Genomic DNA, 92,218 nt, shown 5'->3' with positions numbered 1-92,218 from the left:
CCGAGCGGCCCGAGGTAACGGCCGCGATCAACAGCATGGCCAGCAGGGCGAAGCGCAGCGTGCGCCGCTTGATCAGTTCAGGCGAACTGAAGAAGCCACCGCACAGGAAGATCATCGAGCCGTAGACGTGCATGGTGGCGCCGGCGAAGCCCTCGTTGAGATTGAGGTTGGCGCCCTGGAAAAAGAACGCTACGGCGGCGGCGCCGCGCGTCAGGTATAGATAGAAGAACAGGGCCACGCTGAGTACGCACAGCAGGCTCAGCACGGTGAACCACTCGACCAGGCGCTCGATGCCGATCGCGCGGCGCAATCCATCCGCGACGAGGATCCAGAGAAATGGCGTGACGATGTAGACCGCCGCCACCTGCACCAGGCCGATGAACGGTGCGCCGTGCATGCCGCCCACGACGAGATAGATCACCGTCACCATCGCCGAACACGCATACAGCGCAAGCAGGTTCTTGAAGCCCAGGCCGAAACGCATGCCCGGCAGCGCGAGCAAGGCGGCAAGCCCTATCGTCACCGCCGTGGGAATCGGCAGCGAGTTCGGCACGACCACCGTGAAGAGCAGCAGCAGGAAGGCAACACCGATGAACAGGTGCCGCACCGTCAGCCTGGGGGCATCCGTCTCGGGGAGTCGCGTTGGCACCGGAGGAACCATCGGTGCTGGATCATTCACGGAATTCATGCCGTCACCATGTGGGATATCCAGTGGTCGAGCAGGCTCGCCTGGGCGACCCTGCTATAAGCGCTGATGTCATGCCGCGATCCATTGGCCGGGCCAAACAGCGCCTCGCGCAGCATGGCCGCATTCGTGGACCCGTCTCCGATCAGCAAGGTCCGGCCGGCGCCGGTTTCACCAAGGATGACGGTGGCCGCGTTGCGCACCTGGGTGACGCAGACGACGTCCACCCCCGTCGCGAGGTAGTCGAACAGCTTGCCGGTGGCGCAGCTGACCCGCGAACCGGTAAGCAGCAACAGTTTGCTGCAGCGTTTCATCAGTTGAAGCGCCACGGTCCGCTCCACCGGTGGCACGACGCAGACGGGAAATCTTGCGCGGCCGATCGATGCGCGCTCGGCGGGCGTCAGCTCGCCGACGAACATCACCTGCTTGCCCGCGGTGATGTCGGTGCACTGATTCAATGTGTCGATGAAGTGCTCCAGCGTCACCGACGCCGAGCTGTCGCTCGCCCCGATCCTGCCGAAATGCCCGATCAAGGTCGCGCCCGGCGGCACGTGCTCGGCCATGATCGCGGTGGCGCGCCCGACGCCATCGGCGTCACCGGCAAGCCGCTCGAAGTCGGCGGGGTCGTAGCCGTTGGGCAGGACCTTGACGTTCTTGTGCGGATACCGCTGCCGGAAGTCCTCGACCAGCGGCCCACTCACCGAGGTGACCAAGCCGCTGACGTCCACCACACGCTTCTCGATCTGCGTACGCACCTGGTTGCGCAACCAGCCAGGCTTGCCCAGCGCCTCGAACACCAGGCCGTCGCGGAAATCCTGCATGCAGCCGATGCCGTAGCGCTTGGCCAGGCTGGCCGCCGCGATCAGAGAGTCGATCGGCGAATAGGTGCCGATGGCCACGCAGGATTCACCCGCGGCCACCCGCTCGCCACACAGGCGATCGGCTTCCGCCAGGGCCTGCATCAGCCAGGTGCGCGCGGCCCTTCCGCGCGGAACCACGAAGGGAAGCGATCGCACGAAGGCGCTCGCCATGGCCAGCAGCGACGACGGCACGGATGATTCGCTGCCTACGCATTGCCCCGGCAACGCGATGATCTGCATGCCGGCGTGGCCGGATGGCACGTTCACCGGCGCATCCAGCGAAACCTGGCGCGCAAAGACGAAAATCCTGTACTTGTCCGGGTCCAGGTACTTCAGCAGACCCTTGAAGCGCTCGGCGGCAACATTGCTGGACAAATGATGCGCCGCAAATACGAACAAATTGATCTTTGGCATCGCCTGACCCTCATTTGGCCTGCAGCGTTGCCCCCTGATTGGCTAAAGCTCGATGGGTTCACCCGGCATCGCTCCCCGCGGCCCGACCATCCCGCCCCACGCGAGGGTGACGATGGACCTTTGCGATGACCAAGGAAGAACATCACGTTTCGCGGGTCGTCTCCTCTGTCCAGTCTTTGGGTCGAATGGCGGATCGCAGTGCCCGGTACATGTCGGACCACTCCGAACGGAAACTCAGGAACACCACCGGCACCATCGCCAGCCAGACCAGGCTGACCGTCGCCGGCGTCTCCTCATCGAAGGCCAGCGTCACGATGGACAAGGCAACGGCCACGATCACCGATACGTAGAGCTTGGTGCGCGGAATGGGACGCCATACATAGGCCGACGCCTCCGTCCTCGCGATGAAGAACACCAGGAACGCCACGGCGTTGGCGACCACGGCGCCTGCCGCACCGTGCTTGGGAACCAGCCACACGCTGCCGATGACGTTGACCACCAGGGCCACCAGCGTCGACCACAGCGACAACATCGAGCGACGGGTGATGCCGATGCCCACGCAGGTCACCTCGGACAGCGTGTAGAGCAGCGGCTGGCCGATGCTGCACAGCATGAGGTATTTCACCTGCCGGTAATTCTCGGGCAGGACGAAATCGATCAACCATGAGAACGTTCCGCTCAGGACCCAGATGGCGCAGACCACGGCCAGCGCCTGATGCGCCACATGATCCACACGCTTCATGTCTGCACCATGAGCGACCCACTTGTAGACCATGGGTGCCCACAGCACGGTGAAAATCGTCTGGAAGACGATGCCAACCCCCGCAAAACTCATGGACACCGAATAGAAGGCCAGCTCGGTCAGCGTCGAGAGCGAACGCAACGCCAGCGTGCTCGTGGCATCCAGGCCCCAGTACGCGACGCCGGCGAAGATCAGCGGCACGCCGTAGCTGAGCAGGCCGCGCACCTGGTCGCTGGATAGCGAGGCACCCACCGCCGGGCGCCAGTCGCGGCGCGTATTCCAGCTGAAGGCGAACAACACGGACAGGAGCGAAACGAGGTAGGCGAGCTCCAGCTGCCAGAACGAGCGCGAAAACTGCGGCAGCGCCATGAGTCCGACGACCAGGAGAAACGCGATCTTCGGAAGAATCTGGCTCATGGAAAAGGCCATTCCGCGGTCCTGCATTCGCAAGATCAGTGAAAGGAATCTCGATATGAAGCTCACTACGACACAGGCAACCAGCATCCAGTAGTAGGCGACCTCATCCAGGCCAAACAACAGCACGGAAATGCGATCGCTGAACGGAATGGTCAACACCATGGCCAACAGCAGCAGCAGGAAGCCAGGAGCGAAGCAGGCCTTCAGCAACGCGCCGCGATCGGGCCACTCGTGATATTCGCGCACATAAGCCCGATCCAGGCCTAGGTTGAATAGTAGTACCCCGAACGACACTGCGATCTGAACAACGTTTAGACGTCCAACGTCAGCCGGCGCGAAGATCCACGTGATCGCCGGAACCGTCACCAACCCCAATCCCGCGGTGGCGATCGGGCCAAAAGCAAATGCCGCTATGGTTCTCAAATTCACTAGACGGCCTTCCAGTTTCAGCGGATGTTCGTGCCTGATCTATCGCGCACATGATGCTCGCACCTTCTTACACGAGCTTGACCAAGCATTCCCTGCGATACATCTCAGGAAGCACCGATAGACAACACATCGTGGATGAACGACGGATAATTCTTTGCCGCATCGAAACGTTCTTCGACGGCTTTTCGCGCATTCACGCGAAGCTCATTTCGCGAACCGTCGAACGCAAGCACGGTGATCGCATCCGCGATCTCCTTGTACGTGGGGCTCTTGCTCAAAAGCACGCCGCACTTGGCCGACACCAGGTTGGAGACGCCACCCACGTTTGGCGCGATGGCAATGACGCCCGCACTCATCGCCTCCATGATGGAAACTGGTATGGCCTCCGATTCGCTCGTGTTCATGAAGATATCGACCGGCATGTTCAGGTAGTACTTCTTCACCGCATCGTTGGGCAGTTCCCCGACCAGCGTGAATTCCATGTTGGCAAGGTCGCCAAGCCGGGCCCTGGCCATCTCCCGCATCTCATCGAGCAGCGGTCCGGCGCCGATATGCGTCCACCGCACCTTGAACTCGGGATGCTTGCCGGCGAACAGCCTCAGGCCTTCGATGATCCGGTCCATGCGCTTCACGGGAAGGCAGAACGACACGGAAACGATGTGCAGGCTGCCATCCGGACTCGGCCTGGAAAGACCGGGAACCAGGGGAACGCCGAGCGGAATGATGGTGATCTTCTCGAGCGGGGCGGCGTAGGTCTTCTTCAGGTAGCCCTGTGCCTCGGTCGAGAGCGCAAAAATCCGGTCGAACGAGCCGATGAACTGGCGCTTGAGCGGCATGTACTCGTGCATGCGGCGTTCCTGGTACAGATCGATGCCGTGCGCACGCGTCACCACCCGGCGGATGGCTCCCTTCTTTCGAGCGAGGATCGCCGCGTATGCCTGTGTGTCGTTCCAGTAGCTGTAGGCCACGTCGATGACGCCGTTGCGGCGCGCATAGCGCACCAGCGCGTCCCTCTGCTGCATGACCTTGGAGACATGCAGCAACGCGCGAACCACGGTACGACGGCACGACTTTCCGGACTGCCCGAGGTAGGAAAGCTCCTCGCGGAACAGCTTTGAGAACGCGGCGCGAACGATATACGGCAGGCGGCGCAGCGCACCTGGCTGCACCATGCAGAGGTCCATCGACACGCCCGGGGGCAGCGGCCTGGGCGACCCTTCGGCGACCGCCGGAAGCACCGTGGCCTGGGCATCCACGTCACGCGCCCAGTAGCCGATCTCGTCCTCGAGGAACTGCTCGCCGGGGTAGTAGGGAAAGGCGTTGGTAAGTATGGCTATCCTCATGCGTGCTCCACCGTGCCGGCCATGAGCGTGTCGATCATGCAGGTTCGATACGCGGCATGGTCCATGTTCAGAGGGACGCTGGTCTTGAAGCACGCCACCGTGGCCAGGCATTCGGAAAGCAGCCGGCGCCAGTTGGCGACCACCTGGTCCATGGTCAGCATGGCCGTGCGTGAAGTGGCCAGCGCGTTGTACTGCTCCCAATAGAGCTGGTCGTGGAAGATGCTGTACTCCGCGCTGATGACGGCGATCGTCATCTCGGCGGCAACCGAGGCATCAAGGCTCACGACGTGGAAATCGGCCACGTCCTCCCTCACCAGGTAGTAGAGGCGCGAGAGCGGAACCGGCGCGGACTCCACCTTGCGATACACCCTGTCGGGGCGAAGCTTGCGCCGCGTGCTCGCGACGTTGATCCACGCCTTGACGTTGAAGTGGGTGCGGTCGACCCAGCCGCGACCCGCCAGCAGCTCGACCTTGAGCGCCGGATCGGTGCAGTTGTAGCCGTAGATCTTCGGCCACGCCATGTTGGCGTACACCAGCGACGATCCGTAGGACATCAGCGAGATGTCGTCACTGACAAATCCCACGCCCTCGTGTTGCCTCAGCGCGAGCATGGCAGCCGACTTCCCCACGCCACCCGTGCCGGCCAGGAGGCAGGCTTCGCCGTTCACCGTGAGGCATGCGGCATGGATCGGCACCATGTCACTGAAGAAGTAGGTCGAAGGCACCAGCACGAACTCGTGGAGGATCTGCTCGAACGACTCCAGGTCGCTGGCGTATTCCACCGAGAGCAGCTTCTGCACGTTGCGCTTGACGCCCCGGCGCGAGCGCAGCGTCACCTCCACCTCCAGCGAGCCGCTCCCGGACCACCCCCAGTAGACGTCGGCCGCGGGGAAGGACGTCAGCATGCCGTGATCGAAGGTGCGATGCAGCCGGGGGTTCATGGCCACCAGGGCCCGGCCGGATATCTCCGAGACGATATGTATCTCGACCTGCGCCGGCAAATCACCCGCGTCCGCATAGAGCGCGAGGCTTTCGGCCAGCCATGCCTGGTACATCGGATCGCCGGAAAACGCGTAGCATTTTCCAAAGATGATCTTCTTCATACCGATCCTCCCGGCATGTCAGGCAAATGCCCTGGCCGCCAGCGCCGCGGCTACTTGCTCCTGCCTTCCTTCGTCGAGATAAGGCGACATGGGAAGGCTCATGACCTGGTCCGCGGCGAGATCGCATACCGGAAAGCGCGCGCGCTCATCCAGCAACGCAGGCTGGCGATACAGCGGCAGCGGATAGTGGACCGCCGTGGGCACGCCCGCCTCGTGCAGGCGCGCACGCAAGGCCTCGCGATCGCCGACGCGCACGGTGTACTGCGCCCAGGCGCTTACGTTGTGCTTCTCGATGACCGGCAGGCCGAGCTGGTCGTTGTCGCGCAGCAGCCGGTCGTAGGTCCGCGCCACCTGCTGCCGCAGCTGCATCTCTTCGTCGAACACCTCGAGCTTCGCCAGCAGGATGGCGGCCTGCAGCGTGTCCAACCGGCTGTTCACGCCGACGCAGATGTGGTGATAGCGGCGGTCCTGTCCGTGCCGGGCGATCAACCGCAGCAGCTTGGCAAGGGCCTCATTGCTGGTGAAGATCGCGCCACCATCGCCGTAGCAGCCCAGGGGCTTGCTGGGGAAGAAGCTGGTGCAGGCGATGGTGCTCAGGTTGCAGCTCTTGCGCCCCTTGTAGGTCGCGCCAAAGCTCTGCGCCGCGTCCTCGACCACCGGAATGCCACGCTTCGCGGCAATGGCGTTGATGGCGTCGAAATCCGCGCACTGCCCATACAGCGACACCACGATGATCGCCTTGGTACGCGAAGTGATCGCAGCCTCGAGCTGGGCCGGATCCAGGTTGTAGGTCAACGGATCGATGTCGACGTAGACCGGCCTGGCGCCCAGCACCGCGATGGCCTCGGCCGTTGAAATGTGGCTGAAGCCTGGCGAGATCACCTCGTCGCCCATGCCCACGCCCAGGGCCATCAACGCGATCTGCAGCGCGTCCGTACCGTTGGCCACCGAAATACAGTGGCTGGCACCGGTATAGGCGGCAAGGCGGGTTTCCAGTTCGGCGACTTCGGGCCCGAGGATGTACTGGCCATGTTCCAGCACTCGTGCGATACCCGCATCGATGCTTGCCTTGATGCGGACCTGCTGGGACTTGAGGTCGATGAAATCAATCATGTCACGGGCTCCAACTGACGTAGCGTGTTTCCCTCGAGGACGTAGCGCGCGCCGGTACGCGCGCAGACGGCCTCGCCCTCGCCTTCCAGCGGGAGATCGAGGCGTTCGCCGAATTCACTCATCCAGCCGATCTGCCTGGCCGGCACGCCGACCATCAACGCGTAGGCCGGCACGTCTTCGGTGATGACCGCACCGGCGCCGATAAAGGCGAACGCGCCGATGGTCACGCCACAGACGATGGTGCAGTTCGCACCCAGCGTCGCGCCGCGGCGGACCAGCGTGTCGCGGTACTCGTCCTTGCGCTCCACCAGGGCGCGCGGGTTGTAGACATTGGTGAACACCATGCTGGGGCCACAGAACACGCCCTCCTCGAGCGTCACGTTGTCGTATACCGACACGTTGTTCTGCACCTTGCAGCGGTCGCCGATCACCACCTTGTTGCCGACGAACACGTTCTGGCCGAGCGAAACGCCCTTGCCGATGCGCGCGCCGCCGCAAACATGGACGAAATGCCAGACGCGCGAGCCTTCGCCGATCACGGCGCCCTCGTCGACTATGGCGGAAGGATGCTGGTAGTGGTCCATGCGATGCTCACTTTTTCCTGAGAAACGGGTGGCCGTCTTCCCCTGCGGAAGCCGTCTTGCCCGCGCGAATGGCCGAGACTGTCTCGATGGCGGTGCGGTTCTCCTCCAGGCCGAACCCGCGCCCGGCGAGGATCTCCACGTAGCTGCGGTCGTGCAGGTCGGTAAACCCGCCGGAGAATTCGATCTCATCGCCGTTCACGGTGATCGACCGATAGGTCCGCTGGCCGCTTTCGCGCGCGTTCCCGGGAACGTCCTCGAGGTCCACCGACAGGAACCAGCGCACGCGCGCTTTTTCGTATTCGAGGTAGCCCGCGGACTTGGTGTCAGTGGAAAGGTGGACCACGTTGGACTGCAGGTCGCCGAACAGGTAGTGCAGCATGTCGAAGAAGTGCACGCCGATATTGGTGGCGATGCCGCCGGACTTCTTGGTGTCGCCCTTCCAGCTCTGCAGGTACCAGTGCCCGCGGGACGTCACGTAGGCCAGGTCGACCTCGTACTTGGTGTCACGCTTTTCGCTGCGCACCCGCTCGCGCAGCGCGATGATGGACGGGTGCAGGCGCAGCTGCAGGATCGTATTGGTCTTCCTGCCCGTCTCGCGCTCGATTTCCAGCAGGCCGTCGATGTTCCACGGATTGAGCACCAGGGGCTTCTCGCAGATGGCGTTGGCGCCCGAGCGCAGGGCAAAGCGGATGTGCGAGTCATGCAGGTAGTTGGGCGAGCAGATGGAGACGTAGTCGATCTGCGCGCCATTCTTCGCCCGGCGCCGCATGTCGACGTGGCGATCGAAGCGCTCGAACTCGGTGAAGAAGTCGGCCTCCGGGAAATGGGAGTCGATAATGCCGACGGAGTCGTTCGGATCGAAGGCAGCCAGCAGCTTGTTGCCAGTGCTCTTGATCGCCTGCATGTGGCGCGGGGCGATATAGCCCGCGGCACCGATCAGCGCGAAATTCTTGGTATGGGGCATCGGCCAAATTCCCTTCCTACATCTTTCCAGGCTGAGTGGTATGGACGGATCGCGCAAAGCGTCGATCCTTCGTGGAAACTCCTGCAGAACCCATGGGACCCCTGACCCCTCGCGGCGAGGCGGGCCACCTCGCCGCGCCCGCTACGACGGCCCTGCCCGCGCCGCTCGCGGGCCATCGCGCTCCGTGCCGGCCACCGCCGCGAGGGCGATGCTCACGACACCGCCTTTTCGACCGAGTAATAGGCATAGGCGTAGTAACCGCGACTGCGCTTCTCGACAGCGTTGAAGATGGCACCCTTGATCGATACGCCGTTCTGCTCGAAGCGCTGCTTGGCCAGGGCAAGCTCGCGCGTCTGGCTGAGGCCGAAGCGCGCCACCAGCAGGCCGGTACCGGAGTGATGGCCGATGACCGCCGCATCGGTCGCCGCCAGGATGGGCGGGGTATCGATGATGATCAGGTCGTACTTCGGCTTCAGGTGGTCGAGCAGCGCCGAGAACCGCGCATTCATCAGCAGCTCCGACGGGTTCGGCGGGATCTTTCCTCGCGTGATGTAGTGCAGCGCGCTGGGCGACTCGGCCTGGCGTATGGCGCCCGCCATGTCCACCTGGCCGGAGATCAGCTCGGACAAGCCGATCTCCGCCCTTCCGCCGAGGATCTTGTGCACCACGCCGATGCGCATGTCGCCATCGATCAGCAGCACGCGTTGGCCCGTCTGGGCCACCACGGCGGCGAGATTGGCCGACACGAAGGTCTTGCCCGCATTCGGGCTCGCGCCGGAAATCATCAGCACGTTGTTCTTTGCTTCGAGGCGGGCAAAGTGCAGGCTCGTGCGCAGGCTGCGCAGCGCCTCGGCGGCGAGGTCCTTGGGAGAGTCCTCGACCAGCACATGCTCCCGGCCGTCCGGCCGCGCACGCTTGCTCTGCAATGCACGCTCGCGCGGGCTGACCGGAATCGTGGCGTAGACCGGCAGGCCAAGCTTCTCGATGACGGCCGGATCCTCGATGCCGCGATTGAGCATCTGGCGAATGAAGACGTACAGCAGCGCCACGAAGCCACCGAACAGGGCGCTGCCCATCAGGATGAGGATCGTGCGCGGCCACACCGGCAGCGTCACGTCCACGGCCGCGCGGTCGATGATGCGCACATTGCCGATGGTGCCGGCTCGCGCGATATCCAATTGCTGGGCCTGGTTGAGCAGGCTGGTGTAGGTTTCGTTGCTCACCTGGACGTCGCGGGTCAGCTTCAGCAACTGCTGCTGGGTATCCGGCAGGCCACCCACCTTCTTCTCGATCGCATTCTTCTGCGCCTGCAGCTGGCCGATCTGTTTCATCAAGGACTGATACTGCGGATGCGCCGGCGTGAACTGACGCTGCACGTCAGCCAGCTGCAAGCGAAGCTGCTCCAGGTTCGTGTCGATGGACACCGACTGGTTCAGCAGCGTCTGGGTCTGCATGTTGATGTCGACCGACTGCGCCTTGTTCTGGAACTCGTTCAGCGCGGCGGTGGCGCGCTCCAGCTCATGCCGCACGTTGGGGATCTGGTCGCGCACGAACTTCAGGCTGTTGGCGGCCTCGGCGGAGTTGCGCTCCACGTTCTGGCGCACGTAGAGCTCGGCCACCTGCTCGAGGATCCTGGTTGCCATGACCGGGCTGGCGTTGTTGTAGGTCAAGCCGAGGATGCCCGACTCCTTGCCCTGCTCCGTCACGTTGATCTGCCGCTGCAGCGCGTTGATCACGGTGAGCTCGCGGCGCTTGAACACGCGGAAACGCGTACCCGGGTTGGCGGCGAGCGTTTTCACGTCGATCGTCACGCCATGCGCCTTGGCCTCCTGGCCGACGCGACCGATGACGAGGATGTTTCCGTCATCGTCCTGCAGCACGTAGAGGCCACCCTCGCCCGCGATGAAACGCAGCGGCTTGTCGAGCAGTTCATCGGGCACTTCCAGCCGGAAGATGTCGAGCTTGGAACCGCCCCAGTCGTAGTCGCTCATGCCAAGGAGAGGCGACGCGACCTTGCCTGGATTATTTTTCGCGAAGCGATGGGCGTAGAACGAACCGATCACCGGGAAGCGCCGCGGCGAGGTTTCCACCGTGAGGTTGAGCTTGTCCACCGCCTGGCCGATCACCATGCGCGAGGTGATCAGGTTGGTTTCCGTGGTGGCCTCGGGGCTCGCGCCCGCCAGTGTCTGGCTGAGCGCGCTCAATTGGGGCAGGTTCTGCACCTGCTGCTCGACCTGCACCATCGCCGTGGCCTGGTAGATCGGCGTGGCCACCATCGAATAGGCCACGGCCAGCACGATGAAGATGCAGGTGATGCCGAGGATCTTCCACTTGTGGTCCTTGAGCGTACCGACGACTTCACTGAGGTCGATTTCGCCGTCTGGCTGCATGGAGGGATATTGGATGATGGTCATGGCGATGGTCTTCCCATGGCATGAGGCAGGCTAACGTTCATAGGTAGCCCACCCAACTATCGACGGCGCGCCGGATCATTTCGTAGGCACGCACGAATACCGTGTGATGCTGTCGGTACGGGTCGGGTATGTCCCGCCCGTCCACCCATTTGTCGATCAGGAAGACCTTGCCTCGCGCCGCGGGTGCGAGCTCGACCATGGCGTCGACGTGGCTCTTCTCCATGCCGAGCACGAGGTCGGCCTGGAGCAGCATGGGCGGGGTGAGCTGATGGGCACGATGCGGCGAACCGTCTATGCCGCTTTCGCTGAGCAGGCGCATGACCGTCGCGTCCATGGGATCGCCGACGACTGCGCTCAACCCGGCGCTCTGCAATTGGATGCCACGTCCGTTCACGCGCTGCCGAAACAGGTACTCGGCAGCCGGACTGCGACAGATATTGCCCATGCAGACAATCAATATCCGCTTAAACACGTATTGGCATACTCCCGGATCAGGCCCACTGGCGCCCAACGACGCCAGCCGTTTCATCAGCCCCCTGTCCGATCCGGAAACCACCTCGAGGTGGCTCCCGGTTTCAGCTGCCAAAAACCAAGTAACACGGCCGTGATGAATGCACGCCTACGAAGCGCGATAACCATGGTTCGACAACGCGCTCTCCTTCACTTCGCGGATCGCCCGTCAACCGTGGCTCTTGCTGTCGACGCACTTGCAGTCACGACTGCAAGACACTCAGTACTCAGCAATCATGGCACGCTGTTATTACTTCACAGTGAACCGATACGAAATGATTTGGGCGGCTGAATGCGCATTCACAGGCCTTCACGAAACCTCTATGCGCGGCACCGGTGAGACGCCCGCAAATGTGGCGGGTCCATCGCAAGAGCATGCGTTGTATACCCCGCTAAATACGCGTCGACATGCCCTGGACATGGAGCGGAACATGAACGATGACTGCGAAGCGCCCGTTCGCTATGAAAACAGTCACCCTGCGATTTCCCGCGTGTTTTAGCCTGTTGCAGGTGGCGCTCGCTTCGTCTCGCTAAGCATTTCGCCAGCAAAGGCGCATACGCTGCGGTAGCCTCGTGCGCCACGCGGGGCTTCGATGGCCATCGAAGCCCATGCAGCGCCCCACTGCCGCGCACGATGCATGGCTTCCTGTTCATTGCTCGCCACCGGCACACCCATCACTGCGGAGCGAATCGATGAAGTGGCTTCATCCGATGACACAGTTGCAACAATACGTCGCCACCATGGTCTTCGCGGTCGCATCCGTTTGCTCTCCGCTTCATGCCGACGACCGATCCAGCCCTTCCGCCACGGCGATCCACCATGTCTTCCTGATCATGCTGGAGAACGAGCCCTTCGACATCACGTTCGGGGCACAGACGAGTTCGCCGTACCTGAGCCATGAACTCACTGCGCAGGGCGCGCTGCTCACGCAGTACTACGGCATCGGCCACAACAGCCTCGGCAATTACATCGCCTTGATCAGCGGGCAGGCCCCCAACCCGGCCACCCAGAAGGATTGCCAGAACTTCGTCAACTTCCATCCGACGGCCAGGCAGCTCGACGCCAACGGCCAACTCGCGGGCCAAGGCTGCGTCTACCCTTCTTCAGTCAAGACGGTGACGGACCAGATGCGCGATGCGGGCCTCAGCTGGAAGGGCTATATGGAAGGCATGGGCAACAATCCCAGGCGCGAGGCTCCACGCTGCGGTCATGCCGCCATCGGCGCGGTCGACCAGACCTATCGCGAAACGCTCACCGACCGGTATGCGGACAAGCACAATCCGTTTGTCTACTTCCATTCGATCATCGACGACAAGGCATATTGCAGCCAACACATCGTGCCGCTCGACGCCCTGCGCAGCGACCTGCAGCAACCAGGCACCACGCCCAACCTCGCATTCATCACGCCGGACCTCTGCCATGACGGGCACGATGCCCCATGCCTGAATGGCGAGACAGGCGGGCCGATATCGGCGGACGCCTTTCTGCGCGACTGGGTGCCGCGCATCATGGCATCGCCGGCGTTCCGGAAGGATGGCGTGTTGATCATCACGTTCGATGAAGGCACCGACGCATCGGCATGCTGCGGCGAAGAACCCCTGGGTGGCGGACCGCCTCCCGGCCAGTACGGGCCCGGCGGCGGACGCATCGGCGCCGTGGTGCTCTCGCCTTTCGTCAAGCCCGGCACCGTGTCCCATACGCCGTACAACCACTACGCCACCTTGCGCAGCATGGAGACGTGGTTTGGCCTGGACTATCTCGGCTACGCCGCCCAGCCACTGGTCCACGCATTCGGCGAAGACGTGTTCACCCGTCCACCTGGCAGCGACTAGGGCCTGTCAACGCCATGGGCGCGGCCTTGCGCCCGCGCGTCGACGAAACGTCGCGGCGCCCTTGTGCGGCCGCATTCACGCCGCGACTTCGCTGGGTGTGGCACTTTCATCGGTTGCGGCCCGCCGCCAGCCGGCGCCGAACCCATTGATAGCCACGGTCAATGACGATGATCCCAACAATCAATTGGATCAATTGATCGAAAATCTCTATTCTTAGGCTTCTACCAACCACAACCAACGGAAAAACAACGATGTCGTTGATCAACACCGAAATCAAACCGTTCAAGGCCCAGGCTTACAAGAATGGCCAGTTTGTCGAAGTGACCGATGCCAGCCTTAAGGGCAAGTGGTCCGTGGTGGTGTTCTACCCCGCCGACTTCACCTTCGTCTGCCCGACGGAGCTCGAAGACCTGGCCGACTACTACGACCAGTTCCAGAAGCTGGGCGTCGAGGTCTACTCGGTGTCGACCGACACGCATTTCGCGCACAAGGCGTGGCACGACACCTCGGACGCGATCAAGAAGGTGAAGTACACCATGATCGGCGATCCGACCGGCGCGATCACCCGCAACTTCGACGTGATGATCGAAGAAGAAGGCCTGGCGCTGCGCGGCACGTTCCTGATCAATCCGGAAGGCCAGATCAAGCTGTGCGAGATCCACGACAACGGTATCGGCCGCGACGCGTCCGAGCTGCTGCGCAAGGTGAAGGCCGCGCAGTACGTCGCCTCCCACCCGGGTGAAGTGTGCCCGGCCAAGTGGAAGGAAGGCGAGAAGACGCTCAAGCCGTCGCTCGACCTGGTCGGCAAGATCTAAGACACCGCCGTTCTGCACGTGGCCCGCTGCATCGGGCCGCCTCGGACCCGGCATTCCGCCGGGTCCGCTTTCCGAAATTCAAGGTGCGCGCATCGTCCGGCCAGACCGGGCGCCCGACGCGCTCACCCCGAAGAAACCGATGGAGTTCCCATGTTGGATGCCGATCTGAAGACCCAGTTGCAGGCTTACCTCGAAAAGGTCGTCCACCCGATCGAGCTCGTGGCCTCCCTCGACAACGGCGAGAAGTCGCAGGAGCTGAAAGGCCTGCTCGACGACATCGCCTCGCTGTCCAGCCAGGTATCGGCCCGCTTCGACGGCAACGACGCGCGCAAGCCGTCCTTCGCGATCAACCGCGTCGGCACGGATGTGAGCGTGCGTTTCGCCGGCATCCCGATGGGCCACGAATTCACCTCGCTCGTGCTCGCCCTGCTGCAGGTCGGCGGCCATCCGTCCAAGGCCACGCAGGAAGTGATCGAGCAGGTGCGCAACCTCGAAGGCGATTTCCGCTTCGAGACCTTCATGTCGCTCTCGTGCCACAGCTGCCCGGATACCGTGCAGGCGCTGAACCTGATGAGCGTGCTCAACCCCAACATCAAGCACGTGGCGATCGACGGCGCGTTGTTCCAGGGCGAAGTGGACGAGCGCCAGGTGATGTCCGTGCCCACCGTGTTCCTCAACGGCGAACTGTTCGACACCGGCCGCATGTCGATCGAGCAGATCGCCGGCCGCCTCGACGCCAATGCCGGCGAGCGGGCCGCCGAAAAGCTCAGGAACAAGGCACCGTTTGACGTGCTGGTGATCGGCGGCGGCCCGGCGGGCGCGGCGGCGGCGATTTATGCCGCCCGCAAGGGCATCCGCACCGGCGTGGCCGCCGAACGCTTCGGTGGCCAGGTGCTGGACACCATGGCGATCGAGAACTTCATCTCGGTGCCGTACACCGAGGGCCCGAAGCTGGCCGCATCGCTGGAACAGCACGTGCATGAGTACGACGTGGACGTGATGAACCTGCAGCGCGCCGAGAAGCTGATTCCGGCATCGACCGAAGGCGGCCTGCACGAGATCGTGCTCGCCAACGGCGCGTCGCTGAAGTCGAAGTCGGTGATCCTGTCCACCGGCGCCCGCTGGCGCAACATGAACGTGCCGGGCGAACAGGAGTATCGCAACAAGGGCGTGACCTATTGCCCGCATTGCGATGGCCCGCTGTTCAAGGGCAAGCGCGTGGCGGTGATCGGCGGCGGCAACTCCGGTGTCGAGGCGGCCATCGACCTGGCGGGTATCGTGGGCCATGTCACCCTGCTCGAATTCGACGGCAAGCTGCGTGCCGACGAGGTACTGCAGCGCAAGCTGCGCAGCCTGCCGAACGTGGACGTGATCGTCAGCGCGCAGACCACCGAGGTGCAGGGCGACGGCCAGAAGGTCACCGGCCTCACCTACACCGATCGCACCCGCGGCGAAAGTCGCCAGGTGGCGCTGGAAGGTGTTTTCGTGCAGATCGGCCTGCTGCCCAACACCGAATGGCTGAAGGGCGCGGTGCAGCTGTCGCCACGAGGCGAGATCGAAGTCGACGTGCGCGGCGAGACCTCGGTGCCTGGCGTGTTCGCCGCCGGCGACGTCACCACCGTGCCGTACAAGCAGATCGTGATCGCCATGGGCGAAGGTTCCAAGGCCTCGCTGAGCGCCTTCGACTATCTCATCCGCCTGCCGGTGGACGAGGTGAAGAAGGAAACCGTCGCCGCCTGATGCGTGGTTCCCATGCCCGGCCCCGCGCAGCCCCCTCGCGGCTCGCCGGGCCGGGCTTTTTTTGTGCCCGCCGCCAGTCCGCAACCCAAGCGGGGCGCGGCTTATAACCACCGGTTCTATCCAGATGAGAAACCCTCATCTGCGTAACCCTTTCCATCGATCCAATCCCGGGTTTTCATAGGCGCAACCCACGAGGCCGGCGCGCAGAGCGCGGCCACCATCGCGGCGCCGGCATCCCCATGCCGGCAAAGGGGTTCGTTTCTCCAAACGCTGTCACTGGCGCGGGCGTCGCCGATTCCCGCATGCGCATGGACGCACACCAGCGACAGCCATTTCTCCGTTGCGACCAGAGAACCAGGATTTGAACAAGCAGATTGCGTTATCTCCACGGGCCCTCACCGTGGCGCTCGCCGCCCTGTTGACGCTGGGCACCGCCCCTGCCTTCGCGCAGTCCACCACGGGCAGCATCTTCGGCCAGGTTCCCGCCGCCAACGGCGAGACGGTGCAGATCAAGAGCGCGACGGGCATCACGCGCACGGTCGCGGTGGATGATCGCGGCCGTTACGTCGCCTCCGAACTCCCGTTGGGCACCTACACCGTATCGCTGCTGCGCGACGGCAACGTGGTCGATACGCGCAACGACATCAGCCTGCGCGTCGGCGCGGGCACCGAAGTGTCCTTCGAGGCCGCGGCCGCCAGGGAACTGGGTGCGGTGAGCGTATCGGCCAGCACCACGCCGCAGATCGACGTCACCAGCGTGGACTCGCGCACCGTCATCACCGCACAGGAACTCGCCCGCCTGCCGTTGGCGCGCTCGGCGGAGGCGATCGCCCTGCTCGCGCCCGGCGTCACTCGCAACAGCGGCGGCTACACCGGCCCGACGGGACAATCGCTGGTTACCTTCGGCGGCTCCGCGGCGAGCGAGAACGCGTACTACATCAACGGCTTCAACACGACGGAAAGCCAGCGTGGCCTGGGCGGCCTCACCCTGCCCTATGGCGCCATCGAGCAGCAGGAAATCTACACGGGCGGCTACAGCGCCCAGTACGGCCGCTCCGATGGCGGCGTGATCAACATGGTGGGCAAACGCGGCACCAACGAATGGCACTTCGGCGGCCAGGTACTGTGGGAGCCCGCGTTTGCACAGGCCAACGCGCGCGACACGTACTACACCAACGGCCTGCCCGCCTCGCCCACCGCCGGCGGCCTGTACGACCCCAACAGCCGCAACCGGCAGTGGACCACCACGGTGGATGCCTATGCCGGCGGCCCGCTGATCAAGGACAAGCTGTTCCTGTTCGTTGCCGCCGAGGCCTCGCGCCAGGAAGGCACCACGGTCAACAACGTGTCCAGCGCCAAGCCCTCCGTCGACTATCGCTACACCACGCCCAAGTGGTACGCCAAGCTCGACTGGAACATCACCGACAGCAACATCCTCGAGGTCACCGGCGCGTCGAGCAAGCGCTCCACCTCGGGCTCGATCTATGCCTACGACTACAACGCGCTGTCGCGCGGCGGCTACATCAACGCCAACGACAACACCAAGACCGGCGGCGACCTCTACACCGCCAAGTTCACCAGCTACCTCACCGACCGCCTGACCTTCTCGGCGCTGTACGGCAAGATGAAGACGGTGAACTACGACGTGCCGGGCAACTACGACGGCAGCCTGACCTACCTCACCTACATCCAGAACCAGAACCCGGCGTTCAACGGCGGCAACCCGATCGGCAACAGCCAGGTCACGCAATCGCTGTTCAATCCCAATCGCCACAACAACAGCAACAACCTGCGCATCGACCTGTCCTACCAGCTTGGTTCGCATACCTTGTCGGCGGGCATCGACAACCAGAATGCGCGCGCCATCGACCAGGGCAGCCAGAACTCGGGCCCCGGCTACTACTGGCAGTATGCCAACACCACCACGCCCAACGTGGCGCTGATTCCCAGCCTTGGCGTGGGCGCGCCGGCGGACTACCCGAATGGCGCATCCGGCTACTACGCCATCCAGAACGTCAACAGCTCCATTGCCAGCGTGCGTTCGGCGCAGCGCGCCCAGTACATCGAGGACAAGTGGCAGGTAAACGATCGCTGGCTGCTGTCGCTGGGCCTGCGCAACGACCAGTTCACCGACTACAACGCCAATGGCGATGCATACATACGCCAGCGCAGCGCGCAGTGGGCGCCGCGCCTGGGCTTCACCTGGGACGTGAACGGTGACTCCAGCTTCAAGGTGTACGGCAACGCCGGGCGTTACTACCTGGGCCTGCCGCTCAATCCCGCGCTGAATGCCGCCGGCGCGTACGTCTCCACGCAGCAGTACTTCACCTATAGCGGCATCGCGGCGGATGGCACGCCCATCGGCCTGACGCCGTTCTCCAAGCCGGTGTCGTCCAACAACACGTACGGCGTGCTGCCCGACCCGAAGACGGTGACGGCGCAGGACATCAAGCCGGAATACCAGGATGAATTCATCCTCGGCTTCGACAAGACGCTGGGTTCGAACTGGACCTACGGCGCCAAGCTGACCCAGCGCATCCTGCGCACGGCCATCGACGATTACTGCGATGTGCCGGCCATCGAGAACAAGGCCGCGCAGCTTGGCTACGCGGTGAGCGCCACCAACAGCTGCTACCTGATCAACCCGGGCCGCTCCAACACCTTCACGGTGGTCGATGACGGCGGCGCCTATCGCAGCGTCTCGTTGAGCAACGCCGAGATGGGCTTTCCCTCGCTCAAGCGCAAGTACTACGCGCTGGAGGCCTACCTGGAACACCCGTTCGACGGCCGCTGGTACGGCAAGGTCGATTACGTGTTCTCGCGCAGCTACGGCAACACCGAAGGCCAGCTGCGTTCGGACATCCAGCAGACGGCGGCATCCACCAGCATCGATTGGGATTTCCCGGCGCTGATGTCCTACGCCAACGGCGCGCAGAGCAACGACCACGCGCACCAGGTCAAGCTGTTCGGCTACTACCAGATCACGCCGGAATGGCAGGTGTCGGGCAATCTCTCGATCGTCTCCGGCAACCCGCGCAACTGCCTGGGCTACTACGGCCCCCAGCAGACCGATCCGAACGGCTACGGCAGCTACTACCACTGGTGCGGCGGACAGCCGTCGCCGCCGGGTACGCATCGCCTGCCGTGGAACAGGCAGCTTGACCTCGGCGCCACGTACCGCCCGGCGTTTGCCGAAGGCAAGCTGGGTTTCTCGCTCAACGTATTCAACGTGTTCAATTCGCAGGCCATCCTCAACGCCTACCCGTATTACCAGATCTCACCCGGCACGCCCGACCCGCTGTACGGCTCGGCGGTGGTTCGCCAGCAGCCGCGCTACCTGCGGCTGGCGGCGACGTACGACTACTGAGCATGCGTCTTGATGCGACGGTCCCTCGCCGTACGCATCGGGCGGGATGGTCTTGGGGCCATCCCGCCCTCCTTTTCCACCGGCACGAAACTCGAGTGAGGCACGCCGCCATGTCGAACCTGCTCCGTCGCACCACCGCTCCGCTCGCCGCGGCCCTGATGCTGGCCTCGCTGCAGGCGCCCGCCGCCGACAAGGCGCCCACGACCATCGCCGATGCGCTCAAGGTGGCGGCCACGCAACATCGTCCCGTACTGGTCGATTTCCAGGCCGTGTGGTGCTACTCGTGCTACTACATGGCGAGCCACGTGTTGAACGGCCCCGAGTGGGAGGCCGCCCAGCGCAAGGCCATCGTCGTGGAGTCGGATGCGGACTCGCCGGAGGCGCAGACGTGGATGAAGAAGCTCAAGACCTCGTTCCTGCCCACCTACGTGGTGCTGGACGAGCATGGCAACGAGCTCGGCCGCATCACCGCCGAACAACCGCGCGAGAAGTTCTACCCGCAGCTGGACAAGATCCTCGCCATCGGCAACACGCTGGATGGACTCAAGGGCAAGGCCGGCAAAGGCTCGGTCGATGCGGTGGCCGCCGTGCTCGATGCCTACCAGGCACGCGGCGAAGGCGATGAAGGCTTCGCCTGGTTCGGCGGCCTGCCCGCATCGCTGCAGCAGAACGCACGCAAGGATGCACGCGTGACCCTGGCGCTGGACCAGCTCTCGCTGGCGAAGGCCAAGGCGTCCAAGGATTCGTCGGCCATCGCCTCCAGCGCTCAGAAGGTGCTGGCGCAGGACATCGGTTGCCAGCGCCCGTACGTGCTGGACAACCTGCTGGAAGCCACCGGCAAGCTGCCAGCACCGCAGCGCCAGGCCACGCTGGAAGCGCAACGCAAGCCGCTGGATCACTACGTCGACAGCCAGGTGCTGGTCAGCCAGCCCGCCTGCGCCGACCAGCGCAGCGCCGTGCTGGCGAGCGCCGATCTCGATGAAGCACTGGGCGATCAGGCCGCCGCGACGGCCGTGCTCGATCGCGCGATCACGCTTACCCGCCAGCGCCTGGGCAGCAACCTCGCCGGCGACCGCAACCTGGCGGACAACCTGCGCATGTATCTGCTGCGCGCCAAGCGCACGGCGGAACTCGACGACTACCAGCGCAAGTTGATCGCGGCCTATCCCGATGACTACGTCTATGCCTATCGCTACGGGCGCAGCCTCATCGATGCGGGCAAGCCGGCCGATGCCCTGCCGTACCTCGCGCAGGCGGCGGACAAGGCGTACGGCGCCAATCGCCTTGCCGTTGCGCAACAGCGGGTGAAAGCGCTGAAGGCGCTGCATCGCGCCGATGAGGCCAGGCAGGTCGCCGCCGATGTGCTGGAAACCAACGGCCCCTGGTTCCCCAAGCAGGCCGCGGCGCTCAAAGCCGAACTCAACGCGTGAAACGGATACGGGTGATCGTCATCGAACGATCGCCCGCATCGACACACGTATCGCGCACACGAAGACAGCGCGACTGACGCAAGGTCGTCGCGCTATCAAGCGGGCATGCCAGACGCACCCCGCACCGCACTGAACAGCTGAGTCAGTGCCGCAGTTGCTGCAGCAGCTGCTCCAGCTCCCCACGTAAACGCAGCACCTCCGCCTGCGCGTCATCGCGAGCCCTGACCACGTCGCGATGCACCGCCATCGGCACGACATGCATCGCCAGGGTTTTCTGCCTGGCGCGGTAGCGCCGTGCGCGTTCGGCCGGTGTCAGCGCGTTCGGCTTTCGCGGGCGGCCGCGGGCACGCCTGAACGTCAGCGGCAACGCAAGCGTGCCGGGATCAAGGGGGTCAACCATTGGCGCATCCTCCGTCAATTCGGCCCATATTTTGCGTTACGTCACAAAAAATAGCAAGCAAATTCAGGCAGGAAATCAATGGCTCAGAACTGATTCCTCATCCCAATTGGACGCCACAGGCAACCGGTTTCCCGACGCCTGGCGCGTTCACGCGCCAACGAGACGCGGCCCACTACCGTGCGGCTCACCACGTGCCGGGGTCGGCGCGGCGGCGCAGGAGCACCCCGCCCGTGCAGCCTGGAGGACACAGGAAAGATGGACTCGCTCTACGAGCTCTCGTCGCGTGCGATACGGCGCATCTATGACGCGCGCCTGGATACGCCGCCCGTGCTGGAGATCGACAGCTGCTTCCCTGCCGCGCGCCGTTTCGAAGCGGCGTGGATGGAACTGCGCGAAGAAGCCCGGGCCGTCCTGCGCTCGGCCACCTCGATCCCCCGCTTCCACGAAATCATGCCAACGCAGGCCGAAATCTCGGCGACCGACGGGCGGGACTGGCGCATGTTCCTGCTCAAGGTCTATGGCCAGGAACTGCGCGCCAACCTGCTCTGCTGCCCCGTGCTGGGCGAACTGCTGGCGGACACGCCCGAGGCCATTTCGGCCACGCTGTCCTTTCTTGCGCCGCACAAGCACATCCCCCAGCACCGCGGCCCCTTCCGCGGCATCCTGCGCTACCAGCTCAACCTCGACGTACCGCCCGATGGCGAAGGCAGGCCCGGCGCCGTGCTCTGGCTCGCTGGCCACGAGCATCGGTTCGGGGCCGGCAAGTCCCTGTTGTGGGATGACACCTTTCCGCACGAAGTCTGGAACCACAGCGAGAGCACGCGCATCGCGCTGTTGCTCGACGTGTACCGGCCCGAGATGCCGCTGGATCTACGCCTGCTGTCGCGCACGATCACGGCAGGCGTAGGCGTGGTGGCGCGGTTGCGCGGATTTTCCTGAGCCCACGTCAACGCGGCGCCACCGAGCCCTCCGGCGAGCGGCTCGCCGATGCGTCGAGCTCGCCGCGCAGGCGCGGCAGTGACTGCGGATAGCGGTCCTGCACGAAGGCGATCAGGCCTTCGCGCACTCGACAGCGCAGATCCCAGTTGCGGCCGGAATCGGTCGAGCTCACCAAGGCGCGCAGCTGCACCGCGCGTTCGCTGGCATCGGTCACCTGCAGCACCGACACGCGGCCATCCCATTCCGGCGCTTCCTTGCACAAGCGCATCAACTCATCGCGCAACGGCGCCATCGGCACGCGGTAGTCCAGCCACAGGAACACCGTGCCGATCAGCTGCGAGCTCGTGCGCGTCCAGTTCTGGAACGGGTTTTCCATGAACCAGTTGAGCGGTACCACCAGGCGCCGGTCGTCCCAGATGCGCACCACCACATAGGTGCCGGTGATTTCCTCGATGCGGCCCCATTCGCCCTGGATGATCACCACGTCGTCGAGGCGGATGGGCTGCGTCAGCGCGATCTGCAATCCGGCCACCAGGTTGCCGAGCACCGGCTTGGCCGCCAGGCCCAGCGCCAGGCCGGCCAGGCCGGCGGACGCCAGCAGGCTGGTGCCCAACTGGCGCACGCCCGGAATGGTCAGAAGGATCGCGCTGGCGCCGAGCAGGACCACCACCACCTCGGCCGTGCGTCGCAGCACGCGCACCTGGGTCAGCATCCGGCGCGCGGAAAGGTTGTCGCTGACGTCCAACGGATAACGCCGGATGGCGACGAGCTCGAGTGTGCGCAGGCAGCGCAGGACAAGCCATGTCACGCTGATCATCAAGGCGATGACGAGCACATGCTCAAGCAAGGCAAGCGAGGGCAATGCCTCCGTATCCGGCACCACGCGCAACGCCGCCACCAGCATCAGCAGCGGGATCACCCACTCCATGGGCGCACTGGCCCTGCCCAGCATATTGGCCACCACCGGCCGGCGCCGGGCCAGTCGCCCCAGCACGGCATAGGCAACGGCACGCAACACGAGCGAAACGAGCAGCGCCACGACCGCGGTCATGCCCAGGCGCGTCCACGCGCTGTCGCTCCACAGGTGGCCCAGGACGTTCATGCGACACGTCCCGGCGGATTCGAAGGCGACCGGGCCTTCGCCAGGCGACTCATCGCGCGCCGAAATCAGTCTTCCGGCGCTTTGGCCGGAATGAAGGGCGAAACGGGATCGCTGGCCGGGAAGGTTTCTTCCAGGGCCTGGTCGTGGTTTTCGCTCTCGCGGCGCTTGCGCTCCGCGCGCTGCCCCTGGCTCTCGCGCTCCGGGGCCTTGTGCTTGTCGTGGGTGTGATCCACGTCTTTGCGATCGTGACTGGACATGGCCAATTCCCTGCGTATCGCTGCTCTTGACGTCGATCTTCAGACAGCAAGTGTTAGCGTCATGCCTCCATGGCGTGACCAGGCGTCGACAACGTTCAAGTTGCCGTCAAACGACGGGCCGGCCACCGCGACCGGCCCGTCCGTGCATGCGAGCCGTCGGTCAGGCGCGCCGGCTCGTCTCGAACAGGAACCACACGCGGCGCTCGGCCTCGTCGATCCAGTTTTCCAGCAGGCTGGCGGTCGCCACGTCGCCGTACTCGTCGCACAGCTCATGCGTCTTGCGCATATAGCCGATCAGGCTGCCGTTGTCCTCGCGCAACTCCGCGAGCATGTCGTCCGGCGTGACGAAATCCGCGTCGTTGTCGAGCAGGCGCTTCATGCGCGACGCATGCCCCAGGGAACGCAGGGTGGTGCCGCCGATCTTGCGCACGCGCTCGGCGATCGGATCGACGGTCGCGTAGATCTCATCGGACTGCTCGTCGAGCAGCAGGTGGTAATCGCGGAAATACGGCCCGGACATGTGCCAATGGAAGTTCTTGGTCTTCAGGTACAAGGCCAGCACGTCGGCCAGCAAGGCATTGAGCTCGCCGGACAAATCGCGCGTCGCCTTCTCGCCCAGCGTGGATGGCGTATTGAGGGCCGCCTTCTGGCGGGTCTTGGCTTTGCTTGTGTCGCTCATGGTGTGCTCTCCGGGGTCATGGGAGGTGGAACGAACATCGGGAATCATTTGGGCGCGGCGGCTTCGTCCGCGTCGTGATGGCGAAGGTAGGCGGCCAAGGCAACGACCGGCGGCGCCACGAAGCACCACATGCCGGCATAGGCATACAGCAACGCGGCCGCCGCGCAGCCAAAGGCGAAGGCCAGCACGGCCACGCTCATGCGCTTCAGGCGGGTGTCCACCGCCGCCTTCTGCTCGGGCGCCACGCCGTGGAGGCGGTCGGCGATGTCCAGCATGATCTGCGTCGTGGTGCCGGTCATCAACGTCGACGGCGGCATGCTGCCGAGATGCACGCGATGCAGGGCGTTCTGGATCGCCATCGCCGCCACCATGGTCATGCCGAGCAACGTGGAGGACCAGCTGTCACCCGGGCCAAACGGGCCATAACGCAAGGCGAGCACGGCGGCCACCACGAACAGGGCGAACTTCAGGAACAGCAGCGTGCGCACCACCGGCAGGCCTCGCCCCACCAGCCAGAAGTGCAGCAGGCGCGCCAGCACGATGACCACGCAGAACACGGGCAGCGCCAGCAGCTTGGCGATGATGCCGGAGGTGCCCAGCACCAGCGCCGCGCCAAGGGTGACGAAGTTGCCCGTCACGTGCGCGGTGAACAGACCATGCAAGGCCATGAATCCCGCGGTATCGACGTAGCCCGCGTTGACGCTCAGTATCGTGGACAAGGGTGCCTGGTTGGCCATGCTGTCGCTTGCTCCGGTGGCGCGTGTAAAAACAGGCGACCTTTTCGGTCACCAGATGTATTTGAGTTCGATGCCCAGGTAATGGCTGTCGTGCCCGCCGGCGACATGGATCACGCGGCCGGCGTCGTAACGCACAGCTTCCACTGCGCCGGTGAAGTTCGCGTTGAAGACGTAGTCCATGCGCAACTGGCCGTAGGCGCCCGTCCAATGGCCGCCCTGCCCGGCGGTGCCCGGCAAGGGGATATTGGGTTGCACATAGACCGCATCGTCGACGGTCTCGCGCCACAGGAACCCAAGCGCCCCCATCACCGTCAGCCTGGCCGAGGGTTTCAAGGTCAGGCTCGGCTTCACGTGGCGCAGGTTGGCGTAGCCGGTAAATCCGGCCAGGGTGAAGTAGTAGCCATTCGGAAACAGCGGATTGAACGTGCCGAGCGTGCCATCGCCGTGTCGCCCGTCGCCCGAGGCGGCATCCAGTTGCAGGCCGACGCGTGGATGCCAGCCCGCCTCCCAGGTGTAGCCGATCCGTGCACCGCTGCCCCAGGCATCGATGGCCTTGCTGCCCACGCGGCCACGTTGCGCCATGCCTTCGATGTCCCAGTCCACGCCGGCCGCCTTTCCCGCGAAACGCGCGTCATAGACGTCGCGTCGCTCGTCGCCCGTGGCATCCAGGTACCGCGCACCATCGCGGCTATAGCGCGAGTAGTAGGCCGACAATTCGTTGCCGCCCAGCACCTGGCGCTCCACGCGCAGGGTATCGAACCGAAAACGGTGGCTGGACGTATCGTCGAAGGGATGGCGGTCGTCGTACTGCACCGGCTGGCTGAGGAACCCGATGAAGCGCCACTGCCCCGTTTCCCAGTCGGCCCAGATCGCATCGAACGATTGCCGCACGTTGGGTCCATCGCGCAGCGACACGAAGCGCTGCAGGTCGAAGGCGAAGTCCTGCCGCCCCACGCGCGCCTTGAACGTACCCGTGCCGAAACTGCGCACATAGGCCAGGAACGCCAGGCGCAGATCCCAGGGGTTGCGGTCGGCGCCGCCGATCACCTGCTTGTTCACCGTGCGCGCATCCTCGATCTGCACGAAAGCCTGCCAATACGAGGCGAAGCGCAGATCGGCATGCAGCTGCAGGCGTTGCAACAGGTAGGTGTTGTCGGCGTTTCCGATGCCGAAGCTGGCGGCGTCGGAGATTTCCGTTCGCTCACGCAAATTCACGCCCAAGGAAAGATAGGTGTTCTTGTCCGTCGCGCTGAGCGGGATGTACTTGAGCGCATCGCCCCTTTGCGTGCGCAGCGCAGGGTCGGCCAGCGCCGACCAGTCTTCCTGCCAGCGGTTGCTGCTGAATGCAGGTCGAGCCGCAGGCGACTGCATCGGTGCGTCGTCGATCGCCTGCGCATGCAACGACATCGGGCAGGCCACCGCGCCGAGCCACATGGCGCCGGCCGAACGAACGCCACCCGCACAGGCCGCCCGCACGCAGCGGCGCCAGCAAAGCACCCTGCCCGGCCTAGCGGGCCGCGCCGGCGTGGATTTCGGCGACGTAGCCACCGGGGAATTCCACCATTGCCGATTCACGTCCCTCGCTGCTGAAGGGTTCGACCAGCACCTTCACGCCATGCGCTTTCGCCTTGGCCAGCGTGTCGGCAAGGTTTGCGACCTCGTAACCCGTCAGTTCGTGCCCATAGGGATACGGCAGATGGCCGTCGGTCACGAAAACGGTCAACTTGCCAAAGGTGGATTCGATGCGGACGCGCCGGTAGCTGTCTTTCGGACGGCCAATCTCCACGCCGGGCGCCTGCCTGGCGTCGGACGCCACCTTGCCATGCGAGAACGCCAGGAAGCTCTTCACGAACGCGTCGGCGCGATCCGACGAGACATACACGCGGTTCTCGGGAACCGTCTGGAACGGCGTGTAGTTGGGCGGCGTGGTGTGCCAGTAGAGCTGCATGTTCACGCCACCGGGCCACTGGACCACCGCATCGCGGCCGATCGGGTCGGGAAAGATGTCGACGATGACGTCCGCACCCGATGCGCGCGCAGCCTTGACCGCAACGTCGAGATCCGTCACCAGGTAACCGGTGCGCTCAAGACCGAACGGATGCGGCACCGGCGTGCGGAACCCGAACAGCGACACCGTACCCACCGGCGTCTGCAGCAGCTGCGTGCTGGTGCTGCTGGGCGTGGGCGTCACGGTCGCGATGCCTTGCCTGGTGCTCTGGCCGCCGAAGGTGCCGAGGAAACTGTCGACGAAACGATCGACCTCCGCGGGAGCGACATAGACGTGGGTGGTGTCGTACTGCGAACCCACGGCCACCATCGGCGTCGCCGGCGCTTCCCTGGCCATCGCGGACATCGGCGAGCCGATCGCGGCGATGCCGAGCGCGAGGGCGAAGAACTTGGAATACATGCGCATGGAAAGACTCCCTTGGAATGTCAGGATCGGGCGACCGGCGAAACCGGCGCCGTGCGTTCGCGCAGGTCATGCCAGGCCACCAGCACGAAGCCACCCACCAGGCCCAGGTGCTCGAAGAAGGCGTTGGTCATGCCAAAGCGCTGCGCCGCCGGAGCGGCCCAGAAACGATTGGCCACGAAGGTCGCGGCCAGCGTGAAAGCGGCGAGCAACAAGGCCCCCAGCCAGCGGGCGCGGTGACACAGGATGGCGAGCGAGGCGCCCAGTTCGAGCACGATCACGGCAACGGTCACCGGCACGGCGGGTGTCATGCCGAAGTGCGCGCTCTCGGCGACCGCGCCGTTGAAGTCCATGAGCTTCTGCAGGCCGCCCTGCAGATAGGCGGCGCACAGTGCCAGCAAGGCGAACCAGTGCACCATCGGCGTGACGGGCCAGCGCGTGGGGATGTTCGAAGGAGTGTTCACGACGATACTCCTAGACCGCCCAGCACGCGCAGCCCAGCGCGCCCCAGAACGACTTGAGGTCGGATGCCGGCACCTTGCTGGCCCAGGCCGCGGCATGATCGTGGCCGTGCACGCCGCAGCCATGCCCGCAAGCGCAGGCCACGCGTGGCGCGACCGCCGTTTCGCGGCGATCCTGCGCCCAGGCGCCGTAACCGCCATAGGTGCGCACCGGCGACCACTCGGGCATCGCGGGCGGCACGCTGACCTCCTCGAACGAGGCAAAGTCGCCAGCGCCATACACCACGCGGCCGCCGACGATGGTGAGCAGCGAGGTCGTATCGGCGATGTCCTCTTCGGGGCAGCGGAAGAAATCGCGGTCCGGCACGATGAGGTCGGCGAGCTGCCCCACCTTGATCTGGCCCTTGTTGCCCTCTTCGTTGGAGAACCAGGTGACGTGCTCGGTCCACATGCGCAACGCCGTCTCGCGATCGAGGCAGTTGCGGCGCGGATAGATGCCGAGGCCACCCACGGTCTTGCCGGTGATCAGCCACGCCAGCGACACCCAGGGGTTGTACGAGGCCACGCGCGTGGCATCGGTACCCGCCGAGGTCTTCACGCCCTTCTCGAGGATGCGCGCCACCGGCGGCGTAGCCTGTGCCGCGGCCGCCCCATAGCGCTCCACGAAATATTCGCCCTGGTAGGCCATGCGATGCTGCACGGCCACGCCGCCGCCCAGGGCCGCGATGCGATCGATCGAACGCTCCGAAATCGTCTCGGCGTGGTCGAAGAACCAATGCAGTCCGTCCAGCGGAATATCGCGGTGGACCTTCTCGAACACATCCAGCGCGCGGCTGATGGTTTCGTCGTAGGTCGCATGCATGCGCCACGGCCAGCGGTTCTCCGCCAGGATGCGCACCACCTCTTCCAGGTCGCCTTCCATCTGGGGCGGCATGTCGGGGCGCGGCTGGCGGAAATCCTCGAAATCGGCCGCGGAGAACACCAGCATCTCGCCGGCGCCGTTGTGGCGGAAGTAATCGTCACCCTGCTTGTACTTGGACGTCCGCGTCCAGTTCAGGAAATCGTCCTTTTCCTGCCTGGGCTTCTGCGTGAACAGGTTGTACGCCAAGCGGATGGTGAGCTGGTCGTGCGCCGCCAGCTTCTCGATGACGGCATAGTCTTCCGGGTAATTCTGGAAGCCGCCGCCGGCATCGATCGCACCGGTGACACCGAGGCGATTCAATTCGCGCATGAAATGGCGCGTGGAGTTGAGCTGGTAATCGAACGGCAGCTTCGGCCCCTTGGCCAGGGTCGCGTACAGGATGGCCGCATTGGGCCTGGCCAGCAGCAGGCCCGTCGGGTTGCCCGCCCCATCGCGCGTGATCTCGCCGCCGGGCGGCTCGGGCGTGTCCTTCGTGTAGCCCACGGCACGCAGCGCGGCGCCGTTGAGGATGGCGCGGTCATACAGGTGCAGCAGGAACACCGGTGTATCCGGCGCCACCGCATTGAGTTCGGCGATGGTGGGCAGGCGCTTCTCGGCGAACTGGTGTTCGGTGAAGCCACCCACCACGCGCACCCATTGCGGCGCCGGCGTGATCGCCACCTGTGCCTTGAGCATGGCCATCGCGTCAGCAAGCGAACGCACGCCATCCCAGCGCAACTCCAGGTTGTAATTGAGGCCACCGCGGATGATGTGCAGGTGGTTGTCGATCAGGCCCGGCAAGGCCCGGCGACCGCGCAGGTCGATCAGCCGCGTCTGCGGGCCGGCCAGCGGCATGATCTCGGCAGCACTGCCCACGGCGCTGAAGCGGCCATCGGTGATCGCCACCGCATCCGCTTCCGGCCTGGACCGATCGAGCGTGGCGAAGCGCCCGCCATGAATGATCCACCCGGGCGCTGCATTCGCTGTATTCATGAATGCCGGTCCTTGCCCGCATCACGCGCGGCGACCACCGGCTTCGGGCCCGGCAGGGTGCCGAACATGTGCGGCTTCACGTGGCCGCGCACCCAGCTGGTGCCCACCGCCTCGTGCCGCCACAGGTGTTTCACCAGCGGAGGAATCTGCTCGCCGACCAGAATGCCGAGCAACCCGACCAGGGCGATCACCGGCGGCGCCGGCGAGCGCACGTTCAACAAGCTGTAGATGATGCCGACCAGCAGGCCGGCGCCAAGCGAAAACAGATACGGTTTCATCGGGAATTCCCGCAACGTCACGCGAACCGGCGGATGACCCGCCGGCATCGCTTCAACCTTCGTGGCCGCCAAACATCGCCTTGGCATAGGTGATGCCCAGCCCGTAGGCACCCGCAAACCGCCTGGCGATGCCCGTGGTGCTTTCGTACGTTTCGCTACGCGCCCAGTCGCGCTGTAGCTCCAGCAGGTACTGCACCGAGGTCATCGGCCGCACGCCGGCCTGGATCATGCGTTCCATGGCGCGGTTGTGCGCTTCGGCCGAGACATCGCCGCATGCATCGGCGATCACGTACACCTCGAAGCCCTGGTCAAGCGCGGACAGCGTGGGCCCGACGATGCACACCGAGGTCCAGAGGCCGGCGAAAACCAGGCGGCTCTTGCCGATGCGGTTCACCTCGCCGATCACGGCCGCGTCTTCCCAGGTATTCATGGACGTGCGGTCCAGCAGCGCCTGGCCGGGGAACGGATCGGTCACTTCGCTGAACATCGGGCCCGAGAAGGATTTCTCCGCCACGGTGGTGAGAATGGTCGGCACCTTGAAGCTGGCGGCGGCGTTGGCCACCAGCGCCGCATTGGTGCGCAGGCTGACGGCATCGATGGAATGGGTTGCAAACGACATCTGCGACTGGAAGTCGATCAGGATCAGCGCGTGATCCATCGGCGTGAGCAGTTGCTTGCCCGGCGTCGGGCTGGCTTGGATGGCCATGAAAAATACCCCTCTGGCACGGTCCCGGCACGTGCGCGTGCCGGGACCATGGAACGATCAGGAACGGATGAAATCGAGCAGGTCCTTGTTGACCTGTTCCTGGTGGGTGGCGGTGAGGCCATGCGGCGCCCCCGGATAGACCTTCAGCGTGGCGTTCTTGATGATCTTGGCCGACAGGCGACCGGATGCATCGATCGGCACGATCTGGTCGTCATCGCCGTGGATCACCAGCGCAGGCACGTCGATCTTCTGCAGGTCCGGCGTGTAGTCCACCTCGGAGAACTGCTTGATGCAGTCGTAGTGGCCCTTCAGGCTGCCCATCATGCCCTGCAGCCAGAACGAATCGCGCATGCCCTGGGTGGCCTTCGAACCGGGCCGGTTGGCGCCGAAGAACGGACCCGACAGGTCCTTGAAGAACTGCGAGCGGTCGGCCAGCGTGTTCGCCCGGATACCGTCGAACACCTCGATCGGCAGGCCGCCCGGGTTGTTCGCCGTCTTCACCATGATGGGCGGCACCGCGCCGATCAGCACGATCTTCGCCACGCGCGCGTTGCCGTGGCGGCCGATGTAGTGCGCCACCTCACCGCCACCGGTGGAATGACCCACCAGCACGATGTTCTTGAGATCGAGCGTTTCGATCAGCGCGGCAAGGTCGTCCGCGTAGGTGTCCATGTCGTTGCCGTTCCACGGCTGGCTGGAACGGCCGTGGCCGCGACGATCGTGCGCGATGGTGCGGAAGCCCTGCGAGCTGAGAAACAGCATCTGCGCGTCCCAGGCATCCGCCGACAGCGGCCAGCCATGGGAAAACACGACAGGCTGACCCTGTCCCCAGTCCTTGTAATAGATCTGCGTCCCGTCTTTCGTCGTGATCGTACTCATAGTGGGATGTCCGTGCGGGTTGAGGAAGCGCCGTGGCGCCGGGGAAGACGAAGGCAAAAACCGGTTCACTGATCGGCATGGAAGCGCTCATCCATGGGCCGCCGTTGCGGAACCGGTCGCTGACGATGCGGCGTGGCCGGTCTGGGCGAAGTGAACTGCGGGGAAGAGCGAACGTGTCGCTTATTCTGTCGTCGCAACGGCGAGACCGTATGCCCCAAGGTAGGAATTCTTCGCTACCCGATCAGGTACACGCGCCGGTATCGCGGGCGCATGCGAGGCCTTGTTGCATCGCTGTTACAACAAGGGGTCAGCCGTCGAAGAAGCCGCGGTTGCGCGCCAGCGTCACCGCGTGCGTGCGGTCCAGCGCGCCGAGCTTGGTCATGATGTTCTTGAGGCGCGCCTTGACCGTGTCTTCGGACACGCAGAGGATGTCGGCGATGCGCTTGTTGGTGTGGCCCGTCGCGACCAGCCGAAGCACGCTCAGCTCACGATCGCTGAGCATTTCCGACCAGGCGTGGGAGGCGATCTCGCCCGCCACCTCCGTGGCGACCACGCGGCGGCCGTTCATCACCGAGCGGATCGCGCCAAGGATCTCCTCGCGCGTCGCGGTCTTGAGCATGTAGGCATTCGCGCCCAGCGTGAGCGCGCGCTTGACGCGGGCGTCGCCCGGATAGGACGTGAGCACGATGATGCGCGCCTGCGGAAATTCCGCGCTGATCGCGTGAATGGCCTGCAGGCCGTCGACGCCCGGCATCTGCAGGTCGATCAGGGCCACGTCGGGGTGCAGCTCGCGGAAGCGGACGATGGCCTCCGCGCCATCCGCGGCCTGGCCGACCACGTCCATGTCGGGACTGCTTTCCAGGGCCACGGCGATGCCATCGCGCATGATGGGATGGTCATCGGCGATCAGCACCCGGATGCGGTCTGCGCCGCCTGTCACCATGACTCCTCCTGCGCGCCATCCGTCGTCTGCCTCGCGGGGCTTCGATGGCGCGGCCACTATGTTGGCACGACCGACGGCGATCAATGCCCGATCGGGTGATTTTGCTCGCCGCGTACGCACGCGATCGCTATGCTTCATGTCCGCAGGCAGTGGAGAAGCATGACGATGGTTGGCCGGCGAGAGGCGCTCCAGCAACCGGGAGGCACGCCCGCGCGGGACCGCGCACACGCTACTGCGCCGGCTATCTGGCGCGCATGGCGACGGCTGTTTTTCGCGCTGTGCTGCCTGTCCTGCCTGGCGAACGCGTTCGCCACAGGCAACGCGATCGAGTTCCGCCGCAAACAGTGGGCCATCGACTCGGGCGCCCCGGCCGATATCTGGGCGCTGGCGCAGGACGGGGGCGGCTATCTGTGGCTCGGCACCGGCAACGGCCTGTACCGCTTTGACGGCGTGCGCTTCGAACGTTTCGAACCCAGGCCGGACGAGGCCTTTCCGTCCCATGACATCACGGCCTTGAAGATGATGCCGGACGGTTCGCTGTGGATCGGCTTCTACTACGGCGGCGCCAGCATCAAGCGCGGCCGCCATCTCAGCCATTACGCGCCTGGCGAGGCCTTTCCCTCCGGCATGGTCTACAGCTTCGCGCAGACCCGCGACGGCAGCCTATGGGCAGCCACCGAGGGCGGCCTGGCCCGTTTCGACGGCAAGCAATGGCACACGGCGGGCGATGACTGGAGCTATCCGGCCGGGCATGCCGACTGGGTGCTCGCCACGCGCGACGGCACCTTGTGGGTCACCACCGGCGAGAAGCTGCTGTTCCTTCGCCCGGGCGCGACGCGATTCGAAGCCACCGACCAGCGGGTGTACCGCAACAGCACCATCGCGCAGGCGCCGGATGGCACGCTGTGGCTGTCGGACCACGACCACGGCACCCGCGCCCTGCCCGGCCTGGATGCGGACCACCCGCGCCTGGGAACCCAAGGCCTCGATGCCGACGACGTCAGCTGGAGCCATCGCCTGCTGTTCGATCGTCAGGGCAACCTGTGGGGCACCGGCGTCGACAACGGCGGCATCTATCGCGTCGCGGACTACACCCATGTCGAGCATGGCAAGACGCTGCAGCGTGCCGACATGGCCGACCTGGTGGATCGCGGCAACGGACTGATGACCAACCGCACCGTGCCCTTGCTGGAAGACGCCGAAGGCACGATCTGGGCCGGCACCAACATGGGCTTGGTGAGCTTTCACCGCAACAACGTGAAAGTGCCGACGGACGTCCCCCTGGGCGCCGCGTCCAACTACGCCATGACCGTGGACGACGCCGGCACGCCCTGGATCATCAACAACGGCACGCTGTGGCGCATCGATCCGCAGTCGGCCACGCGGGTGCGCTCGGACCTGCACGACATCCACAGCGCCTCGTTCGACCGTGACGGCAACCTGTGGATGGTCGGTCGCCACGATCTTTATCGACTGCATGCCGATACGCTGGAAAACCTGCCGTGGCCGGCGGGCACCACCATCGTCAATGCGCTCGCCATCGACCGCGCCGGCGAACCCTGGCTGGCCTTCGCCGATCACGGCCTGTACCACCTCGAAAACGGCCGGTTCGTGCACAAGGCGCTTTCACCCGCGCTCGAGGGCCTCACGCCCAACTCGCTGGCGGTCGATGACGCGGGGCATCTGTGGCTCGGCTACCCCGACAGCCAGCTTGCCGAATTCGATGGCAGGCAGACGCGCATCTACACGCGCGCCGACGGCCTGCACCTGGGCCACATCACGGTCGTCCAGCCACTGGCCGACGAGGTGCTGATCGGCGGCGAACTCGGCATGGCGCGCCTGCGCGCCGGCCGCGTGCAGTCCATCGTCATCGCGGACAATGATGTCTTCAGCGGCATCAGCGGCATCGTCAAGGCGCCCAATGGCGACCTGTGGCTCAATGCCGGCAAGGGCGTGGTCCGGCTGGCGGCGCACGAAGCGGAAACCGCATTCGACCACCCGGGGTATCGGCCGGCGTACCGCCTGTTCGACTACGACGATGGCCTGCCCGGCATCGCCCTGCAGGCAGCGATGACGCCCACCGCCTTCGGCGACGGCCGCCACAACCTCTGGTTCCTCACCAACCAGGGGCCGGCCTGGATCCAGCCCGACCACCTGTTCGCCAATCGGCTGCCGCCGCCGGTGGAAATCCTTGGCCTGACCGCCGATGGCAAGCGTCGCGCGCTGACCGATCACCTGACGCTGCCCAAGGGCACGGACAACGTGCAGATCCAGTACACCGCCGCCAGCCTGGCCATCCCGAGCCGGGTGGGCTTTCGCTACAGGCTCGACGGCGTGGATGCTGGCTGGCAGGACGCAGGCACGCGCCGCGAGGCGTTCTATTCCAATCTCGGTCCCGGCACGTATCGCTTCCGCGTCATCGCCGCCAACGACGACGGCCTCTGGAACACGCGGGGAGCGGAACTCACCTTCACCATCGCGCCATGGTTCTACCAGACGATCTGGTTCGCGCTGGCCTGCGCGCTGGCCTTCCTCGCGCTCGTGTTCCTGTTCATCGCGTGGCGCATGCGACGCGCCGCCGAGCGCGTGCACCTCAAGCTGACCGAACGCATGGACGAGCGCGAACGCATCGCACGCGACATCCACGACACGCTGCTGCAAGGCATCCAGGGGTTGCTGCTGCGCCTGCAGGCGCTGGTTTCCGGCATGGCGCCCGGCGACCGCAACACGGCAGCGCTCAAGGACGCCATCACCCAGGCGCGCGAGATGGTCATCGAGGGGCGCGGCAAGATCATCTCGCTGCGCGGCGACGGCCCCGAATACACCGAGCTGGTGCAGTCGCTGCTGGCGGTGGGCGAAAACCTCGCCTCGCTCTACCAGACGGCCTTCCACATCCGCTCGGAAGGCAAGACGCTGCCGATCCTGCCGAGTGCCTTCGATGAGATCCTCGATATCGTGCGCGAGGGCATCCGCAACGCCTTCCTGCACGCGCAGGCGAGCCGCATCGACGTGCTGGTGGCCTACGAGGCGCGCCAGTTGCGCATCATGGTCGAAGACGACGGATCCGGCATCGACCCGAAGGCGCTGCGCAAGGCCGCCGAGCGAGGCCACTGGGGCGTGACAGGCATGCGCGAGCGCGCCGCCAAGCTGGGCGCGAAGCTGGAGTTCAGGCATCGCGCCCCCCACGGCACCGAGCTGACGCTGACGGTGCCGTGCCGCGTGGCGTTCCGCGATGACACGACCCGCGGCGCGACGCGCGGGCGACGGGTCGCGTCCTGAGCAGGCCTACTTCGCTTCCTTGTCCATCAACTTGTCGACCAGGCTGGCGGGCACTTCCTCGTAGTGGTCGAACTCCATGGTGAACGTGCCGCGCCCGCGCGTGGCCGAGCGCAGGAAGTTGATGTAACCGAACATCTCCGCCAGCGGCACGAAACCCTGTACGAAAGCCTGCGCGCCGCGCTGCCCCTGGTCGCTCACCGTGCCGCGACGGCGGTTGATGTCGCCGATGACGTCGCCGAGGTAATCGGCCTCGGTGACCACCTCCAGCCGCATCACCGGCTCCAGCAGCTTGGGCTTGCTGAGCTTCTGCGCCTCGCGGAAGCACTGCTTGGTGGCGATCTCGAACGCGAGCGCCGAGGAGTCGACGTCATGGAACTTGCCGTCGATCAGGCGCGCCTTGAAATCCACCACCTCGTAGCCGGCCACCTGGCCTTCGCGCGCCTCCACCGTGACCGCGTGCTCCACCGCGGGAATGTATTCGCGCGGAATGCGCCCGCCGACGACCTCGTCGGAGAACACGACGCCACCGCCCGTCTCCAGTGGTTCGAACACCATGGTCACCTCGGCGAACTGGCCCGAGCCACCCGACTGCTTCTTGTGCGTATAGGTGTGCTGCACCGCCTTGCCGAACGCCTCGCGGAAGCTGACCTTGGGCTTGCCCATGTTGGCATCCACGCCGAGCTCGGTGCGCATGCGGTCGATGGTCACCTCCAGGTGCAGTTCGCCCATGCCCTTGAGCACGGTCTCGCCGGTTTCCTTGTCCACTTCCAGCTGCAGCGACGGATCGGCCTTCACCATCTTGTAGAGCGCGGCGGAGAGCTTGTCGACGTCGTTGCGGTGCTTGGGCTCCACCGACACGCTGATCACCGGGTCGGGGAAACGCATGCGCTCGAGCAACGCCGGATGCGCCGGGTCGCACAGCGAGTCGCCGGTCTCGGTCTCCTTCAGGGAAACGAAGGCGCAGATGTCGCCGGCACGCGCCTCGTCGATCTCGCGCGTGGCGCTGGCCTGCACCTCGACGATGCGGCCGATGCGCTCCTTCTTGCCGCGCGTGACGTTGAGCAGGCTGTCGCCCTTCTTGATCACGCCCGAATAGATGCGGCAGAAGGTCAGCGTGCCGAACGGATCGTTGATCACCTTGAAGGCGAGCACGCGGGCCGGCGCGTCGTCGATGACGCCCTGCTCGCCCACCACGTGGCCGTTTTCGTCCACCAGCGCGATGCCGCCGTTCTCGCCCGGGAAGGGCAGGTAATCCACCACGGCGTCCAGCAGCTGCTGCACGCCCTTGTTGCGATAGGACGAACCGCAGAACACCGGCACGAGCTTGCCCGACACACAGCCCTTGCGGATGCATGCCTTCAGCGTCTCCATGTCGAATTCGCCGGTTTCGATCAGCTTTTCGAACGCCGCGTCGTCCATCGACAACGCGCGCTCCAGGGTTTCTTCGCGCAGCTTCGGCAAGTCGGCGATCCACGCCTGGTCGGCGGCGGCGGAGAACTTGACCCGGCCGGGAATCTCCTCGAGCGGCACGGTTTCCCACGTGCTGTCCTTGTCGTCGCCCTGCCACAGATAGCCCACGCCGGCCACGAGGTCGACCATGCCGATGAATTCGTCATGCGAACCCAACGGCACCTGGCACAGCAGCACGTTGGCGCCGAGGCGCTCGCGGATGCCCTTCACGCAATGGTCGAAATTCGCCCCGATGCGATCCATTTTGTTGACGTAGCACAGGCGCGGCACGTTGTACTGGTCGGCGAGGCGCCAGTTGGTCTCCGTCTGCGGCTCCACGCCGGCCACGCCGTCGAACACCACCACGGCGCCGTCGAGGACGCGCAGGCTGCGGTTCACCTCGATGGTGAAATCCACGTGACCGGGCGTATCGATCAGGTTGATCTGATGGCCCTTCCACTCCGTGGACACGGCCGCGGACTGGATGGTGATGCCGCGCTTGCGCTCCTGCTCCAGGTAGTCCGTCGTGGTCGAGCCCTTGCCCTCCTTGGTGTCGTGCACGTCGATGATCTGGTGCTTTTTACCCGTGTAATAGAGGATGCGCTCGGTCGTGGTGGTCTTGCCGGCGTCGATGTGGGCGATGATGCCGATGTTGCGGTACAGCCGAAGCGCTTTGTGCCGAGCCATATGATCCTGTCCAGAAAAATCCACTTAGCCGGAAGGACGACGACCTGATCGGCCATCGTCATCCGGAACCCTCGCCACACATAAGGTCGTTCAGCCGCGCATCAATGCCGCGTGAAGGCCGCTCCCGGGCCCGCGGGGCGACCGATAGCACTTGACGCGGCCGCCGGGCACGTCGCCTGATGGCTGGCACCGCCCCTTCCCCAGTCCCCGCTCCGCCCGGCCGCCGTCAAGGCCCTGACGGGTCGTCGCGTCATGACGATGCGTTATGAGCCTGAAACCATTCGTCATTGGACATGTTTGGACGTCTATACCGCTATTGACGCGGTCGTCACATGGCGTATAGCCTGCCCATTGTTGCACCGCATCAATCACGTGGGATACCTAAAAACATGCATAAAAACCGCCCCCTCCCCGCCAACACCCCGACCCTGGCCGCCTTGGCCCTGCTGACTTCGATCTCCAGCCTGCACGCGCAGGACGCGAACCCGCCCACGCCCGACAACGCCAAGAAACTCGGCACGGTGATCGTCACCGGCACGCGCGCGGACAATCGCACCGAAAGCAGCTCGCTCACCCCGATCGACGTCGTTTCCGCCGAAACGCTCAAGCAGACCGGCACCACCGAACTGACCACCGCGCTGGCCCGCATCATCCCTTCGCTCACCTTCCCGCGCCCCGCGGCGGCCGATACGGCCGATTCGCAGCGCCCGGCGCAGTTGCGCGGGCTTTCGCCGGACCAGGTGCTGGTGCTGGTGGACGGCAAGCGCTGGCACCCGGGCGCGATCCTGCTCACCAACGGCGTGCTGGGACGCGGCTCGCAGGCCGTGGACCTCAACACCATCCCGATGGGCGCCATCGACCACATCGAAGTGCTGCGCGACGGCGCATCCGCCCAGTACGGCTCCGACGCCATCGCCGGCGTGATCAACATCGTGCTGAAGAAGGGCGCGCAAGGTGGCGACGTCGAAGTCACCGGCGGCCAGTATTCGGCGGGCGACGGCCGCCAGTGGCAGGGTTCGGCCAACTTCGGCATACCGCTCAACGACGACAAGGGCTGGATCCGCTTCACCCTGCAGGACGGCAACCAGGATTACAGCAACCGCGCCGAGCCCAATCGCACGCGCCCGTGGGAAGGCACCACGCAACGCTACGGCGATCCGGCGGTGAAGGACCACAACCTGTTCCTCAACGCGCAATACGACCTGACGCCCGGCGTGCAGCTCTATGCGTTCGGTCACTACAGCAATCGCGACACCACCTCGCCGGCGTTCTTCCGCAATCTCGCCAGCAGCAACTCGGTGCCTTCGCTCTATCCCCATGGCTACCTGCCGCTGGAACACGCCGACTCCACCGACCAGTCGCTGGTGTTCGGCGTGCGCGGCAAGACCGCCGGCGGCTGGCGTTGGGACGTGAGCGGCAACTACGGCGGCAACCGTGTCTCCTATGCCACGGAAAACAGCGTCAATCGCGCCTTCCTGCACGACTTCGGGTACAGCCCCACCGAGTTCCATGACGGCATCCTGCGCTCGACCCAGCAGTCGTTCGACGTGGATATCGCCAAGGAGCTTTCCACCAGCTGGCTGCCCAACCCGGTGACGCTGGCCTTTGGTGCCGAATACCTGCGCCAGACTTACAAGATCGAGGCCGGCGACCTGCCCTCGTGGTACACCGGCACCTCGGGCGTCTCCGGCGGCGCGCAGGGCTTCGGCGGTTACCAGCCGACGGACGCGGGTTCGTACAGCCGCCATGACGTGGCCGAGTACGTGAGCGTGGAGACCAACCTCACCGACCGCTTTGGCACCTCGCTCGCCCTGCGCCACGAGGACTACACCGACTTCGGCAACACCACCTCCGGTGCACTGGCCGGCCGCTTCGACTTCACCGATCGCTTCGCCATCCGCGGCAGCGCCACCACGGGCTTCCGCGCGCCTTCGCTGGCCCAGCAGCATTACTCGTACACCTCCTCGCTCTATTACGGCGCGGGCAATTCACTGCAGTTGCCGCCGGGCATCTACAACACGGGCCTGGTGCCCGTGAACAGCCAGGTCGGCCAGTTGCTGGGCGCCGAATCGCTGGAGCCGGAGAAGTCGCGCAACTTCACGCTGGGCCTGGTATGGAACCCGCTCGATGCGCTGAACCTGAGCCTGGACATCTACCAGATCAAGGTGAACAACCGCATCACGCTGAGCAGCAACCTCGCCACCACCTCGCCCGCCGTGCAGGCCTACCTGGCCGCCAACGGCGTCACCAACACCAACTACAGCGGCATCGCGTACTTCACCAACGCCGTGGACACGCGCACGCGCGGCGCGGACCTGGTGGCGAGCTATCTCAGCGACTTCGGCAACAACGGCACGCTGCAGAGCACGCTCAGCTACAACTACAACAAGAACAAGGTCACCGACATCAAGGCCAACCCGGCGATCCTCGACCAGCTCGGGGTGAACCTCAAGCGCATCGACCGTCGCGACCAGTACGGCCTGCTGGCCGACACCACGCCGCGCAGCAAGCTGATCCTCAACGAGGTGTACGGGGTCGGCCACTGGGGCTTCAACGGCACGCTCACGCGTTACGGCAGCTTCGTGTCGTACAACTCGACCACCGCCTCGCTGGACCAGACGTTCGGCGCCAAGTGGATCCTCGACCTCGCCGTGAACTACAACCTGGATCGCTGGACCTTCACCCTCGGCGGCGACAACGTGCTCAACACCTATCCGGACAAGGTGATCCACGCCAACGACAACAACGGTACGCTTCCCTACTCGGTGTTCTCGCCGTTCGGCTTCAACGGCGCCTACGTGTACGGCAAGGTCGCCTATCGCTGGTGACCGGAGCGGCGCGCATCCGCCGGGTGCGCGCCACCCTCCATGGTGGCCCCGCCCTTCACCGGGTTGAAACGGCGGCTATGCCATAGCTAGGCGCACACCTTTCCCTCCCGGAGATACCCATGCCCGCCGACGCCCACCTGAGCCCGGAGTTCATCGCCAAGCAGCGCCAGCGGCTGGAGGCCTTGCGGCAGCAGGTGCTGGGCGGCGAGCTGTCCTCCAATGCCCATCGCCGTTCCTTCGAGGAAGAGCATGGCGACGAAGCCATGGAGTTCGAAGACGAAGCCCAGGATTCGGCGCAGGAGGAAGTGCGCCAGGCGCAGCGCGATACGGATGCCCAGCGCATCGACCATATCGAGCGCGCCCTGCGGAAGATCGACGACGGTACCTATGGCTACTCCGACCTCAGTGGCAAGCCGATCCCGCAGGCGCGGCTGGAAGCGACGCCCGAGGCGATCTTCACCATCGACGAGGAGCGCGCCGGCGAGCGCCGCCAGCCTTGATTCCACGCCGTATGCCACGATCTAGGGGCGAGCCGCCGGCGACCTGCCGGCGTACCCCACCCTGGATCGCCGAGGAGCATTTGTCGTGAGTGCACCTGCCCCGTTCGACCTCTCGCCGCCGTCTCCGCTGCAGTTCGACCAGCTTGCCGCCACGCTCACCGCCGGCGAGCGCGACGTACTGCTCGCCCACGGTACCGAATCACCGTTCTGCGGCGTGCTGCTGACGGAGAAGCGCGCCGGCGTGTATTGCTGCCGCCTGTGCGGATTGCCCCTGTTCCTGGCCGGCGACAAGTTCGACAGCCGCACCGGCTGGCCGAGCTTCACCACGCCGTTCGACGAGCACCACCTGACCTACGTGCGCGACACCAGCTACGGCATGGTGCGCACGGAAATCCGCTGCGCGCGTTGCGGCAGCCACCAGGGGCACGTGTTCGACGACGGCCCGCCGCCGACCCACCAGCGCTACTGCATCAATTCGGTCTCGCTCGAATTCGTGGCCGAAACCGACCCCTTGCCCGACAAGCTGGGACGCGGCGCTCCCGAAGGCGCGCCCTGGCGTCTCGCCTCGGCCTAATCGACCATCCATCCTCGAGCAGGAAGCCTTTCATGACTCTCCATTCGCGCTATCGCCACCCGGTGTGGCTCGCGGCGGGCGTGCGCACGCCTTTTTCCAAGGTGGATGGCGCGTTGGCCAGCTACGACGCCATCGCGCTTTCCGTGCCGGTGGTGCGCCACATGCTGGACAGCCTGCCCGGAGGCAAGACGCCCGATGTCGCCGTGTGGGGCACGGTGGTGCCCAATCTCACCTGGAGCAATCTCGCGCGCGAAGTGCTGATGGATGCGGGGGCGCCCGCCACCATTCCGGCCTTCTCCACCGTGATGGCCTGTTCCACCAGCATGATCGGCATGATCGAGGCCGCCGGCATGCTCGACGACGACAGCATGCAGCTGGCGCTGGTCGGTGGCGTGGACAGCCTGAGCCGCATCCAGCTTGGGCTCAACCAGCGGCTGTCGGACTGGATTCGCCGCTTCCAGAAGGCACGCTCGGTCGGCGAGAAGGTATCGCATGCGTTGTCGCTGAAACTGGGCGACATCAGTCTCTACATCCCCGGCATCGTCAACCGCACCAGCGGCCTGAGCATGGGCGAGCACACGGAGATCACCGCGAAGGAATGGCACCTCAGGCGCGACGACCAGGACCAGATCGCCTACGACAGCCATCGCCACGCCGTGGACGCATGGAACAAGGGTTTCTTCGATGACCTGGTGATTCCCATCGGCGAGTTCCGTCGCGACAGCATTCCGCGCGCGGATACCTCGTTGGAAAAGCTTGCCAAGCTTCCACCGGCGTTCGATCGCACCAGCGGCCAGGGCACGCTCACCGCGGGCAACTCCTCGCCACTGACCGATGGCGCCGCCAGCCTGTGGGTGGCGACCGAGCGCGGACTCGGCCGCCTGCCCGGCCATGTGCCGCGCGTGAAGCTGGTTGACTGGGAGATCGCCGCCGTCGATTTCCGCACCGAAGGGCTGCTGATGGCGCCGGCCTATGCGATCCCGCGACTGCTGGCGCGCCACGGGCTGGGTTACCAGGACATCGGTCTGTGGGAAATCCACGAGGCGTTCGCCGCGCAGGTGCTTTCGCATATCGCCGCGCTGCAGAGCCGCGAGTTCCTTACCCACAAGGCGGGCGTCGACCGTGAGTTCGGTGCGTTCCCGCGCGACCTGATGAATCCCAACGGCGGCAGCCTTGCCATTGGCCATCCGTTCGGCGCGACGGGTGCACGCATTCTCAGCCAGGCGGTGAAGGAACTCGCCGTGATGCCGCCCGGCACGCGCGCCATCGTCAGCATCTGCGCCGATGGTGGCCAGGGCACGGTGGCCCTGCTCGAAGCGGGTTGAGCCACCGCGCCTGGCGCCTTTGCTAGGATGCATCCCACTTCATCGGTGGGGGAACACCATGGCATGGCAGCGATCGCTACGCGCGGCGGTACTGGCCGGCTTGTTGACGTCGACCGCGGCCTTCGCCGCCGACAAGCCTGCAGGCAACAGCGACTTCGTCGCGTACCCGCAACCCGTCATCGCCTTCACCCACGCCACCGTCGTCGACGGCACCGGCGGCAAGGCGAAGACGGGACAGACGCTGCTGATCGACCAGGGCCGCATCGTCGCGCTGGACAAGGACAGCCGCGTGAAGATTCCCGACGGCGCCACCATCATCGACGCGAAGGGCAAGACCCTGCTGCCCGGCTTCGTGATGGTGCACGAACACATGTTCTATCCGGCCGGCGGCGTGGAGTACAACGAGATGAGCTACAGCTTCCCGCGGCTGTATCTCGCCGGCGGCACCACCACGATGCGAACGGCCGGTTCGATGATGCCGTACGCCGACCTCAACGTGCGCGACGCGATTGCGCACGGCGACGCCATCGGCCCCGACATGGACGTGACCGGCCCGTACCTCAACGGCCCGGGCCTGCCGATACCCGCCGTGCATTCGCTCAGCGGCGTGGACGATGCGGAACGCACCGTCAACTACTGGGCCGACGAAGGCGTCACCTCCTACAAGGCCTACATGCAGATCACGCGTGCGGAGCTGCAGCGGGTGATCGAAGTGGCGCACCGGCGCAACGCCAAGGTCACCGCGCACCTGTGCTCGGTGACCTACCGCGAAGCGGTGGACATGGGCATCGACAACCTGGAGCACGGCTTCTTCGTCTCCACCGATTTCGTCAAGGACAAGCAGCCCGACGCCTGCCCCCGCGGCGCCGACGTCGCGCAATCATTCGCCACGCTGGATCCCGGTTCCCCCGAGGTGAAGGCACTGATCAAGCGGATGATCGACCACCATGTGGCGCTGACTTCCACGCTGACCGTGTTCGAGACCTTCGTCACCGGTCGCCCGAAGGCGCCGCAGGGCGCGCTGGACCTGATGCTGCCCGAAGTGCGCGCGCAGTACGAGGACAGCTGGAACAAGGTGCAGACGAACAAGGGACGATTCACGCCGGAGATCTACGCCAAGCTGTCCCGCCTGGAAAAGCAATACGCCGACGCCGGTGGCCTGCTGCTCGCCGGTACCGATCCGACCGGTTTCGGCGGCGTGGTGCCGGGCTTCTCTTCCAAGCGCGAGGTCGAACTGCTGGTGGAAGCGGGCTTCAGCTTCGAGCAGGCGATCAAGATCGCCACCTTCAATGGCGCCAGGTACCTGGGTCGCGACAAGGAGGTCGGCACGCTGGCCGTCGGCAAGCGCGCCGACATCGCCGTGGTCGACGGTGATCCGCTCAAGGACGCCAGCGCGTTGGAACACATGCCCCTGGTCTTCAAGAACGGCATCGGCTACGACACGCAGAAGATCTTCACGGCGATGCACGGAACCGTCGGCCTGCACTGAGCGGCCGGCCGCCCGCAGGCAGGCGGAGCGAAGTCATCGATGCCGTGGGTCGTGGCGCAGGGCCAGCCACGCAGCGTGATCGGCCGGCGTATCGATGTCGAAAGCGGCCGCGGGCAGATCGTGGGCGTCGACACGTCCGGCGTACTTCTCCAGCAGCGAGCGCGCGCCGTGCGCCCCGCGGAGCGTAGCGAGTTCGCCGGCCCAGCTGCGCGGGAACAGGCACGGCGGACCCAGCTGCGCGCCATGGCGCGCAGCGAGGATGCGCTCCGGGTGGCGGGCATGCGCTTGCAGCATCCCGGTCAGTTCTGCCGCACCGAGCGACGGCTGGTCGGCGAGCAGCACCATCAGGGAGGCCACCGCGGGCGCCTGCTCCAGCAGCGTCCGGACGCCGGCGGCCAGCGATCCGCCCATGCCGCTGGCCCAGTCGCCATGCTCGACCTGATGGACGTCCAAACCATCCAGGCTCGCGGCCACGGCGCCGTGATGGGCGCCGGTGACCACGATCACCGGCGACAGCCCGGCCGCGAGTGCGGCCCTGGCCGCGCGGCGCACCATGGGCTCGCCGTCGATCACCAGCAACTGCTTGGGCGAGCCGAACCGGCTGGCGGCACCTGCCGCCAGCAGCACCGCACCGACGCTGGCGCGAGAAGACATCATGCGTGGATGGGCGCGCGGGACCGCGACAACAGCCCGCCTTCCTTGCCATTGCGCAGGGCGAGGATTTCCGCAGCCACGGCCAGCGCGATCTCCTGCGGCGTTTCCGAGCCCACGTCCAGCCCCGCGGGAACGTGCAGCCGTTCATCGGCCCGCGCCAGCGCGGCGGTGATCTGCGCTGCGCGCCGGCGCGAGCCGATCACGCCGATGTAACTCACGGGGCTGTCGAGCAGCGCGGCGAGGTAGTCGAGATCGCGCTCCAGGCGATGCGTCATCAGCACCGCCGAAGTCATCGCATCGAGCATGACCTGCGTGGCCAGGGCTCGCGCGGTGGCCGCGACGCAACGGATGCCGCCCACGACATCGTCACCCGCCCGCGCGGGGTCCACCAGGGTCGTGTGCCAGCCCAGCTGCACCGACAATTCGGCCAGCATGCGCGCCCCGATACCGTCGCCGATCACCACCACGGCCTGCGAGGGCCGCAAGGGCTCGACGAGCACGTCGTAATCGCTGCCGCCGCTTATTACCCGGACAGATGTCGCCGCCGTGCCCGCCTGGAACGAAGGCAGCACGGCCTCGACCTGCACGCGCAAGGCATCGTCGTCGATGTCGCTCCAGGCCACGCCCTGGCCCTGCACGATGCGCCACGGCCGGGGCGAAAGTGGCTGTCCGTCCACCGCGTAGACCGTGGCGAGCGCGCCGGGCCGGCGCCGCGCGCGCAGGTCGGCCATCGCGTGCAGGAACCGTAGATCGCGCTTGGCGCGCAGGGGTTCGATCAACACGTCGAGTTCGCCGCCGCAGCCCGTTTCCAGCATGACGTCGTAGTTCGCATCGCGCCCATAGGACACGAGCTGCGCCTCGCCGCGTTCCATCACCTGTTGCGCACGCCATACGATGTCCCGCTGGGGACAGCCGCCCGAAAGCTCGCAGACCAGGCTGCCATCGCGCAGCACCAGCATGCTCGCGCCGGCCCGCCGAAACGTGGAGCCACGCGTACGGGTGATGGTGGCCAGGGCGGCATCGGCCGTCGTGGAAGCCAAAGACAGGGATTGCGCAGCGCGGTACAGCGGATCGAACTCTTGGGCGACGTTCATGGCTCGGTGCCGGCTGGGTCTGGCGACGATGTTCCGTCATAACGGGTCGCCGGCGCCAGCGTCGTTGCCAACCCGGATGCCCGGTGCCTTCACTTGTCTTTTCTCCGGCGAAGAGGAAGATGCGGCAAGGTCAGGACCAAGCGCGACCGCCTGGCGGTTACCTTGTGCAAACGACCACGACGCACGTCGCAGGGGAAGTTGCCGCGACATGCGTACCCGGCATACCACGCCTTGAAGGGACATCCGCATGATCGTTCTCACCATCAACGGTCACGACACCCAGGTCGACGTGCCCGATGACATGCCGCTGCTTTGGGTGCTGCGCGACGTGGTCGGGCTCACCGGCACCAAGTTCGGTTGCGGGATCGCCCAATGCGGCGCCTGCACCGTGCACCTGGACGGACAGGCCGTGCGTTCCTGCGTGCTCCCGGCGAGCGGAGCGGTGGGCAAGAAGATCACCACCATCGAAGGCATCGGCGGCACCGACGTCGGCAAGCGCGTGCAGCAGGCATGGCTCGGCGTCGAGGTGGCCCAGTGCGGCTACTGCCAGACCGGACAGATCATGAGCGCCGCGGCGCTGCTCGCGCAGAAGCCCTCGCCCACCGATGCGGACATCGATACCGCCATGTCCGGCAATCTTTGCCGCTGCGGTACGTATGTGCGCATCCGCGCGGCGATCAAGCAGGCGGCGACGGGTACGACCGTCGTGCCGCAGACCATCGCCTGATTTCGAATTCCACCCCGCCGGCATCGTTCGAGAGGCAGCCATGAATCTTCGCGTTCCACCCTCCCCGCACGACGTCGACCTGCAAAGCCCTTCGCGCCGCGAGCTGATCAAGCGCGGCGGCCTGGTGGTGGCTTTCATGTGGCTGGGCGGCGCCGGCCGCGTGTGGGGCCTGCCGGACAATGCGCGTCTCGATCCCAGCCATCCCGCGTTCGCGCCGAATGCGTTCGTGCGCATCGGCAACGACGGCAGCATCCAGCTGGTGATGCCCACCGTGGAAATGGGACAAGGTTCGTACACCGGACAGGCCACCCTGCTGGCGGAGGAGCTGGACGTCGGCCTCGACCAGATCACGGTCGAACACGCACCACCGAACCGCAAGCTGTATGCCAACCCGTTGCTCGGCGACCAGGCAACGGGTGGGTCCACCACCATCCGCTTCTGCTGGACGTCGCTGCGCAATGCGGGCGCGGCCGCGCGTTACATGCTGGTTGCGGCGGCGGCGCAGCGATGGAAAGTGGATGCAGCGCAGTGCACGGTCGCGCGCGGCGTGGTCACGCACGCACCCACCAACCGCACGCTGCGTTACGCCGAACTCGCCGATGCCGCTTCCAAGGTCACGATGCCCGACAAGGTATCGCCGAAGGACCCCAAGGATTTCCAGCTGATCGGCAAGCCGCTGCGCCGCGTGGATACGCCCGCCAAGGTCGATGGCACCCTGCCCTTCGGCATCGACATCCGCGTACCGGGCATGAAGGTCGCCACCGTGCGCGCCTGCCCCACCTTCGGCGGCAAGCTGGCCTCGGTGGACGATACGCGTGCACGCGCGATACCGGGCGTGCTGAAGGTGGTGAAGACCGACAACGCGGTCGCCGTGATCGGCGAACATTTCTGGGCCGCCAAGCAAGGCCTGGAAGCGCTCGACATCACATGGGAGCGCGGCCCCAACGCCAGCTTCAGCACCGGGCAACTGTTCAAGGACTTGGCCGAGGCCTCCGAGCACGGCAAGCCCATCCTCGGCCGCGAAGTCGGGCACGTGGACAACGTGAAAGGCAAGGTGGTCTCCGCCACCTACCAGCTGCCCCTGCTCGCGCACGCGACGATGGAGCCGATCAACACGACCGTGCATGTACGCCCCGACAGCTGCGAAATCTGGGTCGGCACGCAGGTGCCCGCGCGTTGCGTCGACGTCGCGGCGAAGGTCACCGGACTGCCGCCGGAAAGCATCACGGTGCACAACCAGTACCTCGGTGGCGGCTTCGGCCGCCGTCTGTTCGAGGACTCGGTGGAACAGGCCGTCGCCATCGCCAAGCAGGTCGACTTCCCGGTCAAGATCGTCTGGACGCGCGAGGAAGACATCGCGCAGGACCGCTATCGCCCCGCCTACTACGACCGCATCTCGGCCACGCTGGACGACAACGGCAAACCGATCGCCTGGACCGACCGCACCACCGGCGCCTCGGTGCTCGCCACGTTCGCGCCGGGTGCGATGGGCAAGAACGGGCTGGATGGCGACCTGGTGGAATGTTCCGCCGAACTGCCCTACGCCATCCCCAACATGCGCGTCGACTGGGTACGCCACGACATGCCGGCCGGGCTTGCCGTCGGCTGGTGGCGCGGCGTCGGCCCGACGCACAACGTGTACGTGGTTGAAAGCTTCGTCGATGAACTCGCGCATGCCGCCGGCAAGGACCCGCTGGCCTATCGGCGCGACCTGCTGGGCGACAACCCGCGCGCCAGGGCCGTGCTGGAACTGGCGGCGCAGAAAGCCGGGTGGGGACAAGGCCAGCTGCCGCCACGCCACGGCCGTGGCGTGGCGCTGGCCGCGCCTTTCGGCAGCTACCTGTGCGTGGTGATGGACGTGGAAGTGACACCGCAGGGCGAGGTCATCATGAAGCGCGCCGTGGCCGTCGTCGATTGCGGCTGGGTGGTGAATCCCAACACGGTGGAAGCGCAGATCCAGGGCGGCATGGTGTTCGGCTGGAGCGCCGCATTGTACAGCGGCATCACGCTGAAGAACGGCGCGGTGGAGCAACGCAACTTCAACGACTACCGCGTGCTTCGCCTCAACGAGACGCCCGAAATCGAGGTGCACATCGTGCCGAGCACGGAATCGCCGGGCGGCATCGGCGAGACCGGCACGGTGATGGCCATGCCTGCCTTGACCAATGCGATCTTCGCCGCGACCGGCGTGCGCATCCGCACCCTGCCGATCGATCGCCATGCCCTGGTGCAGGACCAGAACGCGCTCAAGGCCGTGTTGTCGGACGCAACGCCAGCGGACGCCGCATCCGGCGACGCGGCCGCCACGGCGAGGAGGCTCGCATGAAGATCGGGCGCATCATTGTCACGCTCATCGGCCTGGTCGTGCTGGTGGGTATCGTGTTCACCGTCTATGCCCTGCATACGGTCACGCACGGCGGCGACGAAAGCGCGAAGCAGCCGGCCGTGGCCGGCGCTCCCGCCGACATCACCGATCCGAAGGCGCGAGGCGAATACCTCACGCGCGCCGCCGATTGCGCGGCGTGCCATACGGTGCCCGGCGGCCAGCCCTTTGCCGGCGGCGTGCCGTTCAAGCTGCCGTTCGGCACCATCTATTCGTCCAACATCACCGCGGACAAGGACACCGGCATCGGCAACTGGAGCGACGACGATTTCGTTCGCGCCCTGCATGCCGGCGTCGACAAGGATGGCCACCCGCTGTACCCGGCGTTTCCGTATACGTCGTACACCGCGTTGAGCCGCGACGACATCCTCGCCATCAAGGCCTACCTTTTCAGCCTGCCCGTCGCGCATGCGCCGGCGCGCGCCAACGACCTGTCGTTTCCCTACAACCAGCGCTGGGCGGTCAGCCTGTGGAACGCGGTGTTCCTGAAGAAGCAGCGCTTCGAGTCCGTCGCCGGCAAGCCGGATGCGTGGAACCGCGGCGCCTACCTGGCCACTGCCCTCGGCCATTGCGGCGAGTGCCACACGCCGAGGAATGCAGCCTTCGCGATGAAGCACGGCGAAGCGCTTGCCGGCGCCGCGTTGCAGGGGTGGAAGGCCTACAACATCACTTCCGACAAGGACCACGGCATTGGCGCCTGGAGCGACCAGGAGCTGGCCGATTATCTTGCCAAGGGCCATGCCGCCGGCCGCGGCACCGCCTCCGGGCCGATGGGCGAAGTGGTGGAAAACAGCCTGCAGTACCTCTCGCCTGCGGATCTTTCCGCGCTGGTCGCCTATCTGCGCGACGTGCCACCGCAACAGGGAGGCGTATCCACTCCGCCCGCCGCAGCCACGGGCGCTGCCGCCAACGCCACCGCCACGGCGGGCTTGGGCGAAAAGCTGTTCGTCGGTGCCTGTGCCGGCTGCCATCTCGACAACGGACAAGGGCGGCAGAGCGATTACGCCTCGTTGGCCGGCATGCGCTCCGTGCGCGATCCGCACGCCACCAATCTCACGCAAGTGGTGCTCGGCGGCTCTCGCCTCAATGTGCGTGGCCAGCACGTCTTCATGCCCTCGTTTGGCGAGGCGTACAGCGACGCCGAGATCGCAGCACTGTCCAATTACGTGCTGGGTCGCTTCGGCGGCCAGCCAGGCACGCTCAGCGCATCGGACGTGGCTGAACGCAGGAAAGGCCTGTAGCGATCGGCTGTCCTCCTAGCGACTCCTGCACGGACGGTTCACGGCGCGGGTACGCCGCAGGGCGCAGCGTAGTCAGCCACGCCACCCATCGGGATCGTGACATGCGCGCAGGCTCTATCGTCATCGGCATCGCTTTCATCGCTGCACCCGCGTGCCTCGCGCAGACGGCGCCTCCGGCAGGTGCAGGCACCGTGCCGACGCCGCACGAGCCCACGATGCCCCTGCCAATGCACGACCCCCGGAATCCGAGCCGGGTGATTCCCTCACCCAGCGCGGCCGACCAGCAACTGGCCGCCAACGTCCAGCAGATACTCCAACGCGACAACTCGCTGTCGCCCCAGGGGCGACAGGTGAAGATCATCGCGTCGGACGGCGCCGTCGTCCTGCGCGGCCCCGTGGCCAACGATGCGGAGAAGGCGAAGATCGACTCCATCGTGCGCGGCATCGCCGGCGTCAAGGAAGTCACCAACGAGCTCGACATCAAGCGGTAATCGCTTCGTCATGCCACGCGTCCGTCATGACGAGGGCGGCGGCATGCCGTGACAGCACCTCCACGCCCACGCATGCACGATGCCGGCTTCCCGTGCGACGGAAGGTTGCGTCATGCCCAAGCTCGACCCTGCATTGCTGGAGAAGATGCACCGTTACTGGTGCGCGGCCAACTACCTCACCGTGGGCCAGATCTACCTGCGCGAGAACCCGTTGCTGGAACAGCCGCTGACGCTGGACCACATCAAGAAGCGACTGCTGGGCCACTGGGGCACCACGGCGGGCCTCAACTTCATCTACACGCACCTCAACCGCGCGATCAGGCAATACGACCTGGACATGATCTACGTGATCGGTCCGGGCCACGGCGGCCCGGGGCTGGTAGCGCATTCGTATCTCGAGGGTTCCTACACGGAAACCTATCCAAGCGTGGAACGCACGCGCGAGGGCATGCGCCTGCTGTTCCGCCAGTTCTCATGGCCCTACGGCATCCCGAGCCACGTGGCGCCCGAGACACCCGGTTCCATCCATGAAGGCGGCGAGCTCGGCTATTCGCTGTCGCATGCCTACGGCGCCGCCTTCGACAACCCCGAGCTGATCGTCACCTGCGTGGTCGGCGACGGCGAGGCCGAGACCGGGCCACTGGCGACCAGTTGGCATTCGAACAAGTTCATCAACCCCGCGCGCGACGGCGCCGTGCTTCCGATCCTGCATCTGAACGGCTACAAGATAGCCAACCCCACGGTGCTCGCGCGCGTCGGCGACCGCGAACTCAAGCAGCTTCTGCGCGGTTACGGCCACGAACCCATCTTCGTGGAAGGCAACGAGCCGACCGCGATGCATGCGGCCTTTGCCGAAGCGCTGGACCGCTGCATACGGCGCATTCGCCGCATCCAGCGCGAGGCGCGGCGCAGCGATGCCCCGGCGAAGCGCGCGCACTGGCCAATGATCGTCCTGCGCTCGCCCAAGGGATGGAGCGGCCCGGCCTTCGTCGATGGCCTGCCCGTCGAGAACACCTGGCGTTCGCACCAGGTGCCGTTGTCGGACATGTCCAAGCCTGGCCACCTGGCCATCCTCGAGCAGTGGATGAAGAGCTACAGGCCGCATGAACTGTTCGACCAGCGCGGCACCCTGGTCGACGAGCTTGCCGCGCTCGCCCCCACCGGCGAACGCCGCATGAGCGCCAACCCGCACGCCAACGGCGGCCTGCTGCTCAAGCCGCTGCACCTGCCGGATTTCCGCGAATACGCCTTGGCTACTGGACAACCCGGTTCCGTGCGCGCCGAAACCACGCGTCACCTGGGCCCCTGGCTGCGCGACGTGATGAAGCTCAACCTGGAATCATCGAACTTCCGGCTGTTTGGCCCTGATGAAACCGCATCCAACCGGCTCGATGCCGTGTACGAGGTCAGCCCCAAGACATGGCTCGGCGAGACGCTGGAAACCGACATCAACCTCGCGCCCACCGGACGGGTGATGGAGATGCTCAGCGAGCACCAATGCCAGGGCTGGCTGGAAGGCTATCTGCTCACCGGTCGCCACGGGCTGTTCAACTGTTACGAAGCCTTCATCCACATCGTCGACTCCATGTTCAACCAGCATGCGAAGTGGTTGAAGGTAACGCGCGACATTCCCTGGCGCGCGCCGATCGCCTCGCTCAACTACCTGTTGAGTTCGCTGGTCTGGCACCAGGACCACAACGGCTTTTCCCACCAGGACCCCGGCTTCATCGACCACGTGGCGAACAAGAAGTCGGAGATCGTGCGCATCTACCTGCCACCGGACGCCAACTGCCTGCTGTCCGTCACCGATCACTGCCTGCGCAGCCGCCAATACGTCAACCTCATCATTGCCGGCAAGCAGCCGGAATGGCAGTGGCTGGACATCGATGCCGCCGTGGCGCATTGCGCGGCCGGCGCCAGCATCTGGTCATGGGCCGGCAATGAGGAAGGCGATGCCGACGTGGTGCTGGCCTGCGCGGGCGATGCGCCCACGGTGGAGGCCTTGGCCACGGTGATGCTGCTGCGCGAATACGTGCCTGACCTGCGCGTTCGCGTGGTCAACGTGGTCGACCTGCTGACCTTGCAGACCATGGACGAACATCCGCATGGCATGGATCACGAAACCTTCGATCGGCTGTTCACGCGCGACCGGCCGGTGATCTTCGCCTTCCACGGCTACCCCGGCATCATCCACCGCCTCACCTATCGCCGGCACAACCACGACAACATCCACGTGCGCGGCTACATGGAAGAAGGCACCACCACCACGCCGTTCGACATGATGGTCCTCAACCACCTCGACCGTTACCAGCTGTGCCTGGACGTGATCAATCGCGTGCCGACGCTGGAGCACCTGCGCAGGGAGGCGCACGAACGCTATACCAGCGCGATCGAACGCCATCGGCTTTACGTAAGCGAGCACGGCGAGGATCTACCCGAGATCCGCGACTGGCGCTGGCAGCCGGCATGAACATCCTCACGCTGAATGTCGGCTCGTCCTCGCTGAAATTCGGCTTCTACCAGGTCGCGACCGATGGGCCGGCCCTGGTGGCCGAAGGCAACGTCGACACCGGCGGCACGCGTCATCGACTGCGCTTTCGAGAGTGCGGCGAATGGCGTGAACTCGCGTTCGATGGCGATGCCGGCGAACAGGCATTGCGCCGTTTGCTCGCGCTTGCGCCGATCGTCGTGCTGGGCGCGCCTGCCGTGGTGGCCCATCGCATCGTGCACGGCGGACCTTCCGTGCGCCGGCATTGCCTGATCGATGACGCGGTGCTGGCGGCAATCGAGGCGGCGGCCAGCTTCGCGCCGCTGCACGTGCCTCCGGCGCTGGCATGGGTGCGCCATAGTCGCGAACTGCTGCCCGAATCGCAGCAGGTCGCCTGCCTCGACACGGCCTTCCACCACCCCTTGCCCGACCTGTCGCGCGTGCTGCCGCTGCCGCATGCGCTGCAACGCGAAGGCGTGGAGCGCTACGGCTTCCATGGGCTGTCGTGCGAATCGATCCTGGCACAGCTGCCGGTCATCCCGCCCCGCGTGGTGATCGCGCACCTCGGCAGCGGCGCCAGCCTCACTGCCGTACGCGATGGGCGCTCGGCCGACACCAGCATGGGGATGACACCCACCGGCGGCATCGTCATGGGAACGCGGCCGGGCGACATCGACCCGGGCGTGCTGCTGTTCCTGCTGCGCGAAAAACATTGCGACCCCGATCAACTGCAGGATCTGCTGGAGCGCCGCTCCGGCCTGCGCGGCATTTCCGATCTCAGCGCCGACGTGCGCGAACTCGCGCAGGCCGCCGGGCAACCGCTCGCGGAGCTGGCGCTGGAACAGTTCGCGATGTCGGTGGCCAGACAGGCCGCGGGCATGGCCGTCGTGCTCGGCGGCCTGGACCTGCTGGTATTCACCGGCGGGATCGGCGAGCACCATGCGCCGACGCGCGAACGCGTCATCGCGTTGCTGAGGCCGGTGCTGCCGGCGCTGCAAACCCGCGTGCTGCCTTCGCGCGAGAACCTGGTGATGGCCCGTCACGCCGCGCGCCTGCTCGCGTCGGCGCCCACCGATCAGAAGTAGATCTGCGCCCGCATCTCGAAAATGCGTGGGTTCACCTGCAGGTTGCCGCGATCGCTGAAGGCCCAGACGTAGTTCGCCTGCAACTTGAGGTGTTCGCCGAGATACCAGTTCGCGCCCACCGTCCAGTCGTGTTCCTTGCCGCCGGTGATGGCGCCGTCGTTGAGATCGAGCTCGCTGTAGCGCAGCGCCACTTCCACGGCGCCCCACGCATGGGCGGGCCGGATGACCTGCTGGTCGCGACCGGTGTAGCGACGGTCACCCACGTTGCCGTCGCTGTAATAGCGCGCCTCGCCGGTGAGCGTCCAGGTGGTGAATACGTAGAAGCCGCTGGCGTCATAGTCAGGCTTGCCGTTGTAGCGCTGGACCTTGGCCTGCAGGTATTCGCCCTGCACCGACCATGGCCCGTCGATCCACAGCGCTTCGAGCCCTTGCCTGTTGACGCTCTTGCTGTAGCGCAGGTTGCCCGAGTCCACCAGGCGCACCGGCGTCAGGCCGGCCTCCGGGCGCGCGCGCAGGCGCGCCGATGGCGGCACGCTGCCCTGGTCCGCCCAGTCCAGCTTCTCGCGGGAGGCCGACAACCCCAGGTGCAGCACGTGGCCCGGGTGATTGACCGGCACCCAGGCAGCGCGAGCCGCCCAGGTACTGCCCGGGTTGTTGCCGTCCAGATCCTTGCGCCAGAAATAGTCGCCCACGTTCAGCACGAAGTGCGGACTTATCCACGCCCAGTCGATACCGGCCCGGCGCCCTTCCCACACGGCCTGCGTAGGCAGCGCCGATTCGATGAACGTGGTGGCGGAGGTGCTCGTGACGCCCTCGAAGCCCACCGGCGTCTTCGAATAGCCGAAGCGGAAGTTGCCCAGGTCCTTGCCCAGCACGCCGCTGCTACGCAGGCGCACGAAGGCATCGGCCCATTGCCGTGCCTGGTAGTCGTACTGGGCGATGGCGTCATAGACGCCGGGTTTGCGCAGGTACAGGCCAAGGTAGCGACGCCGGTTGGTATGGGCGTCCTCCAGTCGCCCGTCGTCCCGGGAGAACTGGTTGATGTCGTACTGGTACAGCACGGCCAGGCCGAAATCCGTCCCGTCCGACGCGGTCACGTGGGTGGGCCAGTTGCCGTAGAAATCATAATCGGCGCCCAGGCTGGCCAGCGGCATGCCGAGCAGCAAGGCCATGGCGAGATATCGGGCGGCAACGGCAACGCGTGTTTTGGTACGTCCAGCCAATACGGTCATGCACTCGCCTCCCAACGAGGGTTTCATGCTGGCCATGCGCGACAGCCCGGGGAAATGACATTTGTGCATATGCACATGACGCCGCCGCGCGAAGCCCTTCGGTCATCGTTCGACCGATGACCTTACCGGCCCACCCGGTGCCGGCGACCTGCGCCATCTGCTTGACAGCCTCCCGCTCGCCACGGTCACGAAAGCTCGACGCGTCTGAACGTACACCTGTGCATACCGGCCTGTTCGGCGCGCGAGGCAGCCATGACCACGCATCCCACGCTCATCGTGCACAACGCGAAGATCCACACGGGCGTGCCGAGACGTCCTGAAGTGCAGGCCATCGCGGTGACCGGCAACCGCATCGCCGCCGTGGGCACCAACGGGCAGATCCGCTCATTGGCCGGACCGGCCACGCTGATCATCGACGCGGGGCGGCGACGGATCATTCCCGGGTTGATCGACTCGCATATCCACATGATCCGCGGCGGCCTCAGCTACAACCTGGAGCTGCGCTGGGATGGCGTGCCGTCGCTCGCCGACGCGATGCGCATGCTGGCCGACCAGGTGGCGCATACACCGCCCCCGCAATGGGTACGCGTGGTCGGCGGGTTCACCGAACACCAGTTCGCGGAAAAGCGCCTGCCGACGCTGGATGAACTCAACACGGTGGCTCCGGACACGCCGGTCTTCGTGCTGCACCTGTACGACCGCGCCTTGCTCAACGCGGCAGCGCTGTGCGCCTGCGGCTACACGCGAGACACGCCGGACCCGCCCGGCGGCCGCATCGAGCGGGATGGCGCCGGCACGCCCACGGGGCTGCTGCTGGCGACACCGAGCGCGATGCTGCTGTATTCGGCGCTGGCCAAGGGCCCTACCCTGCCTTACGAATACCAGATCAATTCCACCCGGCATTTCATGCGCGAACTGAACCGCCTCGGCATCACCAGCGTGATCGATGCGGGCGGTGGGCTGCAGCACTATCCCGACGATTACCGCGCCATCGAGGAATTGCAGCTGCATCGCCTGCTCACCGTGCGCGTTGCCTACAACCTCTTCACGCAACGGCCCGGCGAAGAACTGGAGGATTTCAGGCATTGGTCATCGATCCTTCGCCCTGGCGATGGCGACGAGTTCTACCGGGTCAACGGCGCGGGCGAGATGCTGGTGTTTTCCGCGGCGGATTTCGAGAACTTCCGGCAGCCGAGACCAGAGCTCCCGCATGCCATGGAAGACGAACTGGAACAGGTGGCGCGGCTGCTCGCCACGCGCCGGTGGCCTTGGCGCATGCACGCCACCTATGACGAAACGATAAGCCGTGCGCTGGACGTGTTCGAGCGCGTCGACCGCGATATCCCGCTGCAGGGCCTACGTTGGTTCTTCGATCACGCGGAGACCGTTTCGGACCGCAATCTCGAGCGCATGGCCCGGTTGGGCGGAGGCATCGCGATCCAGCACCGCATGGCGTACCAGGGCGAGTATTTCGTTGAGCGCTATGGCGCCGCCGCGGCGGAGCGCACGCCGCCAGTGGGGCGCATGCTGGAGATGGGCCTTCGCGTCGGCGCTGGCAGCGATGCCACGCGCGTCGCCAGCTACGACCCGTGGACCACCCTGCACTGGCTGACCACGGGCCGCACTTTGGGCGGCTTGCAGCTCTATCCGCACCGCAATCGGCTGGATCGCGCGACGGCGCTGGCATTGTGCACGCGCCACAACACCTGGTTCTCCGGCGAAGACGAGCTCAAGGGACAGCTGGACGTCGGACTGCTGGCGGATTTCGCGATGCTGTCGCAGGACTACTTCCAGGTGACCGACGATGAGATCCGCCAGATCGTCTCCGAGCTCACCGTGGTGGACGGGCGCATCGTGTATGCCTCCGGCGACTTCCGTAACCATGACCTCACGCCGCCGCGACCGATGCCCGACTGGTCGCCCGTCCACACCGGCAGCCAGTACTGGAAATCATCGCTCGCACGCGAACTCGTCGACGTCTCCACGCTTCATGCCGCCTGCGGCACGCATGGCCACGATAGGCATGCCTTGTGGGGCATGCCCGGTTGTGCCTGCTGGGCATTCTGAACGCGGCGCTCAGAACCTCAGCCGCACGAACAGCGACGGTCCCTTCAGTTTCATGTCCAGGTTGGCGCGGTAGTTCGTGCGGTTCTGTTCCAGCTTGATCCGCGTGTATCCGTATTCGCCGCCGATGCCCAGATTCTCGATCGGAAACCATTCGACACCGAGCGCCGCGTTGTAGATATGCCCGGCCAGATTGCCGCCGTTCTTCTTAACGCCGTAGGCGTCGAAATACATGCGCAGGTCGTGGGTGAAGGCGTGGCGCCACCCGAGCTGGAGCACCGGTGCCCAGGCCGTTTCATGGCTCGACGCCGCCGCTTGCGCGGTCTGCCCGTCCAGCGAGGCTTCGCCGGCGATGCGCGCTTTCACGCCGTAATAGGCGGCACCGACGCCAAAACCGAAGACATCGCTGCCGCCGCCGAACCACCAACGGTACGCGGCGCTGCCGAAGTTGAAGTTGAGCTTGCCGTCGACACGCGCGGACGCATCGAAATGCCGGCCGTCGTAGTCGAACGCGCGGCTGATGGATCGGCTATGCGTACGGTCTATGCCGAAAAAATCGAACGAAAAGCCCTGGTGCTCGCCGATGAGAAAATCCAGTCGCGCACGCGGCACCGCCTTGTGCCGACGAAAGCCCAGATCGTCCTCGAGGCCGACGCTGCCGCTGTACCGGCCGCTGCGGTCGCTGGCCCGATGCGTGTTTCCGTGTCGGAATAGAAGCCGCCGATCCATAGACTGGCACGGTCCAGCGCCGGCGACGTATCGGCAAAAGCCGGCGTGCTGCATGCCACGGACCAAGCGAGCCATGCGCCGCATATGCCGTGAATGCGGGCGGCGTTTCCACGTCTTGTCATGGGTTCATCTCCCTGGGCGATGCGGGTCACCTTGGAGATCGGAATGTCGACACGAGGTACCTGACGCGTGACTGTCGCGCGCAAGCGTTGTCGGCCAGTCATCGATGTCACGGCACGGCACGGCGCACGCTCGCTGCACGACCTGCGCACGCGCCATGGACGCGACGAGGACGCCGCGCACATGCCGCGTGCACATTCCACGTCGCGCGCGGCGCATCACTTCAAAAAGTGGATACCCGCACTCGTTCGACCATATCGAACGTGTTCGTCGAAAGGGCGGTACGGCAACGGCCGTGGGCGACTGCAATATCACTCCATCGATCCACACCTACCCAGGAGCAATGCCATGAACCGTTTCGCCAACAAGACCGTGCTCGTCACCGGTGGCAGCAGCGGCATCGGCCTCGCCGCCGCCCAGGCCTACGCCGCCGAAGGCGCCCGCGTGGCGATCACCGGCCGCGACCAGGCCGCGCTGGACCAGGCCACGCCATCGCTGGGCCATGAAGCCATCGCGATCTGCAATGACGCCGGCTCGGCGGCGTCGGCCAAGGCCCTGGCCGACGCGCTTTCCGCACAGGGCATCAAGCTCGATGCGGTGTTTCTCAATGCCGGCGTGGCGAAGTTCGCGCCGTTCGACGCTGTCGATGAAGCGCTCTGGGATCTCACCTTCCACACCAACGTGAAGGGCCCCTACTTCCAGTTGCAGGCACTGGCGCCGCTGCTCAACCACGGTGCTGCCGTCGTCATCAACGGCTCGATCAATGCGCATCTGGGCATGCCTTCGTCGTCGGTCTATGCGGCGAGCAAGGCGGCGGTGATCTCGCTGGCCAAGACGCTTTCGGCGGAACTGCTGCCCGCCGGCGTGCGCGTCAACGTGGTGAGCCCGGGGCCGGTGGAGACGCCGCTCTACGGCAAGCTGGGGCTGGACCAGGCCACGCTGGAAGCCACAGCTGCGCAGATCCAGTCGCAGGTACCGCTAGGCCGATTCGGCAAGCCCGCCGAGATCGCCTCCACGGTGCTGCATCTTTCCTCGCCGGAATCGGCCTTTATCGTCGGCACCGAGATCGTCGCCGACGGCGGCATGAGCCAGCTGTAATGCCGCGCCGGGTTTGCGGGACAATGCGCCCGCAAACCCGCCGGGATATTCTGATCCAGGTCAGAGCCAGGCCCGGAGCGACATTGCCAGACTGCGACCCGCCTCGGCCGTCGCACCTCACGCAAGCCGTCCATGACGATTCCCTCCTCCGCTCCCTCCCGCCCCCTTGATCCGCTGGCCATGCTGCTGGCGGCACCGCACCGGGCCATGTTCCTCATCGGCGCGCTGGCTCTCCTCGCCAACATGAGCTGGTGGACCTGGGCACTGCTGGCCTCCTGGCATGCCTGGCCGTTCGCGGCACAGGCCATGCCCTCGGCGTGGGCGCACGGCTTCCTGATGCAGTACGCGACGCTGTCGCCGTTCGTGTTCGGCTTCCTGCTGACCGTGTTCCCGCGCTGGCTGAATCTCGTGGAGGTGCCCCGACGCACCTATGCCGCGGTGTTCGCCTCGATCCTCGGCGGCGGCCTGCTGGTGCTGGCCGCGCAGAGCGGCCTGCCGGCCATGCTGCCCATCGGCCTCGCCGCCATGCTGGTCGGCTGGACGGTGGCGCTGCAGGCCCTCGGCCGACGTCTCGCGCAGAACCGCGCACGCGACGTGTGGGCCGTCTCGTGCGGCGCGGCGCTGCTGCTGGGCGCCGTCGGCGTCGCGCTGGCGCTGGCATTCGCCTGTGGCGCGTCGCCCCGCCTCATGCAGGCGGCCAATGCGCTGGGCACGTTCGGCTTGCTGCTGCCGGTCTACTTCACCGTCGCGCACCGCATGGTGCCGTTCTTCTCCAATAACGTGATCCCGGGTTACCGCGTCGTGCGCCCGGCGTGGTCGCTGCTTGCGATGTGGGTGCTGGTGCTGGGGCACCTGGCGCTCGATCTCACGGGCCTCGCGTCCTGGCGCTGGCTGGCCGACCTGCCCCTCACCGGCCTGCTGCTGTGGCAATGGCTCGCCTGGCAGCCGTGGAAGGCGAGCCGTCCGGGCCTGTTGACCGTGCTTTACGTGGCATTGGCCTGGTTGCCGCTATCTTTCGCGTTGTTTTCCGCCGACAGCCTGTCGCTGGCCTGGCATGGCACCAGCAGTTGGGCCCGCGCGCCGTTGCATGCGCTTGCCATCGGTTTCTTCGCCTCGATGCTGGTGGCGATGGTCACGCGCGTCACGCACGGCCATTCGGGCCGACCGCTGGCGATGGGGACGATTCCCTGGATCGCATTCATCGGCATGCAGCTCACGGCCATCGTCCGGGTGCTGGCCAATACCGCCCGGCAACCATGGCCGGTCTACACCTTGGCGGCGCTGCTGTGGCTGCTGGTGCTGGCCCCGTGGGTCGTGCGATCGGCATGGATCTACCTGACGCCCCGTCGGGATGGCAAGCCAGGCTGACCGGGATTGTTTTACGAATGGAACACATACCGATGGCGCTCTTCGAACAGGCCAACGAGATAGGCATTGCCACGCTGGTGGATCGTTTCTACGACAAGGTACAGGCCGACGCCCAGCTGGGCCCGGTGTTCAACCAGGCCATCCATGACTGGCCGGCGCACAAGGTCACGCTGCGCAACTTCTGGTCCTCGCTGATCCTGCGGTCGGGCCGTTATCGCGGCAATCCCATGGGCGTGCACCGCGCCCTGACGCGCTTCCCGCAGGCGTTGTTCTATCGCTGGCTGGAGCTGTGGCGGGAAACCGCCCGGGAAGTCTTCGCGCCGCCCGCGGCCGAGCTGTTCATCGGCACCGCCGAGCGCGTCGCGCAAAGCCTGAGCGTGGGCATGGAGCTCGGCCGCCTGTCGCTGGAGCAGCCGTCGCGTATCGTCGGCCCGCTGCACATCGTGCCCTGACGGCCAGGCGCGGCCACGAGGCGCCTCAGCGGATCAGCAGGCGCCGCTTGTCCGGCTTGCCGTCCCACTGCGCGGCGTCATCGAGCGCGGGAATCTTCGTGGTGATCACCGGCCACTGATGGGCCAGTTCGGCGTTGATGGTGACAAACACCGACTGCCCCGCCGGGACGTCGCCTTCGGCATAGATGGCGTCCACCGGGCATTCGTCGACGCACAAGGTGCAGTCGATGCACTCGTCCGGGTCGATCACCAGGAAGTTGGGGCCCTCGTGGAAGCAGTCGACCGGGCAGACTTCCACACAGTCGGTGTGCTTGCAGTTGATGCAGTTTTCGGTGACGACGTGGGTCATGCGGTACCTCTCGCGGCCGCCTAGTTTCCCCTTGGGACGACGGCGATCCCCTGATGCAGATCAGTAGAAACTCGGTGGCGGCTGACACGAGAAAGTCGCATCATCCGACGGGGGCAACTGATCTGCGTCAATGCGCCACGCCGGGTACGTGGTACCCGGCGGTGCAAAATTGACGTGTGTCATCGAAGTGCGTCGTTTACGCGAGGCAACATCGTCCAATTCACAGGGTGGTTCCAATGCCGAATACCGAGTACTACGACGACAAGGTCGTCCGCCTCTTTCTATTGGGAGCGGCCATCTGGGGCATCATCGGCATGTCGGTCGGCGTCTACGCCGCGGCCGAACTGATGTGGCCGGCCTTCAACTTCGACATCCCCTGGCTGACCTTCAGCCGCATCCGTCCCGACCACACGTTCGGGGTCATCTTCGCCTTCGGCGGCTCGGCCCTGATGGGCACCTGCTACTACGTCGTGCAGCGCACGGGACATACCCGGCTGGCCCTGCCGCGGCTGGCGGAAATGACCTTCTGGGGCTGGCAGCTGATCTGCGTGCTGGCCATGGTGACGATGCCGCTGGGCATCACCCAGAGCAAGGAATACGCCGAGCCCGAGTGGTTCGTCGACATACTGATCGCGGTGGTGTGGGTGTCCTTCGGCGTGGTGTTCTTCGCCACCCTGGCCCGCCGGCGCATCCGCCACATCTACGTGGCCAACTGGTACTACGGCGCGTTCATCATCGCGGTCGGCCTGCTGCACATCGTCAACAACGTCGCGCTGCCGATCAGCCTGACCAAGTCCTACCCGGTCTACTCGGGCGTGGTCGATGCCATGGTGCAGTGGTGGTACGGCCACAACGCGGTGGCGTTTTTCCTGACCGCGGGCTTCCTGGGCATGATGTATTACTTCGTGCCGCGCCAGGCGCAGCAGCCTCTGTGGAGCTATCGCTTCTCCATCGTCAATTTCTGGGCGCTGATCTCGGTGTACATGTGGGCGGGCTCGCACCACCTGATGTACACGGCACTGCCCGACTGGGTGCAGTCGGTCGGCATGGCGTTCTCGCTGATCCTGCTGATGCCGAGCTGGGGCTCGGCCGCCAACGGCCTGCTCACCTTCAACGGGTCGTGGCACAAGCTCAAGACCGACCCGGCCGCCAAGTTCATGGTGCTGTCGCTGGTGTTCTATGCCGCCGCCACCTTCGAAGGCTCGATGATGGCGATCAAGACGGTGAATTCGCTGTCCCACTACACCGACTGGACCATCGCCCACGTGCATTCCGGCTCGATCGGCTGGGTGGCGATGATCACCATCGGCTCGCTCTACGCCATGGCGCCGCGCGCACTGGGGCAGCCGGCGATGTATTCGCGCAAGGCGATGGAGCTGCACTTCTGGCTGCACATCACCGGCCTGCTGCTGTACGTGGGCTCGATGTGGACCGCGGGCGTGACCGAAGGCGTCATGTGGCGCGCCACCAATGCGGACGGCTCGCTCACCTATTCGTTCCTGGACAGCCTCATCGCGATCAAGCCGATGTACCTGATCCGCTGGCTGGGCGGCCTGTTCGTGCTGAGCGGCATGGTGGTGATGGCGTGGAACCTCTGGTACACGGCCGCCGACGCCCGCGCGCGGATCATCAAGCCGATCCCCGTCCCCATTCCCGAACCGGAGCCGCACCAGGTTCCCGCCCCGCTCCCGGCGGCAGGCTAAGGACCCGACCATGGCCTACAAGCATTTCGAAGCCATCGAGAAGCACGCCGCCCTGCTGGGCGTGCTCACCGCCGTCATGGTCTCCATCGGCGGCCTCGCCGAGATCACGCCGCTCTTCATGGAAGCGCACGCGGTCAAGGCGCCGGCCCATGTCAAACCCTATGACCCGCTGCGCCTGGCCGGCCGCGACATCTACGTGCGCGAGGGCTGCTACCTCTGCCATTCGCAGATGATCCGCGCGCTGCGCGCCGAGACGGAGCGTTACGGCCACTACTCGGTGGCCGAGGAGTCGGTCTACGACCGTCCGTTCCAGTGGGGCTCCAAGCGCACCGGCCCTGACCTGGCCCGTGTCGGCGGCAAATACTCCGACCAGTGGCACGAGCTGCACCTGATGGATCCTCGCCAGCTCGTGCCGCAGTCGAACATGCCGGGCTATCCGTGGCTGGCGAAGGCGAAACTGGATGCCAACGACATCCAGGCCCGCATGCGCGGCCTGCGCAAGCTCGGCGACCCCTACACCGACGCCGACATCGACAGCGCGCCCACCGCGCTCGAGGGCAAGACCGAGATGGACGCGCTGGTGGCCTACCTGCAGGGCCTGGGCATCAAGAACGAGCCCCAGGCAGCCGCGGGCGGCAAGCCGGCCAGCGATGGAGGCGAGCCATGAGCGAGATATGGGGACACCTCACCGGGGTCATCATCGTGACGATGATGGTCGCCTTCGTCTGCATCTGGGCGTGGGCGTGGAGCGGCTATCACAAGAAGGCGTTTTCCCGCATGGCCGAGCTGCCGATGGAAGACGAAGCCGACAACGGGCAGGACACTCACGCCATTGAAGGGGGCAAGCAGCCATGAGCCTGTTCTGGTCGCTTTGGATCATGTTCCTGGTGGTGCTCAACCTGGGCATCACGCTGTTCCTCTTCCTGTGGGCGCCGCGCGCCAAGATCCCCATCCAGGCGGATGGCACCAGTGGCCACGTCTGGGCCCACGGCGTGCTGCGCGAGGGCGTGCACAAGCTGCCGATGTGGTGGATCGTGCTGTCGGCCGCGATGTTCGTGATCGGCTTTGCCTACCTTGCCCTGTTCCCCGGTTTCGGCGCCTTCAAGGGCGTGCTGGGCTGGACGTCGCACAAGGAACTGGCGGAGGCTTCCGAAGCCAACCAGGCCAAGCTGGGCGAGCTGATGAAGCGCTTTTCGCTTTATCCGATCGAGCAGCTGGCCGGCGACCCGGCCGCGCAGCAGCTGGGCGAGCGCCTGTTCATGGACAACTGCGCGGCGTGCCATGGCCGCGCCGCCAAGGGCAACGTGCTGGTGGGCGCCCCTGACCTCACCGACAACGACTGGCTCTATGGCGGCGACGGAAAGGACATCTATACGTCCATCCACGACGGACGCAGCGGCGTGATGCCGCCCTGGGCCAGCCTTGGCGAGGACAACGTGGACCACCTCGTGCAGTACGTGCTGAGCCTGTCCGGCTCGCCGCACGACGAAAAGGCCGCGGAAGCCGGCAAGCCGCTGTTCGCCACCTGTGCGGCCTGCCATGGACCGGACGGCAAGGGCAATCCGGCCCTGGGCGCGCCCAACCTCACCGACCACATCTGGTTGCACGGCGGCACCGTCGCGGACATCCACAAGACCATCCACGATGGCAGGCAGGGCCACATGCCTGCCTGGAGCCCGCGCCTCACCGACGACCAGATCCGTGTGCTTGCAGCCTACGTGTACCACGTGTCCCACCATGGCAACGCCGGCAACCAGTAACGCCCGCGCCACGCCGTCAGCCTGGTACCAGCAGCCGGTCGTGTGGCTGGGAGTGGCGATCTTCCTGGCCTCGCTGGCCGGCTGTGCCTGGATGATCGTGCTGGGCGCCCGCCATGCCGATGAGCCGGTGGACGCCCCGCACGCCGTCTTCGGCGTGCCCTCCAGCTCGCACAGCAGCCACAAGCCGCCCTCCACGCCATGAACAGCTACGACGCATGGGCGCACCCGCGCCTGGCCGCCCAGGTGTTGCGCCCCCGCCGTGACGGCCACAGCGAGGTGGCGTTGCGCGTGGAATCGCTGCAAGGCGCCCAGCAGGTACTGAGGCTGGAGCAGGCGATCCATGCCCTGCCAGGCGTGCGCGGCGTGAGCGTCGACGCCCCGGCGCGGCGCGTCCGCGTCGTGTGGGACACGCAGCGCACCACGCTGCCTTCCCTGCTCCGGGCCTTCGCGTCGATGCGCTGCGCCGCGCAACCGCTGCGCAGCGACAGCATCGACGACACGCGAACGCGCGAAGCGCACGACATGCTCAAGCGCATGCTGGTCGCGGGCATGTTCGCGATGCAGGTGATGACCTTCGCGTTCGTGATCTACATCGGCGTGGTCGATTTCGTGGATTTCACCACCCGCGGCCTGTTCCGTTGGCTGAGCCTGATGGCCACGCTTCCCGTGGTGTTCTACTCCACGAACCTCTTCACGGCCGGCGCCCTGCGCGAGCTGCGCGAACGCAGGCTGGGCATCAACCTGCCCGTGGCGCTCGCCGTGTGGCTGGTCTTTCTCGCCAGCGCGGTCAACACCGTGCGCGGCTCGGGCGAGATCTATTTCGATTCGGTGACCATGTTCGTCTTCCTGCTGCTGGCCGGCCGCTACGTCGAGTTGCGCGCACGGCATCGCAGCGGTGCGCTGGGCGACGCGGTGATCGACAGCACCCCGCTGCTCGCCGAGCGCCGCAGGCCCGACGGCACGCTGGAAACGGTGCCGGCGATCGAACTGCTGCCCGGGGATTGCGTGCACATCGCCGAAGGTTCCACCGTGCCTGCCGATGGCGTGCTGGAAAGCGCGCGGGTGCAGGTGGACGAGGCCCTGCTCACCGGCGAATCCACGCCCGTCACGCGGCAACGCGGGGAACCCCTGGCTGCCGGCAGCGTGCTGCTTACGGGGCCCGCCCAGCTGCGCGTGGAACAGGGGGGCGAGGCCACGGCGGTCGCGCGCATCGGCGCACTCGGCGCGCGCGCCCGGCTGGCGCGCGAAGCATCGCTGCAGCGTGGCGATGCCGAGCTGCGGCGCTTCGTGGCCCGCGTGTTGATGCTTACCGTCGTCACGGCGATCGGCTGGCTGCTGGTGGACCCGTCGAAGGCCTTCGCCAGCGCGGTCGCCGTGCTGGTCATCGCCTGCCCTTGCGCCTTTGCGCTGACCGCGCCTGCCGCGCTCACGCGTGCCCTTGGCGTACTGGCCCAGCGCGGCGTGCTGGTCGCTGACAGCGCGGCACTGGCGGCATTGGATCGCGTGGATCTCGCCGTGCTGGACAAGACCGGCACGCTGACCGTGCCCCATCTCGATCGCCAGGACATCGAGGTGCTGCGCGAAGGCGACGCCAGCCCGGTGCTGGCCATGGCGGCCGCCCTCGCGCGTGAAAGCTCGCATCCGGTGGCGCAGGCGGTCGCGCAGGCGGCGGCCGGACTTCCGCTGCTGCGCGCGAGCGATGTGCTCGTCACGCCGGGGGGTGGCATCAGCGGCCGCATCGACGGACACGAATGGCGGCTGGGCCATGCCGGCTTTGCGCTTCGCGGCATGGAATCCCGCCCGGATGACCGCCTCTGGCTTGCCGACGACACCGGCGCCCTCGCCGCTTTCCGGCTGCGCGAGCAACCGCGGGAAGACGCGCAAGCCACGCTCGACGCCCTGCGTGCGGAGGGCATGGATCTGGCGATATCCAGCGGCGACACCGCGACGCGCGTGGCCGCCGTCGCGCGCGCCCTGGGCGTGGATGCGTGGCACGCGGCGCAAACGCCCGAAGGCAAGCTCGCGCTGCTCAAGCAGGCGCGCGAGCGAGGTTGCGTCACGCTCGCCGTGGGCGACGGCACCAACGACGTACCGGTGCTGGCCGGCGCGGACGTGTCCGCGGCCCTGGCCACCGGTACCGAAGTGGCGCAGGCGCAGGCCGATCTCCTGCTGCTGCACGGACATCTGCATGGCCTGGTGGAGGCACGGACGATCGCGCGTCAGGTGCAATACGTCATCGCGCAGGGACGCCGCTGGTCGCTGGGCTACAACCTCTGCGCGGTGCCATTCGCGGCGCTGGGCCTGGTGCCGCCGTGGCTGGCAGCGATCGGCATGTCGCTCAGTTCGCTGGCTGTGGTGGCCAATGCGTGGCGCATCGGCCGCCAGGGCGACGCCGAACCGGCGCTGCGCGCATGAACATCCTGCTTGCGCTGATTCCCGTCACGCTGCTGATCGTCGTCTGCGCGATCGGCATCTTCTTCTGGGCGGTGAATCACCGGCAGTTCGACGACCTGGACAGCCCGGGCGTGTTGCCGCTGATGGAAGAGGAACCCGTCGAGCCAGCCAGGGAAACCGCGCCGGCGGCAACACCCGCGGCGCAAGCCGGCGAAGCCGCCGGGCAGCCACGCGCCTCGCATTGAATGCCGCCTAGGCGTTCGCTTCCATCGGCCGCAAGGCCACGCCGGCCTCGCGCAATGCATCCATGCGTTGAAGCTGCACGCCGCGCCCTTCGATCGCCACCCAGCCTTGCCGGCGGAAACGGCTCAGCACGCGACTGACGGTTTCCGGCGCGAGGCGCAGGTAACTTGCGATGTCGCTGCGCGACATGGGCAACCGGAATTGCTGGAACGGCAGGCCACGGCGTGCATAACGTTCGCTCAGGTCCACCAGGAAGGCCGCCACGCGCTCATCCGCCGTGTGCTCGCCCGCGAGCAGGCTGGCCATGCCCAGCTCCTTGCTCAACAGGCGGAACAGGTGGCGCTGCACCACCGGCAGCACCGAGGCGAGGCTGCTCATGGCGGGAAACGAGAAACGGCAGAACTCGGTCTTCTCAAGCGTCAACGCATCGCAGGGATAGCAATCGGGATAGATGCCGTTGAGGCCGATGATCTCGCCGGGCAGGTAGAAGCCCAGCACCTGCTCACGGCCGTCACGGCTGAACAGCGAGGTCTTCACCGCGCCGCGGCGCACCGCGTAGAGCGCTCGGAACGTTTCGCCGCGCCGGAAGACATGCTCCCCGGCGCCGTGGGTATGCACGTGTTCGACCAGGCAATGCAGTGCGGCGAGATCCGCCTTGCCGTAGCCACTGGAGAGGCAGGCTTCGGAAAACGCGCAGCTGCCACAGAAAGACGCGGCATCGCCTTCGGCCTCATGGCAGGCGCCCTCCCGGCAAACCTGCCCTTCCGCGCACGTCGTCTCGATGCGTGTGGAGTCCATGGATGTCTCACCGCGATGTAGGGGCGTGGCCATTTTATCTGGCATGACCGCATGTGCCTGACCTGCGGCTTCGTGCCACAGGATGGAAACCACCCCTACGCTTGCGCCGTCGCCAGCTGCGCGGACGCCGCCGAACCGCGCGAGCCACGCCCATGGCGTTGACCGGCGCTAGGCCACGGCTTCGCCCGGCGCCACCGTACCCGATCGCTGGTGGAACTCACGGCAGAACTGTTCCACCAGTGCGCGATGGCCGGGCAGATCATCGGCTGCGTGCGCCGCCACCTGCTGGATCATCGCGAACTCCTGGCGTGCCTCCTCGAAGCGTGGATAGGCGCTGCGCATGGGCTCAAGATCGGTCTTGAACTCCATGCCGTAGAGCACGTACTGCCAGCTCGATACCAGGAACATCTCCAGGTCGCTTACAAAATCCAGCCGATGCGGCGGCCGGTGCTTCCACAGGGCGAGCTTGTCCTGCAGCGTCTGCGGAATGCTGGCCGGGTCGGCGTTGTCGATCCAGAAGGCGGAGTCACGCCGCTGGCTCAGGCAGTAATGCATCTTGATGAAGTCGATGATGCGGTCGTAGCGCGCCACCATCATTTCGTTGAAATGACGCGCGGCGAGTTCCATGCCCTCCGTGTCGCCGGGCAGCAGGTGCGTGAGCAGGTACGTCGCCAGTTCGATCAACGCGATGCCGGTCGATTCCAGCGGCTCCACGAAGCCACCGGCGAGGCCGACGGCGACGCAGTTCTTGCGCCAGTGCTCCGGGCGATAGCCCGTTTCGAACTTGATGTGCATCGCCTTCAGTTCGTCCGCGGCGGGACCGAGGTAGCGGCGAAACACTTCTTCCGCACGCGCATCATCCGTGTGACGCGAGGAATAGACGTAGCCCACGCCACGACGTTTCTGCAGGCCGATGTCCCAGATCCAGCCGGCTTCCTGCGCGGTGGAAATGGTATACGACGGAATCGGCGCGTCCGGCCGTTCGTATGGCACCTGCATGGCGACGGCACGATCGGCGAACAGCACGTCGCGCCGGCTGCGGAACGGCGACTGCATGACGCCGCCGATCAATGCGCCGCGCAGGCCGGTGCAGTCCACATACAGGTCGGCGGTGAGCTCGCCCAGTTCGGTGGTGACCACGCGCGCGATCGCGCCGCTCTCATCGAGCTCGGCGCGCTCCACCGTCGCCACATGGCGCTTGATGCCCAACGATTCCTGCCCATGCTCCGCAAGCACCCGCGCAAAGCAGGCCGCATCGAAGTGGAAGGCGTGGTTCATGGGCCCCTGGTAGTCAGGGTCTGTCGACCGCTTGGGGGCGCGACCGCGCTCGACCAGTCGGCTCTGCATGGTGACCGCATCGGCCAGCGACATGCCTTCGGGCGCGGCGCCCAGCAGCCAGTACGGCAACAGCTCCGGCCCGCCCGGCCGCTGGCTGGGCTGGCTGAAGGGATGGAAGAAATGGGTATGGCCAGGCGAGCCCGGAGGCCTCACCCAATGACGGTAGTGGATGCCCTGCTTGTAGGTCGCCGTCGCGCCGACCAGGAAGCGTCGTTCGTCCAGACCGATCGCCGACAGCGTGCCGCGGATCGACGGGAAGGTCGCCTCGCCCACGCCGAGCAGGCCGATGTTGCTCGATTCCACCAGGTGCACCTGCACGCTGCCGGGATCGACCGCGTTCACCGCCTTGGCGAGATAGCACGCGGCAAGCCATCCGGCCGTACCGCCACCCACCACGAGAACCTTCTTCAATCGCGCCATCGGTGCTTCCCTCCGCGGTGACCGGCTGTCGATACGACGATGCGTGTGTCCCTTAAAGGAGACCGGGTCCCCGCCGGGACCCGGTCAAATGCCATTCCGGGGAGGGTGGCGATGCCCCCGTCCGAGGGTATCGCCAGGAGAACGGCAAAACGTCGGCGGCGCCCCATCCACGGGCGCCGCCCATGACTGCATCAGAACCAGACGCCCAGTTGCACGCCGTACACGCGCGGCGGCAGGTACTGCGACACGTACTGGTACACGCCCGGCGAAAGCTGGAAGCGACCGGCGCTCGTGCGCACGCGACCATCGGTGAAGTTCTGCACGTACGCATTCACCCACCAGCGATCCTGCGGCTCGGTGTAGCGCAGCGACAGGTCGCCGCGGAAGTACGCCTTCTGCTTGTCGCCATCGCCCAGGTTGAACGTGCTCAGCCACTGGTCGGTCTGGTACTGGCCGCTGAAGCGCGGCGTCAGGCGGCCACCATTGCCCAGATGGAAGTCGTGCTCGTAGATCGCCGTGAGCGAGAACGTCGGCGCATGCGGCAGGTCGTTGCCCGTGATGTCCATGCAGCTGGCGATGCCCGACTGCGGCGCACAGGCCGGCAGGCCCTGGTAGTCGTTGCTGCCCGCATAGAGCAGCGTGCCGAGTTCCTTCTTCGGGATATACGAAAGCACGAAGTTGGCGCGGTCATCCTGCTGCTGGAAGGCGACTTCGGATTCGAAGCCGATGACCTTGGTGCTGCCGCCCACGTTGTTGAAGCCCAGGCCGCGGTTGCCGTCCGGATAGGTGATCGGCGCGGAGAGCTGGAAGTCCTTGAAGTCCTCGTAGTACAGCGCGCTGTTCCACGTCATGTGGCCATCGAGGAAGGCGAACTTCGCGCCGATTTCGTAGTTGGTCAGCTTCTCGGGCTTGTACAGCGTGCCGGCGTCCTGCGTACCGCCCGACTTGTAGCCGGTGGAGATGCTGCCGTACAACAGGCCGTTGTCGCTGACGTCGGTGTCGACGCGCGCCAGCCAGGTGACTTCATCATCGCTGTACTTCGCGTCGTTGTAGGTCGACACCGCGAAGCCGGTCGCCGCACCCGGAATCGTGCTCACCGCGATCGGCACCTGCGGCACGGTCGGGTCGTAGTCCCAGCCCCAGCCGCGGCCACCGATGTTCTTCTTCTCGTCGTCGGACCAGCGCAGGCCGCCGGTCAGGCGCCAGTGGTCGGACATGTGCCAGGTCGCCTGGCCGAACACCGCCTTCGAATCCACCGTTTCCTTCGGCTGGATGAAGGAGCCCTGCCACGACACCGAGCCGTACTGCGTGCCGTTCATGATCGGGATGTCGAAGCGGATGTTGTTGTCTTCGTAGCCGTAATACGCACCCACGATCCAGTCGAGCGTCTGCTGGCCCACCGAGCGCAGGTCGAACTCGTGGCTGTAGCTCTTGTAGTTGGAGTAGTTGGTGCGGTCGTTCTGGTTCGATGCGCCCGTGCTGAAGCTGGTGGGCACCTGCACGCCATTGTCCTGGTCGAACTGGCTCTTGCCCGAGAAGCGGTTGTAGCCGGCGACGTAACTGAACTGCATGCCGTCGTTGATGTTCCAATCCATGCGGCTGCGGAGCGTGCCCGAATTGCGATGCAGGTACGGCGCCGTGTCGATCAGCGCCGACCAGAAATCCTGGCCCTGGCGCGGCGTCTGCATCAGGCTCATGTCGGGCGTGCCGCGGTCGATGAAGTACTCGTACGACAGGTTCCACTTGAATGCTTCGTTCGGCTGCCACAATGCGCTCACGCGCGCAGCCGACTGGTCCTGCGCGTTGTACTTGTCACCGCCCTGCACGAACACGCCGGGGTCGATCGGCCGGAAGTTGGCGGCGGTGCCGCCACTCGCCAGATACGCCGCCTGCTGCTGGGCCACGGACGGCAACAGCGCGCCGGGGTTCTGGTAGTCCACGTAGCCGTCGTGCTGCTCGTGCACCACGGCCACGCGCATCGCGAACGTGTTGCTGATGGGCAGGTTCACCGCGGCGCGCGCGCCCATCTGGTTGTAGCTGCCCGCATCGATCTGGGCGTTGCCGTAGAAGCCGGCGTTGATGTCCGGCTTGGCCGTCTGGAAGCTGATCGCGCCTGCGGTGGAGTTGCGGCCCCACAGCGTGCCCTGCGGGCCGCGCAGCACTTCCACGCCATCCATGTCCAGCAGCAGGCCGGAGGCGGCTTCGGCGCGCGGCGCGTACACGCCATCGACGAAGGTGGCCACTTCCGGATCGGCGTATTCGGTCTTGGCGCTGTCGTTGCCGATGCCGCGCAGGGTCAGCGTCACGACGCCATGGTCACCCTGCGAGGTGCCCTGCAGGCCCGGAACCAGCTTGGTCAGGTCCTGCACCGTCATCACGCGCTCCTTGTCGAGCGTATCGGGCGTGATGGCACTGACGGCAACCGGAGTCTTCTGCAGCGGCGTTTCGCGCTTGGTCGCACTGACCTGGATCGCATCCAACTGCTTGACCTTCTTTTCGACCGGTACCGAGCCCTGTGACGGATCCTGGGACGTCGCATCCTGGTCGGCTGCCAGCACCACGCCCGGAGCGAGTACCAGCGACATGGCAACGTACAAGGCCGAGTAGCGCAGCTTCATTTAGCTTCCCCTCTCTTTGTTCGGAATAGTTTTGCGGCATCGCCCTCGACGTGCCGCGCTTGTCTTCCAATCCCCTGTGACAGCGCTGTCAGACTGCAATGACAGCGCTGTCATGGTTTGATCATAGAACGCTTTACCGGCAGATGCTTGCGGCACGGCAACAAACGCCGCAAGACATATAAATCGTTATTAATCAGTTGTTTATGCCACTAAATTTCTACCAGACCGGCCCCGCTTGATGCATGGCAAAGAAAGTGCCGATGTCCAGGACTCTTGAGACAGCGGCAGGGCCCGTGGCAACCCGCTCGCCTCTACTTGGCGCACTCCATGACCTGGTCGGCATCGGTGCCGAGCGCCGCACGGGAGATCGCCACATCCGCGCCCTTGCCGGCGCCCCAGGCAAACGGCTGCTCGATGTGATGCATGTCGGCACCGGCCTTGCGGAAGCATTTGAGCGGCACGCCGATGCGCACCCATTGCCCTGGCGCCAATCCGGCGAGCTGCGTGCCCAGCGCGACACGGCCCTCGCAACCCTTGCCGCAGCCCATGCCGATCCATGCATCCTTGCCCGGAAGTGCGTCGATGCGCAGCGTGACGATCAACAGCACGTCGCCATTGGTCTCGCGATCGAGATCCATCGGCGCGCGCGCACCGATGGCCAGTCGCGCGTCGCTCTTGTTCCATGCGAAGCGCCGCGCATCCTCCTGCGCCTTGTAATCGAGCGCCGTCATGCGCAAGGCGCCATCGCTGGTGGCGGCAGGCGAGACGTCGCCGGGTACGGCCGAACCATCGGCGCCAAACAGCGTGAAGGTGTATCCGTGTACCGGCTTGCCACGCTCGAGGTAGTTGCCGACGGGAATCTGCTCGCCACGGATGCCGGACACTTCCGGCAACGCGGGCAGCGCGGCATGGTCGCCGTAGGTCAGGCCATAACCCAGCGGAAACAGCGGCTCGCCCTGCCCCGATACCGCGCTGCGCGGCCACGGGAACGAGAGCTTGCCATGGAAATCGTGCGCGACCTTGCCGTCGCGGGTACGCAGCAGCACGTCCGCCACGCCGCCGCCTTCACTGCCAGGCAACCAGGCGGCCACGAATGCGTCGGCCGCATTGATCTCGCGATTCATCCACAACGGACGTCCGCTCAGGAACACCGCGACGACAGGCACGCCCTCGCCACGCAGACGGCGGATCAACTCGAGATCGTGATCATCGCCCGGGCGATACAGCAGGTTGGGAATGTCGCCCTGGAACTCCGCATAAGGGTCTTCTCCGAACACCACCACGGCCACGTCCGGCTTGCCGGCATGGTGGCCATCAGCGGCGATCTCCACGCTGCCGCCTGCCGCCTTCACCTGCTCCGCGATGCCAGCGCCGATCGACTGCGCACCGGGGAAGTTCGCGTTCTTCAGGCCCGCCCCCTGCCACGTCAGGGTCCAGCCGCCACTCTGCCGCGAGATATTGTCCGCGCCATCGCCGGCGACCAGGATGTGCTTGCGCGGATCGAGCGGCAGCAAGCCATGGTTGTTTTTCAGCAGCACCAGCGATTCGCGCACGGCGCGCCGGGCGATTGCTCGATGTGCCGGACTGCCCACGACTTCAGCCGACCTGGCAGCCAGGGGGTTCGACGAAGGCAGGCCCGCCTCGAACAGGCCCGCACGCAACTTCACGCGCAGGATGCGGGCCACCGCGTCATCCAGCCTGGCCATCGGAATCACGCCGGACTTCGCTTCGGCCAGCGTGTGTTCGTAGAGGCCACGCCAGCTGTCCGGCGCCATCAGCATGTCGACGCCGGCGTTGATCGATGCCGCGCAATCCTCGTTCGTGCAACCGGGCACCTGGCCATGGGCGTTCCAGTCACCGACCACGAAGCCCTGGAAATCCATGCGGCCCTTGAGCACGTCGGTAATCAGGGCCTTGTTGCCATGCATCTTCTGGCCGTTCCAGCTCGAGAACGACGCCATCACGCTCTGCACGCCCGCATCGATCGCCGGCGGATAACCGGCGGCATGCACCGTGCGCAACACTTGCTCGCTGACCTGCGCGTCGCCCTGGTCCTTGCCGTCTTTCGTGCCGCCATCGGCGAGAAAGTGCTTGGCCGAGGCAACCACATGCGAGCTGTCGAGAAACTGCGGCGTCCCGACCTTGCCCTGCAGGCCTTCAACCGTTGCGCCGGCATACTGCGCCACCAGTTTCGGATCCTGCGAATAGCCTTCGTAGGAGCGCCCCCAGCGTACGTCCTGCGGCACCGCCAGTGCGGGAGCGAACGTCCAGTTGATGCCGGTGGCGCGCACTTCTTCCGCCGTCGCCGCGCCGATCTCCCGCATCAACGCCGGATCGTGCGTGGCGCCCAGGGCGGAGTTCTGCGGAAACAGCGTCGCGCCGACCGCCCCGTTGTGGCCATGCACTGCGTCGATGCCGAACAACAGGGGGATCGCCACATGACCACCGCTGGTGTCCATCGCGGCACGGTGGAACGCATCGGCGAGCGCTATCCACTGCCCGGCATTGGCCACCAACTGGCCACCCGGCTTGGAATTGCCTCCCGCCAGGATCGAACCCAACCGGTACTTGCGCACATCGTCCGGGGTCACGCTGAGGATGTCCGCCTGAACCAGCTGGCCGACCTTCTCCTCCACCGTCATCTTGGCCAGCAACGCCGAGACGCGCTGCTCCAGCGCGGCGTCCCTGGGCAACGGCCAGGTGGCCTTGGCCCAGAGCGCCGGATGGACAGCGGTGTCACCGGCAGCCAGCGCACCGCCGGCCAGCCACGCCGCACAGGCCGTCGCCAGGACGGTCGAAGCCACACGCAAACCACGGCGGATCAAAGGCACAAATGCTCTCCCCAACGGACTTGTCGCGGCTCCCAAGGAGCCTCGGGAGCGGCAGCCTGACAGAAATGACAGCGCTGTCAATTCGCGGTGCAACAAGCAACCGCTAGTGCCCCGCCGGCGCATCCCGGCGCGGCCGCTCGGGCACCCTGCCCGTCGAGCCGCGCAGGCACAGCGCGAACTTGGCGTAGACCATGGCGCCCTCGCCGTCCCTGATGGTTCGCAGCAACTGGGTGGCGGCGATCCTCCCCATGTCCCGGCATGGCTGGTGGATCGTCGTGAGCGATGGCCAGATCTGCCGCGACATCGGCGTGTCGTCGAAGCCGCATACGGACAGGTCGCGCGGCACCGCCAGCCCTGCCTCGCTGGCAGCCCAGATGACTCCGGCAGCCATGTCGTCGTTCGCGGCAAAGATCGCGGTCGGCGGCGACGCCAGCGAGAGCATCGCTCGCGTCGCCACCACGCCGGAATCAAACGAGAAACGCCCCTGCATCACCAGGCGGTGGTCGTAGCGCAGCCCGCTCTGCTCCAAACCATCGCGATAGCCGTCCAAACGCCAGCTCGATGCGCCATGGTCCGGATGGCCAATGATGTGGCCGATGCGGCGATGGCCCAGCGAAGCCAGGTGCATGACCATCTCGCAAGCGGCACGCCGCTCATCCAGCACGACGCCCGCGCATTGGCGATCGCGGGGTGCAACGCAGGCAAAAGGAACGCCCCATTCCCGCAGGCATGCGAGCAGATCGGCGTGGTCGCTGATCGGTGGCGTGAGGATAAGACCGTCCAGCCGGCGCTCGGAAATCAGTTTCCCGACCTGCTCCACGAAGTGCGGGCTGGTGGCATCCAGCGGCTGGAGCATCATGCTGTAGCGCTGCGCATCGCACGCCTCGAGCACGCCATCCTGCACTTCCATCATGTAGCTCGGCGACGGGTTGTCGTAGAGCAGGGCCACCAGGAACGAACGATTCGCCGCAAGGCTGCGTGCCGAAGGATGCGGCCGGTAATCGAGCGACCTTACCGCCTCGAGGATGCGCTGGCGGGTGTCTTCCCGCACATTGCGTTCGTTGTTGAGCACTCGCGAAACAGTCTTGGGAGACACTCCCGCCACTTTCGCCACGTCTTCGATGCGTGCGCGCATAGTCACCTGAAGTCACGATCGGGGCGCCCCGGCGGATCCCTGTCGACACGCTCGGAAACATCGCCGCGTTGGCGGGAGGGGCGTCGTCATCCTAGCACCGGCTCCGGGCGCTGCTGGAAGCGCCGCCGGCGCGCAACGTCTTGCCCATTGCATTCGCCTGTTTTCGCCCCACATCTGGTTCCGCGCGCGTACGCGCGACTACTGTTGGTGTGCGGATCATGCCGCCAAGGGCTTTTTTTCTGGGAAAATGGCCAGGAGCAGCGCCGCAGCAACGGCGCGACGTACCGACTTCAGGCAGCAGGTGACGCAGTGATAAAGCTGGTGGGTTTCGATGGCGACGATACGCTGTGGCACAGCGAGGGCTTCTACCAGTCGGCGCACGATGCGTTCGAACAAGTGCTTGGCAACTACGTCGACCTCGCCAATCTCGGGCTTCGCGATCGCCTGCTCGCCACCGAGCGGCGCAATATCCGCCTGTTCGGCTACGGCGCCAAGGGCATGACCCTGTCGATGCTGGAAGCCGCCATCGACATCACCCAATCGCGCATCAGCGCGGCAGACCTCCATCGCATCATCGCGATCGGCAAGGAAGTATTGGCGCATCCGGTGGAACTGCTCCCCGGCATCCGCTCGGCGGTCGAAGCCGTCGCCAGGCACCACCATGTGGTGCTTGTCACCAAGGGCGACCTGTTCCACCAGGAGCAGAAAGTGGCCAGCAGCGGACTGGCCGATCTTTTCCATCGCATCGAGATCGTTTCCGAAAAGGACGAGCGCGCCTATCGCCGCGTGCTCGCGGAGTTCGATCTCGAACCGCGGCACTTCGCCATGGTCGGCAATTCACTGCGCTCGGACATCGCGCCCGTGGTCCAGCTCGGCGGGTGGGGCGTTTACATGCCTTACCACGTCACCTGGGCGCATGAAGCCGACACCGATTTCGTCGACCATACGGCGCATGTCGCCCAGGTCGATGGCCCGCACGGCATCGCCGCGGCCATCGAGGAGTTGCAGGCCCGTGCAGCCGCGTGAATCCACCACGGTGATCGATGCCGCTCTCGCGCGCGACCATCGGCGCCTGCGCGAATTCATCGCGATGCATCCGAAGCTGTTCGTGCTCACGGGCGCAGGATGCAGCACCGATTCGGGCATACCCGACTATCGCGATACGAACGGGGGCTGGAAGCGGCCGCAACCCGTCACCTACCAGGCCTTCATGGGTGACGTGCGTACCCGCCAGCGCTACTGGGCACGCAGCCTCGTGGGCTGGCGCCGCTTCGGTGCTGCCCGGCCGAACGACACGCACCATGCGCTCGCGCGACTGGAGCAGCGGGGCCACGCCCATGTGTTGCTTACGCAGAATGTCGATGGCTTGCACCAGGCCGCCGGCCATCGCAACGTGATCGACCTGCACGGCCGCCTCGATGAAGTGCGTTGCATGGCCTGCGCATACCGTCTTCCACGCGACGCCTTCCAGCAGCTGCTGGTTGCGCGCAATCCCCTGTGGGCATCGCTGGACGCGGGCGACGCCCCCGACGGCGACGCCGACCTGGACGCGAAGGATTTCTCCAGCTTCGACATACCGCCCTGCCCCGAATGCCATGGCGTGCTCAAGCCGGACGTCGTGTTTTTCGGCGAGAGCGTGCCGCGTGGTCGCGTTGACGCCGCCATCACGTCGCTGAACGAGGCGGACGGCGTGCTGGTGGTGGGCTCATCGTTGATGGTGTTTTCCGGGTACCGCTTCGTGGCCGCGGCAGCCCGCGAAGGCAAGCCGGTTGCCGCCGTCAACCTGGGGCGGACACGTGCCGACCCGCTGCTCACCCTCAAGATCGAACAACCTTGCGCCGCGGCGCTGGCCTTCATCGCCTGAGGCGAGCGGTGTGGCCAAGCGCCGCTCGCGCCGCATGACCATTTGATGCAAAGTAGACATCCCGGCCGGTCGGAAGCTTTTCCATGAGTGCCAGGCTACAGCATCGCGCGGCGTCACCACGCGCCCCATCGGGCCATGCCATGGTCAAGTCCACTGCCCCCTCGGCGTTCGAACGCATCCGGAAGAATCTGGACGGCTATTTCGCCAAGGCGCGGGATGCGCGCAAGCGATTGATCGACGGCCCCTACGACGCGAAGCTGCTTCACGCATGGCGCGTCAACCTGCGCCGGATCACCGCCACGCTGAAAGACGTGGCGCAGTTCTCCGACGACGATCTCGGCGACGTCCACGCCTATCTGCGCGAGTGCCGAGAGGCAACCGGTGAAACCCGCGATCTCGATATCCTGGCCGATGAAACCTTGCCGCATTTCGCGGACAAGCACGACAAGGACAAGGCCTCCATCGAGGCCGCCGCGAACGCATTGAAGGCCCGCCAGGCTGAAGCACACACGCTGGCCATAGCCGCGTTGAAGCAACACGATCTGGCCATGCCGATGCGTGCGTTGCGCCATTGGGAAGCAACGCTCGAGCCGCCCACCGACAACATGACGCGCAAGCTGGCTGCCACCTCCATCGAGAAGCACTACCGGCAGCTGGCCAAGCGCGCCGGCAAGCTCGACGGCGGACAGAAAACCCTGCATCGGCTGCGCACGTCGACCAAGAAGCTCCGCTACAGCATCGAGCTTTATGCGCACGTCTTCCCGAAGCAGGCCAGCGCTTCATGGCTCAAGCAACTTGCCGATCTGCAGAGCCACCTTGGGTTGGCGCATGATCGCCTGATGGGCCGCAAGCTCATCGCCACCGCGGCCGCCGACGATGCGAAAGCCCCGAAGCCATTCCGGCGATGGGCCAAGCGCACGGCCTACGAAGCATCGAAAGACGCCATGCAATCGCTGGCCAAGCTGGAGCATTTGCGCCACTACTGGCGCGCGCGGGCCAATTGACGCGCTATCGGCGGGCGCGAAAGAAATCGCGCAACATCACCGACGATTCGTCGGCCAGCAGGCCACCCTCGACCATGACGCGATGGTTGTGGCGATCCGACACCAGGGTATCGAACACGCTGCCTGCGGCACCGGTCTTGGGATCGGTGGCGCCGTAAACCACGCGACCGATACGTGCATGCACGAGCGCCATGGCGCACATGGCGCATGGCTCCAGCGTCACGTACAGCGTCGCGCCTGGCATGCGGTAATTGGCGAGTTTTTCGCCGGCTGCGCGCAACGCCATGATTTCCGCATGCGCGCTGGGATCATTGAGCGTGATGTTGCGGTTCCAGCCCAGGCCGATGATCTCGCCCTCCTGCACCAGCACGGCGCCCACCGGCACTTCGTTTTCGGCATCGCGCGCATGTCCGGCGAGCTGCAGCGCACGGCGCATGTAACGCTCGTCCTCTTCGGAAAAGGCCGGGGCCGAAAGCAGCATCTGGTCGGTCATCAAGAAAGTCAGGGCAGCGTACGCGAACCGTCATTCTAACGCTTATCCCCCGCGCTCCCCCGGTATGGCGGATCCGCGCTTTTCGAGGCCGTCCTCACGAACTGCCCACGCTTTCGGGAGCTGCCCGTGCCATGGCCCCGCCTAAGATGCCGGCATGGTTCCGCAAGGCATGCATGACGGCCATGGGAAACATGCGGCGCTGATCGTGGCCACCGGCCTGGCGGTGATGTTTGTCGCCGCCACGCTTCTTACGCCGCTCTACCCGCTCTATCGGCGAAGCTTCGGCTTCGGCGGGATTGCCCTCACGCTGGTGTATTCCATCTACGTGCTGGGCAATCTCGGCGCGCTGTTCTTTTTCGCCCGACTGTCCGACCAGGCCGGGCGCAGGTTTATCGTATGGCCGGCCGTAGGCATCGCCATCGCCAGCACGGCGGCCTTCGGCCTCGCCACCGGCATCGCCTGGCTGTTCGTGGGCCGCGCGCTCAGCGGGTTCGCCACGGGACTGGCTTCCAGCGCCATGGCCGCCTGGATCGCCGAGCTGCAACCGGAGGGCAAAAGCAACGCGGGCGCCGTGATGGCGAGCACGGCCAACTTCGCCGGACTCGCCGCGGGGCCGTGGCTCAGTGCGCTGGCCGCACAACTCGGGCTGCATCCGTTGCGGCTGCCGTTTGCGCTCTATGGCGTCGTGCTGTTGCTCATGGGCATCGCGCTTGGGCGCGTGCCGGAGACGGTGGCGCATCCGCAGCGGCGCCTTGCCGAGCTGTCGCTGCGCCCTCGCTTCGGCGTGCCCAAGAATATCCTCGCCGCCTTTGTCGCGCCGGCGGTGACGGCCTTCCTCACCTTTGCGCTGTTCGGCTTCTACGCCGCGCTGATTCCCGGCGTGCTGGCCGAGGCATTGAAGGATCCGCGGCCACTGGTCTCGGCGGCGGTGGTGTTCGTGCTTTTCATGGTGGCCGCACTGATGGTGGTGCTGGCGTGCCGCGTGCCCAGTCGCGCGGCGATGCTCTGGGGACTGGGGCTGTTCCCGCCCGGCGCGGCTTTGCTGGTGTTGTCCGAGCGGCTGCACGGCATGTCCCTGTTGTTGGCCGCCTCGGTGCTGGCCGGCGCGGCCGGATCGCTGGGGTATCGGGGGAGCCTGGCCGTGGTCAACCGGATCGCGCCGGCCGGACGCCGTGGCGAAATCGTGGCCACGTATCTGATCATGATGTTCTGCGGCAACTCGCTGCCGGTGATCGGCATCGGCCTGCTTGCGGCGAAAACCGGCGCACCCGCGGCGCACGTTGCCTTTGCTGGCCTGATCGCGGCGCTTGCCGTGATCGGGCTGCTGGTGGGTTGGCGATACGCGCCGCGCGACGGCTAGCGCGGCGCCGTGATGCCGATGACGAAGTCGAGGAAGGCGCGCACCTTGGCCGACGGATGGTGGCGCGAGGGATACAGGGCGTAGAGCGGAAAGCGCTCGTCGGGCCAATCGGGGAACAGCTCGACCAACTGGCCGCCGGCCACCAGCGGCCCGGCGGCCACCTCCATGACCTGGGCGATGCCGTAGCCCGCCACGCACGCCGCGTGCATGGTGCCGCCATCGTTGACGATCAGCCGCCCGGAAGTCTTCACCGCCAGCCGCCTGCGCTTGCGGTGAAACTCCCAGGAAAACGTGCGGCCCGTCGCCGGATCGCGGAACTCGATGCACACGTGCGTGCCGTTCTCCAGATCCTGCGGCCGCTCTGGCCGGCCATGCGCGCGCAGATACGCCGGCGAGGCCACGGTGAGAATGCGCGTGTCCAGCAGCTTGCGCGCCACCAGGCTCGAATCCGGCGGCTCGCCGAAACGGACGGCAAGGTCGAAGCCATCGGCCACGATGTCGCCCAACTGATCGCGCGTGGCCAGCTCCACTTCCAGTTGCGGGTAGGCCGCCATGAATTCGCCGACGCGCGGCGCCAGCACCAGCCGCGAGAACAACGGATCCACGTGGACGCGCAAACGCCCCCGCACGCTGGTGGCGCCCTGCGCCGCGTGGGCGGCGGCTTCTTCCAGCCCCGCCAGGAGGGGCAGCACCTGCGCGTGAAAGCGCCGGCCTTCGTCGGTGAGGCGAACCGAGCGCGTGGTGCGGTCGAACAGGCGGATGCCCAGACGGGCTTCCAGACGGGCGATGGCGCGGCTGACGCCAGGCGGCGACATGTCCAGTGCTTCGCTGGCCGCCGCGAAACTGCCGCCGTCGACCACCGCCGCGAACACCCTCATGCCGTTCAACATGCGCTCGTCGAAGGCCATGGATAAGTGCCCTTTTGTCACTTATGAATTGCCATTGATGTTATCGCGAAATGAATGGCGCCCTCCCAGAATCCTCATCCGAACGCGGCGTCGCCGCCTGGACGAGGATTTCGAACATGTATGCCGTGATGGGTGTCACCGGCCAGGTTGGCGGCCAGGTAGCGAATGAACTGCTGGCAGCGGGCCACGCCGTGCGCGCGATCCTGCGCGATCCGGCCAAGGCCGGCCGCTGGATCGAGCGCGGTTGCGAAGTGACGCTGGCGACCGCCGACGACGCGGCCGCGCTGGCCACCGCCTTCGCGGGCGCCGACGGCGTGTTCCTGATGATTCCGCCCGACTACGACCCCGCGCCTGGCTTTCCCAGCATCCGCAAGATCATCGACGCCGTGCGCCATGCCGTGGCAGGCGGGCGACCGCGCAAGCTGGTGTTCCTGTCCACCGTGGGCGCGCACGTGGACGTGTTCTCCTTGCTCAACAACTCGCGCATGGTCGAATCCGCCCTGCGCGAGCTGCCGATGCCCACCGCCTTCGTGCGCGCCGGCTGGTTCATGGAAAACGCCGCCTGGGATGTCGCCGCCGCCCGCTCCGGCCTGATTCCCAGCTTCCTGCAGCCGCTGGACCACCCGGTGCCCATGGTCGCCACCGCCGACATCGCCCGCGCCGTCGCCACGGCGCTGGCCGAAGACTGGCAAGGCCACCGCGTGATCGAGCTGGAGGGCCCGCGCCGCTACAGCGCGCTGGACATCGCCAACGGCTTTGCCGCCGTGTTGGGGCACCCCGTACGCACGGAGCCCGTGCCCCGCGAGACCTGGGAACACCTGTTCCACACGCAGGGCATGCAAAACCCTGAACCCCGCATGCGTATGCTCGACGGCTTCAACGAAGGCTGGATCGATTTCGAACACGGCCAGGCCGGCTCGCTCAAGGCCGAAACCACGCTGGAAACCGTGCTGCGCAGCCTGGTCGAACGATCCGCCCGAGCGGCATCCACGAGAGGCAACCCATGACATCGAACGAACAACAGAAACAGCAGACGGCGCTCATCGTGGGCGCCTCGCGCGGACTGGGCCTCGCGCTGGTGGAGGAGTACCTCAAGCGCGGATGGCGCGTCGTCGGTACCGTGCGCGGCCAGGCGCGCACGCCGCTGCACGATCTGGAGGCATCCGCCGGCGACCGGTTGCTGATCGAGCAGCTGGACATCGACGTACCCGAACAGATCGCCGCGTTGCGCGAACGCCTGCAAGGCGTGCCACTGGACGTGCTGTTCGTGAATGCCGGCATCGCGCTGGATTCGGACAAGCCCATCGGCGAACTGGGCACCGACGCTTTCGTCCGCATGATGGTGACCAATGCGCTCAGCCCCATGCGCGTCATCGAGACGCTGGACACGCTGGTGGCCCCTGGCGGCGTGATCGCCGCCATGTCCTCCGGCCTGGCCAGCGTGGGCAACAACACCGACGGCGGCTGGGAGGGCTACCGCGCCAGCAAGGCCGCGCTCAACACGCTGATGCGCAGCTACGCGGCCCGCCAGCCGGTGTCCACGCGCACCCTGCTGCTGATCGCACCCGGCTGGGTGCGCACCGACATGGGTGGCCCGGACGCGACGCTGGATATCAGCGAAAGCATTCCGCGGGTGGTCGACGTGGTGACCTCGCAGACCGGCTGCAGCGGCCTGCAGTACCTCAACCGGCTCGGGGAGACCGTGCCGTGGTGACGCAAGCGCGTGCCGCTCAGGCCTGGACGTAGACCCAGGCCTCCCTGCCGGACTTCAGGCGCACCGCGACGCGCCGATAGTCCGAGACCTCATACCGGTCAGCCGCGGCCAACTCGGCGATGCTCACACGGAACACCTTGCCGGGGACTTCGTCCGCCGGGTCGCCACTGGGGGCGACGATCGGGTGGAACCGCTCGCCACTCTGGCGAAGGACCGCCGGGTCGGTGATTTCCACCAGGGTCGGGCGGTAGCCCGGTATGGCGTCGTCTTCACCCTCCAGCAATCGGCCGAAGGACTCGAGTTGCACGCGCTCGAGCTGCAGCGTTCCGTAGGAGAACAACAGCTCGCATGGCGCGTCCGGCGGCAGCATCACGAATCCTTCCTTTTCAATGCATTACGACACGTTCTTGATGCTGACTGGGCAGCTGTCGTCCGCCAGGCTCACTCCCACTCGATGGTGGCGGGCGGCTTGCCGCTTATGTCATAAACGACACGAGAAACGCCACGCAATTCATTGATAATTCTATTTGAAACCTTGCCAAGGAAGTCGTACGGCAAATGCGCCCAATGCGCGGTCATGAAGTCGATGGTCTCGACCGCCCGCAGCGCGATCACCCACTCGTAGGCGCGCGCGTCACCCACCACGCCCACCGACTTCACCGGCAGGAAGACGGCGAACGCCTGGCTGGTCTTGTCGTACAGGTCCCAGGCGCGCAGCTCTTCGATGAAGATGGCGTCGGCACGGGCCAGCAGCTCGGCGTATTCCGGCTTCACCTCGCCCAGGATACGTACGCCCAGGCCCGGACCCGGGAACGGATGGCGGTAGACCATGGCGCGCGGCAGGCCGAGTTCCACGCCGATGCGGCGCACCTCGTCCTTGAACAGCTCGCGCAGCGGCTCCACCAGCTTGAGCTTCATGTGCTCGGGCAGGCCGCCCACGTTGTGGTGGCTCTTGATCACGTGCGCCTTGCCGGTCTTGCTGCCGGCCGACTCGATCACGTCGGGGTAGATGGTGCCTTGCGCCAGCCACTTCACCTGGCCGTGGCCGGCCTGGGTGACCTTGGCCGATTCCTCATCGAAGATCTCCACGAACAGGCGGCCGATGATCTTGCGCTTGGCCTCCGGGTCGGCTACGCCCTCCAGGGCCTTGAAGTAGCGCTCGGCGGCGTTCACGCGGATCACCTTCACGCCCATGTGCTCGGCCATGGTGGCCATCACCTGATCGCCTTCCTGCCAGCGCAGCAGGCCGGTATCGACGAACACGCAGGTCAGCTGGTCGCCGATGGCCCGGTGCAACAGGGCGGCCACCACCGAGGAATCCACGCCACCGGAGAGTCCCAGCAGCACATGATCGCCGCCCACCTGCTCGCGTACGCGGGCGATTTGGTCTTCGATGATGTGCGCGGCGGTCCACAGCGTCTGGCAGCCGCAGATGTCCGTGACGAAACGCTTGAGCAGGTTGGTGCCCTGCTTGGTGTGGGTCACTTCCGGATGGAACTGCACGCCGTACCAGCGCTTGTCCTCGTTCTCCATCACCGCAACCGGGATGCGGTCGGTGGTGCCGGTGATGACGAAGCCCGGCGGCGCCTTGGCGACGTGGTCGCCGTGGCTCATCCACACGTCCAGGCGGTGCATGCTGTCGTGGTCGCTGAGGTCCGCGAACAGGCGGCTCTTGGCGACGATGTCCACTTCCGCATGGCCGAACTCGCGCGCATCGGCGGCCTCGGTGGCGCCGCCCAGCTGCGCGGCCAGGGTCTGCATGCCGTAGCAGATGCCGAGGATCGGCAGGCCCGCGTCGAACACTTCCTGCGGCGCCTTGGGCGCGCCCGGCAACGTGGTCGATTCCGGACCGCCGGACAGGATGATGCCCTTGGGCTTGAACGCGGCGATCTCGGCCGGGTCGTGGTCCCACGCCCAGATCTCGCAGTACACGCCGATCTCGCGGACGCGACGGGCGATCAGCTGGGTGTACTGCGCGCCGAAGTCGAGTATGAGGATTTTGTCGCTATGGATATCGGTCATGGCGGCGAATGTCAGAGTTCGAAAATGAGAAAGGTCGGAACGTCGTAACGCCCCGACCTGCGAATGCATTCATGACCGTCATCCCGGCGAAGGCCGGGATCCAGCGACTTTTCTCGCAGCGCAGAAGGCGCTGGATTCCAGCTTGACCAGCTTCGCTGTTTTGAAGCTTCTCGCTGAAATGACGACCCAACATGGACATGATGCTGCGAGACGTGTGGGACAGCGCTCGCAGCATTCTTGCTTCCGGCCTCAGGAATTCAGCCGATAGTTCGGCGCTTCCTTCGTGATCTGGATGTCGTGCGGATGCGCTTCGGTCACGCCGGCGCTGGTCACCTTCACGAACTGCGCCTTCTGGCGCACGTCCTCGACGGTGGCGGCGCCCAGGTAGCCCATCGAAGCGCGCAGGCCGCCGATCAGCTGGTGGATGATGTTGCGCAGCGGACCACGGTACGGCACGCGACCCTCGATGCCTTCCGGCACCAGCTTGTCGGCGTCGGCCTCGTCCTGGAAGTAGCGATCCTTGGAGCCCAGCGCCATCGCGCCCAGCGAACCCATGCCGCGATAGCTCTTGTAGGAGCGGCCCTGGAACAGCTCGACCTCGCCCGGGGATTCTTCGGTGCCGGCAAACATCGAACCCAGCATCACGGTGGACGCACCGGCGGCCAGCGCCTTGGGGATGTCGCCCGAGTAGCGGATGCCGCCATCGGCGATCAGCGGGATCTCGTCCTTCAGCGCGGTGGCGACCAGGTCGATGGCGGTGATCTGCGGCACGCCCACGCCGGCGACGACGCGCGTGGTGCAGATCGAGCCCGGGCCCACGCCGACCTTCACGGCATCGACGCCCGCGTGCAGCAGCGCGCGCGCCGCTTCGCCGGTGACGATGTTGCCCGCGATGACTTCGACGTGCGGGTAGTTCTTCTTCACCCAGCCGGCGCGCTCGATCACGCCCTGCGAATGACCATGCGCGGTGTCCACCACGATCACGTCGACGCCGGCTTCGACCAGCGCTTCCACGCGCTGCTCGGTATCGCCACCCACGCCCACCGCGGCGCCGACGACCAGGCGCTCATGGCGATCCTTGGCGGCGTTCGGGTTGTCGCGGGCCTTCTGGATGTCCTTGACGGTGATCAGGCCGCGCAGCTGGTAGTCGTCGTTGACGACCAGCACCTTCTCGATGCGGTGCTTGTGCAGCAGCTGCAGCACTTCGTCCTGGTCGGCGCCTTCGCGCACGGTCACGAGCTTGTCCTGGCGCGTCATGATGTTGCGCACCGGATCGTCGTGCTTGCGCTCGAAACGCAGGTCGCGGCTGGTGACGATGCCGACCAGCTTCTCGCCTTCCACCACCGGCACGCCGGAAATGTTGGCGGCGCGGGTGAGCTGCAGCACTTCGCGGATCGAGGTGTTCGGACCGACGGTGATCGGGCTGCGGATGACACCCGCCTCGAACTTCTTCACCAGGCGCACTTCGGCGGCCTGCTGCTCGGCGGTCATGTTCTTGTGGATGATGCCGATGCCGCCCTGCTGGGCCATGGTGATGGCGAGGCGGGCTTCGGTCACCGTGTCCATGGCGGCGGACACGATGGGAATGTTCAGGCGCAGGTTTCGGGTAAGCCGCGTGGAAGTGTCTACATCACGCGGAAGGACGGCCGAATGAGCCGGAACTAGATAAACGTCGTCGTAGGTGAGAGCCTCGGCGAGGATGCGCATGCGAAAAGTCCCGCTGCAAAGAGGAGATTATACGCGGAAGCCGAAGAGCCCGCTACTGATCGCATGAACGAAAGGGTTATCCCAGCGCTTCCTTCGCGGGAGCGCACCCTGTGCGCGACAGCAACATCGCGGGAAATTCGGGCTTTCCGGGGCCTGCACAGGCACCCTCTTTGAAGGCAATCGATCCGCCCGGTCGCGCACAGGGTGCGCTCCTACAACCGGCAGTCGGACCTGCCGTCGACTCAGCCCCGGCGCTCCACATCCCGCGCCTCGGCCGCCTCCAGCGTGTTCTCCAGCAGCGTCGCGACCGTCATCGGACCGACACCGCCCGGCACCGGTGTAATCCAGCTGGCACGCTCCGCCGCCGCGGCGAAATCCACGTCGCCCACCAGGCGGCCATCTTCCAGGCGGTTGATGCCGACGTCGATCACCACGGCGCCCGGCTTGATCCACTCGCCCTTGACCAGGCCCGGCCTGCCCACGGCGACGATGACGATGTCGGCCTGGCGGATGAAGCTCTCGAGATCGCGGGTGAACTTGTGGCAGCACGTGGTGGTGCAGCCGGCGATCAGCAATTCCAGCGCGAGCGGGCGACCGACATGATTGGAGACGCCCACCACGACGGCGTGCTGCCCACGCACCGGACGATCGGTGTGCCCGAGCAAGGTCATCACGCCGCGCGGCGTGCAGGGACGCAGGCCGAATCGGCGCAAGGCGAGGCGCCCCACATTCACCGCCTGGAAGCCGTCCACGTCCTTGCCCGGGTCGATGCGATCGACCAGCGCGTCCTCATCGATGTGATCGGGCAGCGGCGACTGCACCAGGATGCCGTGCACGCTCGGATCGGCGTTGAGCTTGTCGATCAACGCGATCAGCTCTTCCTGCGTGGTGCTCGACGGCAGGTCGAAATCGAAGGAGCGGAATCCGACCTGGTGGCAGGCCTTGCGCTTGTTGCGCACATAGACCGACGACGCGGCGTCATCGCCGACCAGCACCACGGCCAGGCCCGGCTCCGCGAAGCCTTTGCCCTTGCGCTCGGCGACGCGGCGCTCGATCCGCTCCATCAGTTCCTGCGCAATGCGTTTGCCGTCGAGGATGCGTGCGGTCATGGTCGGGCCTGGCTGCAAAGAGACGTATTATCCCGGCTACCCCCGGCGCGTACAAACCGAACGCATGAACGACCCGACCAAGCTGGCCGCCTCCCTGCAACTGACGGCCCCCGGCCTGCGGCTTAGCCTGTGGCAGCCATCGCATGCCGAGGCGTTGTACGAGGCCGTCCGCGAGTCCATCCCGACGGTCGGGCGCTGGCTTCCGTGGTGCCATGCGGGTTACCTGCGTGAGGATGCGGCCGGTTGGATCGAACGCTGCCGGTCAGGCGCGGAAGGCGGCGAGCCTTGTGCCTTCGGCGTATTCGACGACAACGGCTTGCTGCTGGGTGGCGTCGGCCTCAACCGGTTCGACCGCCAGCACCGCAGTGCCAACCTGGGCTACTGGGTACGCACGCAGGCACAAGGCCGGGGCGTGGCAGCACGGGCGGCGCGACGCCTGGCGGCGTTCGGCTTCGACACGCTGGGACTCTGCCGCATCGAAATCGTCGCGGCGATGGGAAACCTGGCGAGTCGACGGTGCGCGGAAAAGACCGGCGCACGATTCGAGGGCATCGCCCGCCATCGACTGACGGTCGGTGGCGAGCCCGTGGATGCCGCCGTCTACGGTCTGTTGCCGGTCGACCTCGATCAGCCGGCGGATGCGCAGAGTTCGGCGATGTCCTGATAACCGCCGAACAAAACATGCGGGCCGCAACCCGGACAACCGGGGTCACGCGGCAAGCGCGTTTCACGGAAACGCATCGCCAGGGCATCGAATCCGAGCAGGCGGCCTACCAGCGGCTCACCGATACCGAGGATCAGCTTCAACGCCTCGGTCGCCTGCAGCAGGCCCACGATGCCAGGCAACACGCCCAGCACGCCGGCTTCGCTGCAGTTCGGAGCCTCCGCCGCCGAAGGCGGCTCGGGGAACAGGCAGCGGTAGCACGGCGAATCGGTACGCCGTGGGTCGAACACGCTGACGTGCCCCGTAAAGCGCTCGACCGCGCCATAGATCATCGGCAGCTGCAGCCGCCGGGACGCCGCGGCCACCAGGTAACGCGCGGGAAAGTTGTCCGCACCATCGATCACCAGATCATGGCCGGCCAGCAGGCGTTCGACGTTGTCAGCCTGCAGGCGTTCGTTGCGGATCTCCACCTGCACGCGCGGATTGAGCGCCGCCAGGGTGATCCGGGCGGATTCGGTCTTGTACATGCCCACGCGCGCGTCAGCGTGGATGACCTGGCGATGGAGGTTGGAACGCTCGACGCGATCGTCATCGATCAACGTAAGCTGGCCCACGCCCGCCGCCGCCAGGTACAGCGCCGCAGGAGCACCAAGTCCACCCGCCCCCAACAAGGCGATACGCGCCGACGCAAGCCTCGCCTGCCCCGCCTCACCGACCTGTGGCAACTGGAGCTGACGCGCATAGCGCTCGGCCGCGTCGCCATCCAGCGCGCCGGCGGCCACCGGCAAACCCTCCGCCTTCCAGCGCTGGAAGCCGCCCGCCACCGAAGCCACCTGGCGATAGCCCATGCGCTGCAGCGCCTCGGAGGCAAGCAGCGAACGCTGTCCGCTGCCGCACAACACGACGATCGGCCGCTGCCGATCGGCTTCGACCTGCTCGATGCGAAGCTCGAGGAAGCCGCGTGACAACCCAACCGCACCCACCGGCGTGCCGCTGGCGCGCTCGCCGTCCTCACGCACATCGATCAGCAGGCCACCCTGCGCCTGCCGCGCCAGCGCATCGGCGGGAGAAATCTCTGGAATGCTGGCGCGGAGCGTATCCAGCCAGCTGTCGCGATTGAGGCTCGTCATCGAGCTAGCTTACGGCGGACCGGGCAGGCACTCCAAATCCCACAGGCGCCCTCGCCCCCTTTAGGAGCGCACCCCGTGCGCGATGGGCCTTGCAGGAAGACCCGACCTGACGGTGCCCCAGCCGCAGGCGAAGAACGATTCGAACGGTGACCTTCCGCTCTGCGGTCGCGCACAGGGTGCGCTCCCACAACGAACGAACGGCGCCTATGATCGTCTCGACGCGATGTGCCGCGCAGTGGCACGAGCCTTCATCCATCCCCTGTGTGGCGGTGAGGGGTGCTCTTTTCTTTTGGTCACTTTTCTTTACTCCGGGCATCCTGCCCTTCACCCTTCCTCGCTCTTCAAAGCGGCGCCATCCATGGCGTCTCCCCGCGTACGGGCCGGCTTCGTCGTTCGCACGCTCCTGTGCGTGCGTGAGCAAGCAAAGAAAAGTGACCCGGCCTTCCCACGGGGACTAGCTTCGCGTCGCCGGCAGGAGGACGGAGGCCCGCCGCCCCACAGGGACTCCTTTCGGTCGCAAGCGAGCCCCATCGCACAAACCCGGCAACGACCGCATCAGAAATCTTCATGCACCGAAACGACGAACATGCAGACCGGCGCGAAAGGCGGTCGCGCACTGGGTGCGCTCCTACAGGGAGAGAGGTTGTCGCTCGCGATGTGCCGCGCAGCGGCACGAGCCTTCAACCCTCCCATGTGTGGCGGTGAGGGGTGGTCGATCAGGCCCCGCAGGGGTGCCCGACAGGACATCGGGCACTTTTCGACCGGGCAGGAGCCCGGTCGAAAAGCCCGGCCGCCCCTCACGGACTGGCTGGGCGAAGCCCAGACAGCGCCACGCGGGGTGCCCTTCTC

General features: G+C 66.0%; 76 protein-coding genes and 1 pseudogene. 36 read left to right on the top strand and 41 right to left on the bottom strand.

What is annotated here, in order from left to right; translation table 11 throughout:
* From JMF82_RS05190 to JMF82_RS05145, 10 genes and pseudogenes are all read right to left on the bottom strand, one after another.
* Positions 1-649: pseudogene (locus JMF82_RS05190) on the bottom strand (hypothetical protein); the annotation flags it as partial.
* A gap of 35 nt (positions 650-684) precedes the next feature.
* Complete coding sequence (locus tag JMF82_RS05185; RefSeq protein WP_201313463.1) at positions 685-1,959, bottom strand: glycosyl transferase; 1,275 nt, start codon at positions 1,957-1,959, stop codon at positions 685-687.
* Positions 1,960-2,101: 142 nt separating this feature from the next.
* The gene (locus JMF82_RS05180; protein WP_255559924.1) at positions 2,102-3,547 is read right to left on the bottom strand and encodes a lipopolysaccharide biosynthesis protein; all 1,446 of its coding nucleotides are present in this window, start codon (positions 3,545-3,547) and stop codon (positions 2,102-2,104) included.
* A gap of 104 nt (positions 3,548-3,651) precedes the next feature.
* Positions 3,652-4,890, bottom strand: a complete 1,239-nt coding sequence (locus JMF82_RS05175) for a glycosyltransferase (protein ID WP_201313462.1) — start codon at positions 4,888-4,890, stop codon at positions 3,652-3,654.
* The gene (locus JMF82_RS05170; RefSeq protein WP_201313461.1) at positions 4,887-5,993 is read right to left on the bottom strand and encodes a hypothetical protein; all 1,107 of its coding nucleotides are present in this window, start codon (positions 5,991-5,993) and stop codon (positions 4,887-4,889) included. The genes JMF82_RS05175 and JMF82_RS05170 overlap by 4 nt, the downstream gene beginning before the upstream one ends.
* A gap of 18 nt (positions 5,994-6,011) precedes the next feature.
* Entirely contained in the window at positions 6,012-7,106 is a 1,095-nt protein-coding gene (locus tag JMF82_RS05165) for a DegT/DnrJ/EryC1/StrS family aminotransferase (protein WP_201313460.1), read from the bottom strand.
* Positions 7,103-7,690 (bottom strand): acyltransferase, encoded by a 588-nt coding sequence (locus JMF82_RS05160; protein WP_201313459.1) that lies wholly within the window; start codon positions 7,688-7,690, stop codon positions 7,103-7,105. Before JMF82_RS05160 ends, JMF82_RS05165 begins: the two co-directional genes overlap by 4 nt.
* Positions 7,691-7,697: 7 nt before the next feature.
* Entirely contained in the window at positions 7,698-8,654 is a 957-nt protein-coding gene (locus JMF82_RS05155) for a Gfo/Idh/MocA family oxidoreductase (protein ID WP_201313458.1), read from the bottom strand.
* A gap of 212 nt (positions 8,655-8,866) precedes the next feature.
* Positions 8,867-11,068 carry a polysaccharide biosynthesis tyrosine autokinase gene (locus JMF82_RS05150; RefSeq protein ID WP_201313457.1) on the bottom strand — a complete coding sequence of 734 codons (2,202 nt, stop codon included), beginning with the start codon at positions 11,066-11,068 and terminating at the stop codon, positions 8,867-8,869.
* A gap of 37 nt (positions 11,069-11,105) precedes the next feature.
* Positions 11,106-11,597: a low molecular weight protein-tyrosine-phosphatase gene (locus JMF82_RS05145; protein WP_255559923.1), complete on the bottom strand. Its 492-nt coding sequence runs from the start codon at positions 11,595-11,597 to the stop codon at positions 11,106-11,108.
* Between the two features lie 674 nt (positions 11,598-12,271).
* Here JMF82_RS05145 and JMF82_RS05140 point away from each other — a divergent pair.
* The 5 genes from JMF82_RS05140 (at position 12,272) to JMF82_RS05120 (ending at position 20,763) form a co-directional block, all read left to right on the top strand.
* Positions 12,272-13,411: an alkaline phosphatase family protein gene (locus JMF82_RS05140; protein ID WP_236585300.1), complete on the top strand. Its 1,140-nt coding sequence runs from the start codon at positions 12,272-12,274 to the stop codon at positions 13,409-13,411.
* Positions 13,412-13,662: 251 nt separating this feature from the next.
* On the top strand, positions 13,663-14,226 hold the full coding sequence (gene ahpC, locus JMF82_RS05135; RefSeq protein WP_038617766.1) for an alkyl hydroperoxide reductase subunit C: 564 nt from the start codon (positions 13,663-13,665) through the stop codon (positions 14,224-14,226).
* Between the two features lie 150 nt (positions 14,227-14,376).
* Positions 14,377-15,966 (top strand): alkyl hydroperoxide reductase subunit F, encoded by a 1,590-nt coding sequence (ahpF, locus tag JMF82_RS05130; RefSeq protein ID WP_201313456.1) that lies wholly within the window; start codon positions 14,377-14,379, stop codon positions 15,964-15,966.
* Between the two features lie 361 nt (positions 15,967-16,327).
* Positions 16,328-19,333: a TonB-dependent receptor gene (locus JMF82_RS05125; protein WP_201313455.1), complete on the top strand. Its 3,006-nt coding sequence runs from the start codon at positions 16,328-16,330 to the stop codon at positions 19,331-19,333.
* A 110-nt stretch (positions 19,334-19,443) separates the two neighbouring features.
* Entirely contained in the window at positions 19,444-20,763 is a 1,320-nt protein-coding gene (locus tag JMF82_RS05120) for a thioredoxin family protein (RefSeq protein WP_201313454.1), read from the top strand.
* A gap of 142 nt (positions 20,764-20,905) precedes the next feature.
* On the opposite strand, the gene JMF82_RS05115 is transcribed toward JMF82_RS05120, so the two are convergent.
* Positions 20,906-21,163: a hypothetical protein gene (locus JMF82_RS05115; protein WP_201313453.1), complete on the bottom strand. Its 258-nt coding sequence runs from the start codon at positions 21,161-21,163 to the stop codon at positions 20,906-20,908.
* A 255-nt stretch (positions 21,164-21,418) separates the two neighbouring features.
* On the opposite strand from JMF82_RS05115, the gene JMF82_RS05110 reads away from it, so the two are divergent.
* Positions 21,419-22,102 (top strand): aspartyl/asparaginyl beta-hydroxylase domain-containing protein, encoded by a 684-nt coding sequence (locus JMF82_RS05110; protein WP_201313452.1) that lies wholly within the window; start codon positions 21,419-21,421, stop codon positions 22,100-22,102.
* 7 nt (positions 22,103-22,109) lie between these two features.
* Here the strand turns inward: JMF82_RS05110 and JMF82_RS05105 are convergent, their stop codons facing one another.
* The 12 genes from JMF82_RS05105 to JMF82_RS05050 form a co-directional block, all read right to left on the bottom strand.
* Positions 22,110-23,204, bottom strand: a complete 1,095-nt coding sequence (locus JMF82_RS05105) for a mechanosensitive ion channel family protein (protein ID WP_201313451.1) — start codon at positions 23,202-23,204, stop codon at positions 22,110-22,112.
* A gap of 65 nt (positions 23,205-23,269) precedes the next feature.
* Positions 23,270-23,461, bottom strand: a complete 192-nt coding sequence (locus JMF82_RS05100; protein WP_201313473.1) for a hypothetical protein — start codon at positions 23,459-23,461, stop codon at positions 23,270-23,272.
* A gap of 160 nt (positions 23,462-23,621) precedes the next feature.
* Positions 23,622-24,140 carry a DNA starvation/stationary phase protection protein gene (locus JMF82_RS05095; RefSeq protein ID WP_201313450.1) on the bottom strand — a complete coding sequence of 173 codons (519 nt, stop codon included), beginning with the start codon at positions 24,138-24,140 and terminating at the stop codon, positions 23,622-23,624.
* Positions 24,141-24,184: 44 nt separating this feature from the next.
* On the bottom strand, positions 24,185-24,877 hold the full coding sequence (locus JMF82_RS05090; protein ID WP_201313449.1) for a DUF1275 family protein: 693 nt from the start codon (positions 24,875-24,877) through the stop codon (positions 24,185-24,187).
* 48 nt (positions 24,878-24,925) lie between these two features.
* Positions 24,926-26,353, bottom strand: coding sequence for an alginate export family protein (locus JMF82_RS05085; protein ID WP_236585299.1), 1,428 nt, complete (start codon positions 26,351-26,353; stop codon positions 24,926-24,928).
* 31 nt (positions 26,354-26,384) lie between these two features.
* Positions 26,385-27,290 (bottom strand): glyoxalase, encoded by a 906-nt coding sequence (locus tag JMF82_RS05080; protein WP_236585298.1) that lies wholly within the window; start codon positions 27,288-27,290, stop codon positions 26,385-26,387.
* Positions 27,291-27,310: 20 nt separating this feature from the next.
* Positions 27,311-27,751: a DoxX family protein gene (locus tag JMF82_RS05075; RefSeq protein WP_236585297.1), complete on the bottom strand. Its 441-nt coding sequence runs from the start codon at positions 27,749-27,751 to the stop codon at positions 27,311-27,313.
* A 10-nt stretch (positions 27,752-27,761) separates the two neighbouring features.
* Positions 27,762-29,642 (bottom strand): amidohydrolase, encoded by a 1,881-nt coding sequence (locus tag JMF82_RS05070; protein ID WP_201313448.1) that lies wholly within the window; start codon positions 29,640-29,642, stop codon positions 27,762-27,764.
* Positions 29,639-29,920: a XapX domain-containing protein gene (locus JMF82_RS05065; RefSeq protein WP_201313447.1), complete on the bottom strand. Its 282-nt coding sequence runs from the start codon at positions 29,918-29,920 to the stop codon at positions 29,639-29,641. Before JMF82_RS05065 ends, JMF82_RS05070 begins: the two co-directional genes overlap by 4 nt.
* 52 nt (positions 29,921-29,972) lie before the next feature.
* Entirely contained in the window at positions 29,973-30,626 is a 654-nt protein-coding gene (locus JMF82_RS05060) for a hydrolase (RefSeq protein ID WP_201313446.1), read from the bottom strand.
* A 57-nt stretch (positions 30,627-30,683) separates the two neighbouring features.
* Entirely contained in the window at positions 30,684-31,505 is an 822-nt protein-coding gene (locus tag JMF82_RS05055) for an alpha/beta hydrolase (protein ID WP_201313445.1), read from the bottom strand.
* A 307-nt stretch (positions 31,506-31,812) separates the two neighbouring features.
* A complete protein-coding gene (locus tag JMF82_RS05050; RefSeq protein ID WP_201313444.1) occupies positions 31,813-32,448 on the bottom strand; it encodes a response regulator transcription factor in 636 nt (211 codons plus the stop codon).
* A gap of 159 nt (positions 32,449-32,607) precedes the next feature.
* On the opposite strand from JMF82_RS05050, the gene JMF82_RS05045 reads away from it, so the two are divergent.
* On the top strand, positions 32,608-35,727 hold the full coding sequence (locus JMF82_RS05045) for a sensor histidine kinase (RefSeq protein ID WP_201313443.1): 3,120 nt from the start codon (positions 32,608-32,610) through the stop codon (positions 35,725-35,727).
* 6 nt (positions 35,728-35,733) lie between these two features.
* Here JMF82_RS05045 and fusA read toward each other — a convergent pair whose 3' ends face one another.
* A complete protein-coding gene (gene fusA, locus JMF82_RS05040) occupies positions 35,734-37,863 on the bottom strand; it encodes an elongation factor G (RefSeq protein ID WP_201313442.1) in 2,130 nt (709 codons plus the stop codon).
* 389 nt (positions 37,864-38,252) lie between these two features.
* On the opposite strand from fusA, the gene JMF82_RS05035 reads away from it, so the two are divergent.
* The 5 genes from JMF82_RS05035 to JMF82_RS05015 all read left to right on the top strand — a co-directional run bounded on the left by JMF82_RS05035 (position 38,253) and on the right by JMF82_RS05015 (position 44,579).
* Positions 38,253-40,691, top strand: coding sequence for a TonB-dependent receptor (locus tag JMF82_RS05035; RefSeq protein ID WP_201313441.1), 2,439 nt, complete (start codon positions 38,253-38,255; stop codon positions 40,689-40,691).
* A 119-nt stretch (positions 40,692-40,810) separates the two neighbouring features.
* Complete coding sequence (locus JMF82_RS05030; protein WP_201313440.1) at positions 40,811-41,191, top strand: TraR/DksA family transcriptional regulator; 381 nt, start codon at positions 40,811-40,813, stop codon at positions 41,189-41,191.
* Positions 41,192-41,276: 85 nt separating this feature from the next.
* On the top strand, positions 41,277-41,765 hold the full coding sequence (gene msrB, locus JMF82_RS05025) for a peptide-methionine (R)-S-oxide reductase MsrB (protein ID WP_201313439.1): 489 nt from the start codon (positions 41,277-41,279) through the stop codon (positions 41,763-41,765).
* Between the two features lie 32 nt (positions 41,766-41,797).
* Positions 41,798-43,090 carry an acetyl-CoA C-acyltransferase gene (locus JMF82_RS05020; protein WP_201313438.1) on the top strand — a complete coding sequence of 431 codons (1,293 nt, stop codon included), beginning with the start codon at positions 41,798-41,800 and terminating at the stop codon, positions 43,088-43,090.
* A gap of 58 nt (positions 43,091-43,148) precedes the next feature.
* A complete protein-coding gene (locus tag JMF82_RS05015) occupies positions 43,149-44,579 on the top strand; it encodes an amidohydrolase family protein (RefSeq protein WP_201313437.1) in 1,431 nt (476 codons plus the stop codon).
* A 33-nt stretch (positions 44,580-44,612) separates the two neighbouring features.
* Here the strand turns inward: JMF82_RS05015 and JMF82_RS05010 are convergent, their stop codons facing one another.
* Together JMF82_RS05010 and JMF82_RS05005 are read right to left on the bottom strand one after the other, a co-directional pair.
* On the bottom strand, positions 44,613-45,236 hold the full coding sequence (locus tag JMF82_RS05010) for a nucleotidyltransferase family protein (protein WP_201313436.1): 624 nt from the start codon (positions 45,234-45,236) through the stop codon (positions 44,613-44,615).
* Positions 45,233-46,327, bottom strand: coding sequence for an XdhC family protein (locus tag JMF82_RS05005; RefSeq protein WP_201313435.1), 1,095 nt, complete (start codon positions 46,325-46,327; stop codon positions 45,233-45,235). Before JMF82_RS05005 ends, JMF82_RS05010 begins: the two co-directional genes overlap by 4 nt.
* A 247-nt stretch (positions 46,328-46,574) precedes the next feature.
* Here JMF82_RS05005 and JMF82_RS05000 point away from each other — a divergent pair, with 247 nt between their 5' ends.
* From JMF82_RS05000 to JMF82_RS04975, 6 genes are all read left to right on the top strand, one after another.
* Positions 46,575-47,054, top strand: a complete 480-nt coding sequence (locus tag JMF82_RS05000) for a (2Fe-2S)-binding protein (protein ID WP_201313434.1) — start codon at positions 46,575-46,577, stop codon at positions 47,052-47,054.
* Positions 47,055-47,094: 40 nt separating this feature from the next.
* Positions 47,095-49,380, top strand: a complete 2,286-nt coding sequence (locus JMF82_RS04995; RefSeq protein WP_201313433.1) for a xanthine dehydrogenase family protein molybdopterin-binding subunit — start codon at positions 47,095-47,097, stop codon at positions 49,378-49,380.
* Positions 49,377-50,678, top strand: a complete 1,302-nt coding sequence (locus JMF82_RS04990; protein WP_201313432.1) for a cytochrome c — start codon at positions 49,377-49,379, stop codon at positions 50,676-50,678. The genes JMF82_RS04995 and JMF82_RS04990 overlap by 4 nt, the downstream gene beginning before the upstream one ends.
* A gap of 101 nt (positions 50,679-50,779) precedes the next feature.
* On the top strand, positions 50,780-51,169 hold the full coding sequence (locus JMF82_RS04985) for a BON domain-containing protein (RefSeq protein WP_201313431.1): 390 nt from the start codon (positions 50,780-50,782) through the stop codon (positions 51,167-51,169).
* A 112-nt stretch (positions 51,170-51,281) separates the two neighbouring features.
* Positions 51,282-53,639 carry a phosphoketolase family protein gene (locus JMF82_RS04980; protein ID WP_201313430.1) on the top strand — a complete coding sequence of 786 codons (2,358 nt, stop codon included), beginning with the start codon at positions 51,282-51,284 and terminating at the stop codon, positions 53,637-53,639.
* Complete coding sequence (locus tag JMF82_RS04975; protein ID WP_201313429.1) at positions 53,636-54,742, top strand: acetate kinase; 1,107 nt, start codon at positions 53,636-53,638, stop codon at positions 54,740-54,742. The genes JMF82_RS04980 and JMF82_RS04975 overlap by 4 nt, the downstream gene beginning before the upstream one ends.
* Here JMF82_RS04975 and JMF82_RS04970 read toward each other — a convergent pair.
* Positions 54,733-55,974 carry a porin gene (locus JMF82_RS04970; RefSeq protein WP_201313428.1) on the bottom strand — a complete coding sequence of 414 codons (1,242 nt, stop codon included), beginning with the start codon at positions 55,972-55,974 and terminating at the stop codon, positions 54,733-54,735. The genes JMF82_RS04975 and JMF82_RS04970 overlap by 10 nt on opposite strands.
* Before the next feature lie 252 nt (positions 55,975-56,226).
* On the opposite strand from JMF82_RS04970, the gene JMF82_RS04965 reads away from it, so the two are divergent.
* A complete protein-coding gene (locus JMF82_RS04965; RefSeq protein WP_201313427.1) occupies positions 56,227-58,041 on the top strand; it encodes an amidohydrolase in 1,815 nt (604 codons plus the stop codon).
* 9 nt (positions 58,042-58,050) lie between these two features.
* Here JMF82_RS04965 and JMF82_RS04960 read toward each other — a convergent pair whose 3' ends face one another.
* Positions 58,051-58,821, bottom strand: coding sequence for a hypothetical protein (locus tag JMF82_RS04960; protein WP_236585296.1), 771 nt, complete (start codon positions 58,819-58,821; stop codon positions 58,051-58,053).
* A 414-nt stretch (positions 58,822-59,235) separates the two neighbouring features.
* On the opposite strand from JMF82_RS04960, the gene JMF82_RS04955 reads away from it, so the two are divergent.
* The 3 genes from JMF82_RS04955 to JMF82_RS04945 all read left to right on the top strand — a co-directional run bounded on the left by JMF82_RS04955 (position 59,236) and on the right by JMF82_RS04945 (position 61,805).
* Complete coding sequence (locus JMF82_RS04955) at positions 59,236-59,985, top strand: SDR family oxidoreductase (RefSeq protein WP_201313426.1); 750 nt, start codon at positions 59,236-59,238, stop codon at positions 59,983-59,985.
* Positions 59,986-60,117: 132 nt separating this feature from the next.
* Positions 60,118-61,353 (top strand): NnrS family protein, encoded by a 1,236-nt coding sequence (locus tag JMF82_RS04950; RefSeq protein ID WP_201313425.1) that lies wholly within the window; start codon positions 60,118-60,120, stop codon positions 61,351-61,353.
* Positions 61,354-61,385: 32 nt separating this feature from the next.
* Positions 61,386-61,805: a group III truncated hemoglobin gene (locus JMF82_RS04945; protein WP_201313424.1), complete on the top strand. Its 420-nt coding sequence runs from the start codon at positions 61,386-61,388 to the stop codon at positions 61,803-61,805.
* Positions 61,806-61,830: 25 nt separating this feature from the next.
* Here the strand turns inward: JMF82_RS04945 and fdxA are convergent, their stop codons facing one another.
* Complete coding sequence (gene fdxA / locus JMF82_RS04940) at positions 61,831-62,154, bottom strand: ferredoxin FdxA (protein WP_201313423.1); 324 nt, start codon at positions 62,152-62,154, stop codon at positions 61,831-61,833.
* 236 nt (positions 62,155-62,390) lie between these two features.
* Between fdxA and ccoN the strand changes: the two genes are divergently transcribed.
* The 7 genes from ccoN to ccoS are packed head-to-tail and all read left to right on the top strand — an operon-like array spanning position 62,391 to position 68,256.
* Positions 62,391-63,857 carry a cytochrome-c oxidase, cbb3-type subunit I gene (gene ccoN, locus JMF82_RS04935; protein ID WP_201313422.1) on the top strand — a complete coding sequence of 489 codons (1,467 nt, stop codon included), beginning with the start codon at positions 62,391-62,393 and terminating at the stop codon, positions 63,855-63,857.
* Positions 63,858-63,867: 10 nt separating this feature from the next.
* Positions 63,868-64,524, top strand: coding sequence for a cytochrome-c oxidase, cbb3-type subunit II (gene ccoO, locus JMF82_RS04930; RefSeq protein WP_201313421.1), 657 nt, complete (start codon positions 63,868-63,870; stop codon positions 64,522-64,524).
* Positions 64,521-64,712 (top strand): CcoQ/FixQ family Cbb3-type cytochrome c oxidase assembly chaperone, encoded by a 192-nt coding sequence (locus JMF82_RS04925; RefSeq protein WP_201313420.1) that lies wholly within the window; start codon positions 64,521-64,523, stop codon positions 64,710-64,712. The genes ccoO and JMF82_RS04925 overlap by 4 nt, the downstream gene beginning before the upstream one ends.
* The gene (gene ccoP / locus JMF82_RS04920) at positions 64,709-65,617 is read left to right on the top strand and encodes a cytochrome-c oxidase, cbb3-type subunit III (protein ID WP_201313419.1); all 909 of its coding nucleotides are present in this window, start codon (positions 64,709-64,711) and stop codon (positions 65,615-65,617) included. The genes JMF82_RS04925 and ccoP overlap by 4 nt, the downstream gene beginning before the upstream one ends.
* On the top strand, positions 65,595-65,819 hold the full coding sequence (locus tag JMF82_RS04915) for a hypothetical protein (RefSeq protein WP_201313418.1): 225 nt from the start codon (positions 65,595-65,597) through the stop codon (positions 65,817-65,819). Before ccoP ends, JMF82_RS04915 begins: the two co-directional genes overlap by 23 nt.
* The gene (locus tag JMF82_RS04910; protein ID WP_201313417.1) at positions 65,816-68,032 is read left to right on the top strand and encodes a cation-translocating P-type ATPase; all 2,217 of its coding nucleotides are present in this window, start codon (positions 65,816-65,818) and stop codon (positions 68,030-68,032) included. The genes JMF82_RS04915 and JMF82_RS04910 overlap by 4 nt, the downstream gene beginning before the upstream one ends.
* Positions 68,029-68,256, top strand: coding sequence for a cbb3-type cytochrome oxidase assembly protein CcoS (gene ccoS / locus JMF82_RS04905; RefSeq protein ID WP_201313416.1), 228 nt, complete (start codon positions 68,029-68,031; stop codon positions 68,254-68,256). The genes JMF82_RS04910 and ccoS overlap by 4 nt, the downstream gene beginning before the upstream one ends.
* A 7-nt stretch (positions 68,257-68,263) precedes the next feature.
* Here ccoS and JMF82_RS04900 read toward each other — a convergent pair whose 3' ends face one another.
* The 5 genes from JMF82_RS04900 to JMF82_RS04880 form a co-directional block, all read right to left on the bottom strand.
* Positions 68,264-69,052, bottom strand: coding sequence for a helix-turn-helix domain-containing protein (locus JMF82_RS04900; protein WP_201313415.1), 789 nt, complete (start codon positions 69,050-69,052; stop codon positions 68,264-68,266).
* A 168-nt stretch (positions 69,053-69,220) separates the two neighbouring features.
* Positions 69,221-70,810, bottom strand: a complete 1,590-nt coding sequence (locus tag JMF82_RS04895; RefSeq protein ID WP_201313414.1) for a tryptophan halogenase family protein — start codon at positions 70,808-70,810, stop codon at positions 69,221-69,223.
* A gap of 191 nt (positions 70,811-71,001) precedes the next feature.
* Complete coding sequence (locus JMF82_RS04890; RefSeq protein WP_201313413.1) at positions 71,002-73,428, bottom strand: TonB-dependent receptor; 2,427 nt, start codon at positions 73,426-73,428, stop codon at positions 71,002-71,004.
* Between the two features lie 311 nt (positions 73,429-73,739).
* Positions 73,740-76,232, bottom strand: a complete 2,493-nt coding sequence (locus JMF82_RS04885) for a glycoside hydrolase family 3 protein (protein ID WP_236585295.1) — start codon at positions 76,230-76,232, stop codon at positions 73,740-73,742.
* Between the two features lie 130 nt (positions 76,233-76,362).
* On the bottom strand, positions 76,363-77,394 hold the full coding sequence (locus tag JMF82_RS04880) for a LacI family DNA-binding transcriptional regulator (protein WP_201313466.1): 1,032 nt from the start codon (positions 77,392-77,394) through the stop codon (positions 76,363-76,365).
* A 309-nt stretch (positions 77,395-77,703) separates the two neighbouring features.
* On the opposite strand from JMF82_RS04880, the gene JMF82_RS04875 reads away from it, so the two are divergent.
* The 3 genes from JMF82_RS04875 (at position 77,704) to JMF82_RS04865 (ending at position 80,262) form a co-directional block, all read left to right on the top strand.
* Entirely contained in the window at positions 77,704-78,420 is a 717-nt protein-coding gene (locus JMF82_RS04875; protein WP_201313411.1) for an HAD family hydrolase, read from the top strand.
* A 13-nt stretch (positions 78,421-78,433) separates the two neighbouring features.
* The gene (locus tag JMF82_RS04870; RefSeq protein WP_255559925.1) at positions 78,434-79,258 is read left to right on the top strand and encodes an NAD-dependent protein deacetylase; all 825 of its coding nucleotides are present in this window, start codon (positions 78,434-78,436) and stop codon (positions 79,256-79,258) included.
* An 83-nt stretch (positions 79,259-79,341) separates the two neighbouring features.
* Positions 79,342-80,262, top strand: a complete 921-nt coding sequence (locus JMF82_RS04865) for a CHAD domain-containing protein (RefSeq protein WP_201313410.1) — start codon at positions 79,342-79,344, stop codon at positions 80,260-80,262.
* A 4-nt stretch (positions 80,263-80,266) separates the two neighbouring features.
* On the opposite strand, the gene tadA is transcribed toward JMF82_RS04865, so the two are convergent.
* A complete protein-coding gene (gene tadA / locus JMF82_RS04860; RefSeq protein WP_201313409.1) occupies positions 80,267-80,755 on the bottom strand; it encodes a tRNA adenosine(34) deaminase TadA in 489 nt (162 codons plus the stop codon).
* A gap of 154 nt (positions 80,756-80,909) precedes the next feature.
* Here tadA and JMF82_RS04855 point away from each other — a divergent pair, with 154 nt between their 5' ends.
* Positions 80,910-82,115 carry an MFS transporter gene (locus tag JMF82_RS04855; protein WP_201313408.1) on the top strand — a complete coding sequence of 402 codons (1,206 nt, stop codon included), beginning with the start codon at positions 80,910-80,912 and terminating at the stop codon, positions 82,113-82,115.
* Here the strand turns inward: JMF82_RS04855 and JMF82_RS04850 are convergent.
* Positions 82,112-83,023: a LysR family transcriptional regulator gene (locus tag JMF82_RS04850; protein WP_201313407.1), complete on the bottom strand. Its 912-nt coding sequence runs from the start codon at positions 83,021-83,023 to the stop codon at positions 82,112-82,114. The two genes, JMF82_RS04855 and JMF82_RS04850, sit on opposite strands and share 4 nt — an antisense overlap.
* Positions 83,024-83,139: 116 nt before the next feature.
* Here JMF82_RS04850 and JMF82_RS04845 point away from each other — a divergent pair, with 116 nt between their 5' ends.
* Both JMF82_RS04845 and JMF82_RS04840 read left to right on the top strand, forming a co-directional pair.
* Positions 83,140-84,030 carry an NmrA family NAD(P)-binding protein gene (locus tag JMF82_RS04845; RefSeq protein WP_201313406.1) on the top strand — a complete coding sequence of 297 codons (891 nt, stop codon included), beginning with the start codon at positions 83,140-83,142 and terminating at the stop codon, positions 84,028-84,030.
* Positions 84,027-84,737, top strand: coding sequence for an SDR family NAD(P)-dependent oxidoreductase (locus JMF82_RS04840; RefSeq protein WP_201313405.1), 711 nt, complete (start codon positions 84,027-84,029; stop codon positions 84,735-84,737). The genes JMF82_RS04845 and JMF82_RS04840 overlap by 4 nt, the downstream gene beginning before the upstream one ends.
* A 16-nt stretch (positions 84,738-84,753) precedes the next feature.
* Here JMF82_RS04840 and JMF82_RS04835 read toward each other — a convergent pair whose 3' ends face one another.
* The 4 genes from JMF82_RS04835 to folD all read right to left on the bottom strand — a co-directional run bounded on the left by JMF82_RS04835 (position 84,754) and on the right by folD (position 89,575).
* A complete protein-coding gene (locus tag JMF82_RS04835) occupies positions 84,754-85,107 on the bottom strand; it encodes a gamma-glutamylcyclotransferase family protein (RefSeq protein WP_201313464.1) in 354 nt (117 codons plus the stop codon).
* A gap of 71 nt (positions 85,108-85,178) precedes the next feature.
* Positions 85,179-86,759: a glutamine-hydrolyzing GMP synthase gene (gene guaA / locus JMF82_RS04830; RefSeq protein ID WP_201313404.1), complete on the bottom strand. Its 1,581-nt coding sequence runs from the start codon at positions 86,757-86,759 to the stop codon at positions 85,179-85,181.
* Between the two features lie 249 nt (positions 86,760-87,008).
* Entirely contained in the window at positions 87,009-88,466 is a 1,458-nt protein-coding gene (guaB, locus tag JMF82_RS04825) for an IMP dehydrogenase (protein ID WP_201313403.1), read from the bottom strand.
* A gap of 242 nt (positions 88,467-88,708) precedes the next feature.
* Positions 88,709-89,575 (bottom strand): bifunctional methylenetetrahydrofolate dehydrogenase/methenyltetrahydrofolate cyclohydrolase FolD, encoded by an 867-nt coding sequence (folD, locus tag JMF82_RS04820; RefSeq protein WP_201313402.1) that lies wholly within the window; start codon positions 89,573-89,575, stop codon positions 88,709-88,711.
* Positions 89,576-89,639: 64 nt separating this feature from the next.
* On the opposite strand from folD, the gene JMF82_RS04815 reads away from it, so the two are divergent.
* The gene (locus tag JMF82_RS04815; RefSeq protein ID WP_201313401.1) at positions 89,640-90,239 is read left to right on the top strand and encodes a GNAT family N-acetyltransferase; all 600 of its coding nucleotides are present in this window, start codon (positions 89,640-89,642) and stop codon (positions 90,237-90,239) included.
* Here the strand turns inward: JMF82_RS04815 and moeB are convergent.
* Entirely contained in the window at positions 90,203-91,369 is a 1,167-nt protein-coding gene (gene moeB / locus JMF82_RS04810; protein ID WP_201313400.1) for a molybdopterin-synthase adenylyltransferase MoeB, read from the bottom strand. The two genes, JMF82_RS04815 and moeB, sit on opposite strands and share 37 nt — an antisense overlap.
* Positions 91,370-92,218 lie beyond the last annotated feature (849 nt).

Origin of the sequence: Dyella sp. EPa41 (genome assembly GCF_016586165.1) — a bacterium.
Taxonomy (GTDB): Bacteria; Pseudomonadota; Gammaproteobacteria; order Xanthomonadales; family Rhodanobacteraceae; genus Dyella.
This window is presented reverse-complemented; position numbering and strand designations above follow the sequence as displayed.

Excerpts from the sequence above, each read along its gene's own strand:
- JMF82_RS05185 (WP_201313463.1), bottom strand. The coding sequence starts at position 1,959 with ATGCCAAAGATCAATTTGTTCGTATTTGCGGCGCATCATTTGTCCAGC.
- JMF82_RS05175 (WP_201313462.1), bottom strand. The coding sequence starts at position 4,890 with ATGAGGATAGCCATACTTACCAACGCCTTTCCCTACTACCCCGGCGAG.
- JMF82_RS05170 (WP_201313461.1), bottom strand. The coding sequence starts at position 5,993 with ATGAAGAAGATCATCTTTGGAAAATGCTACGCGTTTTCCGGCGATCCG.
- JMF82_RS05165 (WP_201313460.1), bottom strand. The coding sequence starts at position 7,106 with ATGATTGATTTCATCGACCTCAAGTCCCAGCAGGTCCGCATCAAGGCA.
- JMF82_RS05160 (WP_201313459.1), bottom strand. The coding sequence starts at position 7,690 with ATGGACCACTACCAGCATCCTTCCGCCATAGTCGACGAGGGCGCCGTG.
- JMF82_RS05155 (WP_201313458.1), bottom strand. The coding sequence starts at position 8,654 with ATGCCCCATACCAAGAATTTCGCGCTGATCGGTGCCGCGGGCTATATC.
- JMF82_RS05150 (WP_201313457.1), bottom strand. The coding sequence starts at position 11,068 with ATGACCATCATCCAATATCCCTCCATGCAGCCAGACGGCGAAATCGAC.
- JMF82_RS05145 (WP_255559923.1), bottom strand. The coding sequence starts at position 11,597 with ATGAAACGGCTGGCGTCGTTGGGCGCCAGTGGGCCTGATCCGGGAGTA.
- JMF82_RS05140 (WP_236585300.1), top strand. The coding sequence starts at position 12,272 with ATGAAGTGGCTTCATCCGATGACACAGTTGCAACAATACGTCGCCACC.
- ahpC (WP_038617766.1), top strand. The coding sequence starts at position 13,663 with ATGTCGTTGATCAACACCGAAATCAAACCGTTCAAGGCCCAGGCTTAC.
- ahpF (WP_201313456.1), top strand. The coding sequence starts at position 14,377 with ATGTTGGATGCCGATCTGAAGACCCAGTTGCAGGCTTACCTCGAAAAG.
- JMF82_RS05120 (WP_201313454.1), top strand. The coding sequence starts at position 19,444 with ATGTCGAACCTGCTCCGTCGCACCACCGCTCCGCTCGCCGCGGCCCTG.
- JMF82_RS05115 (WP_201313453.1), bottom strand. The coding sequence starts at position 21,163 with ATGGTTGACCCCCTTGATCCCGGCACGCTTGCGTTGCCGCTGACGTTC.
- JMF82_RS05110 (WP_201313452.1), top strand. The coding sequence starts at position 21,419 with ATGGACTCGCTCTACGAGCTCTCGTCGCGTGCGATACGGCGCATCTAT.
- JMF82_RS05105 (WP_201313451.1), bottom strand. The coding sequence starts at position 23,204 with ATGAACGTCCTGGGCCACCTGTGGAGCGACAGCGCGTGGACGCGCCTG.
- JMF82_RS05100 (WP_201313473.1), bottom strand. The coding sequence starts at position 23,461 with ATGTCCAGTCACGATCGCAAAGACGTGGATCACACCCACGACAAGCAC.
- JMF82_RS05095 (WP_201313450.1), bottom strand. The coding sequence starts at position 24,140 with ATGAGCGACACAAGCAAAGCCAAGACCCGCCAGAAGGCGGCCCTCAAT.
- JMF82_RS05090 (WP_201313449.1), bottom strand. The coding sequence starts at position 24,877 with ATGGCCAACCAGGCACCCTTGTCCACGATACTGAGCGTCAACGCGGGC.
- JMF82_RS05080 (WP_236585298.1), bottom strand. The coding sequence starts at position 27,290 with ATGCGCATGTATTCCAAGTTCTTCGCCCTCGCGCTCGGCATCGCCGCG.
- JMF82_RS05070 (WP_201313448.1), bottom strand. The coding sequence starts at position 29,642 with ATGAATACAGCGAATGCAGCGCCCGGGTGGATCATTCATGGCGGGCGC.
- JMF82_RS05065 (WP_201313447.1), bottom strand. The coding sequence starts at position 29,920 with ATGAAACCGTATCTGTTTTCGCTTGGCGCCGGCCTGCTGGTCGGCATC.
- JMF82_RS05060 (WP_201313446.1), bottom strand. The coding sequence starts at position 30,626 with ATGGCCATCCAAGCCAGCCCGACGCCGGGCAAGCAACTGCTCACGCCG.
- JMF82_RS05055 (WP_201313445.1), bottom strand. The coding sequence starts at position 31,505 with ATGAGTACGATCACGACGAAAGACGGGACGCAGATCTATTACAAGGAC.
- JMF82_RS05050 (WP_201313444.1), bottom strand. The coding sequence starts at position 32,448 with ATGGTGACAGGCGGCGCAGACCGCATCCGGGTGCTGATCGCCGATGAC.
- JMF82_RS05045 (WP_201313443.1), top strand. The coding sequence starts at position 32,608 with ATGACGATGGTTGGCCGGCGAGAGGCGCTCCAGCAACCGGGAGGCACG.
- fusA (WP_201313442.1), bottom strand. The coding sequence starts at position 37,863 with ATGGCTCGGCACAAAGCGCTTCGGCTGTACCGCAACATCGGCATCATC.
- JMF82_RS05035 (WP_201313441.1), top strand. The coding sequence starts at position 38,253 with ATGCATAAAAACCGCCCCCTCCCCGCCAACACCCCGACCCTGGCCGCC.
- JMF82_RS05030 (WP_201313440.1), top strand. The coding sequence starts at position 40,811 with ATGCCCGCCGACGCCCACCTGAGCCCGGAGTTCATCGCCAAGCAGCGC.
- JMF82_RS05020 (WP_201313438.1), top strand. The coding sequence starts at position 41,798 with ATGACTCTCCATTCGCGCTATCGCCACCCGGTGTGGCTCGCGGCGGGC.
- JMF82_RS05015 (WP_201313437.1), top strand. The coding sequence starts at position 43,149 with ATGGCATGGCAGCGATCGCTACGCGCGGCGGTACTGGCCGGCTTGTTG.
- JMF82_RS05010 (WP_201313436.1), bottom strand. The coding sequence starts at position 45,236 with ATGATGTCTTCTCGCGCCAGCGTCGGTGCGGTGCTGCTGGCGGCAGGT.
- JMF82_RS05005 (WP_201313435.1), bottom strand. The coding sequence starts at position 46,327 with ATGAACGTCGCCCAAGAGTTCGATCCGCTGTACCGCGCTGCGCAATCC.
- JMF82_RS05000 (WP_201313434.1), top strand. The coding sequence starts at position 46,575 with ATGATCGTTCTCACCATCAACGGTCACGACACCCAGGTCGACGTGCCC.
- JMF82_RS04995 (WP_201313433.1), top strand. The coding sequence starts at position 47,095 with ATGAATCTTCGCGTTCCACCCTCCCCGCACGACGTCGACCTGCAAAGC.
- JMF82_RS04990 (WP_201313432.1), top strand. The coding sequence starts at position 49,377 with ATGAAGATCGGGCGCATCATTGTCACGCTCATCGGCCTGGTCGTGCTG.
- JMF82_RS04985 (WP_201313431.1), top strand. The coding sequence starts at position 50,780 with ATGCGCGCAGGCTCTATCGTCATCGGCATCGCTTTCATCGCTGCACCC.
- JMF82_RS04980 (WP_201313430.1), top strand. The coding sequence starts at position 51,282 with ATGCCCAAGCTCGACCCTGCATTGCTGGAGAAGATGCACCGTTACTGG.
- JMF82_RS04975 (WP_201313429.1), top strand. The coding sequence starts at position 53,636 with ATGAACATCCTCACGCTGAATGTCGGCTCGTCCTCGCTGAAATTCGGC.
- JMF82_RS04970 (WP_201313428.1), bottom strand. The coding sequence starts at position 55,974 with ATGACCGTATTGGCTGGACGTACCAAAACACGCGTTGCCGTTGCCGCC.
- JMF82_RS04965 (WP_201313427.1), top strand. The coding sequence starts at position 56,227 with ATGACCACGCATCCCACGCTCATCGTGCACAACGCGAAGATCCACACG.
- JMF82_RS04960 (WP_236585296.1), bottom strand. The coding sequence starts at position 58,821 with ATGCAGCACGCCGGCTTTTGCCGATACGTCGCCGGCGCTGGACCGTGC.
- JMF82_RS04955 (WP_201313426.1), top strand. The coding sequence starts at position 59,236 with ATGAACCGTTTCGCCAACAAGACCGTGCTCGTCACCGGTGGCAGCAGC.
- JMF82_RS04950 (WP_201313425.1), top strand. The coding sequence starts at position 60,118 with ATGACGATTCCCTCCTCCGCTCCCTCCCGCCCCCTTGATCCGCTGGCC.
- JMF82_RS04945 (WP_201313424.1), top strand. The coding sequence starts at position 61,386 with ATGGCGCTCTTCGAACAGGCCAACGAGATAGGCATTGCCACGCTGGTG.
- fdxA (WP_201313423.1), bottom strand. The coding sequence starts at position 62,154 with ATGACCCACGTCGTCACCGAAAACTGCATCAACTGCAAGCACACCGAC.
- ccoN (WP_201313422.1), top strand. The coding sequence starts at position 62,391 with ATGCCGAATACCGAGTACTACGACGACAAGGTCGTCCGCCTCTTTCTA.
- ccoO (WP_201313421.1), top strand. The coding sequence starts at position 63,868 with ATGGCCTACAAGCATTTCGAAGCCATCGAGAAGCACGCCGCCCTGCTG.
- JMF82_RS04925 (WP_201313420.1), top strand. The coding sequence starts at position 64,521 with ATGAGCGAGATATGGGGACACCTCACCGGGGTCATCATCGTGACGATG.
- ccoP (WP_201313419.1), top strand. The coding sequence starts at position 64,709 with ATGAGCCTGTTCTGGTCGCTTTGGATCATGTTCCTGGTGGTGCTCAAC.
- JMF82_RS04915 (WP_201313418.1), top strand. The coding sequence starts at position 65,595 with ATGGCAACGCCGGCAACCAGTAACGCCCGCGCCACGCCGTCAGCCTGG.
- JMF82_RS04910 (WP_201313417.1), top strand. The coding sequence starts at position 65,816 with ATGAACAGCTACGACGCATGGGCGCACCCGCGCCTGGCCGCCCAGGTG.
- ccoS (WP_201313416.1), top strand. The coding sequence starts at position 68,029 with ATGAACATCCTGCTTGCGCTGATTCCCGTCACGCTGCTGATCGTCGTC.
- JMF82_RS04900 (WP_201313415.1), bottom strand. The coding sequence starts at position 69,052 with ATGGACTCCACACGCATCGAGACGACGTGCGCGGAAGGGCAGGTTTGC.
- JMF82_RS04895 (WP_201313414.1), bottom strand. The coding sequence starts at position 70,810 with ATGGCGCGATTGAAGAAGGTTCTCGTGGTGGGTGGCGGTACGGCCGGA.
- JMF82_RS04890 (WP_201313413.1), bottom strand. The coding sequence starts at position 73,428 with ATGAAGCTGCGCTACTCGGCCTTGTACGTTGCCATGTCGCTGGTACTC.
- JMF82_RS04880 (WP_201313466.1), bottom strand. The coding sequence starts at position 77,394 with ATGCGCGCACGCATCGAAGACGTGGCGAAAGTGGCGGGAGTGTCTCCC.
- JMF82_RS04865 (WP_201313410.1), top strand. The coding sequence starts at position 79,342 with ATGAGTGCCAGGCTACAGCATCGCGCGGCGTCACCACGCGCCCCATCG.
- tadA (WP_201313409.1), bottom strand. The coding sequence starts at position 80,755 with ATGACCGACCAGATGCTGCTTTCGGCCCCGGCCTTTTCCGAAGAGGAC.
- JMF82_RS04855 (WP_201313408.1), top strand. The coding sequence starts at position 80,910 with ATGGTTCCGCAAGGCATGCATGACGGCCATGGGAAACATGCGGCGCTG.
- JMF82_RS04850 (WP_201313407.1), bottom strand. The coding sequence starts at position 83,023 with ATGGCCTTCGACGAGCGCATGTTGAACGGCATGAGGGTGTTCGCGGCG.
- JMF82_RS04845 (WP_201313406.1), top strand. The coding sequence starts at position 83,140 with ATGTATGCCGTGATGGGTGTCACCGGCCAGGTTGGCGGCCAGGTAGCG.
- JMF82_RS04840 (WP_201313405.1), top strand. The coding sequence starts at position 84,027 with ATGACATCGAACGAACAACAGAAACAGCAGACGGCGCTCATCGTGGGC.
- JMF82_RS04835 (WP_201313464.1), bottom strand. The coding sequence starts at position 85,107 with ATGCTGCCGCCGGACGCGCCATGCGAGCTGTTGTTCTCCTACGGAACG.
- guaA (WP_201313404.1), bottom strand. The coding sequence starts at position 86,759 with ATGACCGATATCCATAGCGACAAAATCCTCATACTCGACTTCGGCGCG.
- guaB (WP_201313403.1), bottom strand. The coding sequence starts at position 88,466 with ATGCGCATCCTCGCCGAGGCTCTCACCTACGACGACGTTTATCTAGTT.
- folD (WP_201313402.1), bottom strand. The coding sequence starts at position 89,575 with ATGACCGCACGCATCCTCGACGGCAAACGCATTGCGCAGGAACTGATG.
- JMF82_RS04815 (WP_201313401.1), top strand. The coding sequence starts at position 89,640 with ATGAACGACCCGACCAAGCTGGCCGCCTCCCTGCAACTGACGGCCCCC.
- moeB (WP_201313400.1), bottom strand. The coding sequence starts at position 91,369 with ATGACGAGCCTCAATCGCGACAGCTGGCTGGATACGCTCCGCGCCAGC.